The 112,423-nt window shown below is 68.6% G+C and carries 100 protein-coding genes, 1 tRNA gene, 3 pseudogenes and 1 riboswitch (2 of these 105 only partly in view); of the genes and pseudogenes, 54 read left to right on the top strand and 50 right to left on the bottom strand.

Annotated elements, in window-relative coordinates; translation table 11 throughout:
• Positions 1-241, top strand: a pseudogene (locus ACWH43_RS14535) (IS5 family transposase); its annotated part reaches 211 nt to the left of the window's first position; the annotation flags it as partial.
• A 229-nt stretch (positions 242-470) separates the two neighbouring features.
• Positions 471-2,267, top strand: a complete 1,797-nt coding sequence (locus ACWH43_RS14530) for a PHA/PHB synthase family protein (protein ID WP_158447981.1) — start codon at positions 471-473, stop codon at positions 2,265-2,267.
• A 538-nt stretch (positions 2,268-2,805) separates the two neighbouring features.
• On the opposite strand, the gene ACWH43_RS14525 is transcribed toward ACWH43_RS14530, so the two are convergent.
• On the bottom strand, positions 2,806-3,207 hold the full coding sequence (locus tag ACWH43_RS14525; protein WP_158445819.1) for a hypothetical protein: 402 nt from the start codon (positions 3,205-3,207) through the stop codon (positions 2,806-2,808).
• A gap of 111 nt (positions 3,208-3,318) precedes the next feature.
• Between ACWH43_RS14525 and ACWH43_RS14520 the strand changes: the two genes are divergently transcribed.
• The gene (locus ACWH43_RS14520; RefSeq protein ID WP_158445829.1) at positions 3,319-3,807 is read left to right on the top strand and encodes an NUDIX domain-containing protein; all 489 of its coding nucleotides are present in this window, start codon (positions 3,319-3,321) and stop codon (positions 3,805-3,807) included.
• Positions 3,808-3,883: 76 nt separating this feature from the next.
• Here ACWH43_RS14520 and ACWH43_RS14515 read toward each other — a convergent pair whose 3' ends face one another.
• From ACWH43_RS14515 to ACWH43_RS14475, 9 genes and pseudogenes are all read right to left on the bottom strand, one after another.
• Positions 3,884-4,186, bottom strand: coding sequence for a BON domain-containing protein (locus tag ACWH43_RS14515; RefSeq protein ID WP_260347895.1), 303 nt, complete (start codon positions 4,184-4,186; stop codon positions 3,884-3,886).
• Positions 4,187-4,205: 19 nt separating this feature from the next.
• Positions 4,206-4,364, bottom strand: coding sequence for a hypothetical protein (locus ACWH43_RS14510; protein WP_260347894.1), 159 nt, complete (start codon positions 4,362-4,364; stop codon positions 4,206-4,208).
• Positions 4,365-4,412: 48 nt separating this feature from the next.
• Positions 4,413-4,800 (bottom strand): annotated as a pseudogene (locus ACWH43_RS14505) (aldo/keto reductase); the annotation flags it as partial.
• Positions 4,793-5,253, bottom strand: a pseudogene (locus ACWH43_RS14500) (IS5 family transposase); the annotation flags it as partial. The pseudogenes ACWH43_RS14500 and ACWH43_RS14505, both read right to left, overlap by 8 nt.
• 390 nt (positions 5,254-5,643) lie before the next feature.
• The gene (locus ACWH43_RS14495; RefSeq protein WP_158445821.1) at positions 5,644-6,390 is read right to left on the bottom strand and encodes an acetoacetate decarboxylase family protein; all 747 of its coding nucleotides are present in this window, start codon (positions 6,388-6,390) and stop codon (positions 5,644-5,646) included.
• Between the two features lie 26 nt (positions 6,391-6,416).
• On the bottom strand, positions 6,417-8,159 hold the full coding sequence (locus ACWH43_RS14490) for an ABC transporter permease subunit (RefSeq protein WP_260347893.1): 1,743 nt from the start codon (positions 8,157-8,159) through the stop codon (positions 6,417-6,419).
• 44 nt (positions 8,160-8,203) lie between these two features.
• Positions 8,204-9,313: an ABC transporter ATP-binding protein gene (locus ACWH43_RS14485; protein WP_448153525.1), complete on the bottom strand. Its 1,110-nt coding sequence runs from the start codon at positions 9,311-9,313 to the stop codon at positions 8,204-8,206.
• A gap of 31 nt (positions 9,314-9,344) precedes the next feature.
• Positions 9,345-10,418, bottom strand: a complete 1,074-nt coding sequence (locus ACWH43_RS14480) for an ABC transporter substrate-binding protein (RefSeq protein WP_260347892.1) — start codon at positions 10,416-10,418, stop codon at positions 9,345-9,347.
• 168 nt (positions 10,419-10,586) lie between these two features.
• The gene (locus tag ACWH43_RS14475; protein ID WP_158445825.1) at positions 10,587-11,408 is read right to left on the bottom strand and encodes an IclR family transcriptional regulator; all 822 of its coding nucleotides are present in this window, start codon (positions 11,406-11,408) and stop codon (positions 10,587-10,589) included.
• 137 nt (positions 11,409-11,545) lie between these two features.
• On the opposite strand from ACWH43_RS14475, the gene ACWH43_RS14470 reads away from it, so the two are divergent.
• Positions 11,546-12,376, top strand: a complete 831-nt coding sequence (locus tag ACWH43_RS14470; protein WP_448153524.1) for an SDR family NAD(P)-dependent oxidoreductase — start codon at positions 11,546-11,548, stop codon at positions 12,374-12,376.
• Between the two features lie 98 nt (positions 12,377-12,474).
• Positions 12,475-14,163 (top strand): thiamine pyrophosphate-binding protein, encoded by a 1,689-nt coding sequence (locus ACWH43_RS14465; RefSeq protein ID WP_158445827.1) that lies wholly within the window; start codon positions 12,475-12,477, stop codon positions 14,161-14,163.
• 49 nt (positions 14,164-14,212) lie between these two features.
• Here ACWH43_RS14465 and ACWH43_RS14460 read toward each other — a convergent pair whose 3' ends face one another.
• A complete protein-coding gene (locus ACWH43_RS14460; protein ID WP_375796991.1) occupies positions 14,213-14,803 on the bottom strand; it encodes an IclR family transcriptional regulator domain-containing protein in 591 nt (196 codons plus the stop codon).
• Here ACWH43_RS14460 and ACWH43_RS14455 point away from each other — a divergent pair.
• On the top strand, positions 14,781-15,077 hold the full coding sequence (locus ACWH43_RS14455; protein WP_375796990.1) for a hypothetical protein: 297 nt from the start codon (positions 14,781-14,783) through the stop codon (positions 15,075-15,077). The genes ACWH43_RS14460 and ACWH43_RS14455 overlap by 23 nt on opposite strands.
• A gap of 927 nt (positions 15,078-16,004) precedes the next feature.
• Here ACWH43_RS14455 and ACWH43_RS14450 read toward each other — a convergent pair.
• Positions 16,005-16,181, bottom strand: a complete 177-nt coding sequence (locus ACWH43_RS14450; RefSeq protein WP_375796989.1) for a DUF6538 domain-containing protein — start codon at positions 16,179-16,181, stop codon at positions 16,005-16,007.
• 112 nt (positions 16,182-16,293) lie between these two features.
• Positions 16,294-16,384, bottom strand: a tRNA-Ser gene (locus ACWH43_RS14445).
• Positions 16,385-16,717: 333 nt separating this feature from the next.
• Positions 16,718-16,819: riboswitch (TPP riboswitch) on the top strand.
• A 74-nt stretch (positions 16,820-16,893) separates the two neighbouring features.
• Here ACWH43_RS14445 and thiO point away from each other — a divergent pair.
• The 4 genes from thiO to ACWH43_RS14425 are packed head-to-tail and all read left to right on the top strand — an operon-like array spanning position 16,894 to position 19,465.
• Positions 16,894-17,889 carry a glycine oxidase ThiO gene (thiO, locus tag ACWH43_RS14440; RefSeq protein ID WP_158471805.1) on the top strand — a complete coding sequence of 332 codons (996 nt, stop codon included), beginning with the start codon at positions 16,894-16,896 and terminating at the stop codon, positions 17,887-17,889.
• Positions 17,873-18,070, top strand: coding sequence for a sulfur carrier protein ThiS (gene thiS, locus ACWH43_RS14435; RefSeq protein WP_158444666.1), 198 nt, complete (start codon positions 17,873-17,875; stop codon positions 18,068-18,070). The genes thiO and thiS overlap by 17 nt, the downstream gene beginning before the upstream one ends.
• Before the next feature lies 1 nt (position 18,071).
• On the top strand, positions 18,072-18,845 hold the full coding sequence (locus ACWH43_RS14430; RefSeq protein WP_158444667.1) for a thiazole synthase: 774 nt from the start codon (positions 18,072-18,074) through the stop codon (positions 18,843-18,845).
• 11 nt (positions 18,846-18,856) lie between these two features.
• Entirely contained in the window at positions 18,857-19,465 is a 609-nt protein-coding gene (locus ACWH43_RS14425; protein ID WP_158444668.1) for a thiamine phosphate synthase, read from the top strand.
• Between the two features lie 161 nt (positions 19,466-19,626).
• Here the strand turns inward: ACWH43_RS14425 and ACWH43_RS14420 are convergent, their stop codons facing one another.
• From ACWH43_RS14420 to ACWH43_RS14410, 3 genes are all read right to left on the bottom strand, one after another.
• Positions 19,627-19,941, bottom strand: coding sequence for a SelT/SelW/SelH family protein (locus tag ACWH43_RS14420; RefSeq protein WP_158444669.1), 315 nt, complete (start codon positions 19,939-19,941; stop codon positions 19,627-19,629).
• 135 nt (positions 19,942-20,076) lie between these two features.
• Entirely contained in the window at positions 20,077-21,570 is a 1,494-nt protein-coding gene (locus ACWH43_RS14415) for a carboxypeptidase M32 (RefSeq protein ID WP_158444670.1), read from the bottom strand.
• Positions 21,571-21,599: 29 nt separating this feature from the next.
• The gene (locus tag ACWH43_RS14410) at positions 21,600-22,691 is read right to left on the bottom strand and encodes an NADH:flavin oxidoreductase/NADH oxidase (RefSeq protein WP_158444671.1); all 1,092 of its coding nucleotides are present in this window, start codon (positions 22,689-22,691) and stop codon (positions 21,600-21,602) included.
• A gap of 342 nt (positions 22,692-23,033) precedes the next feature.
• Here ACWH43_RS14410 and ACWH43_RS14405 point away from each other — a divergent pair, with 342 nt between their 5' ends.
• From ACWH43_RS14405 to ACWH43_RS14395, 3 genes are read left to right on the top strand one after another with little or no spacing between them, the layout of a single operon-like run.
• The gene (locus ACWH43_RS14405; RefSeq protein ID WP_260347890.1) at positions 23,034-23,486 is read left to right on the top strand and encodes a MarR family winged helix-turn-helix transcriptional regulator; all 453 of its coding nucleotides are present in this window, start codon (positions 23,034-23,036) and stop codon (positions 23,484-23,486) included.
• Between the two features lie 15 nt (positions 23,487-23,501).
• The gene (locus ACWH43_RS14400) at positions 23,502-24,692 is read left to right on the top strand and encodes an efflux RND transporter periplasmic adaptor subunit (RefSeq protein WP_158444673.1); all 1,191 of its coding nucleotides are present in this window, start codon (positions 23,502-23,504) and stop codon (positions 24,690-24,692) included.
• Positions 24,689-27,814, top strand: coding sequence for an efflux RND transporter permease subunit (locus ACWH43_RS14395; RefSeq protein WP_448153523.1), 3,126 nt, complete (start codon positions 24,689-24,691; stop codon positions 27,812-27,814). Before ACWH43_RS14400 ends, ACWH43_RS14395 begins: the two co-directional genes overlap by 4 nt.
• A gap of 119 nt (positions 27,815-27,933) precedes the next feature.
• On the opposite strand, the gene ACWH43_RS14390 is transcribed toward ACWH43_RS14395, so the two are convergent.
• The gene (locus tag ACWH43_RS14390) at positions 27,934-29,172 is read right to left on the bottom strand and encodes an aspartate kinase (RefSeq protein WP_158444675.1); all 1,239 of its coding nucleotides are present in this window, start codon (positions 29,170-29,172) and stop codon (positions 27,934-27,936) included.
• A gap of 140 nt (positions 29,173-29,312) precedes the next feature.
• Between ACWH43_RS14390 and ubiG the strand changes: the two genes are divergently transcribed.
• The gene (ubiG, locus tag ACWH43_RS14385; RefSeq protein WP_158444676.1) at positions 29,313-30,068 is read left to right on the top strand and encodes a bifunctional 2-polyprenyl-6-hydroxyphenol methylase/3-demethylubiquinol 3-O-methyltransferase UbiG; all 756 of its coding nucleotides are present in this window, start codon (positions 29,313-29,315) and stop codon (positions 30,066-30,068) included.
• A 110-nt stretch (positions 30,069-30,178) separates the two neighbouring features.
• Here ubiG and ACWH43_RS14380 read toward each other — a convergent pair whose 3' ends face one another.
• Positions 30,179-30,481 carry a hypothetical protein gene (locus ACWH43_RS14380; RefSeq protein ID WP_158444677.1) on the bottom strand — a complete coding sequence of 101 codons (303 nt, stop codon included), beginning with the start codon at positions 30,479-30,481 and terminating at the stop codon, positions 30,179-30,181.
• A 161-nt stretch (positions 30,482-30,642) separates the two neighbouring features.
• Here ACWH43_RS14380 and ACWH43_RS14375 point away from each other — a divergent pair, with 161 nt between their 5' ends.
• The 3 genes from ACWH43_RS14375 (at position 30,643) to ACWH43_RS14365 (ending at position 33,159) form a co-directional block, all read left to right on the top strand.
• Entirely contained in the window at positions 30,643-31,302 is a 660-nt protein-coding gene (locus tag ACWH43_RS14375) for a glutathione S-transferase family protein (RefSeq protein ID WP_158444678.1), read from the top strand.
• A gap of 102 nt (positions 31,303-31,404) precedes the next feature.
• The gene (locus tag ACWH43_RS14370; protein WP_158444679.1) at positions 31,405-32,283 is read left to right on the top strand and encodes a DMT family transporter; all 879 of its coding nucleotides are present in this window, start codon (positions 31,405-31,407) and stop codon (positions 32,281-32,283) included.
• Between the two features lie 135 nt (positions 32,284-32,418).
• A complete protein-coding gene (locus ACWH43_RS14365; RefSeq protein WP_375796988.1) occupies positions 32,419-33,159 on the top strand; it encodes an SIMPL domain-containing protein in 741 nt (246 codons plus the stop codon).
• 12 nt (positions 33,160-33,171) lie between these two features.
• On the opposite strand, the gene ACWH43_RS14360 is transcribed toward ACWH43_RS14365, so the two are convergent.
• Positions 33,172-34,206, bottom strand: a complete 1,035-nt coding sequence (locus ACWH43_RS14360; RefSeq protein WP_158444681.1) for a hypothetical protein — start codon at positions 34,204-34,206, stop codon at positions 33,172-33,174.
• A 36-nt stretch (positions 34,207-34,242) separates the two neighbouring features.
• Positions 34,243-36,153 (bottom strand): putative bifunctional diguanylate cyclase/phosphodiesterase, encoded by a 1,911-nt coding sequence (locus ACWH43_RS14355; RefSeq protein WP_158444682.1) that lies wholly within the window; start codon positions 36,151-36,153, stop codon positions 34,243-34,245.
• Between the two features lie 415 nt (positions 36,154-36,568).
• On the opposite strand from ACWH43_RS14355, the gene ACWH43_RS14350 reads away from it, so the two are divergent.
• The gene (locus tag ACWH43_RS14350; RefSeq protein WP_158444683.1) at positions 36,569-38,002 is read left to right on the top strand and encodes an aldehyde dehydrogenase family protein; all 1,434 of its coding nucleotides are present in this window, start codon (positions 36,569-36,571) and stop codon (positions 38,000-38,002) included.
• A 57-nt stretch (positions 38,003-38,059) separates the two neighbouring features.
• Here ACWH43_RS14350 and ACWH43_RS14345 read toward each other — a convergent pair whose 3' ends face one another.
• The 7 genes from ACWH43_RS14345 to ACWH43_RS14315 all read right to left on the bottom strand — a co-directional run bounded on the left by ACWH43_RS14345 (position 38,060) and on the right by ACWH43_RS14315 (position 44,861).
• Entirely contained in the window at positions 38,060-39,184 is a 1,125-nt protein-coding gene (locus tag ACWH43_RS14345) for a zinc-dependent alcohol dehydrogenase family protein (protein WP_158444684.1), read from the bottom strand.
• A gap of 78 nt (positions 39,185-39,262) precedes the next feature.
• The gene (locus ACWH43_RS14340) at positions 39,263-40,000 is read right to left on the bottom strand and encodes an ABC transporter ATP-binding protein (RefSeq protein WP_158444685.1); all 738 of its coding nucleotides are present in this window, start codon (positions 39,998-40,000) and stop codon (positions 39,263-39,265) included.
• A 114-nt stretch (positions 40,001-40,114) separates the two neighbouring features.
• Complete coding sequence (locus ACWH43_RS14335; RefSeq protein WP_158448063.1) at positions 40,115-40,858, bottom strand: ABC transporter ATP-binding protein; 744 nt, start codon at positions 40,856-40,858, stop codon at positions 40,115-40,117.
• Positions 40,855-41,865 carry a branched-chain amino acid ABC transporter permease gene (locus tag ACWH43_RS14330; protein WP_260347889.1) on the bottom strand — a complete coding sequence of 337 codons (1,011 nt, stop codon included), beginning with the start codon at positions 41,863-41,865 and terminating at the stop codon, positions 40,855-40,857. Before ACWH43_RS14330 ends, ACWH43_RS14335 begins: the two co-directional genes overlap by 4 nt.
• Positions 41,862-42,740, bottom strand: coding sequence for a branched-chain amino acid ABC transporter permease (locus ACWH43_RS14325; protein ID WP_158448064.1), 879 nt, complete (start codon positions 42,738-42,740; stop codon positions 41,862-41,864). The genes ACWH43_RS14330 and ACWH43_RS14325 overlap by 4 nt, the downstream gene beginning before the upstream one ends.
• Positions 42,741-42,949: 209 nt before the next feature.
• Positions 42,950-44,086 (bottom strand): ABC transporter substrate-binding protein, encoded by a 1,137-nt coding sequence (locus ACWH43_RS14320; RefSeq protein ID WP_260347888.1) that lies wholly within the window; start codon positions 44,084-44,086, stop codon positions 42,950-42,952.
• A gap of 256 nt (positions 44,087-44,342) precedes the next feature.
• A complete protein-coding gene (locus ACWH43_RS14315) occupies positions 44,343-44,861 on the bottom strand; it encodes a DUF4142 domain-containing protein (protein ID WP_158445252.1) in 519 nt (172 codons plus the stop codon).
• A gap of 131 nt (positions 44,862-44,992) precedes the next feature.
• Between ACWH43_RS14315 and ACWH43_RS14310 the strand changes: the two genes are divergently transcribed.
• The 6 genes from ACWH43_RS14310 to ACWH43_RS14285 all read left to right on the top strand — a co-directional run bounded on the left by ACWH43_RS14310 (position 44,993) and on the right by ACWH43_RS14285 (position 57,594).
• Positions 44,993-45,748: a hypothetical protein gene (locus ACWH43_RS14310; protein ID WP_158445253.1), complete on the top strand. Its 756-nt coding sequence runs from the start codon at positions 44,993-44,995 to the stop codon at positions 45,746-45,748.
• 173 nt (positions 45,749-45,921) lie between these two features.
• Positions 45,922-47,862: an autotransporter assembly complex protein TamA gene (locus tag ACWH43_RS14305; RefSeq protein ID WP_260348054.1), complete on the top strand. Its 1,941-nt coding sequence runs from the start codon at positions 45,922-45,924 to the stop codon at positions 47,860-47,862.
• Entirely contained in the window at positions 47,862-52,181 is a 4,320-nt protein-coding gene (locus ACWH43_RS14300) for a translocation/assembly module TamB domain-containing protein (RefSeq protein WP_448153521.1), read from the top strand. The genes ACWH43_RS14305 and ACWH43_RS14300 overlap by 1 nt, the downstream gene beginning before the upstream one ends.
• A gap of 392 nt (positions 52,182-52,573) precedes the next feature.
• Positions 52,574-53,950: a porin gene (locus ACWH43_RS14295; protein ID WP_158445256.1), complete on the top strand. Its 1,377-nt coding sequence runs from the start codon at positions 52,574-52,576 to the stop codon at positions 53,948-53,950.
• A 262-nt stretch (positions 53,951-54,212) separates the two neighbouring features.
• The gene (locus ACWH43_RS14290) at positions 54,213-56,540 is read left to right on the top strand and encodes an OmpA family protein (RefSeq protein ID WP_260347887.1); all 2,328 of its coding nucleotides are present in this window, start codon (positions 54,213-54,215) and stop codon (positions 56,538-56,540) included.
• A gap of 10 nt (positions 56,541-56,550) precedes the next feature.
• Positions 56,551-57,594 (top strand): hypothetical protein, encoded by a 1,044-nt coding sequence (locus ACWH43_RS14285; protein WP_158445258.1) that lies wholly within the window; start codon positions 56,551-56,553, stop codon positions 57,592-57,594.
• Between the two features lie 166 nt (positions 57,595-57,760).
• Here ACWH43_RS14285 and ACWH43_RS14280 read toward each other — a convergent pair whose 3' ends face one another.
• From ACWH43_RS14280 to ACWH43_RS14260, 5 genes are all read right to left on the bottom strand, one after another.
• Positions 57,761-58,654, bottom strand: coding sequence for an alpha/beta fold hydrolase (locus ACWH43_RS14280; RefSeq protein WP_158445259.1), 894 nt, complete (start codon positions 58,652-58,654; stop codon positions 57,761-57,763).
• Positions 58,655-58,729: 75 nt separating this feature from the next.
• A complete protein-coding gene (locus tag ACWH43_RS14275; protein WP_158445260.1) occupies positions 58,730-59,155 on the bottom strand; it encodes a MarR family winged helix-turn-helix transcriptional regulator in 426 nt (141 codons plus the stop codon).
• A gap of 4 nt (positions 59,156-59,159) precedes the next feature.
• Entirely contained in the window at positions 59,160-60,455 is a 1,296-nt protein-coding gene (locus ACWH43_RS14270; RefSeq protein ID WP_158445261.1) for an MFS transporter, read from the bottom strand.
• Positions 60,452-61,606, bottom strand: coding sequence for an amidohydrolase (locus ACWH43_RS14265; RefSeq protein WP_158445262.1), 1,155 nt, complete (start codon positions 61,604-61,606; stop codon positions 60,452-60,454). Before ACWH43_RS14265 ends, ACWH43_RS14270 begins: the two co-directional genes overlap by 4 nt.
• Positions 61,607-61,856: 250 nt before the next feature.
• Positions 61,857-63,935: a lytic transglycosylase domain-containing protein gene (locus ACWH43_RS14260; RefSeq protein WP_158445263.1), complete on the bottom strand. Its 2,079-nt coding sequence runs from the start codon at positions 63,933-63,935 to the stop codon at positions 61,857-61,859.
• 579 nt (positions 63,936-64,514) lie between these two features.
• Here ACWH43_RS14260 and ACWH43_RS14255 point away from each other — a divergent pair.
• Positions 64,515-65,384, top strand: a complete 870-nt coding sequence (locus ACWH43_RS14255) for a hypothetical protein (protein WP_158445264.1) — start codon at positions 64,515-64,517, stop codon at positions 65,382-65,384.
• Between the two features lie 74 nt (positions 65,385-65,458).
• Here ACWH43_RS14255 and ACWH43_RS14250 read toward each other — a convergent pair whose 3' ends face one another.
• Entirely contained in the window at positions 65,459-65,761 is a 303-nt protein-coding gene (locus ACWH43_RS14250; protein ID WP_375796987.1) for a DUF982 domain-containing protein, read from the bottom strand.
• A 722-nt stretch (positions 65,762-66,483) separates the two neighbouring features.
• On the opposite strand from ACWH43_RS14250, the gene dapA reads away from it, so the two are divergent.
• The 3 genes from dapA (at position 66,484) to smpB (ending at position 68,565) form a co-directional block, all read left to right on the top strand.
• Positions 66,484-67,377, top strand: a complete 894-nt coding sequence (gene dapA, locus ACWH43_RS14245) for a 4-hydroxy-tetrahydrodipicolinate synthase (protein WP_158445265.1) — start codon at positions 66,484-66,486, stop codon at positions 67,375-67,377.
• A 70-nt stretch (positions 67,378-67,447) separates the two neighbouring features.
• Positions 67,448-68,095: an FMN-binding negative transcriptional regulator gene (locus tag ACWH43_RS14240; RefSeq protein ID WP_158445266.1), complete on the top strand. Its 648-nt coding sequence runs from the start codon at positions 67,448-67,450 to the stop codon at positions 68,093-68,095.
• Complete coding sequence (gene smpB, locus ACWH43_RS14235; protein ID WP_158445267.1) at positions 68,092-68,565, top strand: SsrA-binding protein SmpB; 474 nt, start codon at positions 68,092-68,094, stop codon at positions 68,563-68,565. The genes ACWH43_RS14240 and smpB overlap by 4 nt, the downstream gene beginning before the upstream one ends.
• 60 nt (positions 68,566-68,625) lie before the next feature.
• On the opposite strand, the gene ACWH43_RS14230 is transcribed toward smpB, so the two are convergent.
• From ACWH43_RS14230 to lepB, 4 genes are all read right to left on the bottom strand, one after another.
• Complete coding sequence (locus tag ACWH43_RS14230) at positions 68,626-69,252, bottom strand: LabA-like NYN domain-containing protein (RefSeq protein ID WP_158445268.1); 627 nt, start codon at positions 69,250-69,252, stop codon at positions 68,626-68,628.
• Positions 69,253-69,553: 301 nt separating this feature from the next.
• Entirely contained in the window at positions 69,554-70,465 is a 912-nt protein-coding gene (era, locus tag ACWH43_RS14225; protein ID WP_158445269.1) for a GTPase Era, read from the bottom strand.
• Positions 70,458-71,189, bottom strand: a complete 732-nt coding sequence (rnc, locus tag ACWH43_RS14220) for a ribonuclease III (protein WP_158445270.1) — start codon at positions 71,187-71,189, stop codon at positions 70,458-70,460. Before rnc ends, era begins: the two co-directional genes overlap by 8 nt.
• A complete protein-coding gene (lepB, locus tag ACWH43_RS14215) occupies positions 71,186-71,953 on the bottom strand; it encodes a signal peptidase I (RefSeq protein WP_158445271.1) in 768 nt (255 codons plus the stop codon). Before lepB ends, rnc begins: the two co-directional genes overlap by 4 nt.
• A gap of 388 nt (positions 71,954-72,341) precedes the next feature.
• On the opposite strand from lepB, the gene aqpZ reads away from it, so the two are divergent.
• A complete protein-coding gene (gene aqpZ, locus ACWH43_RS14210) occupies positions 72,342-73,055 on the top strand; it encodes an aquaporin Z (RefSeq protein WP_158445272.1) in 714 nt (237 codons plus the stop codon).
• Between the two features lie 271 nt (positions 73,056-73,326).
• On the opposite strand, the gene acpS is transcribed toward aqpZ, so the two are convergent.
• Both acpS and ACWH43_RS14200 read right to left on the bottom strand, forming a co-directional pair.
• A complete protein-coding gene (gene acpS, locus ACWH43_RS14205) occupies positions 73,327-73,728 on the bottom strand; it encodes a holo-ACP synthase (protein ID WP_158445273.1) in 402 nt (133 codons plus the stop codon).
• A 9-nt stretch (positions 73,729-73,737) separates the two neighbouring features.
• Complete coding sequence (locus ACWH43_RS14200; RefSeq protein WP_158445274.1) at positions 73,738-74,487, bottom strand: pyridoxine 5'-phosphate synthase; 750 nt, start codon at positions 74,485-74,487, stop codon at positions 73,738-73,740.
• 237 nt (positions 74,488-74,724) lie between these two features.
• Here ACWH43_RS14200 and ACWH43_RS14195 point away from each other — a divergent pair, with 237 nt between their 5' ends.
• The 5 genes from ACWH43_RS14195 to parC all read left to right on the top strand — a co-directional run bounded on the left by ACWH43_RS14195 (position 74,725) and on the right by parC (position 82,702).
• A complete protein-coding gene (locus ACWH43_RS14195; protein WP_260347886.1) occupies positions 74,725-76,428 on the top strand; it encodes an ATP-binding protein in 1,704 nt (567 codons plus the stop codon).
• 111 nt (positions 76,429-76,539) lie between these two features.
• The gene (gene rpoZ, locus ACWH43_RS14190) at positions 76,540-76,935 is read left to right on the top strand and encodes a DNA-directed RNA polymerase subunit omega (protein WP_158445276.1); all 396 of its coding nucleotides are present in this window, start codon (positions 76,540-76,542) and stop codon (positions 76,933-76,935) included.
• A 218-nt stretch (positions 76,936-77,153) separates the two neighbouring features.
• Positions 77,154-79,364 carry a RelA/SpoT family protein gene (locus tag ACWH43_RS14185; RefSeq protein WP_158445282.1) on the top strand — a complete coding sequence of 737 codons (2,211 nt, stop codon included), beginning with the start codon at positions 77,154-77,156 and terminating at the stop codon, positions 79,362-79,364.
• A gap of 175 nt (positions 79,365-79,539) precedes the next feature.
• The gene (recO, locus tag ACWH43_RS14180) at positions 79,540-80,283 is read left to right on the top strand and encodes a DNA repair protein RecO (protein ID WP_158445277.1); all 744 of its coding nucleotides are present in this window, start codon (positions 79,540-79,542) and stop codon (positions 80,281-80,283) included.
• Positions 80,284-80,455: 172 nt separating this feature from the next.
• Positions 80,456-82,702 (top strand): DNA topoisomerase IV subunit A, encoded by a 2,247-nt coding sequence (parC, locus tag ACWH43_RS14175; RefSeq protein ID WP_158445278.1) that lies wholly within the window; start codon positions 80,456-80,458, stop codon positions 82,700-82,702.
• 181 nt (positions 82,703-82,883) lie between these two features.
• Here parC and ACWH43_RS14170 read toward each other — a convergent pair whose 3' ends face one another.
• The 4 genes from ACWH43_RS14170 to ACWH43_RS14155 form a co-directional block, all read right to left on the bottom strand.
• Positions 82,884-83,492: an outer membrane protein gene (locus tag ACWH43_RS14170; protein ID WP_260347885.1), complete on the bottom strand. Its 609-nt coding sequence runs from the start codon at positions 83,490-83,492 to the stop codon at positions 82,884-82,886.
• Positions 83,493-83,603: 111 nt separating this feature from the next.
• Positions 83,604-84,617 (bottom strand): DUF2336 domain-containing protein, encoded by a 1,014-nt coding sequence (locus tag ACWH43_RS14165; protein WP_158448065.1) that lies wholly within the window; start codon positions 84,615-84,617, stop codon positions 83,604-83,606.
• 227 nt (positions 84,618-84,844) lie between these two features.
• Entirely contained in the window at positions 84,845-85,492 is a 648-nt protein-coding gene (locus ACWH43_RS14160) for an RraA family protein (RefSeq protein WP_158444629.1), read from the bottom strand.
• Between the two features lie 111 nt (positions 85,493-85,603).
• Positions 85,604-86,368: an arginyltransferase gene (locus ACWH43_RS14155; RefSeq protein WP_158444630.1), complete on the bottom strand. Its 765-nt coding sequence runs from the start codon at positions 86,366-86,368 to the stop codon at positions 85,604-85,606.
• Positions 86,369-86,453: 85 nt separating this feature from the next.
• Between ACWH43_RS14155 and ACWH43_RS14150 the strand changes: the two genes are divergently transcribed.
• Complete coding sequence (locus ACWH43_RS14150) at positions 86,454-87,293, top strand: class I SAM-dependent methyltransferase (protein WP_158444631.1); 840 nt, start codon at positions 86,454-86,456, stop codon at positions 87,291-87,293.
• A 2-nt stretch (positions 87,294-87,295) separates the two neighbouring features.
• Here ACWH43_RS14150 and ACWH43_RS14145 read toward each other — a convergent pair whose 3' ends face one another.
• The 4 genes from ACWH43_RS14145 to hemB all read right to left on the bottom strand — a co-directional run bounded on the left by ACWH43_RS14145 (position 87,296) and on the right by hemB (position 91,722).
• Positions 87,296-87,769, bottom strand: a complete 474-nt coding sequence (locus ACWH43_RS14145; RefSeq protein ID WP_158444632.1) for an RDD family protein — start codon at positions 87,767-87,769, stop codon at positions 87,296-87,298.
• Positions 87,770-87,825: 56 nt separating this feature from the next.
• Positions 87,826-89,070, bottom strand: coding sequence for a threonine ammonia-lyase (locus ACWH43_RS14140; RefSeq protein ID WP_158444633.1), 1,245 nt, complete (start codon positions 89,068-89,070; stop codon positions 87,826-87,828).
• An 80-nt stretch (positions 89,071-89,150) separates the two neighbouring features.
• A complete protein-coding gene (locus ACWH43_RS14135) occupies positions 89,151-90,491 on the bottom strand; it encodes a branched-chain amino acid ABC transporter permease (protein WP_260347884.1) in 1,341 nt (446 codons plus the stop codon).
• Positions 90,492-90,663: 172 nt separating this feature from the next.
• Complete coding sequence (gene hemB, locus ACWH43_RS14130) at positions 90,664-91,722, bottom strand: porphobilinogen synthase (RefSeq protein ID WP_158444635.1); 1,059 nt, start codon at positions 91,720-91,722, stop codon at positions 90,664-90,666.
• 247 nt (positions 91,723-91,969) lie between these two features.
• Here hemB and ACWH43_RS14125 point away from each other — a divergent pair, with 247 nt between their 5' ends.
• The 4 genes from ACWH43_RS14125 to ACWH43_RS14110 all read left to right on the top strand — a co-directional run bounded on the left by ACWH43_RS14125 (position 91,970) and on the right by ACWH43_RS14110 (position 95,867).
• Positions 91,970-93,025 (top strand): enoyl-CoA hydratase/isomerase family protein, encoded by a 1,056-nt coding sequence (locus ACWH43_RS14125; RefSeq protein ID WP_158444636.1) that lies wholly within the window; start codon positions 91,970-91,972, stop codon positions 93,023-93,025.
• A complete protein-coding gene (locus ACWH43_RS14120; protein ID WP_158444637.1) occupies positions 93,022-93,468 on the top strand; it encodes a DUF6163 family protein in 447 nt (148 codons plus the stop codon). Before ACWH43_RS14125 ends, ACWH43_RS14120 begins: the two co-directional genes overlap by 4 nt.
• Positions 93,469-93,808: 340 nt before the next feature.
• The gene (gene ldtR / locus ACWH43_RS14115; protein ID WP_158444638.1) at positions 93,809-94,321 is read left to right on the top strand and encodes a transcriptional regulator LdtR; all 513 of its coding nucleotides are present in this window, start codon (positions 93,809-93,811) and stop codon (positions 94,319-94,321) included.
• A gap of 301 nt (positions 94,322-94,622) precedes the next feature.
• Positions 94,623-95,867 carry a L,D-transpeptidase family protein gene (locus ACWH43_RS14110; RefSeq protein WP_158448066.1) on the top strand — a complete coding sequence of 415 codons (1,245 nt, stop codon included), beginning with the start codon at positions 94,623-94,625 and terminating at the stop codon, positions 95,865-95,867.
• A 370-nt stretch (positions 95,868-96,237) separates the two neighbouring features.
• On the opposite strand, the gene ACWH43_RS14105 is transcribed toward ACWH43_RS14110, so the two are convergent.
• Positions 96,238-96,366: a hypothetical protein gene (locus ACWH43_RS14105; RefSeq protein WP_260347883.1), complete on the bottom strand. Its 129-nt coding sequence runs from the start codon at positions 96,364-96,366 to the stop codon at positions 96,238-96,240.
• Between the two features lie 298 nt (positions 96,367-96,664).
• Entirely contained in the window at positions 96,665-97,906 is a 1,242-nt protein-coding gene (locus ACWH43_RS14100) for an MFS transporter (protein WP_158444640.1), read from the bottom strand.
• Positions 97,907-97,974: 68 nt separating this feature from the next.
• Between ACWH43_RS14100 and ACWH43_RS14095 the strand changes: the two genes are divergently transcribed.
• From ACWH43_RS14095 to ACWH43_RS14040, 12 genes are all read left to right on the top strand, one after another.
• Positions 97,975-98,421: a helix-turn-helix domain-containing protein gene (locus tag ACWH43_RS14095; RefSeq protein ID WP_158444641.1), complete on the top strand. Its 447-nt coding sequence runs from the start codon at positions 97,975-97,977 to the stop codon at positions 98,419-98,421.
• A 112-nt stretch (positions 98,422-98,533) separates the two neighbouring features.
• Positions 98,534-99,832 (top strand): serine hydroxymethyltransferase, encoded by a 1,299-nt coding sequence (glyA, locus tag ACWH43_RS14090; protein ID WP_158444642.1) that lies wholly within the window; start codon positions 98,534-98,536, stop codon positions 99,830-99,832.
• Between the two features lie 39 nt (positions 99,833-99,871).
• Positions 99,872-100,366, top strand: coding sequence for a transcriptional regulator NrdR (nrdR, locus tag ACWH43_RS14085; protein WP_158444643.1), 495 nt, complete (start codon positions 99,872-99,874; stop codon positions 100,364-100,366).
• 34 nt (positions 100,367-100,400) lie between these two features.
• Positions 100,401-101,543, top strand: a complete 1,143-nt coding sequence (ribD, locus tag ACWH43_RS14080) for a bifunctional diaminohydroxyphosphoribosylaminopyrimidine deaminase/5-amino-6-(5-phosphoribosylamino)uracil reductase RibD (protein WP_260347882.1) — start codon at positions 100,401-100,403, stop codon at positions 101,541-101,543.
• Complete coding sequence (locus tag ACWH43_RS14075; RefSeq protein WP_158444645.1) at positions 101,543-102,190, top strand: riboflavin synthase; 648 nt, start codon at positions 101,543-101,545, stop codon at positions 102,188-102,190. The genes ribD and ACWH43_RS14075 overlap by 1 nt, the downstream gene beginning before the upstream one ends.
• 186 nt (positions 102,191-102,376) lie before the next feature.
• Positions 102,377-102,901: a 6,7-dimethyl-8-ribityllumazine synthase gene (ribH, locus tag ACWH43_RS14070; RefSeq protein WP_158444646.1), complete on the top strand. Its 525-nt coding sequence runs from the start codon at positions 102,377-102,379 to the stop codon at positions 102,899-102,901.
• Positions 102,898-103,365 carry a transcription antitermination factor NusB gene (nusB, locus tag ACWH43_RS14065; protein ID WP_158444647.1) on the top strand — a complete coding sequence of 156 codons (468 nt, stop codon included), beginning with the start codon at positions 102,898-102,900 and terminating at the stop codon, positions 103,363-103,365. Before ribH ends, nusB begins: the two co-directional genes overlap by 4 nt.
• Positions 103,366-103,517: 152 nt before the next feature.
• Complete coding sequence (gene thiL / locus ACWH43_RS14060; RefSeq protein ID WP_158444648.1) at positions 103,518-104,513, top strand: thiamine-phosphate kinase; 996 nt, start codon at positions 103,518-103,520, stop codon at positions 104,511-104,513.
• Positions 104,514-104,550: 37 nt separating this feature from the next.
• Complete coding sequence (locus tag ACWH43_RS14055) at positions 104,551-105,762, top strand: MFS transporter (protein WP_158444649.1); 1,212 nt, start codon at positions 104,551-104,553, stop codon at positions 105,760-105,762.
• A gap of 37 nt (positions 105,763-105,799) precedes the next feature.
• On the top strand, positions 105,800-106,600 hold the full coding sequence (gene allE / locus ACWH43_RS14050; protein ID WP_158444650.1) for a (S)-ureidoglycine aminohydrolase: 801 nt from the start codon (positions 105,800-105,802) through the stop codon (positions 106,598-106,600).
• A 213-nt stretch (positions 106,601-106,813) separates the two neighbouring features.
• Entirely contained in the window at positions 106,814-108,970 is a 2,157-nt protein-coding gene (locus ACWH43_RS14045) for a sodium-translocating pyrophosphatase (RefSeq protein WP_158444651.1), read from the top strand.
• Between the two features lie 343 nt (positions 108,971-109,313).
• Complete coding sequence (locus ACWH43_RS14040) at positions 109,314-110,240, top strand: DMT family transporter (RefSeq protein WP_158444652.1); 927 nt, start codon at positions 109,314-109,316, stop codon at positions 110,238-110,240.
• A 78-nt stretch (positions 110,241-110,318) separates the two neighbouring features.
• Here ACWH43_RS14040 and ACWH43_RS14035 read toward each other — a convergent pair whose 3' ends face one another.
• On the bottom strand, positions 110,319-110,816 hold the full coding sequence (locus ACWH43_RS14035) for an outer membrane protein assembly factor BamE (protein WP_158444653.1): 498 nt from the start codon (positions 110,814-110,816) through the stop codon (positions 110,319-110,321).
• A gap of 200 nt (positions 110,817-111,016) precedes the next feature.
• Here ACWH43_RS14035 and ACWH43_RS14030 point away from each other — a divergent pair, with 200 nt between their 5' ends.
• The 3 genes from ACWH43_RS14030 to plsX form a co-directional block, all read left to right on the top strand.
• The gene (locus ACWH43_RS14030) at positions 111,017-111,514 is read left to right on the top strand and encodes a ubiquinol-cytochrome C chaperone family protein (protein ID WP_260347880.1); all 498 of its coding nucleotides are present in this window, start codon (positions 111,017-111,019) and stop codon (positions 111,512-111,514) included.
• Entirely contained in the window at positions 111,504-112,061 is a 558-nt protein-coding gene (locus ACWH43_RS14025) for a YceD family protein (RefSeq protein ID WP_158444655.1), read from the top strand. Before ACWH43_RS14030 ends, ACWH43_RS14025 begins: the two co-directional genes overlap by 11 nt.
• Positions 112,062-112,225: 164 nt before the next feature.
• Positions 112,226-112,423, top strand: the 5' portion of a protein-coding gene (gene plsX / locus ACWH43_RS14020) for a phosphate acyltransferase PlsX (RefSeq protein WP_158444656.1). 861 nt of this gene lie beyond the right edge of the window; the window shows 198 of its 1,059 coding nt (coding positions 1-198); the start codon lies at positions 112,226-112,228; its stop codon lies beyond the right edge, outside the window.

The raw sequence follows: 112,423 nt of genomic DNA, 5'->3' as shown, positions 1-112,423 counted from the left end.
TATGGGCGTTCTGGACGACATGCTGGCCGCATTGGCCCGCGGACGTCGATCTGGAATGGCTGATGATCGACTCCACCATCGTGCGCGCCCGCCAGCATGCGGCCGGGGCAGGCAGGGTCAAAGGGGGGCCCAAGATCCACGCCGCCAGGAGCGAAATCGGATCGAGCGCTTCTTCGACAGGCTCAAGCAGTTCCGAAGGGTCGCAACACGATACGACAAACTCCTCGCCAACTTCATGGGCGATCGCGCAGGCCTCGACCCTGACGCGCAATTCGCCGGCAGCGGGGACGGGGTCGGAGCGCAGTTCCGCGACCAGCGGCCGGCCCGGAGCGTGCAGAACCATCGCCTTCTAATTCTCCGGTCAGCGCGCCTCGAAAATACCGGCGCGACGCGGTATCGGCTTTGATCGAGCGCAAGGAGCGTGCCGCTTTCGGAGGGCATGGTCGATGAAGGTCCCGAAGGAAGAAACCATGCATTCGTCGCCACGATCCGGCCTGACTGCGAAAGGCTCCGCGCAGCAACCCTGCCGGGAGGAGACGCTCGGCGAGGAGGCCTTCGCGGCGATCGACCGCCTCCGCGAAGCCGCCAGCGCGAAATTCACCGGGGGGTTCTCGCCGACCGCCCTGGCGCTGGCCTATCTCGACTGGGCCATCCATCTGGCCTCCGCCCCGGGCAAGCAGCTCGAGCTCGCCAGCAAGGCGGCGCGCAAGGCGGCCCGCCTGGGAGGGCACGCCCTGGCGGGCGCTTTCCAGGAGGATGCCGATCCCTGCATCAGGCCGCTGCCGGGCGATCGCCGCTTCGCCGCGCCGGAATGGAGCAGGCAGCCCTTCAGCCTGATGGCGCAGGCCTTCCTGCTCAACCAGCAATGGTGGCACAACGTCACCCATGAGGTTCCGGGCGTGGAGCGCCATCACGAGGAGGTCGTCTCCTTCGTGGCCCGGCAGATCCTCGACGTCTTTTCGCCCTCGAACAATCCGCTGACCAACCCCGAGGTGATCGAGCGCGCCCGCGCGACCGGCGGCGCCAATTTCATCGAGGGCTGGAGGAACTGGGCCGAGGACTGGCGGCGCCAGCTCGCCGGGCAGCCCCCGGTCGGCGCCGAACGCTTCGTCGTCGGCCGCGACGTCGCGGCGACGCCCGGCAAGGTCGTCTTCCGCAACCATCTGATCGAGCTGATCCAGTACGCGCCGACGACGCCGAGCGTCCATGCCGAGCCGATCCTGATCGTGCCGGCCTGGATCATGAAGTACTACATCCTCGACCTGTCGCCGGAGAATTCGCTGGTGCGCTACCTCGTCGGCGAGGGGTACACGGTCTTCTGCATCTCCTGGCGCAATCCCGACGCCGACGACCGCGACCTCTCCCTGGAGGATTACCGCCGCAGCGGCGTCCTCGCCGCGCTCGACGCGATCGCGGCGATCGTGCCGGGGGCGAAGGTTCACGCCGCCGGCTACTGCCTGGGCGGGACGCTCCTGGCGATCGCCGCGGCGGCGATGGCGCGCGACCGCGAGGAGCGGCTGGCTTCGCTGACCTTCCTCGCGGCGCAGACCGATTTCAGCGAGCCGGGCGAGCTCGCCCTGTTCATCGACCCGAGCGAGCTGCGCTTCCTCGACAGCATGATGTGGAACCGCGGCTATCTTTCGTCCGACCAGATGGCGGCGGCCTTCCAGCTCCTGCGCTCGAACGACCTGATCTGGTCGCGGCTGGTGCGCGACTACATGATGGGCGAGCGCTCGCCGATGTTCGACCTCATGGCCTGGAACGCGGATTCGACGCGGATGCCCTACCGCATGCATGCGGAGTATCTGCGCAGCCTCTATCTCGACAACGATCTGGCGAGCGGCCGCTTCATGGTCGAGGGCCGGCCGGCGGCGCTCCAGAACATCCGCACGCCGATCTTCGGGGTCGCGACGGAAGCGGACCATGTCGCTCCCTGGCGTTCCGTCCACAAGCTGCACCTGCTGACCGACGGCGACCTCACCTTCGTGCTGACCAGCGGCGGGCACAATGCCGGCATCGTCAGCGAGCCGGGCCACGCCGGCCGGCACTACCGGAGCCTGCGCAAGCGGCATGGCGACGTCTGTCTCGGCCCGGACGAATGGTTCGCCATGGCCCCGGTGCGCGAGGGCTCGTGGTGGCCGGCCTGGGCGGAGTGGCTTTCCGGCCTGTCCTCGCCGGAGCGGGTCGCGCCGCCCGCCATGGGCAATGCGGCGCGCGGCTGCGAACCGCTCTGCGACGCGCCCGGAACCTATGTGCTGCAAAGATGAGCCCTGGCTCGGGACCTTCCCCCGACCCGCCTCTTCGACGAGATCGCCGTCGGCGACGGCGCATCGCTGGTCCGCACGGTTCGGCCTGACGACATCGAGCTGTTCGCCGCCGGTCTCGGCCGTGCCCGGCGCCCGCATGCCGATCGTCCCGGCGAGCCGGGCCGCGTCCCGGAAGACGCCGATCGCCTCGGCCGCTCCGGCGAAGCTCGTCGCCGCCCCTCGCCAGCCCCTGACGACGCCGTCCGGGCCGGGCGCATGCCAGCTCGGGCGAGCTTCCGGCCGGACCGCCATGGCATCGGACCGAAAAGGGGAATCCGCCCTTCGGAAAGATCCGATGCAACTGCAGGCCGATAGGTCACCGCGGCCGCGTCCTGCCGGATGCGCGGCGATCTGGAACGTGCTGCGTTTTGATGGAAACGCGGGTCACCCGGACGCAGCGATCCGGGATCCATGCCTGAGCCTCGATCGCAAGCGCTCCGGCATGGATCCCGGGTCAAGCCCGGGATGACCGCGTGGTTCCGCGTCACATCAGCATGCCCTAGGCTGCGGCCTTCTGGTTGCCCGTCCAGCCCGATACATATTCGGCGCCGACCCCGGTCCAGGCATCCATATTCCTGCGGGCGAGCGTCGACAGCCTCTCGGCCTCGTCCGCATAGGCGCCGCTGACGCCCTTGGCGAAATCCTGCTGGACGTCGACGGCCTGGCCGATCTCCTTGCAGCGGCCGAGCCTGGCGCAGAGCTCCGCCTGGGCCTGCATCCGGCGCCCCATGAAGGCCAGGATCTCGGCGGTGACGGCGAACTGGGTCTCCCAGATCGTCTGCGGCAGCACGGCCGCCGAGGCGAGCTGCGCTTTGACGATCTGCATGCCTTCGTCGACCATGGCGGTGGTGCCGATCCGGTCCGTGGCGAGAGCGTCGGAGACAGGTTTCGTCGTAGGCATGAGAACCTCCTGAATTGTCTCAGCCGCCTGACTGCGGCGATGGGAGTTTCCCAGGCCTGCGCCGCCCGGTCCTTGACACAACGCAAATTCGGGCGTCGGCGGAGATTTTTTATGGTTCCTCGCAGTGTCGGCATCCTGCTCTATCGCCTCGGCCGGGACGGAGCCGAAGTGCTGCTCGTGCATCCGGGCGGCCCGTTCTGGCGGCGTCGGGATTGTGGCGCCTGGTCGATTCCGAAGGGCGAGCCGCTGGCGGGCGAAGCCGCCGCGGACACCGCGCGGCGGGAGTTCGCCGAGGAATTGGGAAGCGTGCCCGAGGGGCCGCTCGTTCCGCTCGGGCGAATACGGCAGCGGGCGGGAAAGATCGTCGAAGCCTTCGCGCTCGAAGGCGATCTCGACGCGGAAAACCATCGCTGCAGCAGCATCGTCGAGCTCGAATGGCCGCGGGGCAGCGGCCGGATCCAGCGCTTTCCCGAGATCGACCGCGCGGCATGGTTCCCGCTGCCCGAGGCGCGGCTGCGCATCCTGGCGGGGCAGAACGCCTTCCTCGAGCGCCTCGAAACCTGCGGCTTGACGAAGGCGCCTGGCCGGCCTCCGGCCTGAGACGGCGGAACGGGCCGGAGGCGGCAGGCCGCCCGGGACGGATCACCTCGCCCGGCCTGCCGCCTCCCGGAAACGCTCAGGCCACGGCGAGATGGTCCTCGACCACGCTGACGCCGGGGGCGGCCCAGGCGGCCCGCTCGGCGAGCACGCGTTCGCGCCAGGATTTCACCTTGCCTTCGAGCGTCACCCGTCCGCCCGACACCACCACGCGGATCTGGTTGGCCTCGAACTCCGCGTTGCGCTTCGCGTCCTCTATCCCGTGCTTGACGTCGTCGGCTTGGATGGCGGGCTTGATGGTGATGGCGTTGGCGATGCCGACGACGCCGGAGAGCTTCCGGACGGCGGCCTCGGCCGCGCTGCTCTGGAAATACCACGGCACTTCGCCGGTCAGGGTGACCTCAGCTCTTCTGGACCTTGAGCCGGACCTTGCCGTCGGGGATGGTGGTGTCCCATTCGATGATCTTGAGCGCCCGCTGCGCGATCTCGTCATCATTGGTCTTCTGGTCGGAAGGCCATCGCACCTCGACCTCCTGGGCGATCGCCCTGCCCCCTTTCACGCGATCTTGCGCCGGCGGTCGGTCGCGCCGCCGGCGCAGGATCGGAGACTACGCCGTCTCATGCATATGGGCGCGATAGGCGCCGTGGCGCTCGAGCATCCAGCCGGGATATTCCGCCTGGAGTGCGCCCGCCGCGTCGAGGGCCCGAAGATCCTCGGCCGACAAGCGCACATTTGCGGCGGCGAGGTTGTCGGCGAGCTGGTCCGGTCGTTTGGCGCCGGTGATGACGCTGGTGACGCTGATGCAAGAGCCAAGCGAGCGTGATCTGCGCGACGCTGACGCCGTGCGCCCGCGCGATCGGCCGCATCGCCTCGATCACGCCGTAGCCGCGATCGCGCTCCACCGGCGGGAAGTTGAAGCCGATGCGACGGCCTTCGCCGACCGCCTCGTTCTCGCGGCTGCATTTGCGCGATAGCAAGCCGCCGGCGAGCGGGCTCGTTGCGCTGGCCGGGCGAGGCGATCAGGCGAACGGAAAGGCCAAGCGCCTCGGTGGCGGCGTGGATCTTGGTACTCAGGCCGCCGCGAGACCGGCCCAAGCCCTGGGCATCCGCCCCCCTTTGACCCTGCCTGCCCCGGCCGCATGCTGGTGGGCGCGCACGATGGCGGAGTCGATCATCAGCCATTCCAGATCGGTGTCGCGGGCCAATGCGGCCAGCATGTCGTCCAGAACGCCCATCGCGATCCAGCGATAGTAACGTCGCTTCACCGACTGGTAGTCGCCAAGCCGCTCCGGCAGATCGCGCCAACGGCCGCCTGAACGCGCCATCCACAACAGCGCGTCGAGGAACTTGCGGTTGTCGGTGCGCGGGCCGCGCTTGCCCTTGCGACCGCCAGGCACAAAACCCTTGATCCGCTCCCACTGGTCGTCCCGAAGCGCATCGCAATCCATCGCCGATCTCCAAAAATCAGCGTTGAATCTGATTGGCACCCTCTTGGGAATCCCGATTCGTTAAATCGTCACTACCGCCTAGCCCAGCGAGGCTATGGTCCCTCGGCCTCGCCCTGACCTTGGCGCAGCGAGCGGACCTCGCGCGCTCGTTTTGACGGCAATCGGTTAGCAATGCGCGGAAGCTCCTGAATGCTTCTGTATCGCGGCCGGGAGCGACGGTCAAAACAGTTTCAATGTTGCTCGAGCGATTGCAACCGCTGTCGGAAACGTAGCGCCAGTCGCGGACTTTAGTCCCTCCCAAAAGCCGCCCTCCCGAACTGCTTCCGGACCTCGGTCTTTCGCCCGCAAACCGCCGCTCAATCGCGGAAGGAGCCGACAGGGCAGCGACAGTCATGCCTTGAGCTTGTCGTGAAAAACTCGCCCATATCCGAGGTTGAATTCGGCGACGACATGCTCGGCGCCGATCACGCGCGTCACGCCAAGCTCCATCAACGGATCCATCTCATTGCGGCCGCCCAGCAGCACCGATCCCGCTCCGCGGCTATGGCTGAAGACCTTGGCTCCGGTCAGCTCGTTCAGGATGATCTGGTCGACGTCGAAGCCCTCGCCATCGGCGCGCGGAATCCGCTTGACCTGCAGGCGCGGATGCAGGGACGGTTTCTCGAAGAAGGTCTCGCCCGGCCGATAATTCAGCTTGATCAGCGAATGCCCGAGCCGCGAAACGCTGGCGGTGATGCTCCCGTCGGCCGCCTCGTCGTACGTCACCGCACCGAGTTTCTTCGGGTAGCCCCAAACCTCGCGGCCGCCGGCCATTGAATCGTCGGTGGTGACATATTCATAGAGGACATGCCCCCCGGTGACGCCGCCGAAGGCGGCTTGGACCACGACACCGCCCTCCAGATAGGCGCGCGGTCCCATCGCTCGATTATCCATATCGTGGACTTCCGGGCAGTCCATGACAAAGACCTCGATCTGGTTGGAGACATAATCGAGGTCGGCCGGAAGGGCCTTGCGAATGCCTTCGGGCGATGCTTCGCAGAATACCGACAGCTTGCGATAGCCGACATAGTGGCGCGGCAACGCCTTGAAGAGAGGAGTGCGGTCGGGAACCGTGAAGGGTCGGTCGAAACGGGTCATGGCTGCACCTTTCGTTCTCTGGATCGCTATCCGCGCAGTTCGATGGCGGTGGAGCCGGCGCGGCGCTGATAGAGCGCCACTGCCAGCAGGATCACGGTCAGCCCCACCAGGATCGCGGTCGAGACCGCGGCCAGCCCCGGAGACACCTGGTTGATCGCGTCCTCCCACATCTGCTTCGGCAGGGTCGCGGTCAGGCCGCCGGTAACGAAGAGCGAAACCGTCAGCTCGTCGAAGGAGCTGATGAAGGAGAAGATGAAGGCCGAAATCATGCCCGTACCGATCAGCGGCAGGGTCACGGTGCGAAATACGCGCGGTGGTCGCGCGCCCATGACGGATGCCGCCTGGTCGAGCCGCTGGTCGTAATTGCGCAGCACCGAAGAGACCGTGATGACAACGAGCGGGATGGCGAGCACCGCATGGGCGATGACGAGCCCGAAGGCCGACCCGACGAGGCCGATCTGCGCATAGAGTGAGAACAACGCGATCGCGAGCACCATATGCGGCAGGATCATCGGCACGATGATGAAGCTCATCAGCGCAGGTTTGCCCGGCACCCGCCTTCGCACCAGAGCAAAGGCCGCAGGCGTGCCCACCGTCGTGGCGATGATCGCTGCGCCGAGGCCGACGAGCAGCGAGCGCAGGATTGCCGAAACCCAGATCGGATGCAGCAGATAGGTCTGATACCAGCGCAGCGTGAAGAACTCCGGCGGCCAGCGCATGAAGGAAGAGGTGGTGAAGGAGACCGGGATCAGGAACAGCACCGGCACCAGCAGAAACGCCACGATCAGCCCGACAAGGAGCGCGAGCGGACCGCGCAGGCCGCCGGATCGGGGCCTGAGCCCGATCGCACCCATGGCAGCCTCGATCCGCCGGCCGGTCCCGGACAATCCCTGCCCGAGGCCGCCGGCGAGACGCAGCGCCCCGCGCGAGATGCTCTTGCGCAGCGAGCTCTGGCTGCGGCCGGTTTCCATGCCCGTCACCGCCGTCATGCCGAACAGGCTCTGATAGAGCGCGACGATGGCCAATGAGACGGCGAGCATCAGCACGCAGGCCGCGCCGGCGAAGCCCCAATCCAGCGAGGTGCTGAGCTGGTCGATCATGATCTGGGTGATCACGGTCTCGCGCCGGCTGCCGAGCAGGGCCGGGTTGACGAAGAAGCCGAGACAGATGATGAAAACCATGAGCGCGGCGGCCGCCACCCCCGGCATGGACAGCGGCAGGTAGACACGCAGGAACGACTGCGCGCCGCGGGCGCCGAGAGTGGAGGCCGCCCGACCGTAATGCGCGCCGATGTTCTGCATGGTCGAAAGCATCGTCAGGATGGCGAGCGGCAGCATCGCATGCGTCATGGCCGTGACCACCGCGAAGAAATTATAGGAAAGCTCGAGCGGCCGCTCGATCAGGCCGAGGCTGATCAGCGTGCTGTTGATCGTGCCGTTTCGGCCGAGGAGGATGATCCAGGCGAAGGTGCGCACCAGATAGCTCGTCCAGAACGGCAGCACGACGAGCAGGATCAGGCTGGAGCCCGCGCGTGTCGTCGCCATCAGATAGGCCACGGGATAGCCGGCGAGCACGCAGAGCAGAGTCGTGGCCCCCGCCAGCTTCAGCGTGGTGCCGATCGTGGTGACATAGGTCGCGCTGCCAAACAGCCGGACATAGTTGTGCAGGCCGATCGAGCCGTCGTTGCCGACGAAGCTCGATGCGAGGAACCAGAGCACGGGTCCGACATAGACTAACAGGAGCAGGATGAGGGCCGGGGCAAGCGGCATGGCCTCGGCCAAACGGCGGCGTTCTCCAGTGCTGGCCGCCCGGCTCATGTGTCGCCTCCGACGAGGATGACGTCCTGCCGGGAGCAATTCAGGTTGATCTCGCAGCCCGCGACAAGTTCCGTGACGGCGCGCCCGGTGGGGATCTTGGCGATCAGCACCGTGCCGTCTGCGCAGACCACGTCGAGGCGCGTCATCGGCCCGAGCATGGTGATGTCGGCAAGGCGGCCGCTCAGCCGATTGGCGGTTCCGTCGCCCATTCCGAGCGAAAAGCATTCCGGCCGGATCAGCAGCGATATGGTCTCGCCGCCGGCCGAGGGGGAGCCGTCGAAGCGGAGGGAGGTCCCCGCCGCGCTCGCTATTCCCGGCCCCGGGCCCGGCTGCGCGGTCAGGATATTCGCCTCGCCGAGGAAATTGGCGGCAAACAGGCTGCGGGGAGCAAAATAGAGCTCGGCCGGCTGGCCGAGCTGCACGATGCCGCCATTGTTCATCAGGCAGATGCGGTCGGACATCGACAGCGCTTCTTCCTGGTCGTGCGTGACATAGATGATTGTCACGCCGAGCTGCCGGTGCAGCCGTTTGATCTCGATCTGCATCTGCTCGCGCAGACGCTTGTCGAGCGCGCCCAAAGGCTCGTCCATCAGGATGATCGAGGGCTGGTAGACGATCGCGCGCGCGATCGCGATGCGCTGCTGCTGTCCGCCCGAAAGCTCCTTCGGGAAGCGTTGCGCCAGATGATCGAGCTGCACGAGAGACAATGCCTCATGCGTGCGCCTGGTGATCTCCACCTTGGCCAAACCCCGCACTCGCAGCGAGAAGGCGACGTTCTCGAAGATGTCGAGATGCGGGAACAGTGCATAGTTCTGGAAAACCATGCCGATGTCCCGGTCGTAAACGGGCGTATAGGTGGTGTCGCGCCCGTCGATCACGATCCGGCCGCCATCGGGCAGGGCCAGACCCGCTATCGTCATCAGAAGGGTCGTCTTGCCCGAGCCCGAGGGTCCGAGCAGGGTCAGGAACTCGCCCGAGCGTACTTCGAGATCGGTCGGCGCGAGCGCCACCACGCTGCCATAGCGCTTCTCGACACCGGCGACCGAGAGCTTGGCGGGGGCGGCATCGCCGCTCCCCGCATCGGCCTTTGCGGGCAGGGAGGTCATGTCGGCTGGTCCGTCCGTCGCCGGCTGGTCATCACTTGACGACCCATTCGTTGAAGCGCGCGGCGACCTTTTCGAGATTGGCGGCCCAGTAGGCGCCGTTCTCCATGACCATCTTCTCGACGCGTCCGGGAGCGGTCGGCATCAGATCGATGCGCGCCTTGTCGATGAACTCGAAGGCCTTCGGATTTGGCGGGCTGTAGGGGACCGCCTTGGAATACTCGGCCTGGCGATCCGGCCGGGCGCAGAACTTCAGGAAGTCATGGGCGATCTTGGCCTTGGGATTGCCCTTGGGGATGGCGTAGCCGTCAGGCGCCCAGATGCCCTGGTTCCAGACGATCTTGTACGGCGCTCCGTCATCGATCGCGGCCTGCACGCGGCCATTATAGGTCGAGACGATATCGACTTCCTGCGAGGCCGCGGCCTGGGACGACTGGGCGCCGTTGCTCCACCACAGATTGACGCCGGGCTTGACCTCGTCGAGCTTCTTGAAGGCGCGGTCGAGATCGAGCGGATAGACGTCCTTTACGCCGATGCCATCGGCCATGGCCGCGGATTCCAGCGTGTCGATCGGGTATTTGCGCAGCGCGCGGCGGCCGGGGAACTTCTTCAGGTCGAAGACGTCTTCCCAGGATTGCGGACCGTTCTCGCCATAGGTCTTGGTGTTGTAAGCGAAGATGGTCGCGTAGATCTGCATGCAGACGCCCCATTTCGACTTCGCATCGGGCAGGATGTCGACGATGCCGGGGGCCGAGGTGTCGATCTCGTCGAGATAGCCGGCCTTGCCGAGGATCTCCTGCGCTTGCAGCGACAGCAGCGCGACGTCCCAGAGATAGGATTTGCTGTCGACGATGGTGCGGATCTGGCTCAGGGGTTCGAGCTGTGAGGTCACTCCCACGACCTCGATGCCCGTTTCCTGTGAGAACGGCTTGTAGAAGGCCTTTGTGGCGGCGTCGTTCACGACACCGCCCGGATCGCGCACCACCAGCCGCTCCGCCGCGAGAGCGCGGCCGATGAACGGGCTGGCGAGTGGAACGAGGCTGCCGGCGGCGAGGCCTTTGATCAGGTTGCGTCTGCCGAATTCGAAGCGGTCCTTCGTCTTTTCCATAACATCCTCCTCGCGTTGCATGTCGGTCGGTCAGGGAAGCCGTTCCCCGGGTAACGGCTTTATTGTTGCAAATAATGCAACTAATTTCATTATAAGAAAATTCCAACACGCTGCGAGAGGCTTGTCAACCGGTGCCGGGACTGCTGCCTGGCCGCCGCGATGGTCGGCCTAAGATGTGACCGGGATCGCCATATAGGCCTCGACCTCTGCCAGGATCGTCGCCAGATCGGCGCTGGGCCGGCGCGCGCTCCAGAACGGGTCGCCGATCATCGCGCCGATCTCGCAAGCGACCTCGGTCAGGATCTTGACGCCGGAGGCGATCTCTTCGGGGCTGGCCGAATGCAGCGACATGCTGAGCGCCATCGGGGTGGCCTCCATCGGGGCTGCGAAGGCGACGCCCACCGAGACCGTGTCGACGAAAAGCTCGTCGATGATGATGCTCCAGCCATGTTCGCGGATGAAGGCGACATCGCTCAGCACGGCCTCGATGTCGGTCTTGGATTTCTCGGTCCAGGCGTCGAGCTTCTTGCCGGTGAGGAGCTTGCGCAGCTCGGCGTCGGACATCCGGGCGAGCAGTGCCTTGCCGGCCGCGCTGGCGTTGGCGGGCAGGAGATTGCCCGGATTGACGTGGAAACCCTGATCGCGCCGGCCGGGAAAACGGCTGATCAGCATGTTGTTGGTTTCGGTCAGCACCGAGACCCAGCAGGTCCGTCCCGTCTGGTCCACGACGGTGCGTGCTCCGTCGTTGATCCGGTCGGAGAGCCTGTTGTGCGCGTGGTAGAGCAGCCCCAGACGATAGGCCAGGGGACCCGGCCGGTAAGAGCGATCCGGCTCGCGCTGAATGATGCCCGATGTCGCCAGCGCTGCGAGGAGCCGGGAGGAGGCGCTCGCCGTCAGGCCAAAGCGGTTGGCGGCGCCGGTGACGGTGATCGTCGGCGTATCGCCGTCGAACATTGTCAAAATCTGCGCCGCCGTTCTGACCGTCTTCACCGAATTCTCCTTCGTCCCTTCACGGTGCCTCACGCAGAGCCGGAGCGTTTCCCTAGCACGGTGCTGTCCTCACCGCGCGAACATCCACCCTCCGGATCTATCGCATTATTTTGCAAATATAGCAACTAATTTATCTATTGGCAAAAAATTGGAAGTCTGCAATCGTTGCGATCATCGGCGCCGGGGTCGTTCCGCCACGCCGAGGGAGGTCGCGGATGTCCGAAATGCGCAGCAAAGTGGCTCTGATCACCGGGGCGGGCCGCGGGATCGGCAAGGCGACCGCGCTTGTCCTCGCCGCCAAGGGCTTCCGCATCGCCGTTCACGACATCGACCCGCAGACTGCGGCCGAAACGGCGGCTTTGATCCGGCAGAGGGGCGCCGAGGCGGAGAGCTTCGCGGCCGACGTTGCCGATCGCGAGGCGATGGCCGGCGTCGTGGCGGCTGTCGAAGCGGGCTGCGGCACGATCGACGTGCTGATCAACAATGCGGGGATTGCCTCGGACCGGTGCCCGCTCGAGCAGGTGACCGAGGCAATGTTCGCTCGCTCCATCGGTGTCCACGTCGCGGGCACGCTCTGGACGACGCAGGCCGTGATCGCCGGGATGAAGCAGCGCAAGGCCGGCTCGATCGTCAATCTCTCCTCGATCCAGGCGCTCGTCGGGTGGACGGAAGGCGCGACCTACAACGCAGCAAAGGGCGCATTGATTGCGATGTCCAAGGGCTGGGCCAAGGAATTCGCGCCCTGGAACATCAGGGTGAACGTCGTTGCCCCCGGCCACACCGAGACCGAGATGACCGCGCGCAACGATTCCGCGGAACTGCGTGCCGCCAAGGCAAAGACCATCCCGCTCGGCCGCTACGCCCGGCCGTCGGAGATCGGCGAGGCCATCGCCTTTCTGGCCGGCGACGCGGCCTCTTTCGTCACGGGCCAGGTGCTCAGCCCCAATGGAGGCTTCGCCATTATCTGACGGCGCGCCTGCCTCATCGCTTTGTCCCGGTGCAGCCCGCGAGAGGCCGGCCGGGACGGGAAATCCACCACCACCAGATCGACCTCGCAGGGAAAACCATGACTACGAAGAACATGAAGACCGGCGCCGAAGCGGTCAGCGACGCCCTGGTCAAGCTCGGGGTGACGCACATCTTCGGCATGGACACGCCCGAGCCGCTCTATGTGGATCTCGACCCGAGCATCCGGCCGGTCACGATCCATGACGAGCGTGCCGGCGCGGTCATGGCCGATGCCTTCGCGCGCGTCTCCGGCCGCGTCGGCGTCTGCGGCGCGATCCGCGGCCCCGGCGCGACCAATCTCGTCTCGGGGCTGGCCGAGGCCTACAGCACCTCGACCCCAGTTCTCGCTCTGGTCAACGACGTGGCCACGCCCAATCTCGACCGCAATCCGATCCAGGGCATCGACCATGTCCGCCTCTTCGAGCAGATGACGAAATGGGGCCGCCGCGTCGACGTGCCCGAGCGGACCGCCGAATATGTCGCGCATGCGATGCGTGTCGCCACCACGGGCCGCCCCGGACCGGTGGTGCTTTCGTTCCCGGATTCGGCGCTGGTCAGCGGCCCGGTCAACCCTGTCGAGATTCTCGAGCCGAGCACCTATCCGCGCGTGCGTATGGCAGCCGATCCGACCGGCATCGCCGCGGCCGCCAAGCAGATCGAAGCGGCCGAGCGGCCCATCGTCATCGCCGGCGGCGGCTTGCACCTGTCGCAGGGCTATGCGGAGTTGCAGGCGCTCGCCGAAAGGCGGCAACTTCCGATCGCCACCACGCCGCTCGGCAAGGGCGCCATCGCCGAAGTGCATCCGCTCGCGGCCGGCGTGGTCGGAGCCTATACGGCCGGGCAGGGCGCGCGCGGCTGGATCGCCAACCAGGCAGTGAAGGAGGCGGATCTCGTTGTCCTCGTTGGTACCAAGACCGATTCGATCGCGACCAATGACTGGACGATTCCGTCGCGGGACCAGAAGATCATCCATATCGACATCGATCCGGTCGAGCTCGGCCGCACCTATGCCGCGCTGGAAATCGCCGCCGACGCCAAGCTGGCCCTCGGCCAGCTCTGCGAGGCTCTGGCGCCGCGCGCCGAACCCTCCGCCTGGACATCCGATCTGCAGGCGAAGATCGCCGCCTGGCAGGCCGATTTCGAGAGCTTCGAGACCGGCGGCAGCGAGATCGATCCGCGCCAAATCTATCGTACGCTGAACGAATTGCTGGGCGAAGACGATATCGTAGCGACCGATGCCAGCTACTCATCGGCATGGGGCATGGATCTGCTGCGCTACAAGACGGCGGGACGGAAGTTTCTAGCGCCGCGCGGCTTTGCTGGTCTCGGCTGGGGCGTGCCCGCCGCCATCGGCGCTAAATTCGCCAAGCCGGACTCGGCGGTTTACTGCGTCACCGGCGATGGTGGCTTTGGGTATGTCGCGATGGAGATGGAGACAGCGGCGCGCTACAAGGTGCCGATCTGCGTTATCGTCCTCAACAACGGCATTCTCGGCTTCCAGCAGCATTACGAGAAGCATCGCTTCGGCAAGACGATGGAGACGACCTTCACCCCGGTGAACTACGCCGATCTCGCACGAACGCTGAACTGCGACGGTGTTCGCGTCTCGACACCGGATGAACTCGATGCCGCGCTCCGGAAATCAAGGAACCTCGCCAGGCCGCTGCTGATCGATGTCGTCGTGCCGTCGGCAGAGAAGCCGCCGATCGCGACCTTTGCCTCTGCTCCGGCCGAAGCACGGCACTGAGCTGCGTGATGCCGCTGACGCGGTGGAGCAGCGTCAGCGGCATCATCATTTAATCAAGGCTTAAAGCCGGCGCCTTGTGACGCGCTGCTAATCGGCGAAGTGGGCAATCAGCATTATCCGTTCCGCGAGGGCGTTGGCGACGTAATCTCCGTAATGCGCCAACTCCAGCATGGTGCTCCGAAAATCGAGGCGGTCGACATTCGTTCAACGGTGCCTTGACGGGTCCTCTAGGTGCCTCTTTCAGGCCGACTGACTTGCGATGGGCTCGATACGGCTGCGCCAGATCGAGCAGAGCAGGCGCGAGGCGCGTGCAGGCCTCTTCCACCGTGCACTGCGTCGTCACGACGGCGGTGCCGACAGCTGCGATCACCGCGCCGGTTGGTCCAAAGACGGGGGCGGCGAACGAGATCTCGGTTTCGAAAGATTCGCGATGCGTCATCGCGAATCGGTTGGTCCGGATCGCCTCAATGCGCTGCTCCAGCGCCTCGGTCGGGAACTGGCTCGGCGGTCGTTTCGCCCACCGATCGGTCGACCGCACGCTGATCGTGACTCTGGCGTCGCTTTCGGCGGTGCTGGCCGCCTTCGCGACGCCGATGGGCCATTCCGGTGCTAGCGCCGTGCTGATTTTCCTGTGGGGCATCGCGAGCTTCGCGCTGGTCCCGCCCTTGGCGGTGCGGGTGATGACGGCGGCCGCCGATGCTCCCAACCTCGCATCTGCCGTGACCATCGGCGCCTTCAACCTCGGCAATGCCTTCGGTGACGCCCTGGACGGCGGTCTCATCGCCGCCGGCCTCGGCTACCCGGCGGTGGCGGGAGCCGCGACCTCGGCGAGCGGCCTTGCCACGGTTCTCGTCGGCACAAGACGCGATGCCGCGGGCAGCGCAGCTCGACTCTGCGAAGCAGAAGGCCGATAGCGCTCGCGCGCAAAGGACGTATGCTCCCTGGACCATCGGGCGCGGAATCTGGTGTGCGCCTCGCGCCGGTTGCCGGCAGGGGCATGCTGCCTGGGAGCGGATCTCCTTTCGCGCAATACTGACCTAGATCGCTCTTAACGCTGATTTGCGGCGGGTAATCACGATATGTCTCGTGCTTAACGTAAGTAAACTATTAATTATGTCACGATTAATGTCAATATAAATCGTATATTACATGTCTGCGAGCGAATTAAAATACAGAATTTTGCGATTATACTGCATATTACAGCCTAGAGTTTATGAATTTGTTGCTAGTATATTGGTTATAGCGGCCGATGATATGGTGTCAATACTCAAAGAAGCCCGTAAGAGACGAGCACTTAAAGGCAGAGCGAGGCCAGATAAGTTCTGGCAAGCTTGTCGTAGCGGGTTGCGATTCGCCTGAAGTCTTTGAAGTTGCAGAACAGCCCGTATGGGAGTGCGAGGATCAGGCCACATCATTGGAACGCGCTCGAAGCGCTCCCCATGCGCCTGGCTCTTCTGATCCCGCCTTACCGACGTTGCGCAATACCTGTCCTTCGACCTTCTCATCGATAAGGAGCCAGCCGAGAGCGTCCGGCGGCAGGTATCCGATCATTCGCTCGATTCGAGGCGAAGGTTGTCGAGACGACTGGAACGACCATAAAGAGGGTCGACCACACCCCAGTATGACCGGTATCATTCTGGACGGCCATGCGCTACGGCCAAAAAACGTTTTGAATCGCGCGTCGAGGTTGTTTCGGACCGGTTTTGCGGCACCGACGATGAAGGCCCGACGACCCCCCATCGCGGATTCGAAGACGCGGTCGTGTTGGCGCTGAGCGTCGTCGTCGAACCATGGTGACGTCAAATGGATATCGGCCGGCAGGCGCTTAAAAAACGCCTCGTCTATCGCACGCGAACCACAGCGATCGCGGAGGACATTGTTCCGGGTCTGGGCAAGCTCGTGCGCCCGCTTCGCCTGCGCAGCGACCGACGGACCTGCGCAATTCCAAGGATCTCAACGAGGTCTACAGGGACCGCCTTACGAATCCACCAATGCGATCCACGCCGAAACAGGTACATGGAGCTTCCCGATTTATGCCGGGGTTTTTGAGGTTCCGGATGTGTCAGGCTGCTGTGTCAGAACACCTAAATCGCAAAAAGGGAAAACCATTTAATATCAAGGGTTTAGGAGTGGCGGAGACGGAGGGATTCGAACCCTCGATACCCTTGTGGGGTATGCTCATTTAGCAAACGAGTGCCTTCAGCCTCTCGGCCACGTCTCCGGCGAAAGGCTCTATGCCCGATCGTGAAGCCCTTTGACAAGCCTCGCCGATCACTTTGCACCATGGATAATTCCGCAAGGCGGCGGATCGGCGAGCCATGCCTCGCGCCGGCGCTGCCTTTCACGAGGGCTGGCATGGTGAGGGGCCCGCGGACGGGGATAGCGAGGGCGCGATGTTCCGGAGGAGCGGGCGCGGCTGCGGGCGCGGGCGCCGTCCGGCAGCAGGCCAGCCGCGGCATTCCCTCGACCGGGGAAGTGCTCGGGGGGCAGGGCGGGGCCGGGGCTCGCGCATGCCGGCTCGCCTTGCCCTGCGCGGCGCGTGCCACTAGATTGAAGCGGTCCGTTGGGGTGCCGGAAGGCTGAGAGGCGCGGTTCGCGCCAACCCATCGTACCTGATCCGGGTAATGCCGGCGAAGGGAACGGTCCACGGCTCGCAGATCAGTTGCTCGCCCTTGGCCGCTGCCTTCCCGGGAGCAGGAAAGCATGACGGCTTCACGCCCCTCTCACGAACTGGATGTCGCCGTGGCCGGCGCCGGAGTTGTCGGCCTCGCCTGCGCCGTCGCGTTGCTGGCCCGCGGGGCGCGGGTCACCGTCCATGAGCGCGGTGCCCATGTCGGCGCGGAGGCCTGTTCCTGGTATGCCGGCGGCATGCTCGCGCCCTGGTGCGAGGGCGAGAGCGCCGAGGAGCCGGTGGTCCGCCTCGGCCAGGAGGCGGCCGCCTGGTGGGAGCGTCACGCCGGGGGCGTGGTGCGCCGGGGAACCCTCGTCGTCGCGCCGAGCCGCGACCGCGCGGAGCTGCGCCGCTTCGGCGAGCGCACCAGCCATTTCGAGGATGTCGACGGCGCGGCCATCGCCGGGCTCGAGCCCGATCTCGCCGGGCGCTTCTCGCGCGGCCTGTTCTTCGCGGAGGAGGCCCACCTCGATCCGCGCCGGGCGATCGCGGCGCTGGCGGAACGGGTTCTGGCGCAGGGCGGGACGATCCGTTTCGGCAGCGAAGTCGAGCCGGCGGCGCTCGACGCCGGGGTCGTGCTCGACTGCCGGGGCCTCGCGGCGCGCGACGTCCTGCCCGAGCTGCGCGGCGTCAAGGGCGAGATGCTGATCCTGAAGAGCGACGAGATCGCGCTGTCGCGCCCGATCCGGCTGCTGCATCCGCGCATCCCGCTCTACATCGTGCCGCGCGCCGGGGGGCATTTCATGGTCGGCGCGACCATGATCGAGAGCGGCGCGCGCCGGCGCATCTCGGCCCGCTCGATGCTCGAGCTGCTCGGCGCCGCCTACGCGCTGCATCCGGCCTTCGCCGAGGCCGAGATCGTCGAGATCGGCACCGACGCCCGCCCGGCCTTTCCCGACAACCTGCCGCGGCTGACGCGCCGGGGCCGGGTGATCCATGTCAACGGGCTCTACCGCCACGGCTTCCTGCTCAGCCCCGCCATGGCGCGGATGGCGGCGGATGCCGTGCTCGACCCGCACTTACGACCGGAGATGCTGCATGACCTTGCTGCTTAACGGAGCCCCGCAGGAGATCGCGGCCGGAACCCTGGCCGAGGCGCTGGCCGAACTCGGCTATGCCGGCAGGGTCGTCGCGACCGCCGTGAACGGCGATTTCGTGCCGGCCCGCAAGCGCGCCGAGGTGACCTTGAAGGACGGCGACCGCATCGAGGTCGTCGCGCCGATGCAGGGGGGCTGAGATGGCGGCCTTCTACGGTTTCGCGCCGGACAACCCGCTTTTCCTCGGCACGGCGCAATATCCTTCGCCGGCGATCCTGGCCGAGGCGGTCCGGCGCTCCGGCGCCGAGGTCGTCACCGTCTCGCTGCGCCGGGAATCGGCCGGCAGCGGCGCGGGGCAGGCCTTCTGGAGCCTGATCCGCGAGCTCGGCGTCAAGGTCCTGCCCAACACGGCCGGCTGCCATACGGTCAAGGAAGCCGTCACCACGGCGCAGATGGCGCGCGAGGTCTTCGGCACCGACTGGATCAAGCTCGAGGTGATCGGCGAGGACGACACGCTCCAGCCGGATGTGATCGCGCTGGTCGAGGCGGCGCGCATTCTGTCCGACGACGGCTTCAAGGTCTTTCCCTATACCACGGAGGACATCGTCGTGGGCTCGCGCCTGCTCGATGCCGGCTGCGAGGTGCTGATGCCCTGGGGCGCGCCGATCGGCTCCGGCCGCGGGCTCAACAACCCCTATGGCCTGCGCACCATGCGCCAGCATTTCCCGGATATTCCGCTCGTCGTCGATGCCGGCATCGGCCTGCCGTCCCATGCCGCGCAGGCGATGGAGCTGGGCTATGACGGCATCCTGCTCAACACCGCCGTCGCCAAGGCCGGCGATCCGGCGGCGATGGCCGAGGCCTTCGCGCTCGCGATCCGGGCCGGCCGGCTCGCCTTCGCGGCGCAGCCGATCGAGGCGCGCGACATGGCCGCCCCCTCCACTCCCGTCATGGGCAAGGCGTTCCTGGCATAAGGCGTTCCGGCATGAGGCTCGACCCGTTCTATCCGATCTTCGACAGCGCCGACTGGATCGCGCGCATGCTGCCCTATGGCATGAAGCTGGTGCAGTTGCGCGTGAAGGACCGGCCGGAGGCCGAAATCGCGCGCGAGATCGCCCGTGCCCGGAAGCTCTGCGCCGAGGCCGGATGCGTGCTCGTCGTCAACGACTACTGGAAGCTCGCCATCGCCGAGGGCTGCGACTGGCTGCATCTCGGCCAGGAGGATCTCGACACCGCCGACCTCGGCGCGATCCGCAAGGCGGGCCTGAAGCTCGGCGTCAGCAGCCATGACGAGGCCGAGCTGGAGCGGGCGCTCGCGCTCGCGCCGGACTATGTCGCGCTCGGCCCGGTCTATCCGACGATCCTGAAGCAGATGCGCTTCGGCCCGCAGGGGCTGGAGCGGCTGGGCGAATGGAAGCGGCGCATCGGCGATCTGCCGCTGGTCGGCATCGGCGGGATTTCGCTGGAGCGCGCGCCGGGCGTCTTCGCGGCCGGCGCCGACATCGTCGCGGCGGTGACCGACATCACGCTGAACGCCCATCCCGAGGGCCGGCTGAAGCAATGGGTGGCGGCGACGCGCGAGCACGCTGCCTGAACGGCGTTCTGGAACACGTCGAAGCCTGCCCTGGCTCCACACCGTCGTTGCGGGCGCGCCGAGCAATCCAGGGGGGCGGGTGAACCGTTTGCACCCGGTCCCCGGGGATCGCTTGGTCGCTTCGCTCCTCGCAATGACGGCTAAGCCGCGCTGCGGCGCCTTCAGCTCTCGGCTTCGGCACTCATCGTATGCCCGTCGACATGGCCGAGGCTGCGCCCGGGATCGAGCCGGTCGCGCACGCGCTGCTTCAGCGCCTTCGAGTCGGGGAAGCCGCCATCGGCCTTGCGATCCCAGATCAGCTCGCCGTCATAGTGGATCTGGAAGATGCCGCCGGTGCGCGGGATCAGCGCGACCTCGCCCAGGTCCTGGCCGAAGGTCGAGAGCAGTTCCTGGCCGAGCCAGGCGGAACGCAGCATCCAGTTGCACATCGAGCAATAGGTGATGGCGATGCGCGGAGCGGGGCGGGTTTCGGTCATGATCGGTCACCATGCAGGAGGCGTCATCGCCGAAATCGGGTTTTCGGCGCCGGGATGCAAGCCCGAAAGCGGCATGGCGGCCCGGCGTCCGAATTCTGATTAGATATTTATTTTCAATAATTTGAATGTATGGATTCAGACCTCTTCGAGATAGCGGCGGCGCAGATGCGCCTTGAAGACCGAGGCGTCGAGCGGCCGGCCCGTCGCTTCCGTCAGCAGCGCGTCGGTGGAGAGCAGCGAGCCCTTGCCGTGGATGTTCGCACGCAGCCAGCCGACGAGCGGGGCGAAATCGCCCCGGCCGATGCCGGGCAGGATGCCGGGCTCGGCCCTGCAGGCGGCGTCGAAGAGCTGGGCGGCCGTCATCGCGCCGAGCGAATAGGTCGGGAAATAGCCCCAGCCGCCGGAGGGCCAGTGGATATCCTGCAGGCAGCCCAGCCGGTCGTTCGGCACCGCCACGCCGAGCAGCGAGGCCATGCCCTCGTTCCAGGCGGCGGGCAATTCCGCGAGCGGCATCGCATCGGCGATCAGCGCCTTCTCCAGCCGGTAGCGCAGGATGATATGGGCCGGATAGGTCACCTCGTCGGCATCGACGCGGATGAAGCCGGGCTCGACGCGGGTGTAGCGGCGCCACATCGCCTCGCTGTCCCAGGCCGGACCCGATCCTGCGAAGGCGTCGCGCATCAGCGGGGTGGCGAAGGCCAGGAAGGGGCGCGAGCGGCAGGCCTGCATCTCCATCAGCAGGGACTGGCTCTCATGGACGCTCATGCCGCGCGCGGCGCCGACCGGCTGGTTCAGATAGGCCTGCGGCCGGCCCTGCTCGTAGAGCGCGTGGCCGGTCTCGTGGAGAACGCCCATCAGCGCCTTGGTGAAGTCGCCCTCGTCGTAGCGCGTGGTGATGCGCACGTCGTTGTCGGCGCCGCCGCAGAAGGGATGCGTCGAGATGTCGAGCCGGCCGCGCTCGAAATCATAGCCCAGCGCCGCCATCAGCCTGAGGCCGAGCGCCCGCTGGGTCTCGGCCGGGAAGGGGCCTTCGAGCGGTTCGAGCGCCGGCCGGCGCGCCTGCACCTCCATCACCTCCCGGGTGAAGCCGGGCAGGAAGGCGGCGAGATCGTCGAACAGCGCGTCGATGCGGGCGGCGCTGCCGCCCGGTTCGTAGTCGTTGAGCAGGGCGTCATAGGCCGGCAGGCCGAGCTTTTCGCCCTTCGCCTGGCCGATCTGCCGCTGCAGGTTCAGCACTTCCGAGAGAAAGGGCAGCAGCCCGGCGAAGTCGGAATCCGCCCGCGCCTGCCGCCAGCGCATCTCGCAGGCCGAGACCGCCTTGCTGGAAGCCTCGACGAGAGCGGCCGGCAAGGCCGTCTCGACCGTCCAGATCCGCCGGATCTCGCGCAGATTGGCCTTTTCCCAGGCGCCGAGCGTCGCGTCGTCCTCCGCCCGCGCCAGCCAGTCGCCGATGCGCGGCTCCGTGACCAGGCCGTGACGCAGCACATGCAGCAGCGCCATGCTCTCGGCCCGGGTCTCGGCGGCGCCCTTCGGCATCATCACGTCGGAATCCCATTGCAGGATGCCGACGGCGTTGGAGAGGGCGGCGATGCGGCCGAAATGGCCGGCGAGCTCGGAATAGGCGGTCATGGACGGTCTCGGCTGGCGGGTTGGCGGGCTCAGGCGAACAGCTTGGGATATTGCCGCGGCTGCGAGCGCAGATACTGCTCGGGCGCCTTGACGCTGGCGCCGAGCGCCGCCGCCGCATGCCAGGGCCAGCGCGGATCGTAGAGGATGCCGCGCGCCAGCCCGACGAGGTCGGCCTCGCCGGTGCCGACGATGGCCTCCGCCTGCTCGGGCTCCGTGATCAGGCCGACCGCGATGGTCGGCAGGCCCGTCGCCTGCTTGATCGCGCGCGCCAGCGGCACCTGGTAGCTCGGGCCGAGCGGGATTTTCTGCGCCGCGGACAGCCCGCCGCTCGAGACATGGATGAAATCGGCGCCGCGCGCCTGGATGGCCCTGGCGAAGGCGATGCTCTGCTCGATGTCCCAGCCGCCCTCGACCCAGTCGGTCCCGGAAATGCGGAAGCCGACCGGATAGCCGGAGGGCACCGTCGCGCGCACCGCCTCGTAGACCTCGAGCGGGAAGCGCATCCGGTTCTCGAGCGAGCCGCCATATTCATCCTCGCGCCTGTTGGAGAGCGGCGAGAGGAACTGGTGCATCAGATAACCATGCGCGCCATGAAGCTCGATCGCGGCGAGGCCGAGCCGCACCGAGCGTCTCGCCGCCGCCGCGAAGGCCTCGACGAGGCGGGCGATGTCGTCGCGGCCGAGCGCGCGCGGCGGCCGGGGATAGGATTCGAAGCCGATCGCGGAAGGCGCCGAGACGGTCCAGCCGCCCTGGTCGGGGCCGAGCTGGGCGCCGCCATGCCAGGGCTGGGCGACGGAGGCCTTGCGGCCGGCATGGGCGAGCTGGATGCCGATCGGCATGTCCGACCAGCGCCGCGCCGCCTCCAGCACCTTCGCCAGCGCCGCCTCGTTCTCGTCCGACCACAGGCCGACATCGAAGGGGCTGATCCGCCCTTCCGGCTCCACCGCCGTCGCCTCGATGATGAGCAGGGCCGCGCCCGACAGGGCGAGATGGCCGAGATGGATGGTGTGCCAGTCGCTGGCATTGCCGTTCTCGGCCGAGTACTGGCACATCGGCGCGATCACGATGCGGTTGGCAAGCGGAAGGTTGCCGAGCTGATAGGGGCTGAAAAGCTGACTCATGGGGCGGGAGGCTCTGGGCAGGATCGGGTCGCCGCCACTGTAGGAGGGGAAGGCCGCGAGCGGCTAGGGCCGTTCACGCAAGCGCGCTCCCCGGACAGTGCAGGAACGCATCGCGTCCCGCCTGCCGGCCCGAGGCCTGGCGGACCTGCGGCGCCTGGCGCCGCCGGCGTCCCGGCCTGGCGATCCTGCCGTGCGACGGCGCGAGCGATGCGCTGCTCCGGCCCCGTGCCGAAATTTTCGCAGTTGCGAGATCGGCACTATAAAACCGCCGCAATCTGACTTACCATAAGCAGGCTTACGATTGGAGGTCCGTTGATGAAGCGCCCCCTGCGAAGGGAGCTGATGTTTCAGCTTGTCGAAACCTCGCGTCTGATGCGGACCTATGTCGACCAGCGCGCGCGCGAGCACGGCACGACGCGGGCGCAATGGGGCGTGCTCGCGCGCCTGCGCCGCCAGGAGGGGCTGAACCAGGCCGCCCTGGCCGAGCAGATGGACCTCCAGCCGATCTCGCTGGCGCGCCTGCTCGACCGGCTGCAGGGCCAGAATCTGATCGAGCGCCGGGAAAACCCGGCCGACCGGCGCGCCTATCTGCTCTATCTGACCCCGGCCGGCCGGCGGCTGGTCGACGATCTCGACGACGTTCGCGGCGCCATCGCCCAGGAATTGCTCGGCGAGGTCGGGGACGAGGCGGTGCTGTCGGCGCTGGAGACGCTCGGCGCGATCCGCGAGCGGATCCGCCCCCCGCGGGGCGAGGACAGACCCCAGCCGCCGCTTGCGGCTGATCGCATGGCCTGAACGGGTGGAGCCAGCATGAAGCGTTCAGGATTCCTTGTCGGCGTCGTCTTGGTCGCCGCCGCGGCGGGCGTCTGGTATTGGCGCTCGCACGGGGAGGGGGCGTCGCAGGGCGCGCGGGCCGGGCGCGGCGGCGGCGCCATCTCCGTGACCACGGCGACGGCGGAGCAGGCCGATTTCCCGGTCCGCAAGCATGCGATCGGCTTCGTCGAGACGCCCGCCAGCGTGGTGGTGAAATCGCGCATCGACAGCCAGATCGTCGCCCAGCACGTCAGCGACGGCCAGTTCGTCAAGTCCGGCGACCTGCTCTTCACCCTCGACGACCGCGACATCAAGGCCCAGATCGCCAAGGACGAGGCGATGCTGGCCAAGGACGAGGCGACCCATACCCGCAACCTCGCCGACCTCGACCGCTACAAGCAGCTTTTCGCCCGCAATGCCGGCACCCAGGCGCAGGTCGACCAGGCGACGGCGGACGAGCGCAGCTCGGCCGCCTCGATCCAGGCCGACCACGCGACCCTCGACGCTGACCGGCTGAAGCTGAGCTATACCCGCATCCTCGCCCCGATCGACGGCCGCATCGGCGCGGTGACGGTGACGCCGGGCAACCTCGTCAGCGCCAACAGCAGCAACAGCGGCAATACCGGCCTGCTGACGATCACGCAGATGAAGCCGCTGCGCGTCTCCTTCGCCATGCCTGAAAGCGAGCTGCCGACCCTCCAGGCCGCGCTCCACGCCACGCCGCCGGCCGTGGTCAGGGCGCGGATCCCGCAATCGCCCGACCAGTCGGCCGAAGGCCGGCTCAACTTCGTCGATTCCAATGTCGACATCACCTCGGGCACGATCACGGCCAAGGCCGCCTTCCCCAATGACGATCTGCGCCTCTGGCCGGGCCAGTATGTCGATGTCGAGTTCATCCCGGACACGCTGCGGGGCGTCACCGTGATCCCCACCGTCGCGGTGCAGACCGGCCAGAAGGGCGCTTATGTCTTTGTCGTCAAGGCGGATTCGACGGTCGACCTGCGCCAGATCAAGGTCGCCCTCAGCGATGGCGGCAAGACCGCGGTGACGGAAGGCGTGGCGCCGGGCGAGCGCGTCGTCACCGACGGCCAGATGCGCCTGAAGCAGGGCACGAAGGTGCGCGAGCGCGAGGCGACCGGCGAGAAGCCGCCGCAGGGCACGCCGGTCGCGGAGGGAGCGCGCTCGTGAACGTCTCGTCCTTCTGCATCAGGCACCCGGTCGCGACCATCCTGATGTCGGTCGCGCTGGTGCTGGCCGGGACGTTCGCCTATCGCTTCCTGCCCGTCGCGGCGCTGCCGCGCGCCGAGTTTCCGGTGGTCAACGTCTCGGCCCAGCTCCCCGGCGCCTCGCCCGACACCATGGCGACCTCGGTCGCGACCCCGCTGATCAAGCAGTTCGCGACCATCGCCGGCATCGATTCGATCGCGACGACCAATTCCCAGGGCGCGACCTCGATCGCCATCCAGTTCGTGCTCAACCGTGACATCGACGCCGCCGCGGCCAACGTGCAGGCGGCGATCACCCGCACCCAGAAGCAGCTCCCGATCGAGATGACGACGCCGCCGAGCTACCGCAAGGTGAACCCGGCCGACGCTCCGATCATCCTGATGGCGCTGAAGAGCGAGGTCATCCCGCTCTCCGATCTCGACGCCTTCGCCCAGCAGGTGATCTCGCCGGCGCTCTCGACCGTCGACGGCGTCGCCCAGGTGCTGATCTTCGGCAGCCAGAAATATGCGGTGCGCATCCAGATCGACCCGACCGCGCTCGCCGCGCGCGGCATCGGCCTCGACGAATTGCAGGCCGCGATCACCGCGACCAACGCCAACACGCCGGTCGGCACCATCCAGAACAGCGCCCAGCAGCTCACCATCGAGGCGCATACCCAGCTCGCCAACGCGGCCCAGTTCGCCAACGTCATCATCACCACGCGCTCGGGCAAGCCGGTGCGCCTCGGCGACGTCGCCAAGGTGGTCGATTCGGTCGAGAACACCCAGACCCGCAGCCAGTACGACGGCATCCCGGCGATCGTGCTCGCGGTGCAGCGCCAGCCCGACGCCAATACCGTCGAGGTGGTCGACCGGGTCAGGGCGATGATCCCGGCCTTCGAGGAGCAGTTGCCGGCGGCCGCCTCGCTCTCGCTGCTCAACGACCGCTCGACCTCGATCCGCCAGGCGGTGGAGGACGTGCAGTTCACGCTGCTGCTCACCGTCGTGCTCGTCGTGATGGTGATCTTCGTCTTCCTGCGCCGGCTCGCCGCGACCTTCATCCCGGCGGTGGCGGTGCCGATCTCGGTCATCGCCACGCTGGCGGCGATGTATCTCTTCGGCTTCTCGATCGACAACATCTCCCTGCTCGGGCTGACGCTTTCCGTCGGCCTCGTCGTCGACGACGCCATCGTCATGCTGGAGAACATCGTCCGCCATATGGAGGAGGACGGGCTCAGCGCCTTCGACGCCGCGCTCAAGGGCGCCGGCGAGATCGGCTTCACCATCATCTCGATCTCGCTCTCGCTGGTCGCGGTCTTCATCCCCGTGCTGCTGATGGGCGGCGTCATCGGCCGCATCTTCAACGAGTTCGCGGTGGTGGTGACGGTCTCGATCCTGGCCTCGGCCTTCGTCTCGCTGACGCTGACGCCGATGCTCTGCTCGCGCCTGCTTTCGGGCTATGGCGAGCATCATCAGGAGAATGCGGTCGGCCGCTGGCTCGAGAAAGGCTTCGATGCCATCGTCCGCGGCTATGACCGCGGGCTCGCCGTCTGCCTGCGCTTCCAGCCGCTGATGCTGCTCGCCTTCTTCCTGACCATGGCCGGCACCGTCTGGCTCCTCCAGACGACGCCGAAGGGCTTCTTCCCGCAGGAGGATATCGGCCAGCTCCAGGTCTCGACCGAGGCGCGGCAGGACGTCTCCTTCGACGCCATGCAGAAGCTGCAGCGCCAGGTCGCCGACATCTTCCTGCAGTCGCCCTATGTCGCGCATGTCGCCTCCAGCGTCGGCGCGACCGCCGGCAGCGCCGGCGCGCTCAATGCCGGGCGCCTCTTCGTCGAGCTGAAGCCGCAGGACAAGCGGCCGAAGCTCAATGTCGTGCTCGCCTCGCTCCGCCGCGACCTCGCCCAGGTGCCGGGCATCAACACCTATATGACGCCGGTGCAGAACCTGCGCATCGGCGCGCGCTCCTCGAAGAGCCAGTACCAGCTCGTCGTCCAGGGCCTCGACCAGAAGCTGATGAACGACTGGTCGCTGCGCCTCGCCGATGCGATGAGCCGCGAGCCCCAGACCTTCCTCGACGTGACGACGGACCTGCAGAACAACGCCTTGCAGGCCACCGTCATCATCGACCGCGACAAGGCGAACCAGCTCGGCATCGGCTCGGACATCCTGCGCTCGACGCTCTATTCCGGTTTCGGCGTCCGCCAGGTCTCGACCATCTACACCACCGGCGACAGCTACGAGGTGGTGGTCGAGTTCAACCCCAACGACCAGTGGACGCCGGAGCGGCTCAACGGCATCCGCGTGCGCACCAAATCAGGCACGCTCGTGCCGCTCGGCGCCTTCGCCAGGGTCGAGCGCACGGCGGGCCAGCTCACGGTCAACCAGCTCGGCCAGCTTCCGGCGGTGACGATCTCCTACAACCTGCCGGCGGGGATCGCGCTCGGCGACAGCGTCAACCGCATCGAGGCCATCAAGGAGCAGATCAACCTGCCGAAGTCGCTCTCGACGACGCTCGCCGGCACGGCCAAGGTCTTCCAGGATTCGCTGGCGAACCAGGGGCTGCTGATCGCCGGCGCGATCCTGACGATCTACATCGTGCTCGGCATTCTCTACGAGAGCTTCATCCATCCGCTGACCATCCTGACCGGTCTGCCATCGGCGGCGATCGGCGCGCTCGGGGCGCTCAGGCTGTTCGACCTCGACCTCTCGGTCATCGCCATCATCGGCCTGCTGATGCTGATCGGCATCGTCAAGAAGAACGCGATCATGATGATCGACGTGGCGCTCGTGCTCCGGCGCGAGGGCATGACGGCGCAGGAGGCGATCCACAAGGCCTGCGTCATGCGCTTCAGGCCGATCCTGATGACGACGCTGGCGGCGCTGATGGGCACGCTGCCGATCGCGGTCGGCGCCGGCGCCAGCGCCGAACTGCGCCAGCCGCTCGGCATCGCCGTGGTCGGCGGCCTGATGATCAGCCAGGTGCTGACGCTGTTCATCACCCCCGTCCTGTTCCTTTACATGGACAGGCTTTCGGACGGTCTGGTGAAGCTCGGGGGCCTGTTCCGCGGAACGAAGCGGGCTCCGCCGCACCCGGCCGAGTGAGGGGCCGGCCGGGCGCGCCGCAGCGGTCACGGCCGGGTCTGTCCCGGCCGTCCGAATCTTCATCCGAGGGGCGTGTCCAGGCCGCTCATGCCCGCCCTCGCGAATGACGGCGCGGCGCCTCAGGCCGCGTCGAGCCCGTAGAGCGAGTGCAGCGTGCGCACCGCGAGCTCGGTATAGGCGGCGTCGATCAGCACCGAGAACTTGATCTCGGAGGTGGTGATGGCGCGGATGTTGATGCCCTTCTCGGCCAGCGCGCGGAAGGCGCGGGCGGCGACGCCGGCATGCGAGCGCATGCCGATGCCGATGGCCGAGATCTTCACCACCTCGGTCGCGCCCTGGAGGTCCTGATAGGCGATGCTGTCGTGCTTGCTCTCGAGCAGCTTGCGGGCGCGTTCGTAATCGGCCGTCGGCACCGTGAAGGTGATGTCGGTGGTCGCCCGGTCGTCGGAGACGACCTGGATGATCATGTCGACATTGATGTTGGCGTCGGCGAGCGGTCCGAAGATCGCGGCGGCGACGCCGGGCTTGTCGGCCACGCGCCGGAGCGTGATCTGGGCTTCGTCCCGGGAGAAGGCGATGCCGGTGACGATCTGCTGTTCCACGATGTCGTCCTCGTCGCAGATGAGGGTGCCAGGGTTGGGGTTGTCGGGGTCGTCGAAGGAGGAGCGGACATAGGTCGGCACGCGATGCAGCATCCCGATCTCGACGGAGCGCACCTGCAGCACCTTCGAGCCGAGGGAGGCCATCTCGAGCATCTCCTCGAAGGAGACCTTGTCCAGGCGCTTCGCCTTGGGGACGATGCGCGGATCGGTGGTGTAGACGCCGTCGACATCGGTGTAGATGTCGCAGCGATCGGCCTTGAGCCCGGCGGCCAGCGCCACCGCGCTGGTGTCGGAGCCGCCGCGGCCGAGCGTGACGATGCGGCGGCTCTCGGCATGGACGCCCTGGAAGCCCGAGCAGACGGCGATTTCCCGCTCGCGGTCGAAGCCGGCGATGATGCCGGAGCCGTCGATGTCGACGATGCGGGCCGCGCCATGCGCGTCGGAGCCGTAGATCGGGATCTGCCAGCCCTGCCAGGAGCGGGCCGGCATGCCCATTTCCTTGAGCACCATGGCCATCAGCCCGGAGGTGACCTGCTCGCCCGAGGCGACGACGGTGTCGTATTCGGCCTGGTCGTAGAGCGGGGCCGCCTCCTTGCACCAGGCGACGAGCTCATTGGTCTTGCCCGACATCGCCGAGACCACGACCGCCACCTGGTTGCCGGCGTCGAACTCGCGTTTGACGTGGCGGGCCGCGTTCTTGATGCGCTCGACAGTGGCGACGGAGGTGCCGCCGAATTTCATCACCAGACGGGCCATGACGGTCTTCGGACTCTCGATAGCTGCCCGGTCGTTGGGCCGGGTCGAAACGTCGCCCTCGCACTGGCGGCGGGGCGGGTGTAGATGACGGGCGGCAGGCGCCGTGTCAATGCGGCATCGCGGCAATGAAGGACCGGCTCATGGTGGCAGCGACCGAACGCTCTGGCTCGACGATCGACCCGGAGGAGGTCGCGCGCTTCGACGCGATCGCGCGCGACTGGTGGGACCAGCAGGGGCCGATGGCGGTCCTGCACAAGTTCAACCCCGTGCGCCTCGCCTTCGTCCGCGACGAGGCCTGCGCCCATTTCGGGCGCGACCCGCGGCGGATGCGGGCGCTCGAGGGCCTGAGCCTGGTCGATATCGGCTGCGGCGGCGGCGTGCTCTCCGAGCCGCTGGCCCGGCTCGGCGCCGCGGTGACCGGGCTCGACCCGGCCCCGACCAACATCGCCGTCGCCCGCGCCCATGCCGGGAGGAGCGGGCTTTCGATCGACTACCGTGAGGAGACGATCGAGGCGGTGGTCGCCTCCGGCCGGCGCTTCGACATCGTGCTGGCGATGGAGGTGGTCGAGCATGTCGCGGACGTCGCGGCTTTCGTCGCGGCCTGCTGCGCGGCGGTGAAGCCCGATGGACTGCTGGTGATGGCGACGATCAACCGGACCCTGAAGTCCTATGCGCTCGCCATCGTCGGCGCCGAATACGTGCTGAAATGGCTGCCCAGGGGCACGCATGACTGGGAGAAGTTCGTCACCCCCGACGAGCTCGGCGCGGCCATCGAAGCCGGCGGCTTCGCCCTCGGCACGCAGACCGGCGTCGTCTTCAACCCGCTGAGCGGGCGCTGGGCCACGTCGCGGGACATGGATGTGAACTACATGCTCGCCGCCAGCCGCGGCGGCTAAAGCGTCGGCCCGAAAAGCGGAACGCGATTTTCGGGAAAAGCCGGCGTCGAATCAAAGAGCTGGCGCCTCGGGCTGAACAGGGTATTCAGCCCGGGACTCCAGCCGCCGCTTCAGCGTTTCACCGCCGTCAGGGCGAGCAGCAGCGCGAGGCCCGCGCCCGTGGCGGCCCCGGCCCGGACGGCGTCGGGGTCGAACGGGGTCCTGACCCCGTAGCGGTGCCAGAGCCAGGCCCCGCAGAAGGCGCCGACGAGCAGGATGCCGGTGTTGAGGGCGGTGCCGAAGGCGCTGTCGGCGAGCAGCAGATCGGCGATCCAGCCGAACATCATCGCGCCGAGCACGATCATCGTCAGCACCAGCACGAGCGACAGCAGCGGCAGGTCCGGGAAACCGACCATCATCAGCAGACCGCGCATCGCACCCGCTCCGTTCCAGTGAGGCCAGGATCGCCCGAAACGATGAAGGAAACGGCAAGATCGCGGCTCCGCCGCGGGATCTCGCGCCCAGGGCCGGCATCTTGGACGGAAGCGGGCCGGAGGGTAGGGTGGGCGACCGTCGCCCGGATCGGAGGATCGCCGTGTCCCTGACGCTCTATGCCCACCCGTTCTCGTCCTATTGCCAGAAGGTGCTGACCGCGCTCTACGAGAACGGGACCCCGTTCGATTATCGCCGGCTCGGGCCGGAGGACCCCGCCGCCGGGGCCGAATGGGCCGCGCTCTGGCCGATGAAGCACATGCCCGTCCTGCTCGACGGCGAGACCCCGGTGTTCGAGTCGAGCATCATCATCGAGCATCTCGGATTGCACCATCCCGGCCCGGTTCCGCTGCTGCCGGCCGAGCCCAAGGCGGCGCTGCGGACCCGCATGCTCGACCGCTTCTTCGATAATTTCGTCATGACGCCGATGCAGAAGATCGTCTTCGACCATCTGCGCCCGGCCGAAAGCCGCGATGCCTACGGGCTGGCCAAGGCGCGCGGGATGCTGGACGACGCCTATCGCTGGCTCGACGGAGAGCTCGCTGGCCACGACTGGGCGGCGGGCGCCGGTTTCTCGCTGGCCGACTGCGCCGCCGCTCCCGCGCTCTTCTATGCTGACTGGGTGCATGAGATCGATCCGGCCCTGGCCCATCTGCGCGCCTATCGCGCCCGGCTTCTCGCGCGCCCGTCCTTCGCGCGGGCGGTGGAGGAGGCGCGGCCCTTCCGCCCGCTGTTCCCGCCGGGCGCGCCGGACCGCGACTGACGCGCCGCTCCCTGCCGGGGACATGGCCCGGGCGCGCCCGGGGGCTGTCGCCTCCGCCGGATCGAGGGTAGAGACGACGACCTTCGCCAGCTTCCGGGTCCGATGCCGTCTCTCCTCCTGCGCGGAATGCCGCTGATCTTCACCTTCCTCTGGTCGACGGGGTGGATCGTTGCCGGCTATTCGGCGCGCTACGCCGATGCCCTGACCTTCCTGGCGGTGCGCTTCGCCACGGCGGCGGTGCTGGTCACGCTGATGGCGCTGGCGGCCGGCGCGCCCTGGCCGCGCAGCCGCCGCGCCGTCATCGACATCGCGATCACCGGCATCCTCCTGCACGGGGTCTATCTCGCCGGCGTCTGGTGGGCGGTGCGCCACGGCCTGCCGGCCGGCATCTCCGGCCTGATCGCCGGGCTGCAGCCGATCCTGACGGCGCTGTTCGCGCCCGTCCTCGTCGGGGAGCGCATCTCCGGGCTGCGCTGGCTCGGCATCGCCTGCGGCTTCGCCGGCATCGCGCTGGTGCTCCAGCCGCAGCTCGCCGGCGTCGATCCGGCGGCGCTCTGGGGCGTGCTCCTGCCGATCCTGGTCAACGTCGCCGGCATGTTCGCCGTGACCTTCGGCTCCTTCTACCAGAAGGCGCGGGTGCATTCGGGCGATCTCAGGACGATGACGGCGATCCAGTATGCCGCCGCCTTCCTGGTCACCATCCCCTTCGCCTGGGCTCTGGAGCCGATGCGGGTGGAGTGGAACCTGACCATGGTCCTGGTCCTGCTCTGGTCGGTGGTGGTCCTCTCGCTCGGCAGCATCGGGCTCTATCTGTTCATGCTCCGGCGCGGCGAGGTCTCGCGCATCGCGACCTTCCTCTACCTCGTGCCGGCGCTGGTCGCGGTCGAGGCCTGGCTGCTGTTCGGGGAGACGCTGTCGGGGCTGCAGGTCGCCGGCATGGCCGTCACCATCCTCGGCGTCGGTCTCGCCACCCGGAGATGACGGGGCCGGTTTCGGCGCCTTCCTCGCCGGAAGGCGGGCCGATGCGGTCCGCGGCCGATTTTCGTGATAATTTCGACATCATCGCCGGCTTGGCATGAGGAGCGGCCGCCAACGGCCGCAAGACCGACAGGAGACATGATGCCGAATTTCTTCGCCCCCGCGCTCGCCGGAGCCACTCTCTTCGCCGCCGCCATGCTGCCCGCCCTGCCTGCGGCCGCGCAGGATGCGCTCGCCGGCCGCCAGGCGCCGCGCATCAGCGTCGTCGGCGAGGGCGAGGTTTCCGTGGCGCCCGACCTTGCCGTGGTGACGCTGAGCGTGCTGCGCGAGGCCGCCACGGCCCGCGAGGCGCTCACCGCCAACAATGCGGCGATGAAGGAGGTGCTCGACGGCCTCAAGGCGGCCGGCATCGCCGAGCGCGACATCCAGACCTCCCGGCTCAATATCCAGCCGCGCTACGCGCAGGGCACGCGCGACAAGCCCGAGACGCCCCGGATCGTCGGCTATTCGGTCGGCAACGAGGTGACGGTGCGCATCCGCAAGATCGCGGAGGCCGGCGCGGTCATCGACAAGGTGGTCGGCCTCGGCGTCAACCAGGGCGGCAGCATCGCCTTTGTCAACGAGGATCTGAAGGCGACGATGACCGAGGCGCGCAAGCGCGCCGTCGCCGATGCGCTCGACAAGGCCCGCACCCTGGCCGAGGCGGCGGGCGTCAAGCTCGGGCCTGTCCTGTCGATCGAGGAGAATGCGATCGCGCCGCGCCCGATCGCCTACGCCGCGCCGATGCGCAAGGCTTCGGCCGACATGGCGGTGCCGCTGGCGAGCGGCGAGAACAGCTATCAGACGCAGGTCAACGTGGTCTTCGAGATCGCGCGCTGACCGGCGGGCCGGTCACGGCGGCGGGGCGGAGCGCGCCGCCGCCTGCCCGGTCCAGGGAACGCCGGAGAGCATCCGCTCCAGGATCGCCATCCGCATCGGCACCGACAGCGCGACCTGCCGGAAATAGCCGGCGTTCGGCAGGCTGTCGCAGGAGGGGTCGAGCTCGGAGAAGCGCGGCAGCGGGTTGAGGATCAGCGTGTCGGAGCGCGCGTCCAGGATCTTCCGCGCGGTGATGGTGAAGGGCTCCGTCTCCTTCTCCTTGTCGACGGCGTCGCTGCCGAGCGCGGCATGGGCGAATTTGCTCATGTCCTGCATCTGGATGCTGAGGACGTCGTGGTCGAGCGTGCGGCGCACGTCGTGCACGAGGCCGATCTCGGTGCCCAGCCCCGCCAGCACGGTCATCGCCTCGCGCATCGCGGGGTTGATCGGCACGTCCGGCAGGCAGCACAGGGTGAAGCGCCGCGGCGGCGTCAGGCGCAGCATCTTGACGAAGGAGACGGCGAAGCGGGCGCGGGTGTCGCTTGAGAGCGCGATCGACAGCGTCTCGATCGCGCCGCGCATGTGGCGGATGGCGAAGAGGTCGATCAGCGCCTGGCTCGGATGCTCGTCGGCGCCGTTGCCGGCGTTGATCACCGGCAGGTGGCTCAGCCGCGCCACGCGATAGGGCATGTCCTCCAGATGCGAGCGCACGACCAGCAGGTCGCTGTACAGCTCGACGGTGCGGATATGGTCCTCGAGCGTCTCGCCGGTGCTCGTCCCCATCCGGCCGCGATCGGTGTCGTAGGCGTCGATCGACTGGTGGCCGAGGCGGGCGGCGGCCGCCTGGAAGCCGAGCCGGGTGCGCGTGCTGCGCTGGTCGAACAGGGCCGCGATCACCTTCGGGCGCCGGCGATGGGCCGGCGGCTGCAGGGGCGGAAGGCCGGCCTTCTCCCGCTCCTCCTCCTGCAGATGCCGCTCGGCCCGTTCGAGGATGTCGTCGAGGTCGAAGCGGGAGACCGCGTCCGCGCTCAGCAGGTCCTTCCCGCTCGGATAGTTCGGACGCTGCATGGAAGGCCCCCGCTTCGCGCGGGTGCGCCGGGGCGGCTACGCCACTTCGCTGAAGGGTCCGCCCTTACGGGAACCGCCCCCCGACCGTGCCGACTTCGCGCGCCCCGTCGCCACCCGGTGGCCGATCATGGGCAGCAATTCCGCCGCTGTCATCGGGCGCGCGAAAACAAAGCCCTGGATGCCATGCGCCGCATGCTTGCGGATGGCCTCGAGCTGCTCCTGCGTCTCCACCCCTTCGACGATCAGGCGCAGCTTCAGGTCGTGCGCCAGCCGGGCGATGGCGCTCATCAGGTAGTCGGCCTTCCGGGTCGAGCCGAGCTCGTGGGTGAAGGCCTGGTCGATCTTGATGGTGTCGATCGGAAGCCGGGCGAGATAGCTGAGCGAGGAATAGCCCTTGCCGAAATCGTCGAGCGCGATGCGCACGCCGAGCGTCCGCAGGGCGACGAGGCGGGCGATCACATGCTCGGCGTCGTCGATCAGCGAGCTTTCCGTGATCTCGATGGTGAGTCGCTGCGGCTCGAAGCGGTGGAAGCGCAGCAGCGCCGCGACCAGCCCGACGAGATCGTGCCCGCGATCGAACTGGCGGGCCGAGACATTGACGTTGACGCCGACGCTGCGCGGCCAGGTCAGGGCGGTGCGGATCGCCTCGTCGAGCACCCAGGCGCCGAGAATCGTGATGAGCCCGGTGCGCTCCGCCAGCGGGATGAAGACCTCGGGGCTGATCGGCCCCCGCTCGGGATGGTTCCAGCGCAGCAGCGCCTCGGCCATCGTCGCCGTGCCGGAGCGCGGATTGTAGATCGGCTGGTAGAGCAGCTCGAATTCGCCGTGCCGGATGCCCTCGCGCAGTTCCGCCTCGATGGCGCGCCCGCTCTCATGCTCGTCCCGCACCGTTTCGCTGTAGACGACGAAGCGGTTCCGCCCTTCCAGCTTGGCGCGGTAGAGCGCGATGTCGACGCATTTCAGCGCCGCCTCGATCGTCTCCGCGCAGCCCGCCGGAGCGATGCCGATGCTCGCCGTCGCGGTGAGGTGCCGGCCCGCCAGGACGCGCTGGCCGCCGAGCAGCAGCACCAGCCGGCGGGCGAAGGCGACCGAATGGGCTTCGTCGCGCGCCGTCGCCACCATGAACTCGTCGCCGCCGGTGCGCGCGGCGATGTCGCCGGGCTGGAGCTCCCGCGTCAGCATCTCGCCGAAGGCGTGCAGCAGCGCGTCGCCGACATCGTGCCCGAAGCTGTCGTTGATGCCCTTGAAGCGGTCGATGTCGATCGAGATCAGCGTGATCGGCTGCCCGGTCGCCGCCTTGGCCCTGATCTCCCGCATGAAGCCGCGGCGGTTGTAAAGATTGGTGATCGTGTCGCTGACGGCGAGGCTCTCCAGCTCGCGCACCGTCCGCAGCCGCGCGACGAAGACGCGGTGGATCACCTGGGCGCTGGAGAAGGTCAGCACCGTCGTCAGCGCCACGGTGAGGCCGATCACCAGATGGGCGGGATCGCCGGTCCGGATCAGGGCGGCCAGGAAGGGCAGGGCCGCGATCAGGATCTGGACGCGGGTGACGAGGGGGCGGGAGGTGTTGCGGCCCGAAATGCCGGCGAGGTAGCCGATCGTCTGGGCGATCGCCAGCACGGCGACCGGCTGGTAGGTGTAGTGCAATACGGCATGGGAGCCGAAGGCCGAGACGAGGCCGGCCGTCGCCCAGGCGCCGAGCATCGCCGACCGTTCCAGGCGGGTGATCGTGGCGTCGCTCGCCCTGGCGAGGTCGACCTTCAGGAAGCGCCGATGCGCCAGTTGGCGCAGCGCCCCCAGGGCCAGCATCGCCGCGGTCATCAGCGCGAAGGCGGGGTCGCCGCCGCTCAGCACGGTGGCGGCGCCCATCACGATCGCGACCATGACGGCGCCGGTCAGGATGGTGCCGGGCGTCGCATAGAGCGCCGCGACCAGTTCGGACTTCATCGCGTGCTCGTTGTCGCGAGCCTCGGCCATCATCGTCCGCCCTACCGGTTCTTCCCGCCCCGACGCAGCGCAAGAGGCATCTTCGGTAAAGAACTGTTAATGAATGGTATCCTGTGCGGGCGTTCTACTCCACGATGAACGGGTTTCGCCGAGCGGACATCGCCCGTGATACTTGTCGATATCTTTCCGCTCCCCCTCGAAATTCGCCGGGATGCGTTTGCGGCCGCGCCCGGCCTCTGTTGCCGAACGCCGCGACAGCCGTCCCGCGAGGCTTCCGCCATCTCCGGCGGAGCGGGTTCTGCATCGTCCGCGCGGGCGCCCGGCCCCTGCGGCTCTTGTGGATTGCCGCCCGAAAGGCCAGCCTGCCGGGCGATTCCGCCGGGCTGGCACCCGGCCTGAGCGATCGGGAACGAACATGAATCAACATTTCATCAATGGCCGCTATGTCGCTGGCCAGACTGGCGAAACCCTGGCCAAGCTCGACCCCGCCACCGGCGAGGAATTCGCCCGCATCGCCTGCGGCAACGCCGCCGACATCGATGCCGCCGTGACGGCGGCCCGCGCCGCTTTCGACGGCGCCTGGGGTCGGCTGACGGCGGCCGAGCGCGGCCGCCTGATCGCGAAGCTCGCCGTCAAGGTGCAGGATCATTTCGACGAGCTGGCGAAGCTGGAGGCCCGCGACACCGGCAAGCCGATGAGCCAGGCCCGCGCCGATATCGACGCCACCATCCGCTATTTCGAGTTCTATGGCGGCGCGGCCGACAAGGTGCACGGCCATGTCATCCCCTTCCTGAACGGCTACAGCGTCAGCGTCGTCCACGAGCCGCACGGCGTCACCGGCCATATCCTGCCCTGGAACTACCCGGCGCAGATGATCGGCCGTTCGCTCACCGCCTCGCTCGCCATGGGCAATGCCGTGGTGCTGAAGCCGGCCGAGGATGCCTGCGCCACCGCCTTCCGCCTGGCCGAGCTGGCGAGCGAGATCGGCTTCCCGGACGGCGCGATCAACATCGTCGCCGGCCGCGGCCACGAGGCGGGCGCGGCGCTCTCGGCCCATCCCGGGATCGGCTTCATGTCCTTCACCGGCTCGCCCGAGGTCGGCAAGATGGTGCAGCACGCCTGCGCCGAGCATCTGATCCCCTGCACGCTGGAGCTCGGCGGAAAATCGCCGCAGATCGTCTTCGAGGACGCCGATATCGAGGCCTTCGTGCCGATCGCCTGCAAGGCGATCGTCCAGAACACCGGGCAGACCTGCTCGGCCGGCAGCCGCCTCCTGGTGCAGAAGTCGATCTATGACGACGTCGTCGCCGAGGTCGCCAAGGCCTTCTCCAGGCTCCAGGCCGGCACGCCGGAGATGGACCTCGATTGCGGCCCGGTCATCAACGCCAAGCAGCGCGGCCGCGTCCAGAGCTTCATCGACCAGACCCGCGAGGCCGGCATCCCGGTGATCGCCGAGGGCAGGATCGCGCAGGGCGTGCCGAATGGCGGCTTCTATGTCACGCCGACGCTGTTCGGCCCCGTCCCGCGCGGCAACCGGCTGGAGCAGGAGGAGGTCTTCGGCCCCGTCCTCGCCGCGTTCCCCTTCGAGGACGAGGAGGACGCGATCAAGGCCGCCAACGGCACCGATTACGGCCTGGTCGCGGCGGTCTGGACCCGGGACGGCGGCCGCCAGCAGCGCGTCTCCAAGCGCGTCCGGGCCGGCCAGGTCTTCATCAACGGCTATGGCGCCGGCGGCGGCATCGAACTGCCCTTCGGCGGCACCGGCAAGAGCGGCCACGGCCGCGAAAAGGGTTTCATCGCGCTGGAGGAGTTCGCGACGACCAAGACCATCGTGCACAAGCACGGGTGACAATCCCGACCGTCATCCCGGGGCAACTTCGGGTTGACGGGGGAGGGGCGAAGGCTCTCACATCCTGACGATGTGCCGGATCGTCCGGCCCTCGTTCAGCGCGTCGAAGCCGGCATTGATCTCGTCGAGGCTGCCGGAGCTGGTCCAGAGCTTGTCCACCGGCAGCTTGCCGCGCTGGTAGAGCGCGATGAAGCGCGGGATGTCCCGCGAGGGCACGCAGGAGCCCACATAGGACCCCTTCAGCGTCCGCTCCTCCGCGACCAGCCGCACCGGCGAAAGAGAGAGCGCATGCGCCGGGTTGGCGAGGCCGGCGGTCGTGGTCGTGCCGCCGCGCCTCGTGATCTGGTAGGCGAGGTCGAGCGCCTTGACCGAGCCCGCCATCTCCAGCCCGTGATCGACGCCGCCCTTGGTCGCCTGCCTGATCGCCTCGATTGCATCCGGCATATCCGCCTTGAAGGCATCGGTCGCGCCGAGCGCCAGCGCGAGATCGAGCTTGTCCTGCGCGAGATCGACGGCGATGACGCGCGCCGCGCCGCAGGCGATGGCGCCGAGCAGCGCCGAAAGCCCGACGCCGCCGAGCCCGACCACGGCGACCGTCTCGCCGGCCTTGATCCGGGCGGTGTTCACCGCCGCCCCGACCCCGGTCAGCACGGCGCAGCCGAAGAGCGCTGCGATCTCGTGCGGGATGTCGGCCTCGACCTTCACCAGCGAGCGGCGCGAGATCACCGCATGTTCGGCGAAGGCCGATACGCCGATATGATGATGGACCGGCTGGCCGTGGACCGAGAGCCGGCGCCCGCCGCCCAGCATCTCGCCGCGGCCATTGGCGGCGTTGCCGGGCTCGCAGAGGGCGGGGCGGCCCTCGGCGCAGGGCGCGCAATGCCCGCAGGACGGCACGAACACCATCACCACCCGGTCGCCGGGCTTCAGGTCGTCGACGCCTTCGCCGGTCTCGACCACCTCGCCGGCGGCTTCATGGCCGAGCACCATCGGCACCGGGCGCGGGCGGTTGCCGTCGATCACCGAGAGGTCGGAGTGGCACAGGCCCGCGGCGCGGACTCGCACCAGAACCTCGCCATGCTCCGGCGGGGCGAGGTCGAGCTCCTCGATCCGCAGCGGGCGGCTCTGCGCATAGGGAGCCGCGACCGGGCTCTCGTTCAGGACGGCGGCGCGAATCTTCATGGGCAGGCTCCGGTCTTCCGATCGGGCGCTATCCCGACAGGAAGGGGGGCCGCTGTCAAAGCCGGCCAAAGTCGAGCCTCAGGCCACTTCGCCCATCGCGCCGCCGAGGAAGAGCTGGCCGACGCGCGGATCGGCGAGGATGTCCGCCGCCGGTCCCTGGATCCGGGTCCGGCCGAGTTCGAGCACCAGCCCCTCGTCGGAGATTTCCAGTGCCGAGCGGGCGTTCTGCTCGATCATCAGGATGGTGACGCCCTTGGCGCGCAATTCCCGCAGGATCGCGAAGGTCTCTTGCACCATCAGCGGCGAGAGGCCGATCGAGGGCTCGTCGATCAGCACCAGCCTGGGATCGAGCAGCAGCCCCCGCACGATCTCCAACTGCTTCTGCTGCCCCCCCGACAGCGTCGAGGCCTGCAGGTCGGCCTTGGCGCGCAAGGCGGGGAAGCGGTCGAGCGCGGCCTCGATCCGCCGCGCCATGTCGCTGATCTGCGAGCCCGCCGCGACGGCGCCGAGCTCGATATTGTGGCGTACAGACAGCTCCGGGAAGATGTTGCGCCCCTGCGGGACGTAGCAGATGCCGGCTTCCAGCAGCCGGCGCTGGTTCCAGCCGGTGATGTCGCGCCCGTCGAAGCGGATGCGCCCCTCGCGCAGCTTGAGCAGTCCGAAGATCGCCTTGAACACGGTCGATTTTCCGGCGCCGTTCGGGCCGATCACGGTGGTGATCGTGCCGCGGTTCACGGCGAAGCTGGTGCCGTTCAGGATGGTCATGGCGCCGTAGCCGCCGGTGACGCCGTCGAGTTCGAGGATGGGGGTGGTCATGCCGCGCTCCTCTAGAGCATCGGACCGAAAAGTGGAATCCGCTTTTCGGAAAAATCCGATGCACCAGCAATAAGATAGATCGTCGTTACCACGTCCGGAGCGACGCGCGACGATCTAATGCCCGAGATAGGCCTCGATCACGGCGGGGTTGGCCCTGACCTCGGCCGGCGTCCCTTCGGCGAGCATCCTGCCCTCGGCCAGCACGATCACGCGCGAGCACAGGCTCATCACGAAATCCATGTTGTGCTCGATCACCACAAAGGTCGCGCCCTGCTCGGCATTAATGGCGCGCAGGCGCTCCTTGAGGTCGCCCAGCATGGTCAGGTTGACGCCGCCGGCCGGCTCGTCGAGCAGCACGAGGCGCGGCCCCGCCATGAAGGCCATCGCGGCGTCGAGCAGCTTCTGCTGGCCGTAGGAGAGCCCGCCGGCCTTGGCGTCCGCGAGATGGCCGAGCTTGAAGAAGCCGATCATCTGCGCGGCCTTCCCGGAGAGCCCGGCATCGCGCGCCCCGAACAGCCGCCCGAGCATCGAGCCCTGATGCTCCTGCCCGGCGAGGATCAGGTTCTCGCGCACCGAGAGCTCCGGGAACACCTGCAGGAGCTGGAAGGTGCGGCTGACGCCGAGCCGGTTGAGCGCGGAGGGGCGCAGATTGGTAACGTCGCGCCCGTCGAGCTTCACCGTCCCTTGCGTCGGTTCGAGCTGGCCCAGGATGCAGTTGAACAGGGTCGACTTGCCGCAGCCATTCGGCCCGATGATGCCGAGGATCTCGCCCTCCCTGACGGAGAAGGAGACGCCGTTCACCGCCTTGATGCCGCCGAAGGCCTTGTGCAGCTCGTGGACCTCGAGGACGGGGCTCATGGCGCGCCTCCCGCGGGCCGGCCGCGCCGCAGCGCCTGCCAGCCGCGCTCGGCGAGGCCGCTGACGCCCTGCGGGCAGATGATCAGCAATATCAGCACGATGCTGGCGAAGATGATGAGGTAGAGCGAGCCGGCGAAGCGCAGCCATTCCGGCAGCACGACGCCGAGCAGCGCGCCGATGAAGGGGCCGAGCAGATAGCCCGAGCCGCCGGCCACCACCATCAGCAGCAGGAACAGGCTCTGCGACAGCGAGAAGGGGGAGGGGTCGATGAACTCGACCAGCGGCGCGTAGAGCGCGCCGGCGAAGCCGCCATAGGCCGAGCCGATGGCGAAGGCGAGCAGGGTGTAGGCGCGCGTATCGACTCCGAGGCTGGCGGCGCGGACCGGGTTCTCGCGCAGCGCCATGAAGGCGCGGCCCCAGGGCGAGCGCACCAGCCACCACAGCGCCAGCGCCAGGATGAAGGTCACGGCGACCAGGAAGCGGTGGAACGCCAGCGCGCCGTCGAGCCTGAGGCCGAAGAAGCCCGGCCGCCTGATATTGGCGATGCCGAAGACGCCGCCGGTCAGCCATTGCTCGTTGCGCAGCAGCAACCAGATCAGCGTCGAGAAGGCGAGGGTGACGAAGGCGAGGTAATGCGTGCGCACCCTGAGCGCCGGGAAGCCGAGCAGGATGCCGATGCAGAAGGTGAGGAGGCCCGACAGCGCGAAGGCGGCGTACCAGTTGACGCCGTATGTCGTGGTCAGGATCGCGGTGGCATAGGCGCCGAGCCCCATGAAGGCGGCCTGCGCCAGCGAGGTCTGGCCGGCATAGCCGAGCGTCAGGTTGAGCCCCATCACGGCGATGCTCATCACCAGCCAGAGCGAGAGCACATAGGTGCCGTAGCGCCCCATTCCGGCCGGCGCGAACCAGAGGATGGCGGCGCCGAGGACGAGGGCGAGCAGGGCGCCGTCGCGCAGGCGGCTGCGGCTTGCGGGCCGGGCGGCGGAGGCGGTCGCGGGGGCGCTCATATCCGGCGCTCCTCCTTGCGGCCCATCAGCCCCTCGGGCTTGAGCAGGATGATGGCGACGAGCAGGATCAGCGGCACGGCGAGGCGGTACTGCGTCGAGACATAGGCCGCGGCCAAGCTGTCGACGACGCCGATCAGCAGGCCGCCGACCAGCGCGCCGCGCACCTGGTTGAAGCCGCCGACGATCGCCGCGATGAAGGCGAACAGGCCGATCGTCTCGCCGTTGGAGAACTTCGCCAGATAGAGCGGCGAGATCAGCACCGAGGCGACCACGGCGAGCGCGGCGTTGATGACGAAGGTGAGCAGGACCATCCGCTCGACCGGGATGCCGAGGATGCGCGCCACCGTCGGGTTCTGCGCCGTCGCCTGCATCTGCCGGCCGAGCCGCGTGCCGCCGACGAACCATTGCAGCAGGCCGATCGCCGCCAGCGCCACGACGATGATCGCGGCATGCTGCAGCGAGACCGCGGCGCCGAGGACCTCGACGGTGCCGGTCGGCACGAAGGAGGGGAAGTTCTGCGCCTCGGCCGAGAAGCCGTCCTTGGCGCCTTCCTTCATGATCGTCGAGAGCGCCATGGTCGCGATGGCGAGCGGCAGCACGCCGTGCCGGATCATCGGATCGACGACCACGACCTTGAAGCCGAGCCCGAAGACCAGGATGAAGGCGAGGATGCCGACGAGCGCCCCGAGCCAGAGCGGCGCGCCGAGCAGCTTGACCGCGAGCAGGACGAGCACGGCCGGCAGCATGACGAACTCGCCCTGGGCGAAGTTGATCGTCTGCGAGGTCTGCCAGACCAGCGTGAAGCCGATCGCGGCGAGCGCGTAGATCGCACCCGTCGCGACGCCGGCGATGAGGAAGGCGACGAATTCGGCCATGGGCCTCCCGCTCCCTGTCGTTTCCGTTGAGCCGATGTCGTCCCGGACAAGCCGCGATCGCGGCGCCGATCCAGGGCATCGGACCGAAAAGTGGAATCCGCTTTTCGGAAAGATCCGATGCGCCTGCAACGGGATGGATCATCGTTGCCGCGTCCGGAAGGACGCGCGGTGATCCATGGCCGGGATGACCTCGCGGAGCTGTGGTTTTCTTACGGGTTGAGCTTGGGCAGGACGGTGTTGATCACCTGCTTGCCGTCGACCACCTCGGCCAGGAAGCTCTCGCGATCGAGATCGCCGTTCTTCAGGATGGTGGTGTCGATCAGGATGCCCGGCTCCTCGGCGACGGTGATGGTCGCGCCGCGCAGCGTGTCGGCGAGGCCCTTCCGGTCGAGCTTCTTCTGCTTCTCCGTCGCCCATTTCACCATATGGACGGCCATGTAGCCCTTGATGCCGTTATGGTCGGAGACGTAGCCGTATTTCTGCTGGAAGCGCTTGCCGAAATCCTGCAGGCCCGGCAGCGGCGCGTCGACCGAGAGGCCGACATGGCCCTTGACGCCGTTGGCGGCGTCGCCTGCGAGCTCGATCACCTTGGCGCCGAGCAGGGTGGTCTCGCCGATCATCGGCTTGGCGACGCCCTGCTGCTTGGCGGCGCGCAGGAAGCGGGCGCTCTCGTCCTCGTTGAGATAGACGAAGATCGCGTCGGCATTGGCGTTCTTCACCTTGATCGCATCGGCGGCGAAGTCGGCCTGGCCCTGCTCGGTGGCGATGTCGGCCGCGACCTTGATGCCGGCCTTCTCCAGCTCGGGCAGGATGGCGTCGCGCCCGCCCTTGCCGAAGTCGTTGTTGACCCAGACCACCGCGACCGAGCCGGCCTTGACGGTGTCCTTCAGATATTTGGCGATCTTCGGCATCGCCGCGCTCTGGCTGAGCGAGGTGCGGAAGATGTAGGGGTTACCCTGCTGGGTGAAGCCCGCCGCCTCGCCGGCGACGATCTGCGCCACCTCGGCGCGCTGCGAGATCTGCATCGAGGCCGAGATCGGCCCGGAGAACACCGGCCCGAGGATGGCGTAGGCGTCCTCGTCGATGGCGCGCTGCACCGCCGCGCGCGTCGCGCCCGGATTGGTCTGGGTGTCGTAATGGATCACCTCGACCGGCTTGCCGAGGATGCCGCCCTTGGCGTTGATGTCGGCGGCGGCGAGATCGGCGCCGTTCTTGAAGTTGGTGCCGGCGCTGGCGCCCGCGCCGGAGAGCTCGATCACGTCGACGAGCTTGACCTTGTCCTGCGCGAGGGCCGGCAGGGCGCAGCCGATGGCGAGCGCTGCCGCCATGATCCAGGGCGATTTCATGTCGTTTCCTCCACCTCTGTCGTTCTATCGTCGCCCGGGGACATGCCTTCGGCGCCGGCCGCATCGTCCCGAAGGCATGCGGGCCACCGCAGCGATCTGCCTTGGCGGCAGCCTTCTTGCAAGGTCTTGGGCCGGGCTGTCCAGAGCCGAGGGCTGCCGGAGCCGCGCGAGGAGGGGAGAAGGGAAGGGGGCGGCCATCCGCGCCGACGCGTCCGGCCGGCTCGGAAAGGGCCGTGCCGGCGGAGCCGTTCCCGGCTCAGGGAGCGGGCTTCAGCGCCTGTGCCTGGCCGGCGAGGTCCCGGAAGAGCGGCAGCGCTTCCGCCGCGAAGGCCTTGAGCTCCGGGTCGCCGCCGTTCCGGGCATAGGCTTCGAGCAGCGCAGCCAGCTCCCGATGCGCGTCGCGCTGGGCTGCCGCATAGGCCTTGTCGAAAGCCTCGCCCTGGAGGGCGCCGAGGTCGCGGATCATGTCGAGATGGCGGCCGTCGGGGCGGTCGGGCAGGGCGATGTCGGAGCGGCGCGCGACGATCCGCCTGAGCTGGCTCGCCGCCCTGGCATGGTCGTCGGCGAGGCGGTGGGCATAATCCTTGATCGCGGGCGAACTGCTTTTCTGCAGAGCCAGCGTCGCGGATTCGATGCCGAACATCGTGGCGACGGCGACCTCCCCCGCGAAATCCCGCGCCGATGGCGGCGATTGGGCGAGCGCGGAGCGCACGGAAAGAACGGCTGCGATGGCAAGCGGCAGCGTTTCGAGAAATGCTCGACGTGTGCGGACCATGCCATGGCAACGAGCCAGAGCCCGCGAGGTTCCATCGGCGGGGCGCGTCCGCGTCTTCGCCTTGTTCCGCCGGCCGGGCTGCGATAGCAGAGCCCGGCGCCCCGGACCGGCGCCATCACGGAAGGGACATCATGCCGACCACCGCCGAGACCATCCGCGAGGCGCTGATCGCCGCCCGCCGCGACCGCTCGCTGATCGAGACCGCGAGCCTGCCGGTGCCGGCCTCGCTGGCGGAAGGCCTCGCCATCGCGCGCGCGATCAACCGCGGCGCGGGGCTGGAGGATCGCGGCTGGAAGGTCGGCATCGCCGAGGACGGCACGCCGATCGCCGGCCTGATGCCGGGCCCCTGGCTCGCGCCCGGTTCCGTCTATGAGGGCGCGATCGGCGCCGAGATCCGCGTCGAGATCGAGCTGGGCCTGCGCCTCTCGCGCGATGTGCCGCTGCGTCCGGGCCAGCCCTGGTCGCGCGCCGAATTGCTCGCCTGCTGCGACAAGGCCTTCCTCGGCATCGAGATCGTCGAGAGCCGCCTCGCCAACTGGTCCGGCAACGTCGCCATGCCGCTCTGGCTCGCCGATGCCATGGGCCATGGCGGCTATTTCGTCGGGCCCGACCTCGACATCAAGGTGCTGGACGATCTCACCGGCCTCGGCTGCTTCATCTCGCTCAACGGCGTGACGATCTACGATCAGCCGGCGGTCCACGGGAACGGCGATCCGATGACGCCCTTCCTCGCCTGGGCGAACCGGGCGGAGGAAGGTCTCGGGCCTCTGCGCGCCGGCCAGCTCGTCACCACGGGCAGCCTGTGCGGGGGCGTGCTTTCGCCGGGCCAGGGCGAGATCGTCACCCGGTTGAGCCCGCTCGCGACCGTAGCGTTTACGCTTCGTTAGAGGAAACCATCGAGTCCTTCAGCATTGCGCATGGCCGTCTGCGCTTTATGATGGCCTCGCACATCGAATAGTTTTGCTGTTGCGGCTGGGGGTTGCTTGGAGGACGGATGCGGTTCTGGCGAAGGGCGAGCCAGACGGTCGCATTGAGCGGCGGTTATGCGTTTGCGGCGCTCATGGCGGTGCAGGCTGATCCTGCCAAAGCTTTCGATCTGTCTTCTCTGGATGTCTTCGGCCTGTTCACCAAGAAGGACGAGCCGCCGGCCCCGAGCGCCACGACGCTGCCCTACAAGCTCGACTTCGATCTCGGCGAGGCCGAGGACGCCAAGGCGCTGACGCGCACCCTGCAGGACGCCTCCTTGCTCTACCGCCTGCGGCAGGACGCGCCGCCCGACGGCGAGACGCTGTCGCGCCGCATGGCGGCCGACCTCAACCCGCTCGTCGACGCGCTCTGGTCGCAGGGCTATTTCAACGCCGAGGTCGCGCTCGTCGTCGACGGCGTGCCGCTGGCGGTGGGGGCGGAGCCCGGCGCGCCGCTGATCCGCGCGCTGGAAGCCCATCGCAATCGCGATGCCGTGCCGATCATCGTCCGGGTCCGCCCCGGCAAGGTCTTCGGCTTCCGCAACATCGACATCGTCGAGCGTGGCCAGGGCGGGGCGATCGCCGATCCGCTCAAGGTCTCGAAGCTGAAGGCGGGCGAACCGGCGACGGCGGCCTCGCTGCGCGCCGCGCAGGCGGCGCTGGTCGATTCCATGCGGGCGCAGTCGCATCCGCTCGCCAAGGTGGTGGAGCTCCGGCCGGTGGTCGACCATGCCGCCGGCATCATGGACGTGACCTATGTGCTCGATCCCGGCCCGCTCGCCGGTTTCGGCGACATCACCGTGGGCCAGACCGACGAGATCCCGCCCGAGGTCGTGCGCTCCTTCATCTATCTCGAACCGGGCGACCCCTATTCGCCCAAGGCGCTGACCGATACGCGCAAATCGATCGCCAAGATCCCGGCCGTCGGCTCGGTGCGCATCCGCGAGGCCGACAAGCTCGACGGCACCGGCAACCTGCCGATCTTCGTCGAGGTGACGGAAAGGCCGAAGCGGCTCGTCGGCTTCTCGGCCCGCTATTCGACCGTCGACGGCCCGGCGGTGAAGGTCTACTGGGAGCACCGCAACCTCTTCGGCGGGGCCGAGCGCCTGCGCCTGGAGACGAGCGTCTTCTTCGCGCCGCGCATCGACGGCACCAAGCTCCAGCGCTTCGGCGATTTCGAGCAGTCGGACCTCGGCGGGCGCTTCGCCTTCAGCTTCATGAAGCCGGCCCTGGGCGGCACCCGCAACGACTGGCTGCTCGACGGCGCCGCCACGCGCGAGCGCGTCGGCACCAACCGCTATGGCGGCTACACCGCGCGCTACGCCAACGTCACCACCGCGATCCGCCACCGCTTCAGCGACACCTTCTCGGTGCAGGCCGGGCTGGAGGTCGAGCGCGGCCAGACCAGCGACGTGCTGGGCCAGGTCGACTACACCCTCGTCGGCATCCCGCTTTCGGTGAACTACGATTCGACCGACGATCTGCTCGACCCGAAGAAGGGCATCCGCGCCACCGCCTCCTTCACGCCCTATCCGACCTTCCTCGGCTCGACGGTCGGCATCTACCAGACCAAGGCGGCGATCTCGGCCTATTACGCGCTCGACGAGGATGGCCGCTATGTGCTGGCCGGGCGGGTCGGCTTCGGCTCGATCTCCGGTGCCGGCCTCGACGAGATCCCGGCGACGCGGCGCTTCTATGCCGGCGGCGGCGGCTCGGTGCGCGGCTACGCCTATCGCTCGCTCTCGCCGCTCGGGCCCTATTGGCAACTCACCGGCGGACGCAGCCTGCTCGAGCTCTCGGCCGAGGCGCGCATCAAGATCACCGACACCATCGGCATCGTGCCCTTCTTCGACGCCGGCACCGCCTTCGAATCGAGCTTTCCGGACGGCAAGCAGAAGCTGCAGATGGCCGCCGGCCTCGGCTTCCGCTACTATACCGGGATCGGGCCGATCCGCGTCGACGTGGCGGCGCCGCTCAACCCGCGCAAGGGCGACAAGCCCGTCGCGCTCTATATCAGCATCGGGCAGGCTTTCTGATGCGCCGGCTCCTGACCCTGCCGCGTCTTGCGCTTTTTGCCCTGCTGCTCACGGCGGGTTTCCTCGCCTCGGCCCATTTCGGCGGCTTCGCCCAGAACGCCCAGACCGATCGCGGCATCGTCGCCGACCTGATCTCGAAGGCGCTCTCCAGCGACACCAGCCAGGTCTCGATCGGCGAGGTCAACGGCGCGCTCTCCTCCGATGTCGAGATCCGCGACATCGTGCTCTCGGACCGCGACGGCGTCTGGCTCAGGCTCGACCGCGTCCGCCTAATATGGACCCGCAGTGCGCTCCTGCTGCGCCGCCTCGATGTCGACCGGCTCGAGATCGGAAAGCTCGAAATCCTGCGCAAGCCGGCGCCGCAGCCGGCCGGAGCCGCGCCCCCCAATGACGGGCCGATCCTGCCCGAATTGCCGCTCAAGGTGATCCTGCGTGCCTTCCAGCTCAACGAGCTGGTGCTCGGCGAGCCCGTCGTCGGCGTCGCTGCTCGGCTCGGCGCCACCGGCGCCGCCCGGCTCGGTCCGCCGAACGAGGGCCTGGATCTCAAATTCGAGGCGCGCCGGCTCGACATGGGCGGCACCTTCAATGTCGACCTGTCCTTCGTGCCGGACAGCACGCGGCTGCGGCTCGCGGCCAAGCTCGACGAGCCGGCCGGCGGCCTGATCTCGAAGGCGGCCGGCCTGCCGGGCGAGCCGCCCGTCAAGCTCGACCTCGACGGCGACGGCCCGCTCGATTCCTTCCGCTCGAACCTGACCTTCACCGCCGGCCCGACCATCGGCGCCGACGGCTCCGCGACCTTGAACCGCGCCGGGACGGAACGGCAGCTCGCGCTCGCGCTCGATGCCCGCATCGAAGGGCTGATGCCGGCGCCGGCAGCACCCGTCTTCGCCGGCTCGACCCGCCTCGACGGGACGGTCGGATTCGCCGATGACGGCGGCGTCGACATCCGCAACCTCGCCCTCGTCTCGGCTCTGGCGCGGCTCGACGTGCTCGGCCGCTACAAGGCCGACAAGACGCTCGACCTGCGCGTCACGGCCGCCTCGCGCCCGAATGCGGAAGGCCGCACCGTCGCCTCCGGCACGGAGATCGGCAAGCTCGCCTTCGACGCGACGATCCGCGGCCCGGTCGCCGGCCCGACCGTCGCCGCCAGGCTCGATGCGCAGGACGCCAAATTGCCGGCAGGGCAGTTCGCCAAGGTGGGGCTGACCTTCAACGCCACGCCGAGCGGCACCATCGGCGAGCCCGGCACCCGCATCGCGCTGACCAGCGACGGCGAGGCGACGGGCATCGCGCTGACGGACAAGGCGCTGGCCAGGGCGGTGGGCGACAAGGTCACCTTCACCCTGCGCGGCACCGGCAATGACGACGCCACCGCCGATTTCGAGACGCTGCGCCTCGCGCTCTCCGGCGTCGAGCTGGATTACAAGGGCAAGCTCGGCCAGGCCCGTATCCTCGGCCAGCTCAAGGCGGTGCTGCCCGATCTCGCCCGGCTGAGCGGCCTCGCCGGCCGTCCGCTCGGAGGCAGGGCGGACATCGCGGCCGACCTCGACGCCACGCCCAGGCTGAACAACTACGCCGCCACGCTGAACGGCAAGGCCGAGCGCCTCGCCACCGGCGACGCCGTGCTCGACCGGCTGCTCGCCGGCAGTCTGACGCTCGGCGGCAAGGTCGGCGCGCTCGCCGGCGACTACACCGTCTCCGGCCTCAAGGTCGCGGGCCAGCATGCGACCTTCACCGCCGACGGCGCCCTCGGCCGGAACGCCTCCGATCTCAAGCTCGCGCTCGCCTTGCCGGATCTGAAGCGCGCCGATCCGCGCCTCTCCGGCCGCGGCGACGTCAATGCCGAGATCACCGGCCCGCTCAACAGGCTCGATGCCAAGGCCCGTATCGCCGTCGCCAATGCGACCGCGCTGGCAAGGCCGATCCCGCGCCTCGCCATCGACGCCGTGGTCAAGGACCTGCAGGGCACGCTCGATTCCCATGTCACCCTCTCCGGCGAGATCGATGCCAAACCGGCGACGGGCACGATCGCGCTGAACCGCCAGCCGGACGACGGCTGGAACCTCTCGCAGCTCGATCTCGCCATCGGCTCGGTGCGCCTCGACGGCGCCGTGACGCTCGACCCGGCGAGCCGCGCCGCCGGCCGCCTGACGCTCGCCGCCCGCAATCTCGACGACCTCTCGGCGCTGGCGCTGACCAAGCTCGGCGGCCAGCTCGACGCCGATATCAACCTCACGACCCCGGAAGGCCGGCAGAACATCGACCTGACCGCGCGCGGCAGCCGGCTCGCCGGCCCCTCCGTCTCGGTCGACAAGCTCGATGCGACCATCGGCGCGAAGGACATCTACGGCCATCCGATGCTCGATGCCGCGATCGCCGTCGACCGGGCTGTCGCGGCCGGCGAGACGATCAGCGCGATCCGCTTCGATTCGAAGGGAGCGCCCGATGCCAGCGCCTTCACGCTCAGCGCCAATGCCCGCGGCTTCGCCCTGAAAGGGGCGGGCAAGCTGGTGCCGGGCGAGCCGCTGAAGCTGGAGATCGCTTCCTTCGACGCGCGCCGCGACGGCCGCGCCATCACCCTCGCCAATCCCGCCACCTTCAGCTTCCCGGCCTCGGGCGTCGAGATCGCCGGGCTGGCGCTGGCGATCGATGGCGGCCGCGTCACGCTCGACGGCAAGGCCGGCGAGACGCTCGATCTGCGCTTCGCGGCGCGCGACGTGCCGCTCTCGGCGGCGCGCATCGCGGCGCCGAGCCTCAACCTCTCCGGCACGCTCAATGCGCAGGCGCAGGTTCAGGGCAGGCCGGATGCGCTCTCCGGCCCCTGGAGCCTGAAGATCGCCCGGCTGGTGACGCCGGAGACGCAGCAGGCCGGGCTGCCGCCGGTCGAGATCGCCGGGCAGGGCGCGTTCAAGGGCAACGCCACGAGCGTCGAGGCGACGGTGAATGCCGGCCGCGGCGCCAGCCTCACCCTGCGCGGCACCGCCCCGCTCAGCGCGACCGGCGCCCTGTCGCTCGCAGCCCAGGGCCGCGTCGACGCCGCGCTCGCCAACACCATGCTCGCGGTCAACGGCCAGCGCCTGACCGGCGCCGTCGCCGTCGACATGCGCGCCGAGGGCACGCCGACGGCGCCGCGCCTCAGCGGCAACGCCACCCTCTCCAACGGCAGCTTCACCGACGCACTGCAGGGCGTGCGCCTGACCAATATGCGGGCGCGGGTCGCGGCCAATGGCGACAACCTGACGATCGAGGGCGCTTCGGCAAGCACGCCCAATGGCGGCACGATCTCGGCGAGCGGCCAGGTCAAGGTCGATCCGGCCGCCGGCTTCCCGGGCACGATCCGCATCCGGGGCAACCGCGCCCAGCTCGTCTCCAGCGGTCTGGTCACGGCCGTCGCCGGGCTCGATCTCGACATCTCCGGCCCGCTGGCGCAGCGCCCGCGCATCGGCGGGCGGATCGACGTCGTCTCGCTGGAGGTCTCGGTGCCGGACCGTCTGCCGGCCTCGCTGAGGCCGGTCGACGGCGTCAAGCACGTCAACGCCAGGGGCACCGCCGCGGCGCGCCTGGCCGCGGCCCGCAAGGCGCAGAAGGCGCGCGGCAAGCGCGGCCGGGCCGCGCCGGCTTTCGACGCCGCGCTCGCCTTCACCGTCTCGGCGCCGAATCGCGTCTTCATCCGCGGCCGCGGAATCGATGCCGAGCTCGGCGGCGCGATCCGCGTCGGCGGGACGCTGGCCGCCCCCGCGCTCGACGGCGGCTTCGAACTGCGCCGCGGCCGCCTCAGCGTGCTGACCCAGCGCCTCGACTTCAGCCGCGGGCGCCTGACCTTCGCCGGCGGCCTGATTCCGGAGCTGGATTTCGTCGCCGAGACCCGCGCCGCCAATGTGACGGCCAAGGTCATCGTCAGCGGCCCGGCCGACCAGCCCGCCTTCGCCTTCACCTCCGAGCCGCAACTGCCGCAGGACGAGGTGCTGTCGCGCCTGCTCTTCGCCCGGGCCTCGGGCTCGCTCTCGGCCTTCCAGGCGGTTCAGCTCGCCCAGGCGGCGGCCCAGTTCGCCGGCGGCGGCGGCGACGACACCTTCGAGCGGCTGCGCAAGTCGCTGGGCGTCGACAATCTCGACATCCAGATGGGCGAGGGCGGCCCGACCGTGGGCGCCTCGCGCTATATCAGCGACAACGTCTCGGTCGGAGTGAAGGTCGGCACCAAGCCGGAGGACAGCGGCGTCTCGGTCGGCATCGACGTCACCAAGCGCCTCAAGCTCCAGGCCGAGACCGGCGCGGACGGCAGCGCGGCCGTCGGCATCGGCGCCGAGTGGGAATACTGAATCGCCGCCCTTGGGAGGGATTCGGGGATTCGGCCCGCAGATTCGCCGGCAAAACCATGCTGCAAGGCACAAAACGGCCTGTGCGCCGGCTCAGTCGGTTAACGCTGTGTAAATTTCAGCGGTCAAAGCGTGGCTCGCCTGCAACACCGGGTTCCAAAGCACCCTCCCGGCGGGGCGAACGGCCGGATCGTGGTTGATCGGCAGGGCCGCATTCGTATGGTGACTGTGCGTCGGGACGTTCCCGGTCGCTGTTTTTCGTCTTCGCCTCTGAATTGGGTCAGGGACGTGGGCGAAAGACCGGGAAGAGGCAGGTTCTGCGATCAGGCATCAAGCCTGGGGCGGGGGGCAGGCCGAAGCCCGAGGGTCTCGAAACTCTTTTGGAGGTTTACCAAATGAAGCTCGTCAAGAGCCTCCTCCTCGGTACCGCCGCCGGCATCGCCGCGGTCGCCGGGGCTCAGGCCGCCGACCTTCCCTCGCGGAAGGCCGCTCCGGTCGAATACGTTCGCGTCTGCACCGCCTACGGCGCCGGCTTCTTCTACATCCCGGGCACCGATTCCTGCCTGCGCATCTCGGGCCGCGTCCGCGCCGAGTACGCCGTCGGTCAGCGCTACAGCGACTACCAGGATGCCTACGGCACCCGCGCCCGTGGCCGTCTGAACATCGACGTCCGCACCGCGACCGCCTATGGCACCCTGCGCACCTTCATCCGTTACGAGCTGACCAACAACACCGGCATCTACACCGCCGGCACGGGTCCGTTCAACACGGGCGCCAACGTTCCGGGTCTCGTCCGCGGCGCCGCCGGCACCGGCTCGCTGCTCGATCTGGCCTATGTCCAGTTCGGCCCGATCACCGCTGGTCGCGCTCAGTCGTTCTTCGACTTCTACGCCTCGGACCTGAACTTCGCTTCGATCCGCACGGCTGACTCGCGCGTCAACCTGCTCGCCTACACCGCCACCTTCGGCTCGGGCTTCTCGGCCACGGTGTCGTTGGAAGACCGCACCTCGGGCACGGTTGGTCGTGAGCTCGGCGGCGTCATCGGCGGCATCGGCTTCCTCGGCACCGCCGCTGCTGTGACGCAGGGCCAGGACTACCCGGATATCGTCGCGTCGCTGCGCGTCGATCAGGGCTGGGGCTCGGCTCAGCTGTCGGGTGCTGTCGGTCAGCGCAAGTACGCTGCGGTCGGGGCTGCTGCTCTCGGCGCGGTTGACGGCGACGAGGTGGCCTGGGCCATCCAGGGCGGCGTGAAGATCAACCTGCCGATGCTCGCCGCCGGCGACGCTCTGTGGCTGCAGGCTGCCTATGCCGACGGCGCTCTCGGCTATCTCGGCTGGTCGGGCAACAGCCTCGGTCTCGGCCGTCTCGGCCGCCTGACCCTGGCCGACGCCTCGATCAACCCGGTCACGGGCAAGGTCGACAACTCGACCGGCTGGTCGGTCGTCGCGGCGTTCCGCCACTTCTGGACCCCGACCCTGCGCACCGAGATCGGCGCGTCGTATTCGGAGCTGAAGCTCGGCTACGTCGACACCGCCACAGCGCTCTTCGCCCTGGCTCCGCGCTCGCTGGACCCGAAGGAGTTCCTGCTCGCCGCCAACCTGATCTGGTCGCCGGTCTCCGGCCTGGATATCGGTGTCGAAGTGCTCTATTCGCACCTCGACGTCCGTTCGCCGGTTGGTCTGGTGAACAACGCTTCGGTTCGCAGCAACCTGCTGGGCATCAAGTCCGAGGACTCGATCTCCGGTCGCCTGCGCATCCAGCGCGACTTCTGATCGGTTCTCCGATCTCAGTCGGAAGCCCCGGGGAAACCCGGGGCTTTTTTGTTGTCTGTGGGTTGCCGCATCTTCGCGGTTGACGGTCCGGCAGGATGCGGCCTGACTGTGACCGGAAGTCCGGGGCCCGCGCGACGCGGCGGGGTTGCGTCGCCGCGTTGACCCGATCTCTCGGGACAGGCTCTCAAGCTCTTGACGATCCTGTCGCCGGAGCCGGCATCGCAAGCTTCGCCGCGGCGCGGCGATGGGTGAGGGGGGTACGATGTCTCAGCCGACGCGCTGGCTCTGGGGAGTGGTCCCCTTGGCGTTGCTGTGGGGCACCGGAAACTTCGTTCAGGACGACGCGATCCAGCGGGACGTCGCCTCGCGCGCCGAGCGGGCGGTCCAGGCCGGGGCGGGCGCGGCGCCCGGTGCGAAGCCGGTGACGGCCCAGGTCGAGGGGCGCGACGTCACCATCGGCGGCGAGGTCATCTCGGCCGACGGGGCCGCGAAGGCGATGACGCAGCTCCGTTCTGAGTTCGGGGTGCGCCGGGCGCTCGGAGGCCTCTCCCAGGTCGTCGCGCAAAAACCCTATTCCTGGTTCGTCAGCCGCCTCCCCAATGTCGTGACCATCGGCGGCTTCGTTCCCGATCTGTCGGTGGCGGACGCCAACGCCGCCGCGGCCGGGGCGGCGCTGCCGGGCCTGCGGATCGACGACCGCCAGACCGTGGCCTTCGGCGCTCCAGAAGGCTTTCCGGCGATGACTGCCGCGATGATCGCTGCCCTGCCGCAGCTCGCCTCGGGCCGGATCGCGCTGGATGACGGCCGGTTCTGCATCGAGGGCAAGGCCGCCAGCCCCGAGGCCTTCCAGGCGCTCGAAGCCATCGGCGCCAAGCCCCCGGTTGCAGGCTACAGCGCGGTTCCTTGCGGGCTCGAGCCGCCGACGATCTCGCCCTATCGGTGGAGCGCCACGCATGAGGTGCCCGGGACCGTCACGCTCGATGGCTTCGTTCCCGACGAGGCGACGCGCAAGCAGATTCTGGCGGCGCTTCAAGGCAGCTTTCCGTCCGCCGCGATCAGCGATGCGACGAAGCCGGGCGCCGGGGCGCCCGCGGCTTTCCTCGAGAAGGTGAAGCGCGCGGCGGCCGAGCTCGCGCGGCTCAGGAGCGGCAAGGCCGAGATCAGCGGCGACAGCTATGTCCTTTCCGGCGTCGGGCCGGCCAGCTACGCCGCCTGCCAGGCCCTGCGCCTGCAGATCGCCCAGCTCGACGGCCCGGATTCGGTTGCCCAGGCGACGATCGAGTGCCCGCCGGCGCCGCCGCCCGAGCCGGCGATGCCGCCCCTCCCGGAGATTCCCGCTCCGATCCTTCATGACGTGACGCCGGCGCCCTCCGAGGCCCCCGCCTCGGCGCCCGGCGGAGTGGCCGCGCCGGCGGCCGATGCCGCGGCCCCCCGGCCGGGCGCTGCGGCTCCCGTGGCGCGTTCCGCTGCGCTCCTGCCCTGGACGGCGCAACGCCTGGAGGACCGGCTGCGCCTCGCCGGATCGGTGCCGAATGCGGCGGCCCGCGAGGCCATTCTCTCCCAGGCCGGCCGGCTCTTCCGCGGCCTTCGCATCGAGGATGGCATGGAGACCGCCGCCGGCGTAACGCCGGCCGGGGATTTCGCCGCCTCGGCGGTCTACGCGCTTGAGGCGCTGTCGAAGCTCCGGCAGGGCTCGGTCTCGATCCGCGACAACGCCCTTTCGATCGCCGGACAAGCCGCCGATGCAGCGGGCTGGCAGGCCCTGCGCAATCAGTTGGCCGGCGCCGTTCCGGCCGGCCTGAGCCTGCCCGCCGGGCCGATCGCGGTGACAGTGCGGCCTTATGGCCTGTCGCTGACGACGGATCGCGGCGGCGCCAGGATCTCGGGCTACCTGCCGGACGAGGCGGCGCGCGCGGCGCTTCATGCGCTCGTCGCGGAATCGCCGCTCCGCGGCAAGCTAGACGACGGGGCGGTGATCCTGCCCGGCGCCCCCGAGGGCTTCGCGCAGGCTGCGGCCACGGCGCTGACCGATCTGCTGCGGCTCGACATGGGGTCGGCGACGCTGACCGACCGGACGGTGACCCTGCGCGGCCTGACCTGTCGCGACCTGATCCGGAACGAGGTCGAGACCAGCGCCGCGAGCGGGCTGCCGCCCGGCTTCACGGCCGATATCGTGGTCAGTCCGCGCCAGACCGGCTGCGTCATCGACCCGCCGGCGAGCTGCCAGAACGATCTCGACGGCCTGACGCGCCAGAATCCGGTGCTGTTCGCGCAGGGCACGGCGGTGGTCGAGCTCGACGCCGTGACCGAGCGCGTCATCGCCGAGGCCGCGGCGATTCTGAAGAAATGCCCGGGCTCGCGCGTGACGATCGAGGGGCATGCCAATCGCGATGGCGAGCGGCGCGGCTTCGACAATCTCGATCTGTCGCAGCGGCGGGCGCAGCGCGTCCGCGACGAATTGGTCCGGCGCGGCATCGACGCCGCCCAGCTCGAGGTGAAGGGTTATGGCGCGGCTCGCCCGCTCCTGCCCTATGGCGATCCGCAGGCGCGTGAAATGAACCGCCGGGTTCAGTTCACCGTGGCGAAGTAGGGAGGCGGACATGCTCTATCTCGCCAGCCGTTTCGTCTGGTTTCTCCTGGGCGCCTTCATCCTCGGCTTCGTCATGGGCTGGATCAGCCAGAACGGGCGCAGCCGCCGCTTCTGGAGCAGGGGCTGGAGCCTGCTGGCCGTGCTGTGGGCGGGCGGCGCGGCGCTGAGCTGGTTCCAGCTCGTCAACGGCGTGCCGGCGATGTGGCTCGAGACGGCGCTGCTGTTCGTCGCGGTCTACTGGCTCGGCTGCGCCGCCGGGACGCTGGCGCGCCCGCTCGACGGCGCGGCGGAGCAGGCGGCGCCGGCCGCGACAGTCGCCACGCCGCCAGCCGCGGCGACGGAGGCGGCGCCGCTCTCATCGGCGCCGCCCGCGGATACCGGGACGGTCGTCGCCGGAGAGGAGGCTCTGCCCGGCCGGCGCCCCGCGGCTCTGTCCGAGGCGCGCGGCGGCAAGGCCGACGACCTCAAGCTGATCAAGGGCATCGGCCGGCAGAACGAAGGCCGTCTGCACGGCCTGGGCGTCTGGCATTTCGAGCAGATCGCCGCCTGGACGCCGGAGAATGTCGAATGGGTCGGCGGCTATCTGGCTTTTCCGGGCCGGATCGAGCGCGAGGATTGGGTCGGGCAGGCGAAGCTCCTGGCGGGAGGCGGGTCGACGGCGTTCGCCGATCGCGCGCGGGCCGGGCTCGTCGAGACCTCGCGCGACGACGGATCGGCGGGCGAAGCCAATGTCGCGACGCTGGCTGAGGGCGTCTTCGAGGGCCGGAAGCCGGCGGCGCTGCTGTTGGCGGCCCGCGACGGCAAGCCCGACGACCTGACGCTGATCGACGGCGTCGGGCCGGCGATCGCGGCCGCGCTGAACCGCCTCGGCATCTGGCATTTCGACCAGATCGCCGGGCTCGACGACGAGGAGATGCGCTACGCCTCGGCCTTTGCCGGCGCGCCGGGGCGTGGGCTCGCCGAGAACTGGCGCGAGGATGCCGGCATCCTCGCCCATGGCGGCGAGACGCAGCATTCGCGGAGGCTGAAGGCCGAGCGCGGCAAGGCGGAATAGAGCATCGGCCCGAAAAAGCGGAACGCGATTTTCGGAAAAACAGGCGCAAAATCAAAGGTATGGAGTATCGAGCCAGCCCGATGCTCCAGCGGGCCGCCCGGCGCAATTGGCTGTTGTCGCGGGCGGAGCGGAGCGCGCTTCGCATCCCCTGCGCTGACGGCGGGGCTTATTCCGCCCGCCGCTCCGCCCGGGTGACGAGCTTGCCGATGCGGCGGACCATCTCCTTGCTGCCGAGCAGCGGCGCATGGCCCTGGCCGGGGACGACATGGGTCTCGCAATCCGGGTGGCGCTCGGCCATCTCCTGCAAGGTCTTCTCGGCGAGGAGGTCGGAATTGTCTCCCCGGATCGCCAGCATCGGCACGCTTTGCAGGGCGTCGAAATAAGGCCAGAGCACCGGCAGCGGTACCTCGAGGTCGAGCTCCTCCAGCACCTTCATCAGATTGGTGTCGTAGTCGGGCCGCAGCGGCCCGTCGCGATCGGTCCAGGTCCGGCGCGCCATCAGCTCCCATTCGGTGTCGCCGAGCGCCGGGAACTGCTGGTCGGAGAGCCGTTTCAGGATCTCGGCGCCTTCCGAAAAGCTGCGCGGCTGCGGTAGCTTGCCGACATAGCCGCGGATGCGCAGCAGGCCGCGCGCGTCGATCACCGGCCCGACATCGTTCAGCACCGCGCCCTTGATCACGGCCGGGCGCGCCGCCGCCAGCGCCATGGTGAGAAGCCCGCCGCGCGACGTGCCGATGAACACGGCCCGCTCGATGCCGGCCGCGACCAGGACCTGCATCAGGTCGTCGAGCTCGACGCGGATGTCGTAGTGCTTCCATTCGGGATCATAGGCCGAGAGCCCGCGGCCGCGATAATCCAGCGCCAGGACGCGCCGTGGCCGGGCCTCGTCCTGGGACAGGGCCAGCGCGACCTCGTGGAAATCGGCGGCGGTGCGGGCGAATCCGGGCAGGCAGACGACCGGGAGCGCCGACCCGGCGAGCGGGCCGTAGTCGCGGGCATGCAGCTTCAGCCCGTCCGAAGCCGTGAAGAAGCGGGAGGCGAAGCCGGTCTCGACAGTCATGGGGGTCTCGGGTGGAAGGACGCGAACAGCTAACCACGCGCGCGCCGGCGACGGAAGCCGCCCGCATGCGCTCGCTCACGGCGCACCCCAGCTCTTGAGCTTGGCGAGGCAGAGATTGAAGGCTTCGAGCTCTTCGGGCGTGAGCACGGCGAGGAAGTCGCGCTCCATCGTCTCGCCCAGGCGGTCGGCCTCGCGCCGAACGGCATCGCCCTTGGGCGTGAGCCGGAGGCTGACCCGGCGGGCATCGGCGCTTTCGAGGTCGCGCCGGACATAGCCCGCATCGACCAGCTTGCGCAGATGCTTCGAGACCAGCGTCTGCTCGATCAGCGTGGCTTCCGAGAGCGCGCGCGACGACAGGCCGGGCTCGTCGCCGATGGCGCGGATCACGCGCAGCTCCCGGATGTTGAGCCCGAGCTCCCGCTTGTAGACCTGCGACGCCCTGGCGCGCGCCGCCGCGCTCACCTGGTCGAGCCGGAAGGTGAGGAAGGCGTCGCGCGCCATGGCGCTAGCGCTGCGCCGGGCGCCGGCCGGCCAGCCACAGCGCGAGGACGGACAGCGCGGTGCAGGCGAGGATGTAGTAGGAGGGCATCATGTCCGAGCCAGACTTCGCCACCAGCCAGGTCAGGGTGAAGGGGGCGAGCCCGCCGAACAGCAGCACGACGACGTTGTAGGCGATCGACATGCCGGTGGAGCGGACATCGGTCGGGAACATGCCTGCGAGCAGGCCCGGCGTCGGCGCCCAGATCGCGGCGATCGAGAGCGCGCAGATCGCCTGCGCGACCAGCAGCCGCTCGAAGCTCGGCTCCGCCACGACATAGGCGAGCAGCGGGTAGGAGAGCAGCGCGAAGCTCAGCATCCCGATCAGCCAGACGCGGAAGGCGCTCCAGCGGTCGCAGAGCTGGCCCATCAGCGGCACGAAGACGAAGAGCAGGACGCCGCCGATCAGCGAGCTCAGCATGGCGCTGGTGAAGGGCAGCTTGAGCTGGCGCATCACATAGCCGGGCAGGAAGATGAACCAGACATAGTTCGAGACCGTGCCGGGGATCATGATGCCGCAGCAGCGCAGCAGCGCGTTGCGATGCTCCGCCAGCACGGCCCGGAACGGGGTGCGGGTCTCGCCCTTGCCGGCCTCGCGCTCATATTCCGGCGATTCGTCGACGAAGCGGCGGATATAGAAGCCGAGCGGCGTGATCAGCGCGCCGAGCAGGAAGGGGATGCGCCAGCCCCAGCCCTGCAGCGCCTCGGGCGTCAGCAGCGTCGCCAGGGCGTAGCCGGAGAAGGCCGAGAGCGCGAGCGCCAGCGCCTGCGAGCACATCTGGAAGCTGCCATAGGTCATCTTGCGGCCGGGCGGCGCGTATTCGACCAGCATCGCCGTGGCCGAGGCGAACTCGGCGCCGACCGAGACGCCTTGCAGGATGCGCGCGAGGATGATGAGGATCGGCGCCAGCACGCCGATCGTGGCATAGCCCGGCGTCAGCCCGATCAGCACGGTGGAGAAGCCCATGATCAGGATCATCACCGTCAGGATCGGCTTGCGGCCGAAACGGTCGGCATAGGTCGAGAGCAGCACGCCGCCGATCGGCCGGACGAGGAAGGAGATCGCGAAGGTCGCCGCGGTCAGCAGCGCCGAGACCAGCGGGTCGGAGCTCGGGAAGAAGACCTGCGCGATGATGGTCGAGAAGAAGCCGTAGACGAGGAAATCGTACCATTCGAGGCCGTTGCCGATCACCGAGGAGATGACGGCGCGGCGGACCATGGCGGGGGAGCGCGGTTGCCCGCTCTGGATCGCGGCGGCGGTCATGCATTGGCTCCGGTCTGGCGCTCGACGAGGCGGCACAGGATGCTGGCGCCGATCGGGAGCAGGCGGTCGTCGAAATCGAAGGTCGGATGGTGGCACATCGCGCCGGGCTGGCCGAGGAAGATATAGGCGCCGGGCCATTGCGCCAGCATCAGCGCGAAATCGTCCGAGAAGGGCAGGGGTCTGCGCCCGGTCTGGACGTTCTCGGCGCCGAGCACGGCTCCGGCGGCCTCCGCCGCCGCGGCGGCCGCGCGCGGATCGTTGAGGCAGGGCGGGCAGCTCGCCTTGCTGGAGAGGGCGACGGTGCAGCCCGACATCAGCGCCAGGCCGCGGCAGATGGCGTCGAGCTTCTCGACGATGCGGGCTTCCGTCGCCGGATCGTAGCTGCGGATCGTGCCGGCGAGATAGGCCTCGGCCGGGATGATGTTGGGGGCGCTGCCGGCCGAGAGCTGGCCGAGGCTGACGACGGCCGGCTCCAGCGGGTCGACATGGCGCCCGACGATGGAGGAGATCTCGGCCGCCAGCCGCGCCGCGACCTGGAGCGGATCGACCGTGGTGTGCGGCGCGGCGCCATGGCCGCCGACGCCCCGGACCGCGATCTCGAAGACATGGGTGCCGCTCAGCGTCGCGCCGGGTCGGACGCAGGCCGTGCCTTCCGCATAGAGCGGGATGGTGTGGAGCGCATAGACCTCGGAACAGGGAAAGCGCTCGAACAGCCCGTCGGCGATCATCCGCTCGGCGCCCTGGCCGACCTCCTCGGCCGGCTGGAAGATGAGATGCACCTTGCCGCGCCTGGGCGGGTTGGCGGCGAGATGGCGGGCGGCGGCGAGCAGCATCACCGTATGGCCGTCATGGCCGCAGCCGTGGAAGCTGTGGGCGACCGTGGAGCGGTAGGCGAGCCCGGTCTGCTCCTCCATCGGCAGCGCGTCCATGTCGGCGCGCAGCCCGATGGTGGGGCCGTCCGCGGCGCCCCTGATGACGCCGACGAGCCCGGTGCCGCCCAGCCCGCGATGCACCTCGACGCCGAAGGAGGCGAGGGTTTTTGCGACGAAGTCCGAGGTTCGGAATTCCTGGAACGCGGTCTCTGGATGGGCGTGTAGATCGCGGCGCCAGGCCTCGAGCGTCGGCGCGAAAGCGACAATGTCCTGCAGCATCGAAGTGCCTCCCCTGTCACCGCATTTAATTGAAAATTTCAAATATTGCAATCACAGGAGAAGATTGTTGTCGCAGTGCACAATGCCGGTGGGGAATCGGTGACCTGTGCCGTCATCCCCGGCCAGCGAGGCGAAGACGCGGAACTGCAGGCCGGCGCGTTTCCGGCCGAGGCTCGGGCACGGATGCCGGATCGGCGCGGCCAGCGCCGCCTGCCCGGGACGATCGGGCGGCTATGGCGCCGTCAGGCCCCTACTCCTGTCTGCCGCCGCGCTTCAGATCGTAGTCGATCAGATAGGCGGTGCGCTGGTTGAGGCGCTGCCGGTAGACCTGCAGATTCTCCATCACGCGCTGGACGTAGTTGCGCGTCTCGGAGAAGGGGATGCGCTCGACCCAGTCGACCGCGTCGACATCCGGGTCGCGCGGGTCGCCATAGGCGGCGATCCACTTCCTCACATTGGGCGAGCCGGCATTGTAGGCGGCGAAGGTCAGGACATAGGAGCCGCGCCACTCCTTCAGCAGGTCGTTGAGATGGGCGGCGCCCATCCGCGCCGCATAGAGCGGGTCCTCGCCGAGCTTCTGCCAGTCGAAGGGCAGGCCGGCGCGCCGGGCCGTCTCGCGGGCGGTGGCGGGCATCATCTGCATCAGCCCGCGCGCGCCGGCATGCGACATCGCGGTCGGGTCGAAGGCGCTTTCCTGCCGCGCGATGGCGTGGACGATGGCGCGCTCCATCGGGTCGCCGAGCACGTCGAATTCCGGCACGCCATGGGTCGGATAGGCGGCCTGGTCGAGCGGGAAGCCGCGTTGCAGCGCCGCCTTGCCGATGGCGACGAGGGTGCGCGCATCCGATTCGCGCCGGGCGATGGCCGCGATCGTCTCCAGCGCGGCGGCGGTGTGCAGGCGCCGGGCCAGATCGGCGAGCATCAGATTGGCGAGGTCGCGCTCGCCGATCCTGTAGAGCAGGCGCACGCCGCGATGGCCGGGCAGGGCGTCGAGCCCCGCCGCCGCGGTGAGCCGCAGCGGCAGGTCGCCGAGGCCGAGCCTGGCGCGGGCGAGCTGCCCGTAATAGGCGACGGGCTGCTCGGCGGCCTTGCCGAAGGCGGCCTTCGCCTCCTCCGGCCGGTCGAGCGCCTCATAGGCGCGCCCTTGCCAATAGGCGGCGCGCGCCACCGAGATCGGCGTTTCCGCGATGGCGGCGGCCGCGTCGAAATGCTTCAGCGCCGCCTCGGGGGCCTTCAGGAAGCGCAGCGCGATGAAGCCGGCCTGCCATTCGGCCTCGAGCCGCTCGGCCGCCTCCTCGGCGCCGTGCCCGGCGGCGATCTCATAGGCCTTCTGCGGGTTGCCGGCGTCGAGCAGCTTGCGCGAGAGGATGCGCCGCTCCTCCCACCAGCCATCGCCATCGCCCAGCAGCGACGGGTCGCGCGGGATCGCGATCATGGCCTTGACGGCCTCGTCGAGCTTGTCGGCCCGGCGCGCCTGCTGCGCCTGCAAGAAGGCGAAGGAGAGGTCGCCGCGCAGCGCGGCCGGCACGGCCGCAATCAGCTTCTCGGGAATCGGCCGCCGGGCCCTGGCGCTGGCGAGCCGGGCCTTGGCCAGCAGCACATAACCAGGCGAGACGCGGGCGGCGCTGCGCAGCGCCGCCGGGCCGTCCTTGCGGAAGAGGGAGCGTTCGGCGCGCAGGCGGTGGTCGTCCTGGCCCAGGACCTCGCCGAACTGCGCCAGGACGATCTTCTCCAGGGCCGGCCCGAACGGGTCCCTGCGCCAGCTCTGCCGGATCAGGGCCTTGGCCTCGGCGGAGCGGCCCTCGTCCTTGAGCGCGAGCGCCAGCGCGATCCGCCCGGCGGGCGAAACCGGCTGCCCGGCGCCGAAGAAGGCGCGGATGACGGCCGGGCTCTTCTTCTCGGCGATCAGGGCCTCTTCGGCCCGGCGCCGGAACCGGGTCGTGGCCGGATAGTCCGGATGGCCGCGCAGGAAGGCGTGGATGCGGGAGAAGGGCACGGCGCCGGCATTGGCGTGGATCGCCACCCATTCCAGCAGGGTCCGCGCGGCCGGTTCGTCGATCCGGGCGGCGGCGGCATCGCCTTCGGCCAGCGCGCCCTTGCGATAGGCCGTGACGGCGGCGCGGACGACGTCGAGATTGAGCGCCGCATCGGCCTGCAGGGCGCCGGGCGGATAGGGCGGCAGCGAGCCGGTCGCCTCGACATCGCTGATCAGGGCCAGCCGGCCCTGGCCGGCGGGCGCGCCCTCGTCCTGCGCCCGGGAAAGCGAGGCGCCGAGCAGAAGCGGCAGCAGGAGAACCGGCAGTCGTCGCCGGACGGCAGGCGAGGCCATGAGACGGCTCCATCCTCGTTCAGGCATCGAGAGAGGGTCCGAGAAGCAGGTTTAAGAAGGCTTAACCATGACATTTCCCCAAACCCTTTCGGGACCGTCGGTCTGAGGATCGATCGTCAATCTCCTCGGCTTTGCTTTTCCAAGGGTCGTTCTCGGCGCGTTCGCGCTTCTCCCTCGTGGCCTCCGCGAGAAGCTTCCGGTCGATCTTGCGCGATGACCTCTTCGCCATGCCGAGCGACATGCCGGTGTCGCCCGGCCGGCGCCCCGGCTTCAAGCCGCCTCAGGCCGTTTTCCCGCCAGCGCGATCCCCGCAGACGCAACTCCTCCTCCCAAATCGACCTTGGCCGGAACCGCCCGGCGAAGATCGCGCCAGGCGATGAAAGCCCGGCCTCCGCAAGGAGCCCCGCCTTCTCGTTTCGAAGCGGATCAGGAACCAATGAGGCACGCAGCCGTTTGCCTCTCGCAACTTGGCAGTGAAGTCAGCAGGAGGGGCGCATGGACAGCATTATTTATCTCGTCGGCTTGGTGGTGATCATCATGGCGATCCTCTCGTTTCTCGGTCTTCGATAGGAGCTCGCCATGTCCATGTCTGGAACGGATGTCGTCGTCGCTCCTGTGACCGTCAACAAGGAAAACCGCTCCTATGTACAATGGGGGCCGATCATCGGCGGTGCTGTCATTGCCACCGCGATATCGACGATCATGACAGTCTTCGGCTCGGCGATCGGCCTGTCGATGGTCTCTGCCGATCTGGAGAGAAGCTCGAGCCCCACCGCATTGGCTGTCGCGGGTGCGCTTTGGGCCCTCTGGATTCTGGTTTCGGCCACGATGGCCGGCGGCTATCTGGCGGGTCGCATGCGCCAGCCGAGCTTCGATGCCAATCAAGAAGAAAGGAAGGTGCGCGACGCGACCCATGGCCTTCTCGTCTGGGCCACCGGCGCCCTTTTGATCACCGTCGTGGCGACGTCCTCGCTCTTCGGCGCGGCGAAGACAGCCGCGAGCGGCGTCGCCAGCGTCAGCTCGGGCGTGGCGTCGCTGGTGTCCGAGAATGTCGATCCGCTTGCAATGACGCTCGACAACGTGATGCGGGCGAATGGGCAGCAGCCGCCGTCAGCCCAGGAACGCGACGAAGCATCCCGCATCTTCGTCAGCGCGCTCAGGAATGGAAAGATCGAGCAGGGCGACCGGGATTATCTCGCATCGCGCCTTGCCGCGCGGTCCGGCATCTCCGAGCAGGACGCGCAAAAGCGGATCGACGACGCCTACGCCCGTCTCTCGCAAGCCAAGGACACAGCCAAGCAGGCCGCGGAGCGGGCGCGCAAGATCGCTGTTCTGACCGCCTTCCTGACGGCAGCCTCACTGCTCGTCGGAGCGGCTGCCGCGGCCTGGGCTGCCACCTTGGGCGGTACGCATCGCGATGAGAACATGCATGTCGACGCCGTGGGGTGAGCAGCGGATTTGCTTTGAGAAGGGCTGAATGCTTCCTGCGCCCCGCCAGATCTTGCTGGCGGGGCCTTTTGCGCTCAGGCCGTGCCGTGAGAGCCCTTGCGCCTGCTGCTGGCGAATGCCGCGACATCGGGAGCCAGGATGTCGTGCTTCTCGGCCCATGAGGCGAACAGCCCCCTCGCCGTGTCGGGCTCGATGTCGCCGCGGACCGCAGCCAGACAGGCCTTCGATGCGAAGGCATGGGCCGTGTCGCGCCGGCTCCCGGGCCAATCGGCCAGGAACATGTAGGCCTCCATCGCCGATGAAACCGCTGTCGGGATGCCGGCGCCCGCCAGGATGATCACCGGGCGCTCGAAATCGTCGGAAGGCATCAGTGCCATTGCCATATCCTCCTGGAAGCAACATGGGTCTGGTCCCGCATCCGGCGTGACGCAGGGCGGATGCGGATGGGGCTGATTTATGGGTGCCGGATTTCGATCTTCAAGGGTCGAACGCGTATAGCGGGGCCGGTCCTTGCCGTGCCGCTGCGGCCGGGCATAAACCTCGGCCCGGCTCGATCACGCCGCCGAAGGGTTCGGACGGCCGACAGGGCAGGCGCGAAGCAGCCGTCGTCATCGCCGGTCTCGGCGATCTCGCCCTGGATCGGACGGCTTTCGCCATGCCGGCTCCAGCGGTTCGACATCTCATGGGCCGAAACAGGCGCCGTCCTGCTCGGCATCGAGCATCGGCCCGAAAAGCGGAGCGCGGTTTTCGGGAGAAGCGACGCAAAATCAGAGACCTGGAGGATCGGACCGAATACGATATTCGGTCCGAGGCTCTGGAGCGCAGCGACCCTCCCTTCACCCGACATCGGAGGTCTCCGGGCTGGGAAGGGGTGAGGAGCGCTTTTCAGCGTTGCTGCTTGGTCCGGTTGCGTCCGCCGCTGTTCCGGCGACGCCTTTCAGGGTGCCGCGAGATATCCCGGGCTGTTGGGAGAGATCGAGTTGAAGAAGGCTTGACCATGGCGATACGCATTTTGATGGGTTGCCGGCTTTGCCTCCGCGAGGCGACGGTTTATGTGTGACGGCCCGCAACCTCGTATTTCCGCCTCAGGATGGTCCTCATGACCAAGCACCCCGCCTTCGCCGGCTCGATGCCCGCTCTGGTCACGCCGTTCAAAAACGGCGAGATCGACGAGGCTGCGCTGCGGGCGCTGGTCGACTGGCAGATCGAGAGCGGCTCGACCGGGCTCGTCCCCGTCGGCACCACCGGCGAGAGCCCGACGCTGTCCCATGACGAGCACAAGCGCGTGGTCGAGATCGTCGTCGGCCAGGCGAAGGGCCGCGTCCCGGTGATCGCCGGCGCCGGCTCCAACAACACCATCGAGGCCATCGACCTCGCCGTCCATGCCGAGAAGGCCGGGGCCGAGGCCGTGCTCGTGGTCACGCCCTATTACAACAAGCCGACCCAGGAAGGCATGTACCGGCACTTCAAGGCGGTGAACGACGCGGTCGGCATCCCGATCATCATCTACAACATCCCGCCGCGCTCGGTGGTCGACATGTCGGTCGAGACGATGGCCCGGCTCTACGAGCTGAAGAACATCGCCGGGGTGAAGGACGCCACCGCCAACCTCGCCCGCGTCTCGCAGCAGCGCCACGCGCTCGGGCCGGACTTCATCCAGCTCTCGGGCGAGGACATGACGGCGCTGGCCTATATGGCCGCCGGAGGCCATGGCTGCATCTCGGTCGTCGCCAATGTCGCGCCGCGCCTCTGCGCCGACCTGATGGAAGCCGCGCTCAAGGGCGACTACGCCGGGGCTCTGAAGGTGCAGGACCGGCTGGTGCCGCTGCATGACGCGACCTTCAAGGAGCCCGGCCTCGCCGGCGCCAAGCACGGCCTGACCCTGCTCGGCCGCATCGAGGAGGAGATCCGCCTGCCGTTGCTGCCGGTGTCGAAGGAGACCGGCAGGGCCATCCGCGACGCCATGGTTTTCGCCGGGCTGCTGAATGCTTAGGTAAGGCGGTCGGCAGTCGGCAGTCGGATCGAAACCACGACTGCCGACTGCCCACTGCCGGAGCGTTTCCATGTACGAGCCCAGTCACTTCAAGGTCGAGGATCGCGCGCAGTTGCACGCGCTCATCCGCCAGCATCCGCTCGCCACGCTGGTGACGGCCGGCGAGGGCGGCCTGGTCGCCAACCCCGTGCCCTTCGTCCTGCATGAGGATGTCGGGGAGAACGGCGTGCTGCGCGCGCATCTCGCGCGCCCCAACGCGCAGTGGAAGGCGATCGCCGCCGGCGCCGAGACGCTGGTGATCTTCACCGGCGTCGAGCGCTACGTCACGCCCGCCTGGTATGCGACCAAGCGCGAGACCGGCAAGGTGGTGCCGACCTGGAACTACGTCACCGTGCAGGTGCGCGGCCCCGCCCGGGCCATCGAGGACCCGGCCTGGCTGCGCGCCCAGCTCGAATCCCTGACCCGCCAGCAGGAGGCGCCCCGCGCCGAACCCTGGGCGGTGACGGATGCGCCGGAACCCTTCATCGCCGCGCAGGCCCGCGGCATCGTCGGCGTCGAGGTCGAGATCGCCTCGATCCTCGGCAAGTTCAAGCTCAGCCAGAACCGGCGGGAGGACGACAAGCTGGGCGTCCTCAACGGTTTGAGCGCCGAGCCTGAATCGGAATCTCAGGCCATGGCGGCCCTGGTCAAGCAACACGGATTCAACGGAACGGCATGAAGAAACCCGATCCGGAGCGCTATCGCCTGGCTGCGGACAACCGCAAGGCGCGCTTCCATTACGAGATCAAGGAGACGATCGAGGCCGGCCTCGCCCTGCAGGGCACGGAGGTCAAGTCGCTGCGCGGCGGCAAGGCGACGATCGGCGAGAGCTATGCCGGCCCGATGGGCGACGAGCTCTGGCTCTTCAACTCCTACATCCCGGAATATCTCGAGGCGAACCGCTTCAACCATGAGGTCCGCCGGCCGCGCAAGCTCCTGCTGCATCGCCGCCAGATCAACAAGCTGATGGGCGCGATCCAGCGCGAGGGCTTCACGGTGGTCCCGCTCAAGGTCTATTTCAACGAGAAGGGCCGGGCCAAGATCGAGCTGGGCCTCGGCCGGGGCAAGAAGCTCCACGACAAGCGCGAGACCGAGAAGACGCGCGACTGGAACCGCGACAAGCAGCGGCTGCTGAAGACGGGCGGGTAGGGGCTGCGACGCGGAGGGCGTGGGCGCGGGCAATCCCACGCGCCTTGCCACGCGGATCTGTTACCCTTCGACCGGTTCGTCGCCCTGCCTGATCCCGTAGCGGCGCTCCAGGGAGGGATTCGCCGGCGCGCCCGGCGCCGCGGCGCTGCGGGCGATGCGTTCGGCCGGATCCCGGCCGATCTTCGGCATGAGCTGGGCGAGATCGACGAAGTCGTCGCATTGCCGGCGCAGCTCGTCCGAGACCATCGGCGGGTTGGTCGAGATCGTCGAGACCACCGAGACCTTCACGCCCTTGCGCTGCACCGCCTCGACCAGAGGGCGGAAATCGCCGTCGCCGGAAAACAGGTAGATCTGGTCGAGATGAGGGGCGAGCTCAAGCATCTCGATCGCCAGCTCGATATCCATGTTGCCCTTGACGCGGCGGCGGCCGGTGGCGTCGGTGAACTCCTTCGCCGCCTTGGTGATGACGCGGTATCCGTTATAGTCCAGCCAGTCGACCAGCGGCCTGATCGAGGAATACTCCTCGCTTTCGACCAGTGTGGTGAAATAGAAGGCGCGGATCAGGTTGCCGCGTCCCTGGAACTCGCGCAGCAACCGGCGATAGTCCATGTCGAAGCCGAGTTGCTTCGAGGTCGCGTAAAGATTGGCGCCGTCGATGAACAGCGCAATGCGCGGCGAGGCGGCCATGGCAATCACTCCTGCTGAAATCACTTCAAGTAACAAGATTGGAAGCAAAACGCGTTCTAACAATGTCGTTCATGAACGAAATTTGACAAGTTTCAAGCGGGATCGGTGACCCATTGCCGCAGGGTGGCCTTGATCCCCGCAAAGGCAGGCGCTGGGACGCAAAAGGGCTGCGGCGATCTCCGGCAAAGCATGGGCGCGGCCATGCCGGAACATGCCAAAACGGACCGGGACCGGCCCGCCTCCCGTGACAGCAGGGACGGCCAGGTTGGTGAACGCGCTTCGGGGATCGCCCCGCGGACGCTCAGCCCCTGGGGAACTCCAGACCCATCTCGCGGTAGCGTTCCGGGTCGTCGCTCCAGTTCTCGCGCACCTTCACGAACAGGAAGAGATGCACCTTGGCCTCGGCCGCCTCCGCGATCTCGGCGCGCGCCTTCTGGCCGATGGCCTTGATCGTCTGCCCGCCCTCGCCGAGCACGATCTTCCGCTGCCCCTCGCGCTCGACATAGATCGTCTGCTCGATCCTGACCGAGCCGTCCGGCTTCTGCTGCCAGCTCTCGGTCTCGACCGTCGACCGATAGGGCAATTCGTCGTGGAGGCGCTCGAAGATCTTCTCGCGGGTGATCTCGGCGGCGAGGAAGCGCAGCGGCGCGTCCGAGATCTGGTCCTCCGGGTAGAGCCAGGGGCCGGGCGGCACCCGCTTCTCCAGCCAGGCGAGGATGTCCTTGACGCCGTAGCCGGTCAGCGCCGCGACCATGAAGGTGGCCTCGAACGCGCCGCGCTCGTTCACCTTGGCGGTGATCTCGAGCAGCTTCTCCTTCGGCACGGTGTCGATCTTGTTGAGGATCAGGAATTTCGGCTGCTTCAGCTCGGCGAGCTTCTCGAGCAGCACGGTGTTTTCCTCGTGCTCGAAGCGGGCCACATCGATCAGCACGCCGATCAGGTCGGCGTCGGTGGCGCCGCCCCAGGCGCTCGTCACCATGGCGCGGTCGAGCCGGCGCTTGGGCGCGAAGATGCCGGGCGTGTCGACGAAGATGATCTGCGCCGGGCCGGAGAGCGCGATGCCGCGCACCTGGGTCCGCGTCGTCTGCACCTTGCGCGAGACGATCGAGATCTTGGCGCCGACGAGCTGGTTCAGCAGCGTCGACTTGCCGGCATTGGGCGCGCCGATCAGCGCGACGAAGCCGCAGCGCGTGGGTTGGGCCAGCTCAGACATTCTCGTCCTCCGGCTTGTCGTTCCACAAACCCTCGCGTTTCAGGAAAGTTTCGGCCGCGGCCTGCTCGGCCAGCCGCTTCGACGGCCCGCGCGCCTCGCTGTCCGCGAGCCCGGCGATCCGGGCCGCGACGACGAAGACGGGCGCATGGTCGGGGCCGGAGCGGCCGCGCTCGACATAGGTTGGCGTCGGATAGCCCTTGCCTTGCGCCCATTCCTGCAGCGCGGTCTTGGCGTCGCGCAGCGGCCGCACCGGCTTCATCAGCCGCTCGCCGAAGGCGCGCTCGACCAGGGCGCGGGCGGCCTCGTAGCCGCCGTCGATGAACACCGCGCCGATGATCGCCTCGCAGGCATCGGCCAGGATCGCCTTGTTCTTGCGCGCTCCGCCCAGGATCTCGCCGTCGCCGAGCCGCATGAACTGGCCGAGATTCCAGGCCTGCGCCACCTCGGCGCAGGTCTCCTTGCGCACCAGATCGGCGAGGCGGCGCGACAGGTTGCCTTCCTCCGATTGCGGATAGCGCCGGAACAGCATGTCGGCGATCGACAGGCCGAGCACCCGGTCGCCGAGGAATTCGAGGCGCTGATAGCTCGCCAGCCGCGATTCCTCGGCGCTCATATGGGTGAGCGCCGTCGCCAGCAGGGCCTTGTCGGCGAAACGGTGACCGAGCGCGGCCTCCAGCCGCGCCGTGTCCGGGGCCTTGCGCCCGCCTTCGCTCGGCTTGCTCACTTGATGGTGCTGAACAGCCGGTTCCAGCGAACCGTATAGGGCCACTCCCAGATCTTCCAGGCCGAGGCGCCCTCGTCGATCGAGAAGAAGATGATCTCCGCCCGCCCGACGAAGTTCTCGAAGGGCACGTAGCCGACGCTGCGGTCGCGCGAATCGAGCGAGTTGTCGCGGTTGTCGCCCATCATGAAGAAATGGCCGGGCGGCACGGTGAAGAGCTGGGTGTTGTCGAAGGTGCCGGTATCGCCCTCGCGCTCGATGATCTCGTGCGTCACGCCGTTGGGCAGGGTCTCGTTGTAGCGGATCACCGGGACGCTGCGGCCCCAGTTGTCGGTGGTGACGTAGTCGGCGATGCGCTCGCGCTTCACCGGCTGGCCGTTGATGTTGAGGATGCCGTCGATCATCTGGATGCGGTCGCCGGGCAGGCCGATGACGCGCTTGATGTAGTCGGTCGAGTTGTCGCTCGGCAGCTTGAACACGGCGATGTCGCCGCGCTTCGGCTCCGCCGCCCAGACGCGGCCGGACATCACCGGCGGCCCGAACGGGATCGAGTAGCGCGAATAGCCGTAGGTGTATTTCGAGACGAACAGGTAGTCGCCGATCAGCAGCGTCGGGATCAGCGAGCCCGAGGGGATGTTGAAGGGCTGGAACAGCAGCGTGCGGATGACTAGCGCGATGAGAAGGGCCTGGACGATCACCTTGATCGTCTCGAAGATGCCACCTTCTTCCTTGGCCGCCTTGGTTTTGCTGTCGACGTCGTTGGCCACGCGGGCGCTCCCTGCAGCACCGAACCAAAAAGCGGATACCACTTTTCGGATGAATCCGGTGCGATAACAACCTTATGGACCGCCGTGCCCGCGCCCGGCGGGCGGGCGGCGATCCGGACTGCGATCCAGCGCGCGGTCTACAGCATCGGGCCGGAAAGTGGAAACCACTTTTCCGCGCGGAAAGGGCTGCGCGGACGGAGCCGGGCTCCCGCCGCCGGCCGGAAGGCGGCGCGCCGGCGCAGGCCAGCCGTTCGCCCGGTCGCGGCCGGTGAAACCTCGCTTCCAGGCAAGATTCGGGGCAAGACCACCCCTTGGGGGCGGGGGCGGATATTGACGAATCTGTGGCGCAGAGGCAGGGTTCGCCAATATTCAACCGGGGGTTATTTTAATGAATGCAAAGAAATATGTCGCCGAAGCTATCGGCACGTTCTGGCTTACCTTTGCCGGCTGCGGCAGCGCGGTGATCGCCGCCGGCTTTCCGAATGTCGGCATCGGCCTGCTCGGCGTCTCGCTCGCCTTCGGCCTCACCGTGGTGACGATGGCCTATGCGATCGGCCATATTTCCGGCTGCCATCTCAATCCGGCCGTGACGGTCGGCCTCGCCGCCGGCGGGCGCTTCCCGGCCGGGCAGGTGGTGCCCTACATCGTCGCGCAGGTCATCGGCGCGATCGCCGGCGCGGCGGTGCTGTACGCGATCGCGCGGGGAGCCCCGGGCTTCGATCTCGCCGGCGGCTTCGCCTCGAACGGCTATGGCGACCATTCGCCCGGCAAGTACAACCTCGTCTCGGGCTTCCTGATGGAGGTGGTGATGACGATGGTGTTCCTGTTCATCATCATGGGCTCGACCCATGGCAAGGCGCCGGCCGGCTTCGCGCCGCTCGCCATCGGCCTCGGCCTGGCGCTGATCCACCTGGTCAGCATCCCGGTGACGAACACCTCGGTGAATCCGGCCCGCAGCACCGGCCCGGCCCTGTTCGTCGGCGACTGGGCGATCGGCCAGCTCTGGCTGTTCTGGGTCGCGCCGCTGATCGGCGGCATCCTCGGCGGCGTGATCTATCGCTGGCTGAGCAGCGAGCCCGAAGGCATCGTCAGCGGCAACTGAGCCGCTGAGGCCGCCGGGGCCTTCCCCCCGGCGACGGAAACGAGGCCGGCGCCGTCAGCGCCGGCCTTTTCCTTTGCCGCAGGGGCATCGCGCCGATCGGCCCGAAGCGAACCCGGCCCGACTCCGCCGCGGAAGCAAGGGCTGGCATGGTCCGGTGGGGGTGGCGCTGCTGGCCTTGGGTCTCCGTGGAGCTTATCCTTGGACCGGCCGAAGGCCGGATCCGAGGGCTGCGTCCGGGGCGACCGAAATTTCCAGGAAAACGCCGCAGTCTCTAGGCGCGGGGCCGCGCCTCGATCACCACGAAGGCCTGCGCCAGCGGTGGGTCGTCGGTCAGCGAGACATGGACGAAGGCCTCGAAGCCGGCCGGGGTCATCCGCTTCAGCCGCTCGGCCGCGCCGCCGGTGAGCCGCATCGTCGGCCGTCCGCCCGGCAGGTTGACCACCTCCATGTCGCGCCAGAACACGCCGGCCCGCATGCCGGTGCCGAGAGCCTTCGAGCAGGCCTCCTTCGCCGCGAAGCGCCGGGCATAGGAGGCGGCGCGCGTCGCCCGCCTGTCGGATCTGGCGCGCTCGCCTTCGGTGAAGACACGATGCGTGAAGCGCTCGCCGAAGCGGTCGAGCGATTTCTGGATGCGCGTGATGTCGCAGAGATCGGAGCCGATGCCGAGGATCATGGCCCCGGCTTAATTCCCCGCCCGCCCTTCGTCCATGGCCTTGCGCATCCCGCGGATCGCCGCCTCGAGCCCGACGAAGATCGCTTCGCCGATCAGGAAATGGCCGATGTTGAACTCGACGAAGGCCGGCACGGCGGCAAGCCGGCGCGCCGTGTCGTAATCGAGCCCGTGCCCGGCATGGACCTCGAGCCCGAGTGCGGCCGCATGCGCCGCGCCGCCCTTGAGCCGCTGGAACTCCGCCTCGGCCTTCGCGGCATTGCCGTCCGCGACGGCGTGGCACCAGCTTCCCGTATGCAGCTCGACCACGGGGGCGCCGAGCCGCGCGGCCGTCTCGATCGGCGCCGCGTCCGGCTCGATGAACAGCGAGACGCGGCAGCCGGCGGCCTTCAGCCGGGCGATGCGCGGCGCGAGCTGGGCCTGCTGCCCGACGACGTCGAGCCCGCCTTCGGTGGTGCGCTCCTCGCGCTTCTCGGGCACCAGGCAGGCGGCATGCGGCCGGAAGCGCTCGGCCAGCGCGATCATCTCGTCGGTCGCGGCCATCTCGAAATTGAGCGGCTTGCTCAGTTCGCTGCTCAGGCGCGCCATGTCGGTGTCGCGGATATGGCGCCGATCCTCGCGCAGATGGGCGGTGATGCCGTCGGCCCCGGCGGCGATGGCGAGATGCGCGGCGCGGACCGGATCGGGCACGGCGCCGCCGCGCGCGTTCCGCACCGTCGCGACATGGTCGATATTGACACCCAGACGCAGCCGCTCGGCCATGATCCGCCCCTCTCGCTTCTTGCGCCGTCCATAGACGAAACCGGCCGCAGGGCTCAATGCAGCGAATGTGATGGCAAGGCCACCGATTCTGATCGGTCGATCCCGTCGCCCGCGAAGCGCGCAACTCGCCCGGCCGTCTTTGCGGTTTGCTAACCGCGAATCCACGCTCCGGCGCCCGTGAAAGCAATCGTAACCGGCTCTCCCTTACCGATGACCGGGGATCGAGGTGGTGGAACCATGCAGCTTGCCGTGAAGTCGGGCATCTTCGAGAACGACCTCGTGCCGGACCGTCGCGACGCGAACCAGCCGCCAGAGCGCGTGCTCGGCCGGGTGATCGCCTGCGATGGCGGGCGCGCGACGATTCTCAGCGCGGTCTCGACCGGAAGCTGGCTCGCCGAAGACGCCTGGGCGATCGGCCGCATGGTCTCGATCAATCTCGGCCGCAGCCGCATCGTCGCGCTGGTCTACCGCGTGCATGCGGTGGCGGCGGCCTGGACCGACACGGCCGAGAATCCGATCCAGGTCGAGGTCGAGTTCCTCGGCGAGGTGCTGGAGGGGCCGGGCGGGGCGGTGCGCTTCCAGAGCGGTATCACCGGCTATCCGCCGATCGGCGCCGTCGCCCACCGGATCCGCGCCGGCGACCTCGCGCTGGTGCACGATCTCGGCGAGCGCGAAGGCGCGGTCATCGGCGAGATCACGCAGGATGCCAGCGTCCCCGCCACCGTCGACATCCGCAGCATGCTGTCGCGCCATTTCGCGCTTCTGGGCACCACCGGCGTCGGCAAGTCGAGCGCGGTGGCGCTGCTGCTGCGCAAGGCGGTCGCGCTCCGCTCGCGCCTGCGCGTGCTCATCCTCGACCCGCACAACGAATATTCGAGCGCCTTTCCCGACCTGTCGCTGACCATCGACGGCGATGCGCTCGACCTGCCGTTCTGGATGTTCAGGCAGGAGGAGCTGGCCGATATCGTTTTCCGCGGCCGCCCGGCGCTGGACGACGAGCCCGACATCCTGCGCGAGGCGGTCGCCGCCGCCCGGTCGCGCTATCGCATGCCAGCGGCGCCGGACCCCGCCCGCGATTTCGGCTCCTCCCTGCTGAAGCGCCCGCTCGATCTCGGCGGGACGCGCGGCGCACGTCCCGAGGCCGCCCCCGACGCGCCGACGCCCTATCGGCTCAAGGACGTCTTCGCGGCGATCGACGAGCTCATCGGCCTGCATGAGCAGCGCTGGCCGCGCGCCGCGCTGCGCTCGCTCCGGGTCCGGCTGGAATCGCTCCAGGCCGATCCGCGCTACGGCTTCATGTTCGGCCGCGCCAACATGTACGAGACGATGGCGCCGATCCTCGGCCAGATCTTCCGCATTCCCATGCATGGCCGCCCGATCACCGCCTTCCAGCTCGGCGGCCTGCCGGGGGAGGTGGTCAACGCCGTCGCCTCGGTGCTGTCGCGCCTCGCCTTCGAGCTGGCCATGGCGAGCGAGGGAGCGCTCGAGGTGCTGCTGCTCTGCGAGGAGGCGCATCGCTACGTGCCCTCCGACCCCGGGCTCGGCTTCGCGCCGACGCGCCAGGCCATCGCCCGCATCGCCAAGGAAGGTCGCAAATACGGCGCCTATCTCGGCGTCGTCACCCAGCGCCCCGGCGAGCTCGACCCGACGATCCTGTCGCAATGTTCGACGATCTTCGCGATGCGGCTCGCCAATGAGCGCGACCAGCAGATCATCCGCTCGGCGATCTCGGACGCCTCCGCCAGCACGGTCGGCTTCCTCTCCTCAATCGGCAACCGTGAGGCGATCGCCTTCGGCGAAGGCGTCGCGACGACGATGCGGATGCGCTTCGCCGCGCTCGCGCCGCATGAGCTGCCGGCGATGAGCGGCCGGGTCGCGACGGCGGAAGGCGCGCGCCGCGACCCGACGCTCGACGAGCTGATGCGGCGGATGCGCGCCTGAGGCGGATTGCGGCCCCGACCCGCGAATTTCTTGCATCGCGCCGGCTTTGCCTGTAAGGCCGTGGCCAAATCCATTTCCCTGCATCGCCGAGATCGGAAGGAGCCGCCATCCATGGCTCGCGTTACCGTTGAAGACTGCATCGACAAGGTCGACAACCGCTTCGAGCTGGTCCTGCTCGCCGCCCATCGCGCCCGCACCATCGCTTCGGGCGCCTCGATCCTGGTGCCGCGCGACAACGACAAGAACCCCGTCGTCGCGCTCCGCGAGATTGCCGAAGAGAAGCTGACGCCGGAAGACCTCAAGGAAGAGCTGATCCACTCGCTGCAGAAGCATGTCGAGGTCGACGAGCCGGAGCCCGAGACGGTGCCGCTGCTCGCCAACCCGGCGGCCGCGGCCGGCGGCGGCTCGGATGCCGACGTCCAGTTCGACCGGATGAGCGAGGAAGACCTGCTGCGCGGCCTCGACGGCCTCGTGCCGCCGACCGAGAGCGCCGACGACGAGGACTGAGCCTCGCCGGGCTCGGCGCCGGAAAGGGGCAAGCCGCTTTCCGGAGTCGTTCGGGACCCTGCCGCGTGTGAATCGATTGTTCACCGTTTCCCGCTAAAGCCCGGCAGTGCCGGGCTTTTTCATGCCCGCCTTCCGGAAAACGCCTTGCTGGCGCCCTTGGCTGAGCAAATAATGATGCGTTGCAATGATCGCAGGATGAGGCTGGGGCCCGCATGGGCATGATGCGGCAATACGAGCTCGTTGACCGGGTCAAGAGCTACAATCCGAACACCGACGAGGACCTGCTCAACCGGGCCTATGTCTACGCCATGCGCGCGCATGGCACGCAGAAGCGCGCCTCGGGCGATCCCTTCTTCGCGCATCCGCTCGAAGTCGCCGGGATCCTGACCGACCTCAAGCTCGACGACGCCACCATCGTCGCCGCCGTGCTGCACGACACGGTCGAGGATACCGCGGCGACGCTGGAGGAGATCGAGAACCTGTTCGGGCCGGATATCCGCCGGCTCGTCGACGGGCTGACCAAGATCAAGAAGCTCGACCTGGTCTCGAAGAAGGCGGCGCAGGGCGAGAATTTCCGCAAGCTGCTGCTCGCCATCGTCGACGACATCCGCGTCCTGCTGGTGAAGCTGGCCGACCGGCTGCACAACATGCGGACCCTGCATTTCGTGCCCCCGGAGAAACGCCTGCGCATCGCCGAGGAAACGATCGAGATCTACGCCCCGCTTGCCGGCCGCATGGGCATGCAGGAATTGCGCGAGGAACTGGAGGAGCTCGCCTTCCGCCACATCAAGCCGGAAGCCCACGCCACCGTGACCAAGCGGCTGGAGGAGGTGACCGTGCGCGAGGGCAGGGTCATCGGCGAGATCGAGCAGGATCTCAAGGACAAGCTCGCCGCCAGCGGCATCCAGGCCGAGGTCCATGGCCGCCGCAAGCGGCCCTATTCGATCTGGAAGAAGATGGAGCGCAAATCCGTCTCCTTCGAGCAGCTCTCCGACATCTTCGGCTTCCGCGTCATCGTCGAGAAGCCGGAGGATTGCTACCGCGTCCTCGGCCTCGTCCACATGACCTGGCCGATGGTGCCGGGCCGCTACAAGGACTACATCTCGACGCCGAAGCAGAACGATTACCGCTCGATCCACACCACGGTCGTCGGCCCGGGCCACAGCCGCGTCGAACTGCAGATCCGCACCGATGCGATGGACCGCATCGCTGAATACGGCATCGCCGCCCATGCCCATTACAAGGACGGCCGCCCGGGCGAGCCGATCCAGCTCGCCGATGAGAGCCGCGCCTATCAATGGCTGCGCCGCACCGTCGACCTGCTGGCGGAAGGCGACAGCCCCGAGGAGTTCCTCGAGCACACCAAGCTCGAGCTCTTCCACGACCAGGTCTTCTGCTTCACGCCCAAGGGCCGGCTCATCGCCCTGCCGCGCGGCGCGACGCCGATCGACTTCGCCTATGCCGTCCACACCGATGTCGGCAACAGCGCGGTCGGCGCCAAGATCAACGGCCGCATCGCCCCGCTGCTGACCGAATTGCAGAACGGCGACGAGGTCGAGATCACCCGCGCCGAAGGCCAGGCGCCCCCCGCCGCCTGGGAGTCGCTGGTCGTCACCGGCAAGGCCCGCGCCGCCATCCGCCGCGCCACGCGCGTCGCCGTGCGCCGGCAATATGCCGGGCTCGGCCGCCAGATCCTGGAGCGCGCCTTCACCCGCGCCGAAAAGGCCTTCTCCGACGAGAAGCTCAAGGCGGCGCTGAAGCGTCTCGCCCGCAACACCGTGGACGACGTGCTCGCCGCCGTCGGCCGCGGCGAGATGTATTCCGGCGACGTGGTCAAGGCGGTCTATCCCGATCTCGAGCCGGAAAAGCGCGCGGCCGGCGAGGTCAGGCCTGCGGGCGTCGCCAACGGCAAGGGCTGGTTCGAGCTCGGCTCGGGGGACAACCTGAAATTCAAGCTGCCGGGCGAGCCCGGCGCCGACGCCATCCCGATCCGCGGCCTCGGCCGCGACCTGCCGGTGCGCTTCTCGCCGCAGGGCGGGGCGGTGCCGGGCGACCGCATCGTCGGCATCCTCTCGCCGGGCGAGGGGGTGACGATCTATCCGATCCAGTCGCCGGCGCTCGCCGCCTTCGACAACGAGCCGGACCGCTGGCTCGACGTGCGCTGGGACATCGACGACAAGGTGCCGCAGCGCTTCCCGGCCCGCATCGCGCTGAAGTCGATCAACGAGCCCGGCTCCCTGGCGCAGATCACCACCACCATCGCAGAGCATGACGGCAACATCGATTCGGTGCAGATGAACCGCCCGAACCCGGACTTCACCGACGTCACCATCGACCTCTCGGTCTGGGACCTGAAGCATCTTTCGGCGATCATCAGCGAATTGCGCGAGAAGCGGCAGATCAGCCGCGTCGAGCGCGTGCTGGGATAGGCTCAGGCCGCGCAGAATTTTCGCACGGTCATCCCGGGCGCGCGAAGCGGAGATGTCTGAGCCTCTTCGGGAAGCGCTCCGGCACGGATCCCGGATCGGCGCCGCTGACGCGGCCTGTCCGGGACGGCAGCGGCGGAAATTGACCGCCCGGCATCGCAGGCCCTAACTCGCCGGCATGGAATGGGCCGACGAGGGCACGATCATCGGGGCGAAGGGGCATGGCGAGAGCGCCGTGATCCTCGAGGTGATGACGCGCCATCACGGCCGCCATCTCGGCCTCGTCCGGGGCGGGCGCTCGCAGAAGGCGCAGCCGCTGCTCCAGCCCGGCAACCGCGTCTCCCTGACCTGGCGCGCCAGGCTCGACGAGCATCTCGGCGAATACAAGGTCGAGCTGCTCGCCTCCCATGCCGCGCGGCTGATGGCCGCGCCGGTCGCGCTCTACGGGCTCGCGACCGTCGCCGGCCTGCTGCGCCTCCTGCCGGAACGGGACCCGCATCCGGCGCTGCATGAGGGGCTGGCCGTGCTGATCGAGCATTTCGACGATGCCGACCTCGCGCCGGCGCTGATCGTGCGCTTCGAGCTCGCCATGCTCTCCGAGCTCGGCTTCGGCCTCGACCTGACGCGCTGCGCCGCGACCGGCTCGACCGACGATCTCAGCCATGTCTCGCCGAAATCGGGCAAGGCGGTCAGCCGCCCGGCGGCCCAGCCCTATCTCGACCGCCTGCTCGCCCTGCCGGCTTTCCTGGCCGAGGGGCAGGGCGCGCGCCCGCCTTCGGCGGCGGATCTCCTTGCCGGCTTCGCCCTGACCGGCTTCTTCCTGCGCCGTCATGTCTACGAGGCGCGGGGCCTGCGCGAGCCGCCCGAGCGGGCGCGGCTGGTCGAGCTTGCCGGGCGCGGCGCCGATTCATCCACCGGTTGAGCGCGAAAACCCGGCCCGGCGTTTGCGCGCGGGACGGCGTACCTGCATTGTTCTGGCAGGCTGATTCGCGCTGTGCCATAGAGCATCACACGAAAAAGCGGGTATCGGTTTTCGCGTGATGCTCGGGATCTTGAGCCGCGCGCGTTTTCGACAAGACGAGGGCTGAAGAGGCATGGGCAAGCCGGTCGATCCGCCGCCGGAGGACGAAGCCGAGCGCATCGATCTGAAATCGGCGCTCGAGGAGCGCTATCTCGCCTATGCGCTCTCGACCATCATGCACCGCGCCCTGCCGGATGCGCGCGACGGGCTCAAGCCGGTCCATCGCCGCATCCTGCACGCCATGCGGCTGCTCAGGCTCGATCCGGGCCAGGTCCACAAGAAATGCGCCCGCATCGTCGGCGACGTCATCGGCAAGTTCCACCCGCATGGCGACCAGTCGGTCTACGATGCGCTGGTGCGCCTCGCGCAGGACTTCGCCCAGCGCTACCCGCTCGTCGACGGGCAGGGCAATTTCGGCAATATCGACGGCGACAACGCCGCCGCCTACCGCTACACCGAGGCGCGCATGACCGAGGTCGCGCGCCTCCTGCTCGACGGTCTCGACGAGGACGCGGTCGATTTCCGCGAGACCTATAACGGCGAGGACGAGGAGCCCATCGTCCTGCCGGCGGCCTTCCCGAACCTGCTGGCCAACGGCTCGCAGGGCATCGCGGTCGGGATGGCGACCTCGATCCCGCCGCACAACGCCGCCGAGCTCTGCGACGCCGCGCTCTACCTGATCCAGCACCCGGAGACCTCCTCCGAGCAGCTCATGACCTTCGTGCCCGGCCCGGACTTCCCGACCGGCGGCATCATCGTCGAGAGCCGCGAATCGATGGCGGAGACCTACCGCACCGGGCGCGGCGCCTTCCGCACCCGGGCGCGCTGGCATGTCGAGGACCAGGGCCGCGGCACCTGGCTCGCCGTCGTCACCGAGATCCCCTACATGGTCTCGAAGGGCCGCCTGATCGAGAAGATCGCGGAACTCCTCAACGACCGGAAGCTGCCGCTGGTCGCGGATTTGCGCGACGAGTCGGCGGAGGACATCCGCATCGTCATCGAGCCGCGCGCCCGCAATGTCGACGCCAATCTGATGATGGAATCGCTGTTCCGGCTCTCCGAGCTCGAAGCGCGCATTCCGATGAACATGAACGTGCTGACCGGCGGGCTGGTGCCGCGCGTGCTCGGCCTCGCCGAGGCGCTGCGCGCCTGGCTCGACCATCGCCGCGAGGTTCTGCAGCGGCGTTCGCGCTTCCGGCTCGGCCAGATCGACAGGCGCCTGGAGATCCTGCGCGGCCTGCTGATCGTCTATCTCGACCTCGACCGCGTCATCAAGATCATTCGCGAGGAGGACGAGCCGAAGCTCGAATTGATGAAGGTCTTCGACCTCACCGAGATCCAGGCCAACGCCATCCTCGACACGCGCCTGCGGGCGCTGCGCAAGCTCGAGGAGATGCAGCTCAAGACCGAGCTCGACGAGCTCACCAAGGAGAAGTCGCAGATCGAGGACCTGCTCGCCTCCGAGGCGACGCAGTGGAAGACCATCGCCTGGGACATCCGCCAGGTGAAGAAGTCCTTCGGCCCGGAGACGACCATCGGCAAGCGCCGCACCGATTTCGCCGACATGCCCGACACCGCCGATATCGATCTGACTCAGGCCATGGTCGAGCGCGAGCCGATCACCGTCGTCATCTCGAAGAAGGGCTGGATCAGGGCGCTGAAGGGCCATGTCCAGGACAAGTCGAGCTTCTCCTTCAAGGGTGACGACGCGCTCCAGACGGCCTTCTTCACCGAGACGACGGCGAAGGTGCTGGTGCTCGCCTCCAACGGCAAGGTCTTCACGCTGGATGCCTCCAAGCTTCCGGGAGGGCGCGGCTTCGGCGATCCGATCCGCCTGATGATCGAGCTGGAGGAGGCGGCCGAGATCGTCCAGGCCTTCCCCTACCGCCCCGGCACGAAGCTGCTGATGGCGACCAGCGAGGGCAGGGGCTTCGTCGCCGCCGCCGACGATGTCGTCGCCAACACCCGCAAGGGCCGGCAGGTGCTGAATGTCGACGGCAAGGCGGTGGCGATGCTCGCCGTGCCGGCCGATGGCGACCATGTCGCGATCATCGGCCAGAACCGCAAGCTGCTCTGCTTCCCGATTTCCGAGGTCGCGGAGATGGCGCGGGGCAAGGGCGTGCGCCTGCAGCGCTACAAGGATGGCGGCCTCAGCGACGCCAGGACCTTCAAGCTCGCCGACGGGCTGACCTGGCTCGACACCTCCGGCCGGACCTGGACGGTGGCGCAGGCCGATCTCATCGAATGGCTCGGGCACCGCGCCGAGGCCGGCCGCCTACCGCCGAAGGGCTTCCCGAAGAGCAACACTTTCGGGGGCTGAGGCGGTTGCGCGCGGAGCCACGGCTTCGCGCCATGGCTCATCCTGCGCGGCCGTGCCTGCCGCCGGGCGAGCGGCGCCGCCGCGCCGTTGGCTCGATCTGGTGAGATTGTCGTAAGGACAGCGATTTCAACGGCTTATGCGCAATTCCGGAATCGGATTCGCAGCGTCTTGAATCGGGTCCTCAGCGAATCCGCTGGCCGACGACGCCGACCTCGACGCCCAGCGTCAGCTTGTCGGTGACGGCCCATTCCACCCCGGCCCTGGCCTCGGGCCTGACCGCGATGTCGCTTTGGCTGAAGGGCGGCGAGAACGGCGTCGCGCCGTAGCGCCAGGTCTCGTTCGCCGCCGACATGCCGACCTTGCTGTAGACCAGCACGTCCGGCGTCACGAGCACGCCGGTCTTGATCTGGAACGCACCGGCGAAATCGCGCGTATAGGCGACGCTGCCGAAGCTCGGCGTGCCGTAGCCGCCGATGGCGGGCGCGTAGTCGATCGCGCCGACGATGCCGTAGACGAAATTGCCCTCGCGCCGCATCGTCCCCATCTCGAGCCCGAAGGTCGGGCCGGCGCTGGTGCGCATATGCTTGCCGCTGGTCACCTGGAAGCCGGAGGAGATGCGCGCATAGGAGCCCTCCCATTTCGGCGAGAGGGTCGGGCCGTCCCAGGCGAAGGAGGGCAGGCTGGAAAAACCGGAGAGCGGCAGGACGCTCTGGGCGCGGGCGGGCGCCGTTCCCATGGCGATCGTCAGGGCCGCGGCGGCGGCCGTGGCGGAAACAACCGAAAATCTCACGTCGAAGGCATCCTCGCGCCGGGCATCGGGCCGAAGCTTAGCATGGGGCCGGCCGAATGTCGCCGTTTTGTGGCGCCGCGCTTGCTCCGGGCGGGCGAGGGCTGCGGCAGCTCAGGCGATCCTGGTCCTGAGCTTGAGGAAGCGCAGCGTCCGCTCGGCGGTGGCGAGGTCGAGCTTGGCATAAGCGTCGACATCGTCGTCGATGTCGCGCGAGGAGAAATACAGCCGCCGCGCCCGCAATTGCAGGATGGCGCGGAAGGCGGTCAGGCCGACGCCGAGCGTGCGGCAGGTCACAGCGATGCCGCTGGCGTCGCGCTGCATCAGCACGCGCAGAGCCTGGTCCGGGCCGATATCGGCGACCTGCGCCAGCACCTGCGCCAGATGATAGGCGCGGTCCTCGTCGGCGAGCATGGTCAGCACGTCGTCGACCTCGCGCACCTTGGCGGCGAGGTCGGCGAGCAGGAGCTTGACCTCGAGCCGCTGCTGGCGCGCCTGGCGGGCGAGCGACTGGGGCGTGTCGGCCCCGGCGGCGTCCTGCGCCAATTGCCCGACGATGCGCAGCACGCGCTCGGCCCGCTGCGGCGCCAGGTCGGAGCGGCGGGCGAGGTTGCCGGCGATGGCGGCGTCGCCCCTGCCGCGCTCCAGCAGCCGGTCGAAACCGCGATCGGAGAAGGTCGCGCCCTCATTGGCGGAGACGGTGGTGAGCACCGCCCGGTCGCCGCGCTCGACCAGGATGTCGGTGACGCTCTCGGAGAGGCGGGCACGCTCGGCGATGGCCGCGAGATGCTGCTGGCTCTGGCTGACGGCGATGGCGGCGAGGTCGCCGTCGGTCAGCACCGGCGACAGGGTGAGGACGAGCCGCGCCACCTCGGCATTGCCGTCGCCGCCGAGCGTGACGGCGACGTTGCGCGGCAGCGTCGGCGCCGCCGCGACGCGGTCGGCATAGTCCTTGCGGTCCTCGTCGCCGAGATGGGTGAGCGAAGTCACGGCGATCTCGCCGTAATGGTCCTTGCTGGTGTCGCTCGGGTCCTGGTCCAGCAGGAACAGGTCGGTGACGGCGTTGAGCAACTGACGGCGCGAATCCGACGACAGCTCGGTCGGCATCCGGGTCAGGTTGCGCAGCATGAAGGCCCCCAAGGCGGTAACGTAGCGGGAGACTGCAATGCGCGAACTTGATTTACTCTTAAGCCGGTGGCGGTTTTCCAGAGGTTGCCGGCATGAATAGGAGCGTTTTCCAGATTCCTTCTGAAGTATAGCGTGCCGGAACGATTATCTACTGCGTCATTGCTCGTATAAGTTGCAGTTTCCCGTGGCGGTGGCGCGCCCGGGCCTGAGCCGGGCGCGCGACGGCTTCAGAACTTGCCGTATTGCAGATAGGCCTGCTGCGGGTCGGTGCCGGCGAGGATGGCGGTGCGGACCTTGTTCTCGGTCGAGATCGCGGCCTCGGATTTCTCGACCACCTCCTCGACGATCTCGGCCGGGATGCGGACCACGCCGTCGCGATCGGCGAGGATGTAGTCGCCGGGACGGATCCAGACCGCGCCGATCTTGATCGGCTCGTCGACCGCCTTGGGCAGCCAGGCGCCGACGATGTCGCGCGGGGTATAGGCCTTGAAATAGGCCTGGAAGCCCATCTCGATCATGAATTCGGTGTCGCGCGAGAGCCCGTCGATGACGCAGCCGCGCACGCCCTTGTTCTTCAGCGTCTCGGCCGAGAGCTCGCCCATCAGCGCCACCTCCTCGGTGTTCGGCTGGCAGACCCAGACATGGCCGGGCTTGGCGGCCGAGAGCAGGCCGGTCCAGCTCAGCAGCGTCTCGTGGGCATCGAACGCCCCGGCCTTGCCCTCCACGGTGAAGGCGGGGCCGGCGAGCGTCTGGCCGGGCAGCAGCGGGCGCAGCTCCGGCGGCAGGGTGAAATCGCTCAGGCCCATGCCGCGCATCACGTCATGGACGACGCCGGTGTAGCAGCGCTCGAGGCGCCGGGTCAGCTCTTCGCTCATCATTCCTCCGTGGCGCGGCGCTCCGGGGCGCCGCGCGGTTTGATGGAGGCGGCAGGGTGGCGGCGCCGGCGCGGCGGGACAAGCGCGTTTTCCGCGCGGCCCTGATGCGCCTCAATCGGTTGAAGCGGCGTGCTCGACCCGTTCCCAGCCCTGCGGCATCAGGCGCTCCTGCGGCAGGAAGCGCGCCTTGTAGGACATTTTCGGCGAGCCATCGACCCAATAGCCGAGATAGACATAGGGCAGTCCGAGCCGCCCGGCGCGGGCGATGTGGTCGAGCACCATGAAGGTGCCGAGCGAGCGGGCCTCCAGCCCCGGATCATAGACCGAATAGACCATGGAGAGGCCGTCGTTCAGCGTGTCGGTCAGCGCCATGGCGAAGAGGTCGCCCTCGCCGCGCCCGGTGAAGCCGGAATCGGGGCCGCGGCGGCGGTACTCGATCAGATGGGTCTCGACATGGGTGTCCTCGACCATCATCGCGAAATCGAGCGCCGACATCGTCGCCATGCCGCCATCGGGATGGCGCACGTCGAGATAGGAGCGGAACAGCGAATAATGCTCGGAGCGCGGCTGCGGCGGGCGGGCCTCGCCGATGAGGTCGCCATTATGCGCCAGCACCTTGCGGAAGCCGCGCGTCCAGCGGAAATCGTCGACGCAGATCCGCACCGAGACGCAGGCGCGGCAGGTTTCGCAGGCCGGGCGGTAGGCGATGCTCTGCGAGCGCCGGAACCCGCCTTGCGACAAGACGTTGTTGAGGTCGCCGGCGCGCGGCCCGACGAGATGCGTGAACACCTTCCGCTCCTCGCGGCCCGGCAGATAGGGGCACGCGGTCGGCGAGGTGAGGTAGAATTGCGGGGCATCCCGCAACGGGCGCGTCACGTCGGTTGGCTCCCCGGAGACTTCCGTCTTCAATGTAGCATCGGCGACGGCGGCAACAAGCGCGATGCGAGGACCGGAGGGTGTGATGGCCGGCGAAAAAGTGGCGCTCCAGGGCGCGCAGGAGACCCTTCTCGTGACGCTCTGCGCCAAGGCGGGCGAGAGCCGTCTGCCCGACACCTTGCTGGGAGACCGCTTCGCGGCCGAGGCGCTGGCGCGGCTCGATTATGATTTCGACGGGCTGAAGATCGACCGCGACATGATGATCGGCATCGCGCTGCGGGCCCATGTCATCGACGGCTGGACGCGCGCCTTTCTCGGCCTCCATCCGGAGGCGAGCGTCCTCCATCTCGGCTGCGGGCTCGACAGCCGGGTCTTCAGGGTCGCCCCCGCCGCGAGCGTCCGCTGGTTCGATCTCGACTATCCCGACGTCATCGCCTTGCGGGAACGCCTCTATCCGGCGCGCGAAGGCTGCACGCTGCTCGCCTCCTCGGTGACGGAGCCGGGCTGGCTCGACGCCGTGCCGCGCGACAGGCCGGCCCTCGTCATCGCGGAGGGGATCCTGCCCTATCTGCCGCCGGAGGAGGTGACGCTTCTGCTGGAGCGCCTGGGCGCCCATCTGCCCGGCGGCGAGATCGTCTTCGACGCCTATAGCCGCCTCGGCCTGGCGCTGATCGCCTGGCAGCCCTCGATCCGGGCGACCGGGGCGAAGCTGCTCTGGTCGCTCGACGATCCGGAGGATCTGCTCCGCCAGTTCCCCCGCTTCGAGCTGGTCGAGGAGCTCGCGGGCTACGATCCGCGGCAGGTCGCGCGCATGTCGCTGGCGGCGCGGCTCGCCATCCCCGTGATGGGGCTCGTGCCGGCGCTGTCGCGGATCGGGAGGCTGCTGCGCTTCCGCTTCGGGAGCGCCGGCGCGGACGGCGGCTGAGGTCAGGCCCGCACGACGACGAGGCCGGTCAGCAGGTCGTGGCCGAGGCGCCGGTCGGACCGGAACAGGCCGCAGGCGATGTCGAGCAGCCACAGCGCCACCGTGCCGGCCGCCACGTAGAAGAACAGCGCGTGCACCGCCGCGACGAGCCCGTCGGGGCGCCCGCCATTCGCCGTCTCGACCCGCAGGCCGGCGACGCGCATGCCCCAGGTCGCCTGGCGCGGGCCGCCGATCGTCAGCGCCGCATAGCCCAGCGCGGTGACGAAGGCCGCGGCCGGGATCAGGAACCAGGTCGCGCCGAAGGTGACGATGCCGAGCAGGACCAGCAGCAGGAAGACCAGCCAGCCGAGGAAGAACAGCACGACGATGTCGACGATCCAGGCGAACAGCCGCGAGCCCAGCACGCCGCTGACGTTCTGGTAGGAGCGCTGTTCCAGGGCCGTGATCGGCGGCTGGCCATAGCGGGTGTCGCTCATCGAAATCTCATCCTCCGTCGCCCGCGGGACTGCGGGCTCCGACAGGTAATGTTTGATCAGCGTGCCGGTTCCGCAAGGCCGCGCGGCAGGATGCGCCGCGGCGCGAAGCCGTTTTTCGCGAGCATGTCCTCGATCGCGCGCGAATGCGCCTCGCCGCGGGTTTCCACCGTCACGTCGAGCGTGACGCCCTTGGCCGGCACGTCGAGGAAGAGCCGGCCATGGCTGACCTCGAGGATATTGGCGCCCTCGTCGCCGAGCAGGCTCGCGATCTTGCCGAGCAGGCCCGGCCGGTCGCTGCTGGTCAGGCGGAAGGCGACGATGCGGTCCTCGCGCTCCAGCTCGCGCACCATGATCGCGGCGAGCAGGCGGGTGTCGATATTGCCGCCGCAGAGCAAGAGGCCGACCTTGCGCCCGGCATAGCGCGCCGGCTCCTTCAGCATCGCGGCGAGGCCGGCCGCGCCGGCGCCTTCCGCGAGACTGTGTTGAAGACTTGCATAAGCGTTGACGGCGCGCTCGATCAGGTCCTCGCCGACGAGCACGATGTCCGAGACCAGGCTCGAGACGATCGGCAGGGTCAGATGGCCGACGGTCTTGACGGCGATGCCCTCGGCCAGCGTCGCGCCGCCGATCGGCCGGTCCTGCCCGTTCACGGCGTTGTAGAAGGAGGGGTAGAGATCGGCCTCGACGCCGATCAGCTCGATGCCAGGCTTGATCGCCTTGGCGGCGACGGCGTTGCCGGCCATCAGCCCGCCGCCGCCGAGCGGGATGATCAGCACGTCGAGATCGGGCTCCTCGGCCAGCATCTCGCGCGCGACGGTGCCCTGGCCCGCCATCACCGCGGGGTCGTCATAGGGATGGACGAAGACGAGCTGCTCGGCGCCGGCGAGCGCGCGCGCCTTGTCGGCCGATTCGTAGAGGGTCTCGCCGTGCAGCACGACGCGCGCGCCATGGGCCCGCGTGTTCTCGACCTTCACCAGCGGCGTCGTCTCCGGCATCACGATCGTCGCCGGAACGCCGAAGCGCCTGGCGTGGTAGGCCACGGCCTGGGCGTGGTTGCCGGCGGACATGGCGATGACGCCGCGGCCGCGCTCGGCCTCGCTTAGCGAGAGCAGCTTGTTGACCGCACCGCGCTCCTTGAACGAGGCGGTCGCCTGCATGTTCTCGTGCTTCACCAGCACCTCGGTTCCGGCGAGCTGGGACAGGCGCGGCGCCGGCACCAGCGGCGTGCGCAGCACATGGCCTTCGATGCGCCGGGCGGCGGCGTCGATGTCCTCGGGCGTGATCGCGAAGGTTTCGGTCATGATGCGTCCGTGTCGTCCGCCGGGCACCGGCCGGGAGGGAGCGGGTTTCGGGAGGAGCCGATGCAGGCGGCAGGCTGTCGTCAAACCTGCCGCGGCGTCAATTCGGCATCGCCGAAGAAACCGCCGGGGCGCCAGATCAGAACGATGGCGAGCAGCAGATAGACCGCGAGGTCGCGCTGCTCGATCGGCAGCGTCGCCGACCAGAGCGCCTCGAAGCCGGCGATGAACAGCCCGCCCAGCGCCGCGCCGCTGACCGAGCCGATGCCGCCCAGAACGGCCGCGACCAGAGCCTTGAGGCCGAGCGTGAAGCCGCCTGCGAAGCCCATGCCGCCATAGATTGCCGTGACGATGACGCCCGCCATGCCGCAGAGCGCGCAGGCGATGACGATGGCGATGTCGCGCACGGCGCGCGGATCGACGCCGAACAGCGCCGCGGTGCGCTCGTCCTGCGCGACCGCCCGCCAGGCCCGGCCATAGGCGGTGCGGCGGATGAGCTGGACGAGGCCGAGCATGGCGCCGAGGCCGAGCAAGGTCAGCACCGTCGCGAGCGGGTTCAGCGTCACGATGAAGTCGCCGGCATGGGCGAGCCGCAGCGGCGTGTTGAACACCGGCGGCAGCCAGCGCAGTTGCGGGCCCTGGGCCAGGCGCAGATATTCCGACATGGCGATGGCGAGCCCGATGGTCGCGATCAGGATCTGCTGGCCGCTCGCGCGTTCGAGCCGGCGCAGCACGAAGCGGCCCATGGCGAAGCCGTGCAGCGCCGCGACCAGGATCGCCACCGCGAAGGCGGCGACGAGCCCCGTCAGCGGGGTCGAAACCGGCAGCGAGAGCAGCAGCGCCACGCCGACCACCGAGGCCAGCGCGCCGAGCGCGGCGAATTCGCCGAAGCAGAGGATGATCCGGCCGGTCAGGCCGTAGACCAGCGCATAGGCGGCGGCGAGGAGGCCGTAGATCGCCGCCGTGGGCAGGCTGCTGAGCCCCTGCTGCAGGCCGTAGGCGAGGCCGGACGGGATGGCCGGCAGGTCCTCGGTCGAGAGCGCGGCCGGGTCCGGCGGCGGCTCGACGCGATCCTCCAGATAGAAGCGGCGCAGGAAATAGAAGCTGGCATCAGGCATCGGCCGCCCGTCCGAGGCGATGCCGATCAGGTTCGGCCGCCCGAGGCCGTTGCTCTCGGCGGCGAACAGGCAGTCGATGCTGCGGTGGCGCGCTACCCCGTCGCCGAGCTGGACCCGGTAGAGCAGGCGCAGCGCCCGCGGCACCGGCCCGACGGTGGCGCGCTCGATCTCGATATGGGCGCCGGTCGGGTTGAGCGGCGGGATGGCCTGCCGGCACAGCCGCATCTGGTCGGTATCGAAGCCCTCGCCGCAGCCGGAAAGGGCGACGAGGACGGCTACCAGAATCGGCAGGAGGAGGGGGCGCATGAGAGCGCGACGGTAGCGCCGCCGCCCTGGCAAGGAAACCGCGCCGTCATGCCCGGGCAGCACCGCGGTCATTCTCGGGCGCCGCGCAGCGGCGAGCCGGGAATCTCATGCAGGACGAGGCGCGTATTTTCGCGTCACGGGAGGCTCGGCTCGAGCCCGGGCATGACACCCGTCACCGGGCCGCCTTCAGCGCCTTCGCCACGCGCGGCGCGAAATAGGTCAGCACGCCGTCCGCACCCGCCCGCTTGAAGGCGAGCAGGCTCTCCAGGATCGCCTTGTCGCCGTCGAGCCAGCCGTTCCGCACCGCCGCCATCAGCATCGCGTATTCGCCGGAGACCTGATAGGCGAAGGTCGGGACGCGGAAATGCTCCTTCACCCGCGCCACCACGTCGAGATAGGGCAGGCCGGGCTTGACCATGATCATGTCGGCGCCCTCCTCGAGATCGAGCGCGACCTCGGCCATGGCCTCGTCGCTGTTGGCCGGGTCCATCTGGTAGGTGCGCTTGTCGCCGATCAGCGTGGCGTTGGTGCCGATCGCGTCGCGGAACGGGCCGTAGAAGGCTGAGGCGTATTTGGCCGCATAGGCCATGATCTGCACGTCCTCGTGGCCGCCGGCGTCGAGCGCCTCGCGGATCGCGGCGACGCGGCCGTCCATCATGTCGGAAGGCGCGATCACGTCGGCCCCGGCATCGGCCAGCGCCAGCGCCTGCCGGACGAGGATCGCGACCGAGGCGTCGTTCAGCACGCGCTCGCCGTCCATGACGCCGTCATGGCCATGCGAGGTATAGGGATCGAGCGCCGCGTCGCAGATGATGCCGATCTGCGGCACCTCCTTCTTGATCGCCCGCACGGCGCGGCACATCAGGTTTTGGCCGTTCAGCGCCTCCGAGCCGGTGGGGTCGCGCAGCGCCTTCTCGACGAAGGGGAAGGGCGCGATCGCCGGAATGCCGAGCTCCGCCGCCGCGGCCGCCTGCCGGACGGCCTCGTCGATGTTCAGCCGGTCGACGCCGGGCATCCATTCGACCGGGGTGCAGGCCTCGGCCGCGTCCATCAGGAAGATCGGCCAGATCAGGTCGTCGCTGGTCAGCAGGTTCTCGCGCACCAGCCGGCGCGACCACTCGGCCTTGCGGTTGCGGCGCATGCGGCGCGTCAGGCCGAGCGAGGGGGCGCTGTGGACTTCGACCTGGCGCGACTCGGGGGCGGGGAACGGCGTGACGACCCGGGATTTCATGGCGATGCCTCAAATGACGTGGCCGCGGCGTGCCCGGAGGAAGCCTGGGGGCGGCGGCGGCCTGTCCGCTTCATATCACATCGGAACGATTCCAAAACAGGGCGCATGGTCGCAACGGGGTCGCGCTCCGCTCATCCTGCCGGAGGGCGCCGCCGTGCGGCGAGGCCAAGCCGGTTCCTGGCTTCGCCGCGTTGACAAGCCGGTTCCCGCCTTCCAGAACCGCACCCCATCGCAACCGGAGCGGGCCATGACGCAGGACCAGGACATCATCTGCGAAATCCGCGGCGCGGCCGGCGTCGTCATCCTCAACCGGCCGAAGGCGCTGAACGCGCTGAGCCTCGGCATGGTCCGGGAACTGGCGCGCGCGCTCGATGCCTGGGAGAACGACCCGCAGGTGACGCGCGTCGTCGTCCTCAGCACGAGCGAAAAGGCCTTCTGCGCCGGCGGCGACATCCGCTGGCTGCATGATTGCGGCAAGGCCGGTCGCCATGACGCGATGCTCGCCTTCTGGGGCGAGGAATACATCCTCAACCACCGCATCAAGACCTATCCCAAGCCCTATGTCGCGCTGGTCGACGGCATCGTCATGGGCGGCGGCGTCGGCATCTCGCTGCATGGCAGCCACCGCATCGCCGGCGACCGCTATCTCTTCGCCATGCCGGAGGTCGGCATCGGCTTCTTCCCCGATGTCGGCGCGACCCATGCGCTGCCGCGCCTGCCCGGCGCCTTCGGCAGCTTCCTCGCCCTGACCGGCGAGCGCATCGGCGCCGCCGATGCGCTGTCGGTCGGCCTCGCCACCCATGCCGTGCCCAGCGACCGCATGGCCGAGCTCGCCGATGCGCTGACGGGCCGTTCCGCGCTCGACGACATCCTCGCCGGCTTCACCATCGCGCGGCCGCCCGGCCCGCTGCAGGCGGAGGCCGCGACCATCGCCGAGGCCTTCGCGGCCAGCTCGCCGCTGGCCGTCGTCGAGCGGCTCGGCGCCCTGGCCGCCAAGGGCAGCGCCTTCGCCGGCAAGCTCGTCCAGACCCTTGCCACCAAGTCGCCGACCAGCATCGCCATCGCCCATGAGCAGATGCGCCGCGGCCGGGAGCTGGATTTCGCCGAGGCGATGCGCACGGAATTCCGCATCGTCTCGCGGATCGCCCATGGCCACGACTTCTATGAGGGTGTTCGCGCCGTGGTGATCGACAAGGACCAGGCGCCGCGCTGGCAGCCCGACCGGCTGGAAGCCGTCGAGCCCGCCGCGATCGCCGCCTATTTCGCTCCGCTCGGCGCCTCCGAGCTGAAGCTGGAGCCTTGAGCTTGGGCCTGGGCGGCGACGGCGAGGCCCTGCGCGGCGAACAGGCGGGGGAGGGCGGAACCAAGGCCGCGGCGCGCTGGCGGCTGGTGCTGGTCTGGTTCCTGCGGCTGCTCTCGGTCGCCTGGCTGGCCAAGGGGCTCATGGCCTGGATGGTGATCTTCGGCGTCTCGGGGGATGCGCTGCCGCCCTTCGAGAATCGCCTGCTCAGCTTCCAGGCGATCATCGTCTATTTTGCCGTGATCGACCTCGTCGCCGCGGTCGGGCTCTGGCTGACCTCGACTTGGGGCGGGGTGCTCTGGCTGCTGGCGACGCTGAGCCAGCTCCTGCTCAGCTTCTTCTTCCCGCGCTTCGTGCCGCTGACGGCCTGGATGGTCGGCATCTATGTGGCGCTGATGGCGATCTACTTCCTCGTCACCTGGGCCGCCGAGAACGAGGCGGAATAGGTCCGCGCTAGCCGTCTTGCTCTGCGAGCCCTGGTCCCGAGGCGCCGTTTCCGACAAATGGCGCCTCAGGATGTGGGCTCGAATTTCAGCCCGGGCATCGCGCGGCCGGCGCGCTTCATGCGGGCGCCATCGGCTTTGGGCGGCCGCTCGATTGCCCCGAGTCATGGTAAGAATCGCTTTAGCTTAAGCCTTTCCGGCTTCACCTACGATTCACCCAAAGGGGTAAATCTCTGATTCATCCTGATATTTAAACTCGTTTTCATCCGGGCAGGCTTATGGTGTTTTTCAGAAGCGGACCGGGAGACAAATCCCGGCTGACACACAACAGGCGGGATATACCATGAAAGCGAGCGTCAAGACTTCTGAAGTTGCCAAGAACGACGAAGTCGAACTGAGCGTGAAGCCTCTTTATCTTGAGTCGCTGACCCTGGTGGAGCGGCTGCATCGCCGGCTTCTCGATGTCATCAAGGATGAGTTCGAGCGCCGCGGCCGCGACGACGTCAACAGCGTGCAGGCCCTGCTGCTCTACAATATCGGCGACGCGGAGCTGTCGGCGAGCGAGCTGCGCACCCGCGGCTACTATCTCGGCTCGAACGTCTCCTACAACGTCAAGAAGCTGGTCGAGCTGGGTTATCTCCACCATGCCCGTTCGCGGATCGACCGCCGTTCGGTGCGCATCAGCCTGACCGAGAAGGGCTCGGAGGTACACGACATCGTGAAGGGCGTGTACGACAAGCATGTCCGCACGGTCGAGCAGATCGGCGGCATCGCGGCCGACGATTTCGAGCGCATGAACAACGCCCTGCTGCGGCTCGAGCGCTTCTGGACCGACCAGATCCGCTACAAGCTCTGAAACGCCTGCTTCGGCGCGGTTCGCCAGCCGGGCCGCCGGAACCGTCCGGCGCCCGGGCCTCGCGCAGGCAAGGGATGCGACGCGGCTGTCGCCGCCCGCTCCGAATGTGGCTTTCGAGTGTGGCTTTGCTGCCATGCCTGCCGCAAAACGCGCGCATGCCCTAAATTCGCCGCTCTCATCACACCTCCTTAACCGTGATACGACACCGTCGCCGCATTGGGGCCGATCCGCCGCTGCCGCTCCTCCCGGCGGCATTTTTGTGCCGGTCGCCCGCGTTCGGATGAAGTTGAAGAGGGAAGAGATGTCGCAACTGAGCCTGACACGCCGCGAAACCGTGCTGGCGCTGCTTTCGGGCGCCGCTTCGGCGGCAGCCGCCCCGGCATTCGCGCAGCAGGCCGAATGGCTTCAGAACTACGATGCCGGCCCGCGCAACGCCGTGCTGCGCTCCTCCACGCCGATGCTGTCGCCGGAAACCCTGCAGGCGACCGAGCAGGCCATCGCCGCCTATCGCGACCTCGCCGCGCGCGGCGGCTGGCAGCCGGTGCAGTTGCCCGAGCGGATGGGCCTCGGCGCGCGGGGAGCCGCGGTTGCGGCCCTGCGCCAGCGCCTCGCCGTCACCGGCGACCTCGTCCAGAAGGCGGGCGAGAGCAATGTCTACGATTCCTATGTCGAGGCGGCGGTGCGCCAGTTCCAGGCCCGCGTCGGCCTGTCGACGACGGGCTCGATCAACCGCGCCACCATCGTCGCGCTCAACGTGCCGATCGAGCGTCGCATCCGCCAGCTCGAGACCAATGTCGTGCGCCTGCGCACCTGGTCGGGCAATCTCGGCAGCCGCTATGTCGTCGCCAACATCCCCGCCGCGACGGTCGAGACGGTCGAGAACGGGCGCGTCGCCACCCGTCACGCTGCCGGCGTCGGCAAGATCGACCGGCAGTCGCCGCTGCTCCAGACCAAGATTCCCGAGGTCAACTTCAACCCGACCTGGACGGTCCCCGCCTCCATCATCCGCAAGGATCTGATCCCGAAGATGAGGAAGGAGCCGAACTACCTCACCGAGAACAAGATCCGCATCATCTCGCCGAGCGGCGGCGAGATCGCGCCCTCGCAGGTGAACTGGAACTCGGACGAGGCGACGCGCTACACCTTCCGGCAGGATCCGGGCGGCGACTTCAACTCGCTCGGTTTCGTGCGCATCAACATTCCGAGCCCCTACGGCGTCTACATGCACGACACGCCGGCCAAGGGCATCTTCGGCGACGATTACCGCTTCGTCTCCTCGGGCTGCATGCGCGTCCAGAACGTGCGCGACTATGTCGCCTGGCTGCTCAAGAACACCCCCGGCTGGGATCGCGCCAAGATCGACGAGGTCATCGCCTCCGGCCAGCGCGTCAACGCCCGCATCGCCGACCCGGTGCCGTGCTACTGGGTCTATGTCACCGCCTGGGCGACGCCCGATGGCGGCGTGCAGTTCCGCGACGACATCTATAACAAGGACGGCCTCGGCCCGGCGCCGGTCGCGGCGCTGCAGGGCGAGAACGACATCTGATCGCCTGACGATCCGATTCCGGCAAAACCGCACTCCAAACGAAAAACCCGCCGAGCCATCGGCGGGTTTTTCGTTTGAGAGGCTGGCTCCGAGCGCATCGGGGCCATCTTCCAGACGCCGAACATCGGCGTCACGCAGATGAAGGTTCAGAGCGAGCCGATCCGAGGATCGTGTGGCGGCGGCGCTGGCCTGCCGGCGCAGCTCGCTTCCCGGGTTGCGGCGCGGGGGGGGGGGCTGCTCGGCCCTCCGCATGGTCCTGACGGAGCGGCTGGAGCATCGGGCTGAATATCGTCTTCAGTCCGATGCTCCAGTTCCTTGATTTTGCGTCGGCTTTTCCGGGAAATCGCGTTCCGCTTTTCGGGCCGGTGCTCTAGCTCCAGAAGCCCTGCTGGTAGTCGCGAGGCGAGAACGCTTCCGTATCGTCCTGCTGGGCCTCGCATTCATCGTCGTGACCGAGCTCGGCCTCGGAGGCGCAATCGCAGTCGTGCCGTTCGAGCATGAAACTCTCCTTTCGAAGTCTGAGAGAGGTGCTTCGGAAAGGAGAGATATGGGTTTATGTTGCGACGCACAAGATGACGTTGCAGGAGCTTTTGGCCCGATATCCGGCCGAAAGCGCCGATCGAGCCGTGGCGGATTCGCGCCGGGTACCGAGAAAACGCTTGAAATTCAGACGATTCGCGCCATCGCTCCTTCTTTCCCATCCGGGTCGGTGTTGCCCTGCAAAATGGCGGGATCACGATCTCGCGCGCCCCGTCTGCCGGCCGCTGGTTCCGGCACTGGCGCGCGGCGGGCTGGCGTCAAAGCGAGGGGGCCCGTGCCGATGCGGCCCTCGTTCGCAGCCGCAGCCGTGAAGCCGCACCCGCCAATGCCGCCGCCAGGGCCATGATCGCGAGCAGCAGCGCGGTTCCCTGAAACAGGGCGCGATAGCCATATCCGTCGATCAGCGGCGTGCTGGCGAGCGGGGAGCAGAACTGGCCGATGAAGACGGACGCGGTCAGGATGCCGCCGGCCAATCCGCGCGCGGCGGGCGGCGCGAGGTTCAAGGCGAGTGCGATGAAGCTCGGGGAGACCAGCGCATAGCCGGCCCCGATCGCCGCAGCGGCCAGAAAGAGAAGCAGTTCCGCTCCGGCAACGGGCAGAAGCAGGAAGCCCAGCGCCATCGAGCCGTAGCCCAGGAGGAAGATGCAAGCGTAGCCGCCTGCGCGCTGGATGCGCGGATAGAGCAGGGCAAGGCAGCCTCCCGAGACCATCAGCAGGCCGAGCATCGCCCCGGTCATGGCCGGGCTGGCATAGCCTCGCAGGGCCAGGAAGAACGATAGCTGCGTCGGCATGAGAAAGAAGATCATGTTGGTCGCGGCCTGGAGGAGCGCCAGCAGGACGAGCAGGCTGCGCCACGGGCCGCCACCCTCGCTGCTTCCGCCCGGCATGGCCGCGACGGCGGAGGGGCTCCGCTCGGGGTCGATGATGACGCGCCATGTCAGCGGCAGGAAAAGGATCGCCAGCCCGTAGATGGCAAAGGGCAGGCGTGGCGAAAGCGCGGCGACCCAGCCCGCGAGCGAGATGAAGACCAGCCCGCCGAAATTGCGTGCGGAGATCTGCAGGCCGGTCAGCGCGTTGCGGGCGTGGCCGGTGAAATAGTCGCCGATCAGGGCGGTCTGTGCCGTCATGATCAGGGCGACGGCGACGCCGAGCACGAGGCGGCTCGCGAAAATCGTCGGCAGGTCCGGCAAGACCAGGCCGGCGCATCCGGAGAGCACGAACAGGAGCATGCCGGTCAGAAGCAGCCTGCGCCGCCCGAGACGGTCGGCGACCAGCCCGATGACCGGTGCGCAAATCGCAACGGCGAGCGAGGGGGCCGGTACCAGCAGCCGGGTCAGCATCGCCGCGTTCGGATCGGCGCTGAACAGCCGCTCGATCCCGGGCAGGGCCGGGCTGATCGTCGCGTTCGCCATCGTCGTGAGCGAGGCCGCCATCAACAGCGCGATGGCGCGCGGGTCGCGCCAGATCGCTCTTTCCCTTTCGGTATCAGTGTTTTCCATGATTTTTCCTCTTGCCGGGATCGCAGGTTCGGCGGAGCCTACGAATTCAAGTCAGCTTGAGGTCAAGCATGCCGCTTCTGGACATTGGCGAGATCGCGGAGCGCTCCGGGGTTCCGCCGTCGACGCTGCGCTACTACGAGGAGATCGGGCTGATCCGGTCCGAAGGACGGCATGGGCTGCGCCGGCAGTTCGATGGCGACGTGCTGCTCAGGCTGTCGCTGATCGGCCTGGGCAAGGCCGCGGGGTTTTCGCTCGTCGAGATCGCCGGCATGTTCGGCCGGGACGGGCAGCCCGCAATCCCGCGCGCGCAATTGCGCGCGAAGGCCGACGACCTGCAGCGGCAGATCCTCGGCTTGAGGATGCTGCGCGATGCCTTGCGCCATGTCGCCGATTGCCCGGCGCCGAGTCATCTCGAATGCCCCAGCTTTCGCGCGCTCCTGAAAGCCTCCGCGCGCGGGCCCCTGGTCTATGACCCGTCCGGCGGCCCGCCCGGCCGGCGCAAGCGGGGAGGCTGACCGGGCGCGCCGGCCCTGTGGCCATCTATCGCTTGGACAGCCTCTATCCTCATGATAGGGACGCCGCGACGGGACCGGACCGAGACCGGCCGCCGAACTTCAGGAGCCGGACATGACCGAAGCCGCGCGCGACAAGCACCTTTCCAACTCCTTCTTCGGCGCGCCCCTGGCCGATGCCGATCCCGAGATCGCCCGCGCGATCACGCTGGAGCTCGGTCGCCAGCGCGACGAGATCGAGCTGATCGCCTCCGAGAACATCGTCTCCCGCGCCGTGCTGGAGGCGCAGGGCTCGGTGATGACCAACAAATATGCCGAGGGCTATCCGGGCCGGCGCTATTACGGCGGCTGCCAGTTCGTCGACATCGCCGAGAAGCTCGCCATCGAGCGCGCCTGCCGGCTGTTCGACTGCAAATTCGCCAATGTCCAGCCGAATTCCGGCAGCCAGGCCAATCAGGGCGTCTTCATGGCGCTGATGCAGCCCGGCGACACCTTCATGGGTCTCGATCTCGCCGCCGGCGGGCACCTGACCCATGGCGCGCCGGTCAACCAGTCCGGCAAGTGGTTCAACGTCGTCTCCTACGGCGTCTGCGTCGTCGATCAGCTCATCGACTACGACGCGATGGAGCGCCTCGCCCTCGAGCACAAGCCGAAGATGATCGTCGCCGGCGGCTCGGCCTATGCCCGCCACTGGGATTTCGCCCGCTTCCGCGAGATCGCCGACAAGGTCGGCGCCTATTTCATGGTCGACATCGCCCATTTCGCCGGCCTCGTCGCCGGCGGCGCGCACCCCTCGCCGTTCCCGCACGCCCATGTCGTCACCACCACGACGCACAAGACCCTGCGCGGCCCGCGCGGCGGCATGATCCTGACCAATGACGAGACGATCGCCAAGAAGGTCAATTCGGCGATCTTCCCGGGCATCCAGGGCGGCCCGCTGATGCATGTCATCGCCGCCAAGGCGGTCTCCTTCCACGAGGCGCTGCAGCCCGAGTTCAAGACCTATGCGCACGCCGTCGTCGCCAACGCCAAGGCGCTGGCCGAGACGCTGAAGGCCAAGGGCTTCGATCTCGTCACCGGCGGCACCGACAACCACCTGATGCTGGTCGACCTGCGCTCGAAGAAGCTGACCGGCAAGGCGGCGGAGGCCGCGCTCGGCCGCGCCCACATCACCTGCAACAAGAACGGCATCCCCTTCGACCCCGAGAAGCCGATGACCACCTCCGGCATCCGCCTCGGCACCCCGGCGGCGACCTCGCGCGGCTTCGGCATCGCCGAGTTCAAGCAGGTCGGCGAGCTGATCGCCGAGGTGCTGGACGGGCTCAGCCGGAATGGCGAGGAAGGCAACGCGGCTGTCGAGGAGGCGGTGAAGGTCAAGGTCGGGGCGCTGACGGCGCGCTTCCCGATCTATTGAGGACATGCGAAGGGGCTCTGAGAAAGGTTAGCGACCGGAATGCGCTGTCCCTATTGCGGCTCCCTCGATACCCAGGTCAGGGATTCCCGTCCCACCGACGACCACGCCTCGATCCGCCGCCGTCGCGTCTGCCCTGACTGCGGCGGCCGCTTCACCACCTTCGAGCGGGTGCAGTTGCGCGAGCTGACCGTGGTGAAGCGCTCGGGCCGGCGCGCGCCCTTCGACCGGGACAAGCTGGAGACCTCGGTGGCGCATGCGCTGCGCAAGCGCTCGGTCACGCCGGAGCGGATCGAGCGCATGCTCAACGGCATCGTGCGCCAGCTCGAGAGCTCGGGCGAGGCCGAGATCCAGAGCTCGACCATCGGCGAGCTGGTGATGGAGGGGCTGAAGGGCCTCGACGACGTCGCCTATGTCCGCTTCGCCTCGGTCTACAAGAACTTCCGCGAGGCCAAGGACTTCGAGGAACTGCTCGGCCAGCTCGGCGCCGTCGAGGAGGAGGGCGCCCCAGCCCCGCCGCCCGGCAGCGATGACTGACCGCAGGGCGTCTTCAGCCGGGGCGGGCCCCGGCTTGCCCGAAGACGACAGGCCCGGACAGCGCGTCGACCGCCTCTTCATGGCGCAGGCGCTTGGGCTTGGCGCGCGCCATCTCGGCGCGACCTGGCCGAACCCGTCGGTCGGCGCCATCGTCACGCGCGACACCGCCGACGGGCCGGTCGTGGTGGCGCGCGGGCTGACGCAGCCCGGCGGGCGTCCGCATGGCGAGGCCCTGGCCTTCGCCCGCGCCGGCGCCGCGGCGATGGGCGGCACGCTCTACGTCACGCTCGAGCCCTGCTCTCACCGCTCGCTGCGCGGCGGCATCCCCTGCGTCGAGCACACCATCCTTTCGGGCGTGAGGCGCGTCGTCTCGGCGATGGCGGACCCCAACCCCTTCATCGCCGGGCTCGGCCACGCGCTGCTGCGCACGGCCGGCATCGAGGTCGTCACGGGCGTACTCGAGGAGCAGGCCCAGCGTGCCCATCGCGGCCATGTCCTGCGGGTCACGCAAGGGCGGCCGATGGTGACCTTCAAGATCGCCCGCACGGCCGACGGCTATGCCGGCGGGGCGGGCGGGCGGCCGATCGCCGTGTCCAGCCCGCCGGCCGGCGCCTGGGTGCATCTGCAAAGGGCGCATCACGACGCCATCATGCTCGGCATCGGCTCGGTGCTGTCGGACGATCCGCAATTGACGGTGCGCCTGCCCGGCCTGGCCGGTCGCTCGCCGGTGCGGGTCATCCTCGACTCGCATCTCAAGCTGCCGCTGGCCTCGAAGCTGGTCCGGACCGCCCGCGACATCCCGGTCTGGGTGATCGCCGCCGAGGCCGCGCCGGTCGAAGCCGAAGCGGCGCTCGTCGCTTCCGGCGTCGAGGTCATGCGCGTCGCGGCCGGGCCGGACGGCCATCTCGACCTGCGCGAGGCGCTGACGCTGCTCGGCACGCGCGGCATCACCCGTGTCTTTTCCGAGGGTGGCCCGCGCATCGGCGAGAAGCTGGCGCTGGAAGGGCTTGCCGACGAGGTCATCGTCTCGACCTCGCCGAAAAGGCTGGGCGAGCCCGGCATCGTCGCCGTGCGCCCGGGGCTTGCGGGATTGCTGGCCGACCCCGATCTTTACCGCCTTGCCGGGACCGAATGGATCGGCGGCGACCGTTTCGAGCATTTCGTGAGGAGAGGCTGATGTTCACCGGCATCGTCACCGCCATCGGCGAGGTCGTCGAATCCGAGCGCAAGGGGCCGAACCTCAAGCACCTCGCCATCGCCAGCCCCTATGAGGCGGAAGGCATCGCCATCGGCGCCTCGATCGCCTGCGCCGGCGTCTGCCTGACCGTCACGGCGCTGCGGCCGCGCGGGGATGGCGAGCCCGGCTGCGTCTTCGAAGTCGATGCGGCGGCCGAGACGCTGGCCAAGACGATGGTCGGCGAATGGGAGCCCGGCACCCGGATCAATCTGGAGCGCTCGCTCAAGGTCGGCGAGGAGCTCGGCGGGCATCTCGTCACCGGCCATGTCGACGGCGTCGGGCGCATCCTCAAGATCGAGGCGATCGAGCCCGATCCGGACGAGCCCTGGGGCGCGACCGCGCGCTTCCACATCCGGGCGCCGCAGGGGCTCGCCCGCTTCATCGCGGCCAAGGGCTCGGTCAGCCTCGACGGCACCTCGCTGACGGTCAACACGGTCGATGACGACGTCTTCACCGTGTTGCTGATCCCGCATTCCTTCGCCGTCACCACCTGGGGCCAGCGCAAGGAAGGCGACCCTGTCCATGTCGAGGTCGATCTGATGGCGCGGTATGCCGCACGGCTTGCGGAGGCGCGCCCGCAGGGTTAGATCGTGGCCCACTTCATCCCGAACGCTGTCGTCCCGGCCGAAGCGGAGCGCAGAGCCGGGATCCATGCCTGAACCTTAGTCGGAAACGCTCAGGCATGGATCCCGGGTCTCCCTCCGGTCGCCCGGGATGACGGCGTATCATGTTTCGGGCGCGAACCGACTGTTGCTGATTTAAGGACAAGAACCATGGCCGGACCCCGGCAGATCTCGGCCCAGGAGGCCGCAACTCCCGCGCTCGACATCGACGGCGCCCGCGTGCTCGTGGTCGAGGCGCGCTTCTACGACAAGCTCGCCGACGAGCTCCTCGCGGGCGCGACGGCGGTGCTCGAAAAAGCCGGCTGCCGCGTCGACGTCGTCACCGTTCCCGGCGCGCTCGAAATTCCCTCCGCCATCGTCATCGGCCTGCGCGCCGCCGACGAGTCGGTCGACCCCTATGAGGCGGTGGTCGCGCTCGGCACCGTGATCCGCGGCGAGACCGGCCATTACGACATCGTCGCCGGCGAGAGCGCGCGCGCGCTGATGGACCTGTCGGTCGCCTTCGCGCTGCCGCTCGGCAACGGCATCCTGACGGTCGAGAACGAGGCGCAGGCCTGGGCCCGCGCCAACCGTTCCGAGATGGACAAGGGCGGCGGCGCGGCCGAGGCGGCGCTCGCCGTGCTGCGCTACAAGCGCTCGCTGGCCGAGGCCGCCGAGCCGGAGCAGCCGGAATGAGCCGGGCCGAGAAGCGGCGCGGCGCGCGCCTCTCGGTCGTGCAGGCGCTCTACGAGATGGAAGTCGGCGGCCGCGGCGTCAACGAGGCCATGGCCGAGTTCGAGGCGTTCTGGATCGGCAAGGAGGTCGAGGAGATCGCATTGCCGCAGGCGGAGATCGCCTTCTTCCGCGACCTGCTCGGCGGCGTCGTGCGCGAGCAGCGGCTGGTCGACCGCACCGTCGACGAGCTGCTGGCCAAGGGCTGGCCGCTGAAGCGGGTCGAGGCGGTGGTGCGCGCCATCCTGCGCTCGGGCGCCTATGAGCTAGCCTTCCGCAAGGACGTGCCGGCCCGCGCCGTCATCTCCGAATATGTCGCCGTCGCCCGCGCCTTCTACGATGGCGAGGAGATCGGCATGGTCAACGCCGTGCTCGACCGCATGGCCCGCGAGTTCCGCGCCGACGAGTTCGACATCCCGGCGGCGTAGTCACACGCTGCCGTCGTCCCGGGCGACCAAAGGGAGACCCGGGATCCATGCCGGAGCGTTTCCGGTGGCGGTTCGGGCATGGCTCCCGGATCGGCGCGGCTGCGCCGCTTGTCCGGGATGACCGGGGAGCGGCCGGGGAGGGCGTTTGAGTAATGACCGATGACCAGCGCCCCGGCGAATTCGAGCTGATCGAGCGCTATTTTGCGCCGCTCGCCGGGCCGGGCGGGCTCGACCTGCGCGACGATGCCGGTCTGCTGCGGCCCGGCCGCGGCTACGAGGTCGTCGTCACCGCCGACGCGCTGGTCGCCGGCGTGCATTTCTTCCCGGACGATCCCCCCGCCGCGATCGGCTGGAAGGCGCTCGCGGTCAATCTCTCCGACCTCGCCGCCAAGGGCGCGAAGCCGGACGGCTTCGTGCTGACCATCGCCCTGCCGCGCGACTGGACCGAGGCGTGGCTGAAGGACTTCGCCGCCGGCCTCGGCACGCTGGCGGGGCAGGCCGGCTGCCCGCTGATCGGCGGCGACACCGTCTCGACCGCCGGCCCGCTCACCCTCTCGGTCACCGCCTTCGGCACGGTGCCGGCCGGGCGGATGGTCCGCCGCGCCGGGGCGCGGCCGGGCGATGTCGTGCTGGTCTCGGGCACGATTGGGGACGGCGCCCTCGGCCTCGCGGTCCATGGCCCCGACAGGCCCGGCTGGGTCGCGGCGCTCGACGACGAACAGCGCCGCTTCCTCGCCGACCGCTATCTGCATCCGCAGCCGCGCATCGCCCTCGCCGAGGCGCTCCAGCGCCATGCGAGCGCCGCCATGGACGTCTCGGACGGCCTCGTCGGGGATCTCGCCAAGCTCCTGAAGGCCTCCGGCATCGGCGCCGAGATCGACCTCGATTCGGTCCCGCTCTCGGCGCCGGCCCGCGCCGCGCTCATGGCCGATCCCGCATTGGCGGAACTGGCCTGGACCGGAGGAGACGACTACGAAATTCTCTGCACGGCGTCTGAAAGAGATTATTCTGCTCTGATCGCGGCGGCTGCGGAGCGTGGCGTTCCGCTGGCGCCGATCGGCCGGATCGTCCCGGAGGCGGACGCGGTGCGTTACAGCGGCAAGGGCGGCGGGCAGGGTTTCGCGCGCGGTTCCTTCTCCCATTTCTGACGGGCGGCTCCGCGCGGCGCCGCGGAACGGCGTAGTGATGAACCAGCATGTCCCGGTCGCCGAGGGCGACAGGCTCGCCAAGCGCAACGCGCTTATCCTCTCGGGCGCGCAGGCGCTCGGCGGGGCCAATCCCGCGATCGTGGTCTCGCTCGGCGGCCTCGTCGGGGCCCAGCTCGCTTCCGACCAGACCTTCGCGACCGTGCCGGTCAGCCTCCTCCAGCTCGGCATCGCGGCGGGCGTCATCCCGGCGGCGATGATCATGCGCCGCCTCGGCCGTCGCGGCGGCTATCTCATCGGCGCCCTGGTGGGCGCGGCCGGCGCCAGCCTGGCGGCCGGCGGCGTCACCTCCCGGCTGTTCTGGCTGTTCTGCCTCGGCACCTTCGTCTGCGGGCTCTACGGCGCCTTCGTGCAGAGCTACCGTTTCGCCGCCGCCGATACGGCGAGCCCGGCCTTCCGGCCGAAGGCCATCTCCTGGGTGATGCTCGGCGGGCTGGCGGCCGGGATCATCGGCCCGCAATCAGTCTACTGGACGCGCGACCTGACGCCGGCCGCGCCCTTCGCCGCGAGCTTCCTCGCCCAGGGCGGCCTCGCCCTGCTCGCCATCTGCATCGTCTCGCAATTGCATGCGCCGCCGGTGAAGGCGGTCCGCAGCGATCTCGGCCGTCCGCTCGGCCCGATCATGCGGCAGCCCAAATTCATCGCCTCGGTGATCGCCTCGCTCGTCGCCTACGGGCTGATGAGCTTCGTGATGACGGCCGCCCCGATGGCGATGGTCGCCTGCGGCCATTCGGTCGGCGACGCCGCGCTCGGCATCCAGTGGCATGTGCTGGGCATGTACGGGCCGAGCTTCTTCACCGGCAAGCTGATCGAGCGCTTTGGCAAGGAGGCGATCACCATCGTCGGCCTCGTCCTGACGGCGCTGGCGGCGGTCGTCGGCCTCGCGGGCCTGAGCGTCGCGCATTTCTGGCTCGCCCTGGTGCTGCTCGGCATCGGCTGGAATTTCGGCTTCATCGGCGCCACCGCCCTGGTGACCGACTGCTACCGGCCGGAGGAGCGGGTCAAGGTGCAGGCGGCCAATGACTTCCTGGTCTTCGGCTCGGTGGCGATCGCCTCCTTCTCGTCCGGCGGCCTGCTCAGCCATGGCGGCTGGGACGCGGTGAACTGGCTCGTCTTCCCGCCGGTCGCGGTCGCCTTGCTGCTGGTTATCTGGCAGCGTACGCAGAAGCGCACCGCCAGCCCGGCCGCCTGAGCGGCACCGGCTGCCCCCGGCGCGGAAAGGCGAAGAGATGAACCAGCGCGTGTTTCCGGCGGCCACGGGCCGCGTCCCGCCCGGGGCGATCGGCCATAACCGTGGCGTCGTGCGCCCGAACTACGCCTTCATGCCGCCCGAGGGCGTGCTCGTCAGCCGCCTGCCGCACTACAAGGACACGATCGCGCGCATCCTCGCCGCGCCGGTGCTGGGCGCCGGCTTCGCCCAGTATGTGCTCGAGATCGCGCCCGGCGGCGGAACCGCGGCCGCCTTCGCGGAGGAGGGCGTCCAGCATTTCTTCTACGGGCTGGCGGGCGAGGCGGCCTTCGGCCTGGCCGGAAGCGCTGCGAAGCCGCTGGCGGCCGGCGGCTTCGCCTATCTGCCGCCGGGCACGCCCTTCACCCTGCGCAACCAGACGGCCGAGACGGTGCGCGTGCTCGCGCTGCGCAAGCGCTACGAGCCGGCGCCGGGCTTCGCCGTCCCGGAGCCGATCCTGTCCCATCAGGACGCGGTGCCGATGACGAATCACACCGGCATGGAGGGGCGCGGCTTCCAGTTCCTGCTGCCCTATGGCGATCTGCGCTTCGACTTCGAGATGAACCTGATGTGGTTCAAGCCGGGCGTCTGCTTCCCGGCGGTCGAGACCCATGTGATGGAGCATGGTCTCTACATGCTGGAGGGGCAGGGCCTCTACCTGCTCGGCGCGGAGTGGCACGAGATCTGGGCGCGGGATTTCATCTGGATGGGCGGATACTGCCCGCAGCAATTCTATCCGACCGGCCAGGGCGACGCCTGCTACCTGCTCTACAAGAACGTCAACCGCGACGTGCCGCTCTGACCTCGCTTCCGCGAACGGCTGACATTCGAGCGGATTTGTAAGCGCGGCGGTTTGCGCTCCTCGCCGAAACTTGCCACAAATTCGCCTGACACTGGCGACGCAGAGCGGGCCTTTTCGTCTTAGGGCCCGTTTTTTCGCTGCCTGACGTCCAACGCTGCAAAAGAGGAGCGGCAGCGCTCCCGACGGCTCGGAAGCTCAAGGTCAGGAAAACGAATGTCAGCTCTGCTTCTCATCATCATATTGAGTGCGCTTTCCATAGCCTATGGCGTCTGGGCCTATGGCGACGTGATGAAGCGCGACGCCGGCAACCAGCGCATGCAGGAAATTTCCGGCGCGGTGGCCGAAGGCGCGCAGGCCTATCTCAAGCGCCAGTACATGACCATCGCGATGGTCGGCGTCGTGCTCTTCGTGCTGCTCTTCTGGCTGCTCGGCAAATGGGTGGCGATCGGCTTCCTGATCGGCGCGGTGCTTTCGGGCGTCGCGGGCTTCATCGGCATGAACGTTTCGGTGCGCGCCAATGTCCGCACCGCTCAGGCCGCGATGCAGTCGCTCGGCGCGGGGCTCGACGTCGCCTTCAAGGCGGGTGCGGTCACCGGCCTGCTGGTCGCGGGCCTGGCCCTGCTCGGCGTCGCCGTCTATTACGGCGTGCTGACCTCCGGCCTCGGCTTCGAGCCCGCCAGCCGCACGGTGATCGATTCGCTGGTGGCGCTGGGCTTCGGCGCCTCGCTGATCTCGATCTTCGCCCGTCTCGGCGGCGGCATCTTCACCAAGGGCGCGGATGTCGGCGCCGATCTCGTCGGCAAGGTCGAGGCCGGCATCCCCGAGGACGACCCGCGCAACCCGGCGACCATCGCCGACAACGTGGGTGACAATGTCGGCGACTGTGCCGGCATGGCCGCCGACCTGTTCGAGACTTATGCGGTGACGCTGGTCGCGACCATGGTGCTCGCGGCGATCTTCTTCGCCGGCCAGCCGGCACTCGGCACGATGATGCTCTACCCGATGGCGATCGGCGCGGCCTGCATCGTCACCTCGATCATCGGCACCTTCTTCGTCAAGCTCGGCGCCAACCAGTCGATCATGGGCGCGCTCTACAAGGGCTTCATCGCCGCGGGCGTGCTCTCGGTCGCGGCGATCGCGGCCGTGAACTTCGCCATGTTCGGCGGCTTCTCGGCGGCTTTCACCACCGCGCAGGGCGTCACCTTCACCTCGGGCGCGCTCTTCGGCTGCGCGCTGGTCGGCCTCGCGGTGACGCTGCTCATCGTCGTCATCACCGAATACTACACCGGCACCGGCAAGCGCCCGGTGGTCTCCATCGCCCAGGCCTCGGTGACCGGCCACGGCACCAACGTCATCCAGGGCCTCGCGGTCTCGCTGGAGGCGACGGCGGCGCCGGTCATCGTGATCGTCGCGGGCATCATCGTCGCCTACAGCCTCGCCGGCCTGTTCGGCATCGCCGTCGCCACCACCGCCATGCTGGCGCTGGCCGGCGTCGTCGTGGCGCTCGACGCCTTCGGCCCGGTGACCGACAATGCCGGCGGCATCGCCGAGATGGCGGGCCTGCCCAAGGAGGTGCGTCACTCCACCGACGCGCTCGACGCGGTCGGCAACACCACCAAGGCGATCACCAAGGGCTATGCGATCGGCTCGGCCGGTCTCGGCGCGCTGGTGCTGTTCGCGGCCTATACCTCCGACCTGAGCTTCTTCATCGGGGAGGCCAACAAGGCCGGCTCCACGGCGTTCCAGTACTTCAAGGGCGTCACGGTCGACTTCACGCTGTCGAACCCCTACGTCGTCGTCGGCCTGCTGCTCGGCGGCCTCATCCCCTTCCTCTTCGCGGGCATGGGCATGACGGCGGTCGGGCGCGCGGCCGGCTCGGTGGTCGAGGAGGTGCGCAAGCAGTTCCGCGAGAAGCCTGGCATCATGGAAGGCAAGGACCGGCCCGATTACGGCCGCGCCGTCGACATGCTGACCCGCGCCGCGATCAAGGAGATGGTGGTGCCCTCGCTGCTGCCGGTGCTGGCGCCGATCGTGACCTATTTCGTGATCTACTGGATCGCCGGCAAGAACAACGCCTTCGCGGCGGTCGGAGCCATGCTGATGGGCGTGATCGTCACCGGCATCTTCGTCGCGATCTCGATGACCTCGGGCGGCGGTGCCTGGGACAACGCCAAGAAGAGCTTCGAGGACGGCTTCGTCGACAAGGACGGGGTGCGCCACATGAAGGGCTCCGACGCGCACAAGGCCTCGGTGACCGGCGACACCGTCGGCGACCCCTACAAGGACACGGCGGGCCCCGCCGTGAACCCGGCGATCAAGATCACCAACATCATCGCCCTGCTGCTGCTGGCGATCCTGGCGCATTCCTGAGCGCGGGCTCTTGCCTGAACCATTCGACCCGCGGCGAAAGCCGCGGGTTTTTCTGTGGGCGATCCACGCCGTCGTTGCGAGCGCAGCGAAGCCATCCAGCGGGGGCCGGATCGAACGTTTCAGCCCGGTCCTCCTGGATTGCTGCGACGCTCCGCTCCTCGCACTGACGAAGCGGGTCGCGTGCGGAGAAAAATCCCCGATAAAGCAAAAGCTTGCGAGTCCCACTTGAATCAATGCGGCAGCCGCTTGAATCAACTCCGCAAGTTACGGCCGCGAGCGTAGCGTTGCCGCATGCATCGGCATCGCGCCGCTGGCATGGTCCCGGCCCGACCGAGGAGAGACCATGTCCGCGCCAACGCTCGAAACTCCCGCCGCCGCCCCGAACCGCACCACCGAATTCGCGCTGCTGCTGGCGCTGGCGACGCTCTGGGGCGGTTCCTACAGCTTCATCAAGCTCGGCGTCGAGACGATCCCGCCCTTGACCCTGATCGCCGCCCGCACATTGATCGCCGGCGCGATCCTGCTCGCGGTGATCCGCTGGCGCGGCCTGCGGATGCCGCGCGACGGCGTGGCCTGGCGGCGCTTCCTGACGCAGGCCCTGCTCAACAGCGTCGTGCCCTTCACGCTGATCGCCTGGGCCGAGCGCAGCGTCGATGCCGGCCTCGCCTCGATTCTCAACGGCACCACGCCGGTCTTCGTCTTCCTGATCTCGCTTGCGCCGATGCGGGGCCGCCGCCCCGACTGGCGCAAGGGCCTGGGCGTCGCGGCCGGCGTCGCCGGCATCAGCCTGATCGTCGGGTTCGACGCCTTCGCCGGGCTGGGGATGCAGGCCCTGCCGCAGCTCGCCATCGTCGCCGCGACCGTCGCCTATGCCTGCGCGGCGCTGTTCGGCCGGCATTTCGCCGGCATGGACCCGCTGCTGCCGGCCGCCGGCTCGATGCTGGCGGGCACGGCGCTGCTGATCCCGGCGGCGTTGATCGTCGACAGGCCGTGGACGCTGACGCCCTCGCGGGAATCGGTCCTCGCGCTGCTGGCCCTGTCCGTCTTCTCGACCGCGCTCGCCTTCGCCATCTATTTCCGGCTGATCCGCACGCTCGGCTCGGTCGGGACGACGGCGGTATCCTATCTGCGCGTGCCGATCGGGGTGACGATCGGCCTCGTCTTCCTGGGCGAGCGCCTGCAGCCGACGGCCTGGGCCGGGCTGGCGCTGGTGGTTCTCGGCGTCATGGCGATGACGCTGCCGGAGCGCAGGGCGCCGGCCTCGGGCTGACCGCGGGCCAGGTTCCTGAAAAAACGAACCCCGCGACGCGGTCGCGGGGTTGCCCTGTTCCGGGAGGCGCCGCCGCGGTCAGTTGCTGCTCAGCCCGCCCAGCGGGTTGAACTTGGTGACGCCGCGGAAGAGGTTGCGCAGGAAGCTCTGCTCCTCGCCGCCGGCCGGGGTGCGGCGGCTGATGAAGTCGAAGATCACGCCATCCTGCAGGCCGTAATTGGCGATGCGCTCCACCTTGAAGCTCTTGTTGAAATAGATCACCAGCACCTGCTGGTCGATGATCTGCGGGTCCTGGAACTGGAAGCGCCGGCGCATCCGCTGGCTGATATAGTAGAAGGTGCGGTTGCCGACCGTCGAGGTCGTCGAGGGCGTGCCGAGGATCTGCAGCACGGATTGCACGTCCATGCCGATCTTGATCTGCGCCACGAGTGCGTCGTCCATCACGAAGCCGCGGTTGAACTCCTCGTTGATGCCGGTCGATGTCGGCAGCATGAAGCCGCCGGCGTCGGGGCCGCAGCCGGCGAGCGCCAGGGACGAGGTCGCGAGGGCTCCGAACAGGGCGGTACGGCGGGACATGGGATTCATGCGGGCACGGTCCAGAGGCGGGGCGGATGGTGACGGTCTGTGATCGTTCCAAGCCGCTTGTCAAAGGGGGCAGGGTTGGCGTAACGCCCGAGGATGGCTTTGGCAAGGCGAGGACGCCGGCAACGCGACCGGGCGAAGGCAAAGGTGTGATTTTCGGCTGGTTCGGCAAGCGTGCGCAGCGGCGCGCACCTGTGGATGCGCTGTTCGGGCGGGTCGCCGAGGCCTCGCGCCGGCCGGCGCTCTACCTCGAAGGCGGCATTCCCGACAGCTTCGAGGGCCGCTTCGAATCGCTGACGCTGCACATGTTCCTGGTGCTGCGGCGGCTGCGCGAATTGCCGGCGCCCGCCGGCGAGCTGTCGCAGGAGCTGATCGACGCCTGCTTCGGCTATCTCGAACTCGGCTTCCGCAATGGCGGCGTCAGCGACATCGCCGTGCCGAAGCGGATGAAGAAGATCGGCCAGATGTTCTACGGCCGCATCCAGGCCTGCGAGGCGGGCTTCGCCGCGCCGCAGGACGAGGCCCTGGTCGAGACCCTGCGCCGCAACGCCTCGCCTTCGGGCGCCCCGGCCCTGGCGGCCTATCTGCGCGCGGTGCGGACGGAGTTCGCCGGCCTCGGCCTCGATGCGCTTCTGCACCGGGAGCCGCTCTTTCCCGCCTTCGCGAGCGAGGAGGCCGCGCATGACGCCTGACCATCCGGAGGCCTCGCCCTTCCGCCATCCCGTCCGGGTCGAGACCATTCGCCAGCGCGGCACCGAGATCGTGCTGGAGGCCGATGCCGGGCAGCGCGCCGCCATCGCCGCCGCGCTCGGCCTGCCTTCGGTCGAGGCGCTGAGCGCACGCTATCTGGCGATCCGCAACGGCGAACGGGTCAAGCTCGAGGGCCGGATCGCGGCGCATCTGCACCAGAGCTGCGTCGTCACGCTCGAACCCTTCCCGGTGAAGCTCGACGTGCCGGTGAAGCTCGATTTCGCGCCGCAGGAGGATCCGCAGGCCGTCCCGCGCCGCGGCGCGGAGGCCGCCGGCATCGACATCGAGGTCCTGCTCAACGAGGACGACCCGCCCGAGCCGATCGTCGACGGCGTCATCGATCTGGGCGCGATCACGCTCGAATTCCTGGCGCTTTCGCTCGATCCCTATCCGCGCAAGCCCGGGGTGAGCTTCGAGCCGCCGGCACCGCCGGACGAGGAGGTCTCTCCCTTCGCCGCGCTCGCGAAACTGAAGCGCGACGCGACATGATGCGGTCGATGCGCCGCTCGCGGCCGGACACGGATCACGACGATGATTGAGCAGCGCCAATCCGCCTGCGCGGCTTGCGAGTTGATCGCAAACCGCTATTGTCCGGCCGGCAAAGAGCCGCCCCGGATCGAAGGTCGGCCGCTTCCGGGACACACCAGAACTCCATGACACGACCAGTTACAATCGCGCTCGATGCGATGGGCGGGGATCACGGCCCGTCCGTCGTCATTCCCGGCGCCGCCTTGATGCTGGAGCGGCGCCCGGATGCGCGCTTCGTCATGTTCGGCGACGAGAAGACCGTCCTGCCGCTGCTCGACCAGCACCCGAAGCTCAAGGCCGTGACGAGCTTCCACCACACCGAG

It is taken from the genome of Allobosea minatitlanensis, from assembly GCF_964020775.1.
Note: the sequence above shows the minus strand (reverse complement) of the source record. Positions and strands in the feature narration are given on the sequence as shown.

What these genes read in the sequence shown, in the direction of transcription:
- ACWH43_RS14370 (WP_158444679.1), top strand. Translation starts at nt 31,405, where the DNA reads ATGCCGTCTCTCCTCCTGCGCGGAATGCCGCTGATCTTCACCTTCCTC.
- ACWH43_RS14285 (WP_158445258.1), top strand. Translation starts at nt 56,551, where the DNA reads ATGCTCTATCTCGCCAGCCGTTTCGTCTGGTTTCTCCTGGGCGCCTTC.
- ribH (WP_158444646.1), top strand. Translation starts at nt 102,377, where the DNA reads ATGGCCGGACCCCGGCAGATCTCGGCCCAGGAGGCCGCAACTCCCGCG.
- ACWH43_RS14415 (WP_158444670.1), bottom strand. Translation starts at nt 21,570, where the DNA reads ATGACCGCCTATTCCGAGCTCGCCGGCCATTTCGGCCGCATCGCCGCC.
- ACWH43_RS14400 (WP_158444673.1), top strand. Translation starts at nt 23,502, where the DNA reads ATGAAGCGTTCAGGATTCCTTGTCGGCGTCGTCTTGGTCGCCGCCGCG.
- hemB (WP_158444635.1), bottom strand. Translation starts at nt 91,722, where the DNA reads ATGAAATCCCGGGTCGTCACGCCGTTCCCCGCCCCCGAGTCGCGCCAG.
- ACWH43_RS14380 (WP_158444677.1), bottom strand. Translation starts at nt 30,481, where the DNA reads ATGCGCGGTCTGCTGATGATGGTCGGTTTCCCGGACCTGCCGCTGCTG.
- ACWH43_RS14195 (WP_260347886.1), top strand. Translation starts at nt 74,725, where the DNA reads ATGCAGCTTGCCGTGAAGTCGGGCATCTTCGAGAACGACCTCGTGCCG.
- ACWH43_RS14110 (WP_158448066.1), top strand. Translation starts at nt 94,623, where the DNA reads ATGTCGCAACTGAGCCTGACACGCCGCGAAACCGTGCTGGCGCTGCTT.
- ACWH43_RS14045 (WP_158444651.1), top strand. Translation starts at nt 106,814, where the DNA reads ATGTCAGCTCTGCTTCTCATCATCATATTGAGTGCGCTTTCCATAGCC.
- ACWH43_RS14330 (WP_260347889.1), bottom strand. Translation starts at nt 41,865, where the DNA reads ATGAGCGCCCCCGCGACCGCCTCCGCCGCCCGGCCCGCAAGCCGCAGC.
- ACWH43_RS14360 (WP_158444681.1), bottom strand. Translation starts at nt 34,206, where the DNA reads ATGCAGCGTCCGAACTATCCGAGCGGGAAGGACCTGCTGAGCGCGGAC.
- ACWH43_RS14255 (WP_158445264.1), top strand. Translation starts at nt 64,515, where the DNA reads ATGTCCATGTCTGGAACGGATGTCGTCGTCGCTCCTGTGACCGTCAAC.
- ubiG (WP_158444676.1), top strand. Translation starts at nt 29,313, where the DNA reads ATGGTGGCAGCGACCGAACGCTCTGGCTCGACGATCGACCCGGAGGAG.
- ACWH43_RS14350 (WP_158444683.1), top strand. Translation starts at nt 36,569, where the DNA reads ATGAATCAACATTTCATCAATGGCCGCTATGTCGCTGGCCAGACTGGC.
- ACWH43_RS14430 (WP_158444667.1), top strand. Translation starts at nt 18,072, where the DNA reads ATGGCGGCCTTCTACGGTTTCGCGCCGGACAACCCGCTTTTCCTCGGC.
- ACWH43_RS14270 (WP_158445261.1), bottom strand. Translation starts at nt 60,455, where the DNA reads ATGACCGCCGCCGCGATCCAGAGCGGGCAACCGCGCTCCCCCGCCATG.
- ACWH43_RS14340 (WP_158444685.1), bottom strand. Translation starts at nt 40,000, where the DNA reads ATGACCACCCCCATCCTCGAACTCGACGGCGTCACCGGCGGCTACGGC.
- ACWH43_RS14275 (WP_158445260.1), bottom strand. Translation starts at nt 59,155, where the DNA reads ATGGCGCGCGACGCCTTCCTCACCTTCCGGCTCGACCAGGTGAGCGCG.
- ACWH43_RS14405 (WP_260347890.1), top strand. Translation starts at nt 23,034, where the DNA reads ATGTTTCAGCTTGTCGAAACCTCGCGTCTGATGCGGACCTATGTCGAC.
- ACWH43_RS14035 (WP_158444653.1), bottom strand. Translation starts at nt 110,816, where the DNA reads ATGTCCCGCCGTACCGCCCTGTTCGGAGCCCTCGCGACCTCGTCCCTG.
- ACWH43_RS14525 (WP_158445819.1), bottom strand. Translation starts at nt 3,207, where the DNA reads ATGCCTACGACGAAACCTGTCTCCGACGCTCTCGCCACGGACCGGATC.
- ACWH43_RS14520 (WP_158445829.1), top strand. Translation starts at nt 3,319, where the DNA reads ATGGTTCCTCGCAGTGTCGGCATCCTGCTCTATCGCCTCGGCCGGGAC.
- ACWH43_RS14160 (WP_158444629.1), bottom strand. Translation starts at nt 85,492, where the DNA reads ATGAGCGAAGAGCTGACCCGGCGCCTCGAGCGCTGCTACACCGGCGTC.
- ACWH43_RS14420 (WP_158444669.1), bottom strand. Translation starts at nt 19,941, where the DNA reads ATGACCGAAACCCGCCCCGCTCCGCGCATCGCCATCACCTATTGCTCG.
- ACWH43_RS14240 (WP_158445266.1), top strand. Translation starts at nt 67,448, where the DNA reads ATGTACGAGCCCAGTCACTTCAAGGTCGAGGATCGCGCGCAGTTGCAC.
- ACWH43_RS14165 (WP_158448065.1), bottom strand. Translation starts at nt 84,617, where the DNA reads ATGCTGCGCAACCTGACCCGGATGCCGACCGAGCTGTCGTCGGATTCG.
- ACWH43_RS14355 (WP_158444682.1), bottom strand. Translation starts at nt 36,153, where the DNA reads ATGAAGTCCGAACTGGTCGCGGCGCTCTATGCGACGCCCGGCACCATC.
- ACWH43_RS14390 (WP_158444675.1), bottom strand. Translation starts at nt 29,172, where the DNA reads ATGGCCCGTCTGGTGATGAAATTCGGCGGCACCTCCGTCGCCACTGTC.
- thiS (WP_158444666.1), top strand. Translation starts at nt 17,873, where the DNA reads ATGACCTTGCTGCTTAACGGAGCCCCGCAGGAGATCGCGGCCGGAACC.
- ACWH43_RS14075 (WP_158444645.1), top strand. Translation starts at nt 101,543, where the DNA reads ATGTTCACCGGCATCGTCACCGCCATCGGCGAGGTCGTCGAATCCGAG.
- ACWH43_RS14465 (WP_158445827.1), top strand. Translation starts at nt 12,475, where the DNA reads ATGACTACGAAGAACATGAAGACCGGCGCCGAAGCGGTCAGCGACGCC.
- ACWH43_RS14335 (WP_158448063.1), bottom strand. Translation starts at nt 40,858, where the DNA reads ATGAGCCCCGTCCTCGAGGTCCACGAGCTGCACAAGGCCTTCGGCGGC.
- ACWH43_RS14325 (WP_158448064.1), bottom strand. Translation starts at nt 42,740, where the DNA reads ATGGCCGAATTCGTCGCCTTCCTCATCGCCGGCGTCGCGACGGGTGCG.
- nrdR (WP_158444643.1), top strand. Translation starts at nt 99,872, where the DNA reads ATGCGCTGTCCCTATTGCGGCTCCCTCGATACCCAGGTCAGGGATTCC.
- ACWH43_RS14095 (WP_158444641.1), top strand. Translation starts at nt 97,975, where the DNA reads ATGCCGCTTCTGGACATTGGCGAGATCGCGGAGCGCTCCGGGGTTCCG.
- ACWH43_RS14485 (WP_448153525.1), bottom strand. Translation starts at nt 9,313, where the DNA reads ATGACCTCCCTGCCCGCAAAGGCCGATGCGGGGAGCGGCGATGCCGCC.
- ACWH43_RS14295 (WP_158445256.1), top strand. Translation starts at nt 52,574, where the DNA reads ATGAAGCTCGTCAAGAGCCTCCTCCTCGGTACCGCCGCCGGCATCGCC.
- allE (WP_158444650.1), top strand. Translation starts at nt 105,800, where the DNA reads ATGAACCAGCGCGTGTTTCCGGCGGCCACGGGCCGCGTCCCGCCCGGG.
- ACWH43_RS14040 (WP_158444652.1), top strand. Translation starts at nt 109,314, where the DNA reads ATGTCCGCGCCAACGCTCGAAACTCCCGCCGCCGCCCCGAACCGCACC.
- acpS (WP_158445273.1), bottom strand. Translation starts at nt 73,728, where the DNA reads ATGATCCTCGGCATCGGCTCCGATCTCTGCGACATCACGCGCATCCAG.
- ACWH43_RS14425 (WP_158444668.1), top strand. Translation starts at nt 18,857, where the DNA reads ATGAGGCTCGACCCGTTCTATCCGATCTTCGACAGCGCCGACTGGATC.
- aqpZ (WP_158445272.1), top strand. Translation starts at nt 72,342, where the DNA reads ATGAATGCAAAGAAATATGTCGCCGAAGCTATCGGCACGTTCTGGCTT.
- ACWH43_RS14290 (WP_260347887.1), top strand. Translation starts at nt 54,213, where the DNA reads ATGTCTCAGCCGACGCGCTGGCTCTGGGGAGTGGTCCCCTTGGCGTTG.
- ACWH43_RS14260 (WP_158445263.1), bottom strand. Translation starts at nt 63,935, where the DNA reads ATGGCCTCGCCTGCCGTCCGGCGACGACTGCCGGTTCTCCTGCTGCCG.
- ACWH43_RS14310 (WP_158445253.1), top strand. Translation starts at nt 44,993, where the DNA reads ATGCCGACCACCGCCGAGACCATCCGCGAGGCGCTGATCGCCGCCCGC.
- ACWH43_RS14185 (WP_158445282.1), top strand. Translation starts at nt 77,154, where the DNA reads ATGATGCGGCAATACGAGCTCGTTGACCGGGTCAAGAGCTACAATCCG.
- thiL (WP_158444648.1), top strand. Translation starts at nt 103,518, where the DNA reads ATGACCGATGACCAGCGCCCCGGCGAATTCGAGCTGATCGAGCGCTAT.
- ACWH43_RS14250 (WP_375796987.1), bottom strand. Translation starts at nt 65,761, where the DNA reads ATGGCACTGATGCCTTCCGACGATTTCGAGCGCCCGGTGATCATCCTG.
- ACWH43_RS14055 (WP_158444649.1), top strand. Translation starts at nt 104,551, where the DNA reads ATGAACCAGCATGTCCCGGTCGCCGAGGGCGACAGGCTCGCCAAGCGC.
- ACWH43_RS14495 (WP_158445821.1), bottom strand. Translation starts at nt 6,390, where the DNA reads ATGACCCGTTTCGACCGACCCTTCACGGTTCCCGACCGCACTCCTCTC.
- nusB (WP_158444647.1), top strand. Translation starts at nt 102,898, where the DNA reads ATGAGCCGGGCCGAGAAGCGGCGCGGCGCGCGCCTCTCGGTCGTGCAG.
- ACWH43_RS14105 (WP_260347883.1), bottom strand. Translation starts at nt 96,366, where the DNA reads ATGCTCGAACGGCACGACTGCGATTGCGCCTCCGAGGCCGAGCTCGGT.
- ACWH43_RS14480 (WP_260347892.1), bottom strand. Translation starts at nt 10,418, where the DNA reads ATGGAAAAGACGAAGGACCGCTTCGAATTCGGCAGACGCAACCTGATC.
- ACWH43_RS14320 (WP_260347888.1), bottom strand. Translation starts at nt 44,086, where the DNA reads ATGAAATCGCCCTGGATCATGGCGGCAGCGCTCGCCATCGGCTGCGCC.
- ACWH43_RS14410 (WP_158444671.1), bottom strand. Translation starts at nt 22,691, where the DNA reads ATGAGTCAGCTTTTCAGCCCCTATCAGCTCGGCAACCTTCCGCTTGCC.
- ACWH43_RS14230 (WP_158445268.1), bottom strand. Translation starts at nt 69,252, where the DNA reads ATGGCCGCCTCGCCGCGCATTGCGCTGTTCATCGACGGCGCCAATCTT.
- ACWH43_RS14450 (WP_375796989.1), bottom strand. Translation starts at nt 16,181, where the DNA reads ATGTACCTGTTTCGGCGTGGATCGCATTGGTGGATTCGTAAGGCGGTC.
- ACWH43_RS14135 (WP_260347884.1), bottom strand. Translation starts at nt 90,491, where the DNA reads ATGCGCCCCCTCCTCCTGCCGATTCTGGTAGCCGTCCTCGTCGCCCTT.
- glyA (WP_158444642.1), top strand. Translation starts at nt 98,534, where the DNA reads ATGACCGAAGCCGCGCGCGACAAGCACCTTTCCAACTCCTTCTTCGGC.
- dapA (WP_158445265.1), top strand. Translation starts at nt 66,484, where the DNA reads ATGACCAAGCACCCCGCCTTCGCCGGCTCGATGCCCGCTCTGGTCACG.
- ACWH43_RS14125 (WP_158444636.1), top strand. Translation starts at nt 91,970, where the DNA reads ATGACGCAGGACCAGGACATCATCTGCGAAATCCGCGGCGCGGCCGGC.
- ACWH43_RS14025 (WP_158444655.1), top strand. Translation starts at nt 111,504, where the DNA reads ATGACGCCTGACCATCCGGAGGCCTCGCCCTTCCGCCATCCCGTCCGG.
- era (WP_158445269.1), bottom strand. Translation starts at nt 70,465, where the DNA reads ATGTCTGAGCTGGCCCAACCCACGCGCTGCGGCTTCGTCGCGCTGATC.
- ACWH43_RS14100 (WP_158444640.1), bottom strand. Translation starts at nt 97,906, where the DNA reads ATGGAAAACACTGATACCGAAAGGGAAAGAGCGATCTGGCGCGACCCG.
- ACWH43_RS14200 (WP_158445274.1), bottom strand. Translation starts at nt 74,487, where the DNA reads ATGGCCGAGCGGCTGCGTCTGGGTGTCAATATCGACCATGTCGCGACG.
- parC (WP_158445278.1), top strand. Translation starts at nt 80,456, where the DNA reads ATGGGCAAGCCGGTCGATCCGCCGCCGGAGGACGAAGCCGAGCGCATC.
- ACWH43_RS14490 (WP_260347893.1), bottom strand. Translation starts at nt 8,159, where the DNA reads ATGCCGCTTGCCCCGGCCCTCATCCTGCTCCTGTTAGTCTATGTCGGA.
- smpB (WP_158445267.1), top strand. Translation starts at nt 68,092, where the DNA reads ATGAAGAAACCCGATCCGGAGCGCTATCGCCTGGCTGCGGACAACCGC.
- ACWH43_RS14365 (WP_375796988.1), top strand. Translation starts at nt 32,419, where the DNA reads ATGATGCCGAATTTCTTCGCCCCCGCGCTCGCCGGAGCCACTCTCTTC.
- ACWH43_RS14460 (WP_375796991.1), bottom strand. Translation starts at nt 14,803, where the DNA reads ATGCCCCACAGGAAAATCAGCACGGCGCTAGCACCGGAATGGCCCATC.
- ACWH43_RS14140 (WP_158444633.1), bottom strand. Translation starts at nt 89,070, where the DNA reads ATGACCGAAACCTTCGCGATCACGCCCGAGGACATCGACGCCGCCGCC.
- ACWH43_RS14280 (WP_158445259.1), bottom strand. Translation starts at nt 58,654, where the DNA reads ATGACTGTCGAGACCGGCTTCGCCTCCCGCTTCTTCACGGCTTCGGAC.
- ACWH43_RS14150 (WP_158444631.1), top strand. Translation starts at nt 86,454, where the DNA reads ATGGCCGGCGAAAAAGTGGCGCTCCAGGGCGCGCAGGAGACCCTTCTC.
- rpoZ (WP_158445276.1), top strand. Translation starts at nt 76,540, where the DNA reads ATGGCTCGCGTTACCGTTGAAGACTGCATCGACAAGGTCGACAACCGC.
- ACWH43_RS14530 (WP_158447981.1), top strand. Translation starts at nt 471, where the DNA reads ATGCATTCGTCGCCACGATCCGGCCTGACTGCGAAAGGCTCCGCGCAG.
- ACWH43_RS14300 (WP_448153521.1), top strand. Translation starts at nt 47,862, where the DNA reads ATGCGCCGGCTCCTGACCCTGCCGCGTCTTGCGCTTTTTGCCCTGCTG.
- ACWH43_RS14345 (WP_158444684.1), bottom strand. Translation starts at nt 39,184, where the DNA reads ATGAAGATTCGCGCCGCCGTCCTGAACGAGAGCCCGGTCGCGGCTCCC.
- ldtR (WP_158444638.1), top strand. Translation starts at nt 93,809, where the DNA reads ATGAAAGCGAGCGTCAAGACTTCTGAAGTTGCCAAGAACGACGAAGTC.
- ACWH43_RS14315 (WP_158445252.1), bottom strand. Translation starts at nt 44,861, where the DNA reads ATGGTCCGCACACGTCGAGCATTTCTCGAAACGCTGCCGCTTGCCATC.
- ACWH43_RS14145 (WP_158444632.1), bottom strand. Translation starts at nt 87,769, where the DNA reads ATGAGCGACACCCGCTATGGCCAGCCGCCGATCACGGCCCTGGAACAG.
- recO (WP_158445277.1), top strand. Translation starts at nt 79,540, where the DNA reads ATGGAATGGGCCGACGAGGGCACGATCATCGGGGCGAAGGGGCATGGC.
- ACWH43_RS14265 (WP_158445262.1), bottom strand. Translation starts at nt 61,606, where the DNA reads ATGCTGCAGGACATTGTCGCTTTCGCGCCGACGCTCGAGGCCTGGCGC.
- ACWH43_RS14305 (WP_260348054.1), top strand. Translation starts at nt 45,922, where the DNA reads ATGGCGGTGCAGGCTGATCCTGCCAAAGCTTTCGATCTGTCTTCTCTG.